Origin of the sequence: Kocuria sp. NBRC 114282 (genome assembly GCF_030268385.1) — a bacterium.
Taxonomy (GTDB): Bacteria; Actinomycetota; Actinomycetes; order Actinomycetales; family Micrococcaceae; genus Kocuria; species Kocuria palustris.
In genome coordinates this window covers 1-86,553 of sequence record NZ_BSQO01000009.1, presented here as the reverse complement: position 1 = coordinate 86,553, position 86,553 = coordinate 1, and the positions used below count along the sequence as shown (strand labels likewise).

The following is an 86,553-nucleotide window of genomic DNA, read 5'->3' as shown; positions in this document are numbered from 1 at the left end:
TCGCGCCGTGACTGAACTGCCATCCTCGTGGCTCTCTCCCGAAGCTCGTCGGGGTACTTCCTCGGTGCTGCCATGCTCCTCATCCTCCCGTGGATTCAGAGCCTCCACCAGACCCGGGGCGATTCAGACTTCTACGACGCCGCCGCCCGCGCCGACATTGAGGAAACCAGCCGCCTGGCGACCACGATCGACACCTGGTGGCCAGCGGTGCTCGTCGCGCTCACCGAGGACGTGACCAACGCCCGCACCGAGGGCTTCAACCGGATCATCAAGCAAACCAAGCGTGTCGGAGGCGGCTTCACCAACATGGACAACTACCGAAGGCGCATCATGGTCCACATCGCCCTCACCCGAGGGCAGAGACCAGCAGCATGAAATCAGCACACGCCCCGCTCAAATGCGGAGAGCCCCATTATTGGGCCTCCGCGCAAACGCGCGATCCGCCAGTGACCCGGCAGATCGGCACCGACCTGCTCCGCCTTCTTCAAGTGCTGGCCTGGGATAGCCTCAGCGCATTCGGCCTCCTGTGTCTGCGCCGGACCAACCGCACGACGAAAGCGACCCCGCCTTGTCCCGCACCACCCTCTTCCACGGTGCCACGGTCTTCACCGGAGAGGCCGCCTCCCCCACCGCCGAGGCCTTCGCCGTGCAGGACGGACGCTTCCTGGCGGCAGGGACGCAGGACGAGGTGCGCGCAGTCGTCGGGCCCGACGCCGTGGAGGAGGACCTGCACGGGGCCTTCGTGCTGCCGGGGTTCTGGGAGTCCCACGTGCACATGACCATGCTGGGCGAGGCCCTGGACAAGGTCTCCCTGCGCGAGTGCGCCACCCTGGACGAGATCCAGCAGCGCATCGCCGAGGCGCGAGCCGCCGACCCGCAGGCCACGCAGATCCTCGGCGCCAGCTGGTACCCGCATGCCTTCGCCCCGGGTCAGCAGCCCACGGCCGCCATACTGGACGCGGTCGTCGCCGACATCCCCGTGATCCTGGACGCCAACAGCCTCCACGCCGCGTGGGTGAACACCGCCGGGCTGGCGGCCCTGGGGATCACCCGAGACACCCCGGATCCACTGGGCGGTCAGATCGTGCGCGACGCCGACGGCGAGCCCACCGGCCTGCTGCTCGAGAACGCCGCGATCGAGTACGCCTGGGGGTATCAGGCCGCGCACTCCACCGAGGCTGATCAGGACCGCTTCCTGGACAACGCCTTCCGCTCCTACCTGGCCAGCGGCACCACGGGCGCCACGGACATGGGCTTCAGCGACTCGGACCTGGCGGTCTTCCGTCGTCGGCTGGAGCGCGACGGCCGCCTGCCCTTCCCCGTCGACGCCCACTGGATGCTGCGCCCCACCGGCGACCCGGAGGCGGATCTCGCGGAGGTCGAGCGGGTGGCCGCGATCCGCGACGAGATGGCCGCCGAGTTCGGCACCCAGTGGCTGCGGATCGTGGGCGTCAAGCTGATCCTGGACGGAGTGATCGACGCCTGCACCGCCGCCATGCGCGCCCCGTACGTGGGCGGCGAGCTCCCCGATCCCCTCTGGGAGCGGGAAGCGGCCCTTCGGGTGACCACCGCCGCCGACGCCCGCGGCCTGCAGCTGGCGCTGCACGCGATCGGCGACCAGGCCAGCACCCTGGCGCTTGACCTGGTCGAAGAGTGCGTGCGCGTCAACGGGCCCCGGGAGGGACGACGCCCCCGCGTGGAGCACCTGGAGTCGGTGGCTCAGGACACGATCGAGCGGATGGCGCAGCTGGGCGTGACTGCCTCGATGCAGCCGGTGCACTGCGACCCCGCCGTCCTGGACAACTGGAAGGCCATGCTCGGCGACGACCGCGCCGTGCAGGGCTTCCCTTGGCACCGCTTCCGCGAGGCCGGCGTGCCGATTGCGCTGGGCACCGACGCCCCCACCGCTCCGCACCAAGCCGCGCGCAATCTGTTCATCGCGCTCACGGCCCGCTCCGCGTTCGACGCCGGCCGGGATCCGTATCAGCCGGAGAGGGTCTTCGATCCGGCCGATGCCCTGGAGGCGCTGACGTCGGCCGGGGCCCGGGCCTCCGGGCGCGACGGCACCGGGCGGATCGCTGCGGGGCTGGCCGCCGACTTCTGCGTGCTGGATCTGAACCCACTGACCGATGACCCCGACGAGCTGCTGGAGATGCAGGTGCTGCGCACGGTCACCGGCTGATCCGGTTGTCAGCCCTGCTGCTCGGGCTCGGACGGCATCCACACCTCGGACTGCGAGTCCTCGGGGTAGTGGTGGTCGCCCGGGATGGTCTGCATCCCGCAGCAGGCCGGCCGCGACTATGATACAGATCACATAGACGACGCCCGCCCCTGGCCCCCACCGGGAGCCGCACCCGCCCCCGAGCCCAGGAGCCCTCATGTCCCTCACCGACGCCCAGACTGCGCGCACAAGTCAGGAGCTGCGCCGCCATCTCGAGGTCTCGGACCTGACGCGTCAGCAGCTGTGCGAGTGGCTCGACCTGTCGCCGTCCGAGCTCGAGCACGTCCTGCAGATGGACGGCCACGCCCACCCCGTGACGACCTGGCTGGTCCGCGATGCGCTCGACCAGGCGGTCGCCGAGTCGGGTGCCGACGCCGGCGGCTGGTCGGTGCTCACAGCAGCCCGGCGCCGTGAGGCCCGCCTCTGGTTCCGCCTGCAGGACGTGCCGCCACGGCCCATGACCGGCCAGCCATGAGCGGAGGGTGCCGAAAGCCCCAAGGACATGTATCAGCAAGAAAAGGATTGCGGCAGCTGGGGTCCGTCTGTAACGTGCAGCACAAGAAGACTCTTCTCCACCCAGCTGACCCTCGGCTCACGGCCTGATCCTCCGGGCGCGGTGCCCGACGGCGGCGGAAAGCCTGATCCCCATGGCACAGGACCACCAACCACCTAGCAGCGTTGCCGCGGTCGGCCAGGCACCCTCTGCAACCCGGGAGCTCGCAGGCCGCCTGCGCACCCCCGAGGTCGCTGCGATATCCGTGGGCTTCATGGGCCCCGTCATGGCCATGAGCCTCAATGGGATCGGCGTCGCAGGCCTCGTGGGCGCAAGCGTCCCCTTCACGTTCGCCGTCTCGTTCCTGGGCACCATGCTGGTGGCCTACGCCTTCATCCGGCTCACGGGCTACGTGACCCACGCTGGGTCGGTCTACGCGCTGTCCGGGGTGACCCTGGGCGCCCGAGCCGGCTTCTTCGGCGGCTTCGCGCTGCTGGGCACCTACCTGTTCTTCGCGGTGTGCATCGCCGGGGCCTGCGCCGTGTTCTTCCAGGCCATGATGGCGGAGCTCGGCCTGGCCTTCGCAGACGGGTTGTGGATCCTGATCCCGGTGGTGGTCGGCGCGCTCGTGCTGGTGCTCAACCTGCGCGAATCGGCCGTCACGGCCCGCACTCTGCTGGCCATCGGCATGATCGGCATCCTGGTGATGCTGATCCTGGGCGTCGTCATCGTCGTGCGCGTGGCCTCGGGGAGCGCCCCGGTGTCCACGGGGCTGGACCTGTCCACGCTCGCTCCTGGCGGAGCTCCGCTGTCGGCCATCATGACGGCCTCCGTGTTCGGCTTCCTGTCATGGGCCGGCTTCGAGTCGGGGACGTCGCTGTCCGAGGAGGCCGAGGACCCCAGGAAGACGATCCCCCGCGCACTGGGCGCAGCCGTGGTGCTGGCCGGCCTGATCTACACGTTCATGATGTTCGCCCAGACCATCGGCTTCGGCACCGACGAGGCCGGAGTCGCCGCCTTCGCGGGTGCCTCTTCGACCCTGACCACGCTGTCGTCGACCTACATCGGAGCGTGGTTCGCAGTCCTGATCTCCGTGATCGCGTTCCTGGTGGCCTTCGCCTCTCTGCTGTCCTCGACGGCCGCCGCGGCGCGCCTGCTCTTCGCCCTGGCCCGCGACGGCTTCGGCCCGGCCGTCCTCGCCCGGACCAGCCCGAGCACCGGCGTCCCCGGCCCGGCCGTCGTGCTGGTCACGGCGTTCACGGTCATCGTCGCCTGCCTCTCGGGCGTCCTGGGTGCCGGCTCCGTGGATGTCTACTACTGGTTCGCCACCATCGCCACGCTGTGCATGGTGGTGGCCTACGGCATGACCAGCGTGGGCATCATCCGCTTCATCCTGCGTCCGGGCAGCGCAGTCCCGCGCTGGGAACTGATCCTCCCGGTGCTCGGACTGGCCTACCTGGTCTTCGTCTACGCGGTGCAGATCATCGGCCAGGAGGCGCCGTACACCTGGTTTCCCTGGATGGCCGGGGCATGGTGCCTGATCGGTCTGATCATCGTGATCGCCCGCCCGGCGCTGGCCGAGCGCATCGGCAAGCGCATGACGGCCGAGGACCTGGGCTGAGGTCTCCGGCTGAGGATCTCAGCCGTAGAGCGGACCGCCTCGGCTGAGATCTCTTCAGCAGCAGCCCGGTGACGTCGGCTCACCAGCCGCCGAAGCCGGCCGCGGCCTGAAGGTCAATGCGTCCGCCTTCGACATCCGCGACGGCCTGCCCCAGCAGCTCGATCCCGTGCAGCAGCTGCTCGGAGGTGATCGTCAGCGCCGGGGTGAGCTCGATGATGTTCGACTCCGGACCCACCGGATAGGCCACCGCGCCCAGCTCGAAGGCCCGATGGACGACGGCCGCGGTCTCGGCATCGGCGGCCGACCCGTCCGCCCGGCGCAGCTCGATCCCGGCCACGATGCCGCGGCTGCGCACATCGTGGATCAGCTCGTGACGCCCGGCCAGCCCTGCGAGCGCCGCAGACAGCTCCCGCCCCAGCTCGCCCGCACGCCCGATCAGGCCCTCGGCCTCAAGCGTCTCGAGCACTGCCAGCCCCGCTGCCGCACACACCGGGTTGCCGGCCAGCGTCAGCAGCGAGGCGCCCGGCGCGGCCTCCCACACCTGCCGCGGGGCGATCGCCGCGGAGAGCGGCATGCCGCCACCGAGGCCCTTCCCCAGGGTCACGACGTCGGCGACGACCCCGTCGCAGCCGCTGGCCAGCAGGGACCCGGTGCGGCCCATGCCGACCTTGACCTCATCGACCATGAGCAGCGTCCCCGTGCGATCGCACGCCTCTCGCAGCGCAGGCAGGAACGCAGGTGAGGGGACGATCAGCCCGCCGTCGGCCATGATCGGCTCGACCGCAGCGGCCGCGAAGCGCTCGGTCTCCAGCGCAGCCACGGCGGCCTCGACATCGCCGTAGGGCACCTGCTCGACCCCGGGATCCATCGCTATGCCGTCAGCGGCATAGAAGCCGGAAGCATGCTGCGCCGGTCCCAGTCCGCCGTGGTACGAGTTCTCGAAGACCAGGATCCCGGGCCGGTCCGACCAGGCCCGGATCGCCCGCAGGGCAGCGGAGTTGGCGTCGGATCCGCTCAGCCCCAAGTGCACGGCAGCCTGACCGCGCCCTGCGGACAGGGGCACGACCTCGAGCAGGTTCTCGGCCAGCCGCGTGCTCGCGGGGTTGGCGGCCGAGAGCACGCCCACACTGGGCATCCGCGCCGCTTCGGTCGCGATCGCCTCGACGACCCGGGGGTGCGCGTAGCCCACCGCGGCTGCGCCCCAGCCCGCCGACAGGTCGATCAGCTCCCGACCCGCCGGGGAGCACAGCACGCTTCCGCGAGCGTCTTGGACCTCGAGCGGGAAGAACCGCAGGTGCTCGGAGACAGCGATGACCGCAGCATCGCGCGCGTAGAGGGATCCGTCGGTCAGGCCGACCTCCGTCGAATCCATGCTGCTGCGCGTCATCGTCGCTCCTTCCAGGGCCGGGGGGCCCGCGATCAGCTGTGCGATTCAGCTCCCAGATCCATCTCGATCATCTGCGCGGCGGCGAGGTAGCCGGCGCACATGGCCTGGGCGACGTGGCGGACGTCGTCGTCGCCGGGAAGGAAGTCGCTCGTGTGCAGACCGCCACCGGCCCCCGTCCCCACGAACATCATCAGCGCCGGGAGCTGCTCCCCGTAGAACGAGAAGTCGTCCGAGCCCAGCGAGCGCAGGGAGTCCGAGATCGAATAGTCCCGACTCTCCAGGTGCACGCGCGAGAGCTCGGTGAGCCCCGGGTGGTTGTCCAGCACCGGCTCCCCCGGGGTGATCGTCACCTCGGCCCGGCAGCCATGGGCTGCGGCGACCCCGGTGGCCACGGACTGCAGCTGCTCGCGCAACAGTCCGCGGGTCTGCGGATCCAGAGCCCGCAGGGTCCCTCGGGCGCGGGCGGTGCCGGGGATGACGTTGGCGGCCTCCCCCGCGATGATCGAGGAGACCCCCAGCACCGCCGAGCGCATGGGATCGACCATCCGGCTGACGACCGCCTGCAGCGCCACGACCACCTGGGCCGTTGTCAGCACCGGATCCACGGCCAGGTGCGGATAGGCGGCGTGACCGGGGGAGCCGGTGATCTCCACGACGAACTCGTCCGAGGCCGCATTGACGCCCCCGGGCACGCACGCCACCTGCTGGTGCCCCAGCGTCGGCTGGATGTGCGCGCCGATCATGGCTGCGCACTCCTGATCGCGCAGCACGCCGGCGGCCATGATGTCCTCCGCGCCGGAGGGATAGGTCTCCTCCCGAGGCTGGAGCACCGCCAGCAGCGAGTGCGGCACTCCGATCTCGTCGACGGCCCCGGCGAGGGCGACCAGAGCGGCCATGTGGACGTCGTGCGCGCACGCATGCATGACACCGCCGTTCCGCGACTCCCATTCCACGCCGGTGGTCTCATGGATCGGCAGCGCGTCCATCTCACCGCGCACGCCGATCGCCGGGCCCGGCCTTCCGAGCCGCAGCACCGACCCGGTCCTTGCAACATCCGTTCTGGTCATCCCCTCGGGCAGGGCGGCGACGACGGCATCGCGCGTCGGGGCCTCCTCCCCGGAGAGGCTGGGACGCCGATGCAGCTCATGCCGCAGTTCCACGGCGGCGGGCAGGTGCCGCTCCAGCGCGTCCCACAGGGGTGCGGCGTCCATCGAAGCAGTGCGCTCCTCTCTCATGCGCGGGACTGGGCCTCGCGCGTCTCGTCCAGTCCGTAGACACGGCATGCGTTGTCCCGGCCGATCATCTGCAGGATGCGCTCGGGCTCCTCCTCGGGCCAGTCTCCCTGATCCACCCAGCGATCCATGACGGCGGCGGTGGCCCGACGCCACAGCAGGGAGCCCAGGTAGTGCAGCTCCGGGGGGCCCCAGGCATCGGAGGAGTACAGCAGCTTGGAGAACGGGGTCAGCTCCATGGACTCGGCGACGATCTGGCGGCTGGCCGCCCCCGAGTAGTTGATGCTCAGCCCCACGTCGCAGTAGACGTGCGGGAAGACCTGGGCCAGGTAGCCGGCATTGCGATGGAAGGGGTAGCAGTGCAGCAGCATGATGCGGCTGCCTGAGCCCTCGATGTCGCGCAGCCAGCTGGTCAGCAACAGAGGATCGCAGCGGTGCAGGTCAAGATCGGGATCGCCGTAGCCGCAGTGCAGCTGGATCGGCAGCCCGGTGTCGCAGGCGACATAGAGCAGCCATCGCAGCAGCACCGGATCCTCCACGCGCAGCCCCTCGCCCTCGACGAGCTCGCCCAGCCACCGGCGCGCGGCAGCCAGGACCTCGTCGGGGCTGGGACGACGGGGCTCGAAGTCGAAGCCGAAGCGGTAGGCGATGATCGACTTCCAGCCTGCGGCCTTCTCGGCAGCTCGGGCCACAGCCGCCTCGAAGCTCTCCTGCAGCTGCTCCGGCGCGCAGTCCACAGCAACCTGCTCCAGCAGCGCCTCCAGACGCACGATCTCGTGGACGGAGCCGCTAAGGTGCCCGCGCATCTGTTCCGGGCTCCAGATGGAATCGGTGCCGAAGCCCGTGTCGACCACCCAGTCGGAGACGCCGGCGCCCTCCAGGAAGAGCTCGGCCAGCTCATCGGCCGTGCTCTGGCTGCGACGAGCCACGTAGGCCTCGGGCGAGGCCCCTGGCTCAAGGCCCAGCAGCGGCGCACAGTGCTGGCGGATCGCGAAGCCCACCTGGGAGTCGAAGACCGTGGTCCCCTCCGGGATCGGGCGATCCGACTCGGTGAGCAGCATCTCGAGCTGCTCGCGCGTGACGTCGCCGGACAGGGGGCCATGCACGTGGTGATCCACGAGCCGGATGCGCTGTGCGGACTCCCAGGTGCCCCGCGGGCTCGCGGCCGAAGTCTCAGTACGCATCGGCGACCTTGGCGCACAGCTGCTCGTCGGTCAGACCCTCGACCGCCCGCAGCTCGGCATGCTTGATGTGCAGGTAGGTCTGCAGCAGATCGGGGTGGAACCACCCGGACGCGATCTCGTCGCTCGCGAGGCACTCGAGCGCCTCCGAGACCGAGGCAGGCAGCCGCGGGACGTCGGCCAGCTCCTCGCTGGCGGTCTCCTCCGGCCACACCCGTTCCGGCTCGTAGTCGCGGGTGATGCCCTCGAGACCCGCCCGCACCAGGGAGCCCAGCACGAGCCACGGGTTCGATGTGGCGTCGGCGGCACGGAACTCCAGGTTGAGCTGCTGGGTGGGATCGCCGCCCCCGATGGTCGAGGTAGGGCATATGCGCAGAAGCGACTCGCGGTTGCGCTCGCCCAGGAAGATCCCGCCCACGCTCCAAGTGTCCGGAGCCAGGCGCAGGTAGGAGTTCGGCCCGCAGGCGCTCAGCGCCGTGAGCGCCTTAGCGTGGCGCAGGATGCCAGCTGCGAACTTCTGACCGATCTGCGAGAGGTTCGCCGGGCCCCCGTCGTCGTACAGGACCGGCGCGCCCGTCTTGGCGTCATGCAGGGAGAGGTGGACGTGGACGCCGTTGCCGCCGGAATCCGGCGCAGACAGCGGCGCGAAGGTCACGCTGCGGCCGTGGCGCTGCGCGAGGTCGTGGATCAGGTCCCTGAGCAGGATCGCCCGATCCGCGGCGACGAGCCCCGGGGCCGGCTTGAGGGTGATCTCGTACTGCTGGGTCCCGTACTCGGGCAGCCAGTTCTCGGGATCGAGCCCCACGGCGTCGAGCAGCTCCACGAGCTCGGTGCCGAACGGCTCCGCATCGCGGAAGCGGCGCAGGGAGAACGGGGCGCTGTCCGCGGCATCGCGGATCGTGAACTCGTGCTCGAAGGAGGCGATGATCTCCAGCCCCGTCCGCTCGGTGAAATCCTCGAGCGCCCTGCGGGCGAAAGTCCGGGGACAGCAGTGCCATTCCCTGCCGTCGGGGTGGCGCTGCTCGGCGAGCAGGAGACGGACCTCGGGCTTGTCCTGGCCTGCGGGGATGTCGATCCCCGTTGTCGCATCTGGTACGAGGCGCAGGTCGCCGGTCGAGCCGAAGACATTGCCGTCGGCGATGTGGCCGAAGCAATCGATCGCGAGATTCGCGGGGACCCACCCGACTCCGCGACGAAGGGCCCGAGTGGTGTCGGCGGAGGGCACCGCACGACCTCGGGTGTGCCCCACCAGGTCGTTGGTGGCGATGAAGGTCAGGGTCGGAGCAGCCATGGTTCCTCAGACGGGCCGGGGGTCCGGAACAGCATCCGGACCCATGGGTCATCCTGCGTTTCAGAACGACGTGATCTGGTTCATTCTGTTTCGCACGTTACATCCATTGCCGGTCCGCGTACAGCCCCAGGCCTCATCGGCCGCACCCGCCTCCAGCTCGGCCTGGGCCTCGAACTGCGCGACCCGCTGCATCCCGGCATCGCCCAGGATCTCCGTCACGGCCGCCACCAGGCTCTCGGTGAGCGCTGTGGCCGCCACCGCAGAGTCGAACGGGGAAGCACTCTCCACGCGCGCCGGCAGCACGTGCCGCGCCGCATCCGCGATCGGCGAGAGCCAGCTGTCCGTCATCAGCGCCACGGTCGCACCACGACGGCGCATCTCCGCGGCCAGCTCGTGACTGTCCTGCGAGTACCGGCGGTAGTCGTAGATGACGAGCAGGGTCGACGACGATGCCGAGAGCACCGCGTCTCGGCAGGCGATGACCTCCTGCGGCAGCAGCTGGACCCCCGGGCGCAGCAGCTGGAGGTGGCGGACCAGGTAGTCGGCCTGTAGCCCCGAGAAGCGCCCACCCGCCACCACGATCCGCTTGCCGGGGTCGGCGAGCAGCTGGGCCACCGCCGTGAACTCTGATTCCGGCAGCTCGTCATACGTCCTCTGGACGGCCTCCAGCACGGTCCGCGCTGTTCGGGCCAGGACTCCATCACCGCCCTCCGCCGCGCGCTTCTGCTCGTACTGGCGCAAGGGGGAGCCATCGTCATTGAGCTCGGCGATCAGCGCCCGCTGTAAGTCTGCGAAGCCCGAGTAGCCCAACCTGCCGGCGAAGCGCAGCACGGTGGGGGCGCTGACCTGCGCCTCCCCCGCCAGCTGCGCGACAGTGGTCAGCCCAGCGCTCGGATACCGCGCCAGCAGCGCACGGGCGACCTTCCGCTCGGCATTGCTGAGGCTGTCCATGGAGTCCTGGATGCGGAGGCGGATCGATGGCGTGGCAACGGGCATGAGGCGAGACTATCCGCCCTCGGGCCCCTGCGATCTGCGGTGCACAGTCCCTCTCCGCCATGTTCCCGAACCGCGGGCAGCCCCTCCCGGCAGATCACCGGCCCCACGCGATCCACAGCAGCAGGAGCGTCAGCAGGAACCCCGTGACCATGTTCAGCCACAGGAAGCGCCGCCAACCGCGGCGCGCCACCTCGCAGCGCTCATCGGGCACGTCATGGAACGGGAGGATGCTCACCAGGTACGGCATGACCAGCAGTCCGGCCAGCGCCGCGGGCCAGTCCGCCGCGGCCATCACGAGCCCGGCTGCGGCGTAGAGCCCGATCGCCAGCCGGACGGTCCTGCGACCGCCGAGAGCCGTGGCGATCGACCCGATCCCCGCTTCCCGGTCGGCGAGCACATCCTGCACCGCCCCGAAGGCCTGGGAGGCCATGCCCCACAGGAAGAACGCGAGCAGGGAGACGGCGGCCGTCGTCGTCAGGGGCGCGCCCGTCAGCGCCAGGCCGAAGGCCGCCGGGCCCACGAAGTGGGCGGACGACGTCATGGAGTCCAGCACGGGGCGCTCCTTGAACCGCATGCCAGGGGCGGAATATGCCACGACGGCCACCAGGGTGCCCACCAGGACCGCCGCTGATGCCCAGGACCCCCACCAGAGCAGCGCGAGCACGAACGGAACCGGCAGCAGGCAGGCCCACCACAGCGTCAGTCGGTGCCAGCGGGAGGCCAGCACGATGCCCTCGACCCCGCCCTTGCGGGGATTGCGCAGATCCGATTCGTAGTCGAAGACGTCATTGATGCCGTACATCAGCAGGTTGTAGGGCACCAGGAAGAAGACGGTCCCCACCACCAGCTCGGCAGTGAGCCCCCCACCGGCCATCAGATAGGCGGCCGCGAACGGGTATGCGGTGTTGACCCAGCTCAGCGGCCGGGACGCACCCACGAGCTGCCGGGCCGCTGCTGCCGTCCCCTCAGTGCGCGTCATCGGCCGCTCCTCTCCCGTTCGCCGTCATCCGCCGGCCGAGCGAAGAGCTCCCACAGGGACGGCAGCAGCAGACCGGCCGCAATCGGCCAGGCCAGGTCCTCGATCGGGGCCAGGCCCACGAACCAGCCGTGCAGCTGCGCCTCGTCGTAGCGGAAGAGGTCCACCGCGATCATGAGGCTGTCGAACACGACGGTCAGCAGCAGCAGGCCGAGGATCGTCAGGGCCGTCGTCGCCCACCAGGCAGACCCGAGCCTGCGTCGCCAGGAGACCAGGACGGCGATGACGGCCGTCGCGGCCACGAACAGCGCGGCGAGGGCGGCATAGGTCATCGCGCACCCTCCTTCGGCAAGGCCCGAGAGCGATCGACGGCCAGCGCAATCAGTCCCCGCAGCACGAGCGTGAGGTAGCAGAGGAAAGTGATGAAGACGATCTCCTCCAGTGGCAGCTCGGGCGCCAGCATGAGCCCGGTCATCGGCCCCTGCCCCTTGCCGTAGTGCCCCGAGGCGATGGCCGCGAGATCCCACAGCAGGAAGACCGCGATCCCTGCGATGACGGTGAGCGCGCCGGCTCGCGGCGCCCGCCACAGCACCAGACGGAAGCGGCGGTCGAGCAGTGCCATGCAGCCGGTCGAGATCAGCAGGGCGCCCAGGTAGATCAGCCCCGTCATGACAGCTCCCGCGCGATCCGGTCTGCGACGATCTCGGCGCTGATCAGGCACATGGGCAGCCCGATCCCCGGGATAGTGCTCGACCCGGCGTAGTAGAGCCCGTCCACCTTCCGAGAGCGGTTGCCGGCGCGGAACATGGCGCTTTGGCCGAGGGTGTGCGCCGGACCGAGCATGCTGCCTCGCCAGGCCCCCAGGTCCTCGGAGAAGTCCGCAGGGCCCACAGTGCGGCGCACCACGATGCGCTGGGCCAGGTCCTCGTGGCCGGACCAGCGAGCCACCTGGTCGATCGCGGCATCGGCGATGGCCTCGATCCGCGGATCACCGCCGCCGTCGATCCCTCCACGCCCCAGCTGCGGGTCGGCAGGCATGGGCACGAGCACGAACAGGTTCTCCTGACCCGCCGGCGCAGCCGACGGGTCGGTGGCCGAGGGCCGGCACACGTAGACCGACGCAGGCTCCGGCACGCGACCGTCCGCGATGGCGGCGAAGTTGCGCCGCCAGTCCCGCGTGAAGAACAGGCTGTGGTGCGGCATCCGCCCCAGCGCACCGTCTACACCCAGCATCACGAGCACCGCGCCCGGACCGCTGGTGCGCCGGGTCCACCAGGATTCGGGGTAGGTCTGCAGGTGCCGGGGCAGCATCGTGGTCTCCGTGCGGTGCAGATCCGCCGTGGACACAACGACGTCCGCCTCCAGAACTCGCTCGAGGCCGTCGGCATCGCGGAAGCGCACCCCCGTCGCCTGTGCACGTGTCCCGCGACGGCCTCCTGCACCCGTGCGGATCTCCGTGACCTCCGCCCCGGTGTGCAGCCGGGCTCCAGCAGCCCGGGCCAGTCGCTCCAGGACGGCCATGAGCTCGCCGAAACCGCCCTGCGGGTAGAGCACCCCGCCCGTGAGGTCCATGGCGCTCATCAGGTGGTACAGCGCAGGCGTCCTGTCCGGCGAGGACCCCAGGAAGACGGCGGGATAGCCCAGGACCTGACGCAACCGCGGGTCCCGGAATCGTCGCGCCGTGAAGCGCTCGAGTGACTGCAGCAGCAGCGGGCCGAGCCGATGCGCCGATCCCAGGACGCGGCGATCCATGAAGGGCCGCAGCGAATCGAAGGATGTGTAGAGGAAGCGGGCCAGCGCCAGCTCGTAGGTGGAGCGGGCGGAGTCCAGATAGCGCTCCAGGACCTGGCCGGCACCGGGCTCGATCTCCTCGAACCGCTCGATGTTGGTCCGGACATCGGCCGCGATGTCCAGCGGCTCGTCGTGGCCCTCGAAGAACACCCGGTACCCCGGATCGAGCTGCTGCAGATCCAGCTGCTCGTCGACGCTCGTGCCCATCAGCTCGAAGAACCGCTCGAAGACCTCCGGCATCAGGTACCACGAGGGCCCGGTGTCGAAGCGGAAGCCGTCAGCCTCCCATGTCCCGGCACGGCCGCCGAGGGCCCCCCGCGATTCCAGCAGCTCCACGGACCAGCCGCGCCGGGCCAGCAGCGCGGCCGTGGCCAGCCCCGAGATGCCCCCGCCGACGACCACAGCCCGACGTTCCCGGCTCATGGGCGGCCTCCCAACGCACGCACGATGATGACCGCCTTGCGCGCATCGGGCACCCGGATCCTGGTGCGCCGGATCTGCGCGGCAGGGGTGCGGCGCAGGCGCCGCGAGAGCTCGGCGAACAGCCCGTGCGCAGCACTGACCGCCCGGCGGCTGTCGGGAGGCAGCTGGGCGATCGCCTCGGCGGCCACCGCCAGGTCGGCATCGATGTCATCCAGCAGCTCGTCGCGCCGGCTGTCGGTGAACGCCTCCGGATCCAGGCCGGGGAAGTACGTCCGCCCCAGCAGGTCGTGATCATCGGCCAGATCCCGCAGGAAGTTGATCTTCTGGAAGGCAGCGCCCAGCCGCTGCGCCCCGGGAGCCAGCCGCTCGTAGGCACCGCCGTCCGCCCCCAGGAAGCAGTGCAGGCACATCAGCCCGATCACCTCGGCGGAGCCGTATACGTAGTCGTCCAGGCTCTCGTCGTCATGGGTGCGCAGTCCCAGATCGGCGCGCATGGAGGCGAAGAACGGGCGGATCAGCTCCGGACCGACGCCCCGCCGTCGCGCGACGGAGGCGAAGGCCTGGACCACCAGATTGGCGCTGCGCCCGTGCTGCAGGGCTCGGAGCGTGTCGGCCTCGAGCTCCTCCAGCAGCTCGGACCGCAGCTGCGGACTCAGATGCGGATCCGGGTCATCGACGATCTCATCGGCCACGCGCACCAGTGCGTAGAGGCTGCGGATCTCCGAGCGAGTCGGCTCGGCGAGCAGTCGCACGGCCCACCCGAAGGACGTCGAATAGCGGCCGATCACCTCGGCGGCACTCGCCGCGGCCACCCGGTCGTAGCGCGACACCGGCCTCACCGCCGTCATGACGCCTGCTCCCGAAGCGGAGCCACACCGAACTGACCTTCAGCGCTGTGCGTCGTCATGGCTGAGATCGCTGTCCCCCTCACTCGCTCGATCAGCTGGGCCACCACGGCTTCCAGCTCTGCCGGGACGGCAGGTCGAGCTGCCAGGTGCAGAGCCTCGTCGAGCTGCTGGTCGGCCAGATCCTGGACGGCGCGCCGGGCACCGCACCCGGTGAGCAGATCGCGGGCTCGATCGGCCTGCTCCTCGCCCAGCTCCGGGTCCCCGATCAGCGCGCTGAGCTCCGTCCAGCACGACGTGCCTCGAGCCAGGGCCAGCAGCGCAGTGGGCTTTGCCTCGCGCAGGTCGGAGATCACGGTCTTGCCGGTCAGCTCCTGGCGGCCGAAGACCCCCAGGAGGTCGTCCAGCAGCTGGAACCCGATGCCGACCAATCGCCCGATCACAGCCAGCTTCTCGAGCAGCTCCCACGGAGCATCGGCCAGGACGGCCCCGACCTGCATGGGCAGCTGGAAGGAGTAGGCGCTGGTCTTGAGCTCAGCCACCCGGAGAGCGTCCTGGAGCTGCAGCGCCTGCCCCTCGCCGACCCGGCTCAGGCGCACGTCCGCCAGCTCGCCGGATGCCGTGGCGTGGACCGCCTCCTCCAGCAGCTCGAGCAGCTGCTCGGTCTGGGCGGCCGAGGCGCCGCTGCGGGCCATCAGGCGCAGGGCCGAGACCAGCGCCAGATCACCGGCCAGGATCCCTGCGGCGGAACCCTGCCGCTGTGCCGCTGCCGCGCTCGCACCCGTCCTCCGGGCCTGCACCTCGAAGGCTCCGGAGACGTTCGGCCGCCCGCGGCGAGTGTCGTCGCCGTCGATCACATCGTCATGGACCACGAACGCGGTGTGCAGCATCTCGACCGCCGCAGCAGCACTGGCGACAGACTCGTACCGCGTGCCTCCAAGGGCCGCATGGACGGCGATGACGAGGTCGGGGCGCAACCCCTTCCCACCTCGGGCGGCTTCATCGAGCGCGCCCCACAGCTGTCCGTGCTCAGGCCCGAGACGTGCGGAGCGCTCCCCACCGCGCCTCCACACTTCCTGCAGCTCGCGCTGCACGGTTGTCGGCTTCTGCTGACTCATCACGTGGGCCAGCCTCGCACAGAAAAGCTAGCCTGCCTAGATAACTATTCAGATACCCTTCGCCCATGACCCGGCCCCCAGAGCAGGGGTCGTCGAGCGACTCCTACTGGTACGACGACTCCGCCCCCGAGCGCGAGCTTCTGCGCGCCATGCGACGCCTCCAGCGCGCCCGTCGCCTCATGCATCACCGGGCCACCGCCGAGATGGAGCTGAACCCCACCGATCTGAAGGCTCTGCAGCTGATCATCGCCGGCGAGCGCGCCGACGACCCCCTCACCGCCTCCGCCCTGGCCGCCGAGCTGGGGATCTCCACCGCCTCCACCGCCAAGCTGCTCAACCGCCTGACCAGCACGGGTCACCTCCGACGCGTGCGCCACCCCCGCGACGGGCGATCTGTGACCGTGATCGCCCAGCCGCTGGCCCACGAACGCGTCCGGGTTGTGATGACGCAGCCCCATGACCGGATGCTCGAGGCGGCCCGACGGGTCCCCGAGGAGTCCAGGCAGGCGGTGCTCGACTTCCTGGCGGACATGGCTCAGGCCTTCGAAGGGACCGGAGAGCCGCCGCACCATGCCGCGGACCGCAAGATCTGAGGATCCGGGCTGAACACAGGTCGGCCCTGACCACGGATGACGTCAAGGGCTCCCAGGAGGCGGCCTCCGGGTCAGAACCCCTCGTTCGCCATGTTCGCGAATCGGGAGTAATGGCCCTGGAACGCCACCACGATGGTCTTGGTGGGGCCGTTACGGTGCTTGGCCACGATCACGTCCGCCTCGCCTGCGCGCGGCGACTCCTTGTCGTAGACGTCATCTCGGTGCAGAAGGATCACCATGTCGGCATCCTGCTCGATCGAGCCTGATTCGCGAAGGTCCGAGACCATCGGCCGCTTGTCCGTGCGCTGCTCGGAACCACGGTTCAGCTGCGACAGCGCGATCACGGGGACGTCGAGCTCCTTGGCCAGCAGCTTCAGCGCTCGCGAGAACTCCGAGACCTCCTGCTGGCGCGACTCGACCTTCTTGCCCGAGCTCATCAGCTGCAGGTAGTCGAGCACCACGAGCTTGAGGTCGTGCTTCTGCTTCAGGCGGCGGCACTTGGCGCGGATCTCCATCAGCGACATGTTCGGGGAGTCGTCGATGAACAGCGGCGCCGAGTCCAGCTTGCCCATGGTGGAGGCGATCTTGCCCCACTGCTCGTCCTGCAACGTGCCCTTGCGCAGGTCCTGCAGGTTGAGGGTGGCTTCGGCCGAGAGGATCTTCAGGGCGATCTCATTGCGCGCCATCTCGAGCGAGAAGATCGCGGTGGTCATGTTGTTCTTGATCGCCGCCGAGCGCGCGATATCGATGGCGAAGGTCGAATTGTGCGTGGGGATGAACGTCCGCCCCGCCAGGAACAAGTGCTTCGGATGATCGACCTGCAGGCACCGGACCGGGACCGAGGCCACCGGCTCCACGGCGACGATCGCCCGCTCGGTTCCCGGCTCAATGCCGCCGTCATGGCACAGCGGGAGTCGGGCGTCATCCGGAATGCGCACGAGGTGGCGCTGCGAAGAGGCCGCGATCTGCCCCGTGGTCACCACGCTGGCCGAGCCCGCATCAGCCGCACCGGCTCCGACAAGCACGGCAGCCCGCGTATGCGTCAGCCACTGGTGCTCCTCATCGGCGATGATCTCGCTCCCGTCGTCGAAGCTGACCCGGTAGCAGGGCCGGTCGAGCATCACGTCGGTCGCGGCGCTCACCCGCGTGGGAGTGCCGTCGACGGCCAGGACGAGGTCGCCGACGGAGATCTCCCCCATGGTCGTCCACCCGGTGGGCGTGGGGATGGGGGTGTCCAGCGCGAGCGCCTTGCCCATGGCCGGCCTGGCCGCGATCACGATCATCTGCCCGCCCTGCAGACCGTGGGTCAGCTCGTCGAACTCGACGAATCCGGTGGGCACGCCCTGCATGCCGGAGCGGCCGCCAGCGTCCTCGATCTCCTGGACGGTGGACTCCACGACGTCCTTGAGGACCACGTAGTCCTCGGAATTGCGCCGCTCGGCCACCGTCATGATCTCGGACTGGGCCTCGTTGACCAGGACCTCGACCTCGCCGTCCTGCGAGTAGCCGAGCTGGACGATCTTGGTGCCGGCGGTGACCAGGCGGCGCAGCACGGCGCGCTCCTGGACGATCTCGGCGTAGAACCCGGCATTGGCCGCGGTGGGAACCGACGAGATCAGCGAGTGCAGGTAGGCCGGCCCGCCCGTCCTCTCGAGCTCGCCGCGCTTGGTCAGCTCGTCGGCCACGGTGATGGCGTCGGCGGGTTCGCCCTTGCCGTAGAGGCTCATGATGGCCTCGTAGATGGACTCGTGCGCCGGCTTGTAGAAGTCGTTGCCGCGCAGCACCTCCACGACGTCCGCGATGGCGTCCTTGGACAGCATCATGCCGCCGAGCACGGACTGCTCGGCGACGTTGTCGTAGGGGGGAGTGCGGATCTCTTCGGACACGACGGGGCCTTTCCAGCGCTGACTGCAGCCAGGACGACGACGGCCGCCCGGCCCGCCCATTCTGGCCCACCGAGCCGACGTCATAAGCCGCTCGGCCGGAACGCTTGAAATGACATGCGCGGGCTTTATCCACTGATTGTGGATAACTTGTGGATGCCCTGTGGGGCGCGCCGTGCAGGACTGTGCGCAACCGGTGCAGATCTCCCTGCCAGCTGTGGATATCCACAGGCTCAGACTTCGTGAACGAAGGATGAATCACCAGGTCAGAGTGTGATTCCAGGGTTTCTCCACGGCGTGTGCACAACTCTCCACAGGCCGTGTCCACACGAGACGTGGGCATTCCCACAGGGCTGTGTCGTCGTGCGTCGCGCGGCTCGGCAACCGAGCTCAGGACCCCATGGCCAGCTGCAGCAGCAGCATCAGGGTGGCCGGGCTGATCAGCACCGAGAGGATCATCACGATCACATTCCAGGGCCTGTGCCGCCGATAGGAGATCGTGCTGGCCAGCGCAGTGAGGAACGCCCCCACCTCCGCCAGCGTGGCCACGATCAGCCCCCCGAAGAACGTGAGGGTCATGGCCGCGCCGGAACCGGTGTTGCCCAGCCCGAAGCCCGCCACGAAGGCCGCGAGCCCCACGATCCACAGGATGACGGCGATCGGCAGCAGCCGCGGCTCGGCCTTGCCCTTGCGGCGCTTCCGCTGCGCAGAGGCAGGCGCGGCGGAGGAGCGGCCCGCTCCTGACCGGGCGGCGGCGGGCTGACGTCGGGCGCTGCGGGAACTGGGGAACATGGCGGACATGGTGCCATCACCTGCTGGATGCCGGCTCACGTGAAAGTGAGCGGCAACCCGCAGCCACTCACTGATGACGCGTCACGTTTGTCGCTATCCTGGGGGCATGACAACGGCACCCGACACCGACCCCCGCAGCCTCCCCTCAGACGCCGACGAGCCCGGGGACTCCCCCTCGACGGCAGCTGGCACGGGCGGCGCCGGCGACGGCGTCGACTGGCTGTCCGCACATGAGGAGACCGTCTGGCGCCGCTGGCTCGCCGTGAGCAGCCGCATCCCCGCCGCCCTGTCCTCGCAGCTGCAGTCCGATTCCGGCTTGTCGCTTCAGGACTACGACGTCCTGGTCATGCTCAACGACAGCGAGAGCTCCTCCTGCCGGATCACCGAGCTCGCCGGGCTGCTGGACTGGGAGCGCTCGCGCATGTCCCACCACCTCACCCGGATGGAGAAGCGCGGCCTGATCGCCCGCTCGGCCGCCCCGGACGACGGTCGGGCGCAGCTCGCACAGCTCACCGAAGCCGGTCGCCAGGCCCTGGCCGCAGCCGCCCCGGGCCACCTGGGCGCCGTGCGCAGGTCGTTCTTCGACGCCCTCGATGCACAGGACATCGAGGACCTGGACCGCATCACCTCCCGGATCGCTCGCAAGCTCGACATCCGCCGCCCGGACTGCGCACCGATCGACTGACCCGCGCAGGCCGGCTGCCGCCCTGCGCGGACACGGCCTGGCGCATCACGACGACAGCGCGTTCGTCGTTCCCGCCGTCCCTCGAGCACGGCGGACCTAATGGTTGACATGTCACCTACATTGACGCATACTGTTCCGTGAAACGTCACGCGAGCGCCGGAAGACCCCGGGCTCGCGAGTCGCATCCAAGGAGCGAGCACCATGCAGTTCGGCATCTTCACCATCGGCGACGTCACCCCGGATCCCACCACCGGCAAGGCGCCGTCCGAGGCCCAGCGGATCCGGTCCATGACCAAGTACGCCCTCAAGGCGGAAGAGGTGGGACTGGACGTCTTCGCGACCGGCGAGCACCACAACCCGCCGTTCGTGCCCTCTTCACCCACCACGCACCTGGCCTATATCGCCGCCCAGACCGAGCGCCTGCGCTTCTCCACGGCCACCACGCTGATCACCACGAACGACCCCGTGAAGATCGCTGAGGACTACGCCTTCCTCCAGCACCTCTCCGGCGGTCGTGTGGATCTCACCATGGGCCGTGGCAACACCGGTCCGGTCTACCCCTGGTTCGGCAAGGACATCCGCCAGGGCATCCCGCTGGCCATCGAGAACTACCACCTGCTGCGCAAGCTGTGGCGCGAGGAGGTCGTGAACTGGCAGGGCAAGTTCCGCACCCCGCTCAACAGCTACACCTCCACCCCGTGGCCGCTGGATGACACCCCGCCCTTCGTGTGGCATGGCTCGATCCGCTCCCCGGAGATCGCGGAGCAGGCCGCCTATTACGGCGACGGCTTCTTCCACAACCACATCTTCTGGAACATCGAGCACACCGCCTCGATGGTGAACCTCTACCGCCAGCGCTTCGAGCACTACGGCCACGGCGCCGCCGACCAGGCGATCGTGGGCCTGGGCGGCCAGATCTTCGCCGCTGCGACAGAGGCCGAGGCCAAGCGGGTCTTCCGCCCGTACTTCGACAACGCGCCGGTCTACGGCCACGGCCCGTCGCTCGAGGACTTCTCGCGGATGACCCCGCTGACGGTCGGCACCCCGGATCAGATCGTGGAGCGCTACCTGGGCTACGCGGATCAGGTGGGCGACTACCAGCGCCAGATGTTCCTGCTGGATCACGCCGGCCTGCCCGAGGAGATGGTCCTGGAGCAGATCGAGATCCTCGGCCGGGAGATCGTCCCGCGCCTGCGCGAGGGCTTCGAGGCACGTCGCCCGGCGCACGTGCCCTCAGACCCGCCCACCCACGAGACCCTGCGCGCCCAGGGCCCGGACTCCAAGCACCGCCAGGTCATCAACGCGCGGCCGCAGGACGAGCAGAAGGAGGATGAGCAGCGATGACCCGTCAGCTCGTCGTCGTCTCGGCGGGGCTGTCCTCGCCGTCGTCCACCCGCCTGCTGGCGGACCGGATCGCCCATGCCGTCGAGTCCCGGGTCGGCGCCCGGGGCGAGGCCCTGGAGGTCCACCACGTGGAGCTGCGGGACCTGGCCCTGCCGCTGGCGCAGGCCATGACCACGGGCGGGCTGCTTGATCCGCAGCTCGACGAGGACAAGCGCCTGGTCGCCCAGGCCGACGGGCTGGTGGCGGTCACGCCGATCTTCCGGGCCTCCTACTCGGGGCTGTTCAAGATGTTCTTCGACGTCCTCGACGACGAAGCGCTGATCGACCTCCCGGTGCTCATCGCCGCGACGGCCGGCAGCCCGCGCCACAGCCTGGTCCTGGACCACGCGCTGCGCCCGCTGTTCTCCTACTCGCGGGCGGTCGTGCTGCCCACGGGCGTGTTCGCCGCGACCGATGACTTCGGCTCCGGGGACACCGGAGGCCTGGAGTCGCGGATCGCTCGAGCCGCCTCCGAGATGGCGACGGCACTGGTGGCCGAGTCCGCCGGGGTGGAGGGCTTCCTGCCCACCGAGCCCGCGCGGGCGCCGCGTCGCAGCGGTGTAGACCTGGGCCCGGTCACGGACTTCGCGAGCCTCCTCAAGGGCCACGACGGCTCCTGACGGGCTCGCCGAGCTCTCGGAGGACCCATAGGCCGCCTGACCTCCTCATATGTCGAATATGACATATAAAAAGGTCTCGTCTCTCACAGCGGAACCGGATGCCGCCCTGTCGGCATCCGATCCTGCCGCCTATACTGGGCTGCGGACACGGGGTGCGCCGCCGGCGCTGAGATCAGACCCGTGGAACCTGCTCCAGCTCGCACTGGCGAAGGGATGTCCCTGATGAGCTCCACCTCGAACATCGCCCCCCAGCCCGCCGTCGAAGCGGCCGGTCCATGGACGCAGTCGCTGTGGGACGCCGGCGCGCAGACGGCAGCCGAGATCCAGGACTCGAGATTCGTGCGCGCCCTGCTGGACGGAACCCTTGACGACGCGCGGTTCACGTTCTACCTCGCCCAGGACGCCCTGTATCTGGCCGGCTACGCCCGGGCCCTGGCGGCTCTATCCGCACGCTGCGATCACGCCCCGGACCAGCTCGCGTGGGCACAGGCCTCGGTCGGCTGCCTCACGGAGGAGGCCCAGCTGCACCGCACCTGGATGGCCGCCCGTCCGGAGGCCGCCGACGAGCCCGCCAGCACCGTCACCGCGGCCTACACGGACTTCCTGCTGGCCGCCGCCCTGGGACAGGACCGAGCTGTCGGCGCTGCTGCAGTGCTCCCCTGCTTCTGGCTTTACGCCCAGGTCGGAGCCTGTCTGCCGACCGTGGAGCCGGATCACCCGTATGCCGCATGGCTGGAGACCTACCGCGATCCCGACTTCGTGGCTGCAACCGCTGCAGCCCTGGAGCGCGTCGAGCGGGAGCTCGCACAGAGCTCGGAATCAGGCCGTGCGGCAGCACAGCGGGCCTATCTGGCAGGCTGCCGCCACGAGCTGGCGTTCTTCGATCAGGCCCTGACTCAGGATCAGTCGGAGATCATCCCGCGCTGAGAGCGCGGACCGACTGACGGGACCCTCACCACGGTCCCTTCCGGTGCCGCGGCGCCGTGTCGGCCACATGGCGACCGCGGCGTCGTCGGGCCGATGGCGGCGTGATGTGATCCCCGAACTCCTCCGGCTCGCGCCGCGCCAAAGGGCCCCGTATGCGGATCCTCGGGGGCCTCCGCCAGCCCGATCCGATCGTGCACCCACCGCAGCGGGGCCGGTGCCCACCAGTTGGCCCGCCCGGCGATCCGCATGAACGCGGGCACCAGGACGCCGCGCACCAGGGTCGCATCGAGCAGGATCGCGAACGCCGTGCCCAGGCCGAACAGCTGCATGAAGCTCACCTGGCTCGTCCCGAAGGCCGCGAACGACACCGAGAGCACCAGCGCCGCGAGTGTGGTGATGCGCCCGGTGTGCGCGAGCCCCTCCACGACCGCCATGCGGTTGCTGCCCGTCTGCTCCCACAACTCCTTCATGCGCCCGATCAGGAACAGCTCGTAGTCCACCGACAGCCCGAAGGCGATGCAGAACAGCAGGACGGGCATGGACATGTCCAGCGGGCCCCGCGTGAAGCCCAGGACCCCGGAGAGCAAGCCGTGCTGGAACATGAGCGTCACCACGCCCAGCACCGCCGGCAGGAGCACCAGCGTGATGGGCACGGCGAGGTGCTCGGCCAGCCCCAGGTCCTTGATCACCTGCTGGCTGTTCGAGGCGATCATGGGCGCGGAGCCGCCCACCAGCACCTCGGTGCCGTCGCCGCGCTCCTGGCTCAGCTAGTCCACGAGCTCCGTGGAGATCTCAGTCTGCTCGGCCAAGGTGCCCTCGATGTGCGCGACGACCATGCCCGTGCGGCCGTCGTCAGAGCCCAGCGGGTCGCTCATGCCGGGATCGCTGAAGGCATGGACGGACTCGATGCCGTCGTGCTCGCGCAGATCCGCGGCGATCTCCTCCCCCACGTCAGCGGAGTCAGCTGCCTGGGAGCCTTCGGGGGCTCGGACAAGGACGACGAGGCTCGCCTCCCCGCCGACCTCTTCGTGCACGATCTGCTGTGCCCTGGCGGATTCCGAAGTCGGGTCGGCGTAGCCGCCCCCGGGAACGTAGCACGGGAGACGACGCCGGCGTCGGTGCTGGTCGGCGCAGAAGTCGCCCGTCCTGGGGACGGGTCATGCGCCCGCAGCAGATCCGCGCCGCGCCCGTGCCCCGAGGGCCGGGAACAGATGCGAGATCACCGCGCAAGGGACCACATCAGGGCCTGCCCTGTGTCGCTGCGCAGGGCCGTCGTCATCATCCGCCGAACGGTGACCTGTCAGGGGCAGAGCCGCCCCCCGCCGGCGCCCGACAGGCCCGGCAACGACGACGAGCCGCCGCCCCGGAAAGGGGCGACGGCTCGTCGGTCAGGCGTGCCGTGCAGGACGGCTCACCCGAAGGATCAGGCGGGGACGACCTCGAACTCGATGTTCGCGTTGACGTCCTCGTGCAGGCGCACGGTGGCCTGGTAGGTGCCGACGGTGCGGACCTGCTCGCGGATCTCGACCTTGCGCTTGTCGATCTCGCCCAGGCCGGCGGCCTTGACGGCGTCGGCGACCTGCTCGGCCTTGATCGAGCCGAACAGACGGCCCTCGGCGCCGGCCTTGGCCGGGACCGTGACGGTGGCCGAGGTCAGCGAGGCCGCCAGGGCCTGCGCGTCCTCGAGCGAGGCGAGCTCACGGGCCGCACGAGCGGCCTTGATGGACTCGATCTGGCGCTCGGCGCCCTTGGACCACTGGGTCGCGAAGCCGCGGGGGAAGAGGTAGTTGCGGGCGTACCCGTCCTTGACCTCGACCACGTCACCGGCGGAACCGAGGTTAGAGACCTCGTGCGTCAGGATGATCTTTGCCATGAGTGTGTTCCTTTCCGATCAGCGGCCGGAGCCGGCGTAGGGGAGCAGGGCGACCTCACGGGCGTTCTTGACGGCCTGGGCGATCTTGCGCTGCTCCTGGACGGAGACGCCGGTCACGCGACGCGCGCGGATCTTGCCGCGGTCGGAGATGAACTTGCGCAGCAGCGCAACGTCCTTGTAGTCGATCTCGGTGACGCCTGCGGCCTTGAGCGGGTTCGCCTTCGGCTTGGGCTTGCGAATCTCATGCTTCGCCATCGTGGTGCTCCTTCTGAAGCGTGGAGCCCGCAGTGCTCTGCGGGATGGAAATGTGTTCTGTCTCCCGGTTCTGCGCCGGGTGGGTGCGAGGGCTCAGGCGCTCGGGCCGCCGATCAGAACGGCGGCTCGTCGTCCTGTCCGGTGCCCCAGTCGTAGCTGCCGCCGGCGGACTGGCCCCAGGGATCGTTCTGCGGGGCCGCCTGCTGGCGCCCACCGCCCTGACCGCCCTGGTTGTAGCCGCCGGAGGACTGGCCGCCGCGGTTGCCGCCGAAGCCGCCCCCGCCGCCATTGTCCCAGCCGCCGGAGCCGCCGGACTGCTGTCCGCCGCCGCTGAAGCCGCCGCCGGACCCGCCTCCGCGGGACTGGCGGTTGACCTTCGCCGAGGCGAAGCGCAGCGACGGGCCGATCTCATCGACGTCGAGCTCCATCACGGTGCGGCGGTCGCCTTCCTTCGTGTCGAAGGACCGGGACTTGAGCCGCCCCTGGGCGATGACGCGCATGCCCTTCTGCAGCGTCTCGGCGACGTTCTCCGCCGCCTCGCGCCACACCGAGCAGCGCATGAACAGCGTCTCGCCGTCCTTCCACTCGTTGGACTGGCGGTCGAACTGGCGCGGGGTCGACGCGATCGTGAAGTTCGCGACGGCCGCACCCGACGGCGTGAAGCGCAGCTCGGGCTCAGCGGTCAGATTGCCGATGATGGTGATGATGGTGTCGCCGGCCATGGGACTCTCCTTCCGGAGAACTCGCGGTGATGGGGCTGGTGCTCCCCCATCCTCCTCCGCCGCTCAGGACGGAGTCGGTGGGATCGCACCCGATGCAGCTCGCGCCGTCACCGGCGCCGATCTGCTCAGGCCTCGGCGGTCTCGGCGACGGGCGCGCCGTTGACGTCGTGGTGCGGGTGGATCCGCTGCTCCTCGGGACGGATGATCTTGGTGCGCATGATCGCCTCGTTGAGGTTCAGCACACGGTCGAGCTCCTGCGAGGTAGCGGGCTCGGCGTGGAAGCGCACGACGGCGTAGATGCCCTCGGACTTCTTCTGGATCTCGTAGGCGAGACGGCGGCGACCCCAGATGTCGATGTTGTCGACGGTGCCGTTCTCACGGGTGACGACCTCGAGGAACTTCTTCAGGGTCGGCTCGACCGCGCGGTCGTCGACCTCCGGGTTGATGATGACCATCAGCTCGTATTCGCGCATGGAAAGAACCCACCTCCTTCGGGCTGGAACGGCTGCGGTCTCTCCGCAGCAGGAGGTTCAATGCGAGTCCGTGGCAGTCGGCCCCGACGGGGCCCTGTTCGCACAGACTGATCGACTGTACACCACCGGACATCCGCGGTCCATGGCCGCTGCGGCATGAGACCGGCGATCATCGCCCGCAGAAGGCGGCCCTCAGCGCAGCGCGACGTCGATCTCGGCGTCCCTGCCGTCGGAGGTGACGTCCACATGCACGGGGAAGCTGACGATCTCCTCGACCCTCTTGCCGTCCTCCAGGTAGGACAGCCGGGCCTCCGCCTGCGCCGTCTCGTCGGCGACCCAGTCGAGCTGCGAGCCGGAGTCCTCCTCGGCGACCAGCCACAGCGGCGGCTGCGAGACCAGCTCCCACTCGACCTCGGAGATCTCGGCCCCTGCCTTGGGAGCCTTCAGACCGGATTCGGGGACCTCGATCTTCGCGTTGTCCGCGGCATCGGCGCGGGGCACGCCTCCCTCCGCCCAGCGGCGCGAGGCCGGGCATGCGTCGGGGCTCACGGAGGTCGAGTCCATGCAGCTCTCGACGCTGCGGACGATCTCCTGGTCCACCTCGGCCCACAGCTGCGGGGAGGGCTCCAGCTCCACGACGACCTCCTGCGGCTGCGGATCGCCGAGCAGGACCTCGGCCGGATCGATCGGCTTGGCCAGGACGTAGTCGTTTCCCTCGGGCAGATCCACGGCGAATCTCCCCGGCAGGGCCTCCCACTGCCACTTGCCCCCGGCGCCGTCGGCCACGGTGCGATCCTCGGGGTCCAATCCGATCCGCTCGCCGTTGATCGAGAGGTCCCGGTTCCCGGGAGCGGCCACCGTCAGCGTGCTGGCATCCACGCCGTCCATCTCCCAGCTGTCGTTGAGGGGCCCGGTGCGCCGGACCTGGTGCACCGACCAGGTGTGCTCCTCGCCCTGCTCGGCGCCCTCCGGGACCTGCCCGTCCGGCCAGCGCACCGAGGCGGTGACCTGGGCCCGATCGCCGTCGCGCTGGACGTCCACGATCTCCCAGGAGCTGATCCGTCCCTCGGCCTGCCTGTATGCCGCATTCGGCATGCTCTCCGCGCCGGTTCCGCCCCGTGAGTCGCCGAACAGGGCGAGGGCCTGGCGCGAGCGTCCGTCGACCATGGCGTCGAGCCAGTCCTCGACCGGCTCCTCCGGGTCGCGATCCACCATGAACCAGTTCAGGGCGGTGCCGCCGGCGCTGATGAGCAGGACCACGACGATCAGCCAGGTCCACAGCGACCGGCGCAGGCGTCGGCGGCGCCGCTGCTCGGCGGGACCGAGCTCCTGGACGTCCTGATCGAGCTCGGGCTCTGCCTCTGCGGAGGCGCCGACCTCTTGGCTCATGCGTTCCTCGCGGCCACACCGATCTGGGTCGCACGGCGGCCTCGCTGCATGTCCACGGCGACGATGACGATGAACCAGATCAGGAACAGGTAGCGCGCCGCGGCCAGCAGGGCCTGCGGCGACCAGCCCCAGTCGCCGAACAGCGGCTGGGTCTCCCAGGCCCCGGCCGGGGCGTTCATGGTGGCCCAGTAGCCGATCTCCACGGCCTGCCACAGGAAGAACTCGAGCCAGCTGCGCCTGGCCAGGATCACCAGCGGGACGAGCCACACGGACTGCAGCAGCGACCAGTCCCGGCTGAAGAGCAGGAAGACGGCCAGCAGCATGAGCAGCACCTGGACGATGCTCGGCTCCTTGCCGGCCAGCACGCTCACCAGCAGCACCGCCACGACCCCGAGCAGGATCGCGATCATGGAGATCTGGTCCAGGTTCGCGGAGTCGATCGACAGTCCGGTGGCCGGTGCGCCCAGGGCGTTCCACACGCTCCAGCCGGAGTCGCTCGAGACCTGCGAGCGCATGGTCTCGCCCATCCGCTCGCGCCAGCGGTCGAACTCCTGGACCATGAACGGCCCGTTGACCATGGCGAAGACGATCAGCGAGACCACGAGCGCGCTGATGAAGTCGCCCAGGTAGCGGTAGCGCGCGGCCAGGAACAGGATGGCGATCAGCACGAGCAGCGGCAGGAAGCTGACCGTGGCGCCGAGTCCGATCCACACGCCGGCGACTCCCGGCGAGCCCCGGATGTAGGAGGCGACCGCGAGCATCATGAACATCACGGCCCACAGGTCCCAGGAGGTGAATCCGACCAGCAGAACGGTGGGCGCGAAGGCCAGGACCACGGGGTCCGAGGGCTGCTTGCCGGACAGCGAGGCGACCGCGGTGATGGTCACGACCCACACGAGGGCCGTGAGGAAGACGGTGAGGTCCAGGACCGTGTTCGGGGTGATCTCGAAGCTGAAGGCCTCGGCCAGACCAGTGGTCATCCAGCCCAGGATCGACGTGAACATGCCCACGACGATCGGCTGATCGCCCGTGGGGCCTCCCGTGAAGAAGCCGGAGAGCATGCCCCCGGGCGTCACGGAGAGGTCGCCGGGCTGCAGCTCGGCGGCGCACAGGCCCGGGAAGCGGGAGTCGACGCTCCACTCCGGCACGCGGCACGGGACCCGCAGCAGGAAGGAGAGCAGCACGGCCAGGATGCCGAGCACGAAGAGCACGAGACCGTTGGTCCCGCGCCTGCCGGGGCGTCCGTCAGCCATGGCGTCCTGCCCCTCCTGCTCGGGTGTCTGGTTCCCCGGCGATGATCAGCGGCCGCGCAGGGAAGGATCCGGCACTGCGATCCGCGCTCAGGATAGCTGGGGAGGACCCGGTCTCGGCGGCGCTCCCGCCGATCCGGTCCGGGTCGTAGACCGGCAGGCCGCGCAGGAGGCGCACGACCACCCGGGCGCACAGCCACACCACGGCCAGGATGTGCAGCACGACGGCCGCGGCATAGAAGCGGCCCATCGCCTCCGCATTCGGCTGATCCGCGACCATCGAGTACAGCCAGGTGAAGACCGCGATCCAGTGCACGACCTCGATGACCTGCCACACCGCGTACTCCCGCAGCCGGGGGGCGGCCAGGATCACCAGCGGGACGAGCCAGAGCACGAACTGCGGGGAGTAGACCTTGTTGGTCAGCACGAAGGCGGCCACGATCAGCAGGGACAGCTCCGCGAGGGCGGGCTCGCGCCTGGCTTTCAGCCCGAGCACCAGGACTCCCGCGCAGCACAGGGCGAACACCCCGTAGGCGATCACGTTGAGCGACTCCGCCGCCAGCGGCTGCGCGCCCAGCTCCGGCGCCCACACGACGTTCCACACGTGGTAGATCGACGAGAACCCGGCACCGCGCTCACCCGAGAAGCTCCAGAACCAGCTCCACTGCTGGCGGTCCCACAGGGCGAAGGGCACGTTGACGACCACCCATGCGACGACGGCCGAGACGACCGCCATGACCGCCGGGCGCAGCTCGCGCCGGCGCAGCGCCAGCACGATCACCGCCCCGAGCATCACGAACGGCCACAGCTTCAGAGCCGTGCCCAGTCCCAGCAGCACGCCGCCGACGGCCCAGCGGCTGCGCTGGAAGGCCAGAAGCGCGGCGACCGAGGTCAGCACCGGCCACAGATCCCAGTTGATCAGGGCCGTGGCGGCCACCGCCGGGGAGACGGCCAGCGCCGCGGTATGGACCGTGGAAGTGCCCATGGCCGCGACCACCACCACGACGGCGAGCCACACGAGCAGCAGCAGCGCGGCATTGAGATCGAAGTAGATGTTCTGCACCGTCGGCACGGGCAGCCCCTCGCCCAGGCCGTAGGCGGCACGACCCGTCGCCGTGGCGATCAGGCTCTGCAGAAGCGGGTACTCCAGCAGCGCGGAGGGATCCTGCGACAGGTAGGCGAAGCTCCCGTCGGACATCCCCCGGGTCGTGAACAGGTAGCCGATGTCGGAGTAGCAGACGAGCTGCTGGGTGTGCGCCCCGTTCCACCCCAGCTGATGGCACGAGAAGCGCAGCAGCCAGGCCACGATCATGGTCCAGGTGCCGAGCCCGAGCAGCAGCCACAGCCACTGCCCGGAGCGCATGCCGCGCGGCGACCGCCAGCCCCTCCGGCCCGTCTCGGACTGCGCGGGTGCGCTCACTGGCTCTCCCACCAAGCCCTCAGCCGCTTCTCGGCCTCCTCCTCGCCCAGAGGGCCCTCGTCCAGGCGCAGCTCGAGCAGGTGCTTATAGGCCTTCCCCACCTGCGGCCCCGGGGGGATGCCCAGGATCGCCATGATCTGCTCGCCGTCGAGGTCGGGGCGCATGGACTCCAGCTCCTCCTGATCGGCCAGCTGCGCGATCCGCTGCTCGAGCTCGTCGTACGTCCGCGCCAGGCGCGCGGCCTTGCGGCGGTTGCGGGTCGTGACGTCAGAACGGGTGAGGCGGTGCAGGCGCTCGAGCTGGGGGCCGGCGTCGCGCACGTAGCGGCGCACCGCGGAATCGGTCCACTCGGCGTCGCCGTAGCCGTAGAAGCGCATGTGCAGCTCGACCAGGCGGGTGACGGCGGCGATCGTGTCGTTGTCGAAGCGCAGCGCCTTCATGCGCTTCTTCACGATCTTGGCCCCCACCGTCTCGTGGTGGCGGAAGGTAACCGCGCCGTCCGGGCCGAAGCGCCGGGTCGCTGGCTTGCCGACGTCGTGCAGCAGCGCCGCCAGCCGCAGGACCAGGTCCGGGCTCGGCACGGGGCCGTCGGGGCCGGTCTCCAGCTCCGCGGCCTGCTCCATCACGGTCAGCGAGTGCTGGTAGACGTCCTTGTGATGGTGGGCCTCGTCGGTCTCGAGCTTCAGCGCGGGCACCTCCGGCAGCACGACGTCGGCCAGGCCGGTGTCGACCATGATCTCCACCCCGCGTCGCGGGGCCCTGCCGCACAGGAGCTTGATCAGCTCCTCCCTCACGCGCTCCGCCGAGACGATCTCCAGACGCTGCGACATCTCCGTCATGGCCGCCAGGACCTCCGGGGCGACCTGCAGGTCGAGCTGGGAGGCGAAGCGGGCTGCGCGCATCATGCGCAGGGGATCGTCGTCGAACGACGAGTGCGGGGAGCCCGGGGTGCGCAGCACGCCGGCGGCCAGATCTCGCACGCCTCCGTGGGGATCCACCAGCTCCATAGACGGCAGCCGCAGCGCCATCGCGTTGATCGTGAAGTCGCGCCGGACCAGGTCGTCCTCGAGGGAGTCCCCGAAGGCGACGATCGGTTTGCGGGAGGAAGGGTCGTAGGCCTCCGCCCGGTACGTGGTGATCTCGAGCTGCTGATCCCCTCGACGCATCCCGATCGTGCCGAAGTCGCGGCCGATCTCCCACGTGGCATCCGCCCACCCGCGCACCGCCGCCAGGGTCTGATCGGGGGTGGCATCCGTGGTGAAGTCCAGGTCCGTGGCGACCCGGCCCAGGAAGAGATCGCGCACGGGGCCGCCCACGAGGGAGAGGTCGTGGCCGGCATCGGCGAAGCGGCGGCCCGCCTCCAGGACGACGGAGGGGACGGCGGAGGTGTCGAGCTGCTGGGTCATCGCGCCCATCATTCCAGACCCCCGGCCTCTGCCCTGCGGGGACGCGTCGCGGACCGCCGGGGGACGTCGGCGGCTCCGCCCGTTCCCAGACTCAGCCGTTAGTGTTGAGCGCATGGCTTTCCCCGTACCCAGCGCACCCAAGAGACGGCCCTCCGGGCCCGTCGCTGCGCTGCCCACGGTGGAAGAGGTCTCGGCCGGCGGCATCGTCGTCGACTTCGACTCACCTGATCTGCCGGTGGCGATCATCGCCCGGATCAACCGCGGAGGGCGCCTGGAGTGGTGCCTCCCCAAGGGCCACCCGGAGAACGAGGAGACGGACGGCGTCGCCGCTGTCCGAGAGATCGAGGAGGAGACCGGGATCGCCGGGAGGGTGATCTCTCCGCTGGGCAGCATCGACTACTGGTTCTCCGTCTCGGGGCACCGCGTTCACAAGACCGTGCACCACTTCCTCCTGGAGGCGGTGGGCGGCGAGCTGACCACCGAGAACGATCCCGATCACGAGGCCGTGGACGTCGCGTGGGTCAAGATCGACGACCTCGGCCGCCGCCTGTCCTTCCCGAACGAGCGGCGCATCGCAGACATCGCCCGCGAGTTCATCATCCACCAGCTCTGAACCCCCGCTTCGGGCGCCTCACCACGGGCTGCCCGGCCCAGCACGGGCCGCCCCCGGCGCCCGACGTCCTCGAAGGAGACCACTTGGCTCGATCCGGTGCCATGTCCAGCGCCATCATGGCCTCCGGCACGCTCGTCTCCCGGATCCTGGGCTTCGTCAAGACCATCCTCATCACGGTCGCGATCGGCTCGCTGACCTCGGTGGCGGATATCTTCCAGATCGCGAACAACCTGCCGAACTACATCTACGTGCTCGTGGCCGGCGGCGTGTTCAACGCGGTGCTGGTGCCCCAGGTGATCAAGGCCTCCAAGGCCTCCGCCGACGACGGCGCCGACTACATCTCCCGGCTGCTGACCCTGGCCGGGATCGCCCTGGCCGGGATCACGCTGGTCGTGGTGGCCTGCACCGTGCCGATCATCCGGGTCATGACCCAGGACTGGTCGGATCAGCAGCTGGCCCTGGGCGTCACGTTCGCCCTGTTCACATTCCCGCAGATCTTCTTCTACGGCGTCTACACGGTCGTGGGCCAGGTGCTCAACGCCAAGGGCGCGTTCGGCTGGTACATGTGGGCGCCCGTCGTGAACAACATCGTGGCGATCGCCGGCCTGCTGATCTTCATCCGGCAGTTCGGCAGCTTCGCGGAGGCAGAGCACTCCCTCGAGTCCTGGACCAGCGCCCAGACCCTGCTGCTGGCCGGGGTCACGACCCTCGGCGTGGCACTGCAGGCTGTCGTGCTGTTCTGGCCCCTGCAGGGACTGGGCCTCGGGCTGCGCCCCAAGTTCGGCTGGCGCGGCATCGGGCTCTCCCAGGCGGCCAAGCTCTCCGTGTGGACGCTTGCCACGGGCGTCGTCGCCAACCTCGCCTTCCTGGCACTGACCCGCACCGCCTCGATCCCCACGGGCTTCCGCGAGCAGTACCTGGAGATGGACCCGCCGCAGCACATCGCCGGCAGCGCGTCGCTGGACCAGGCGGCCATGCTCTACTCGCTGCCCCACGGCGTCATCGGCCTGTCGATCGCCACGGTCCTGTTCAACTCCATGGCAGCGGCCTCCGCCCAGGGCGACGACGAGACCCTCAAGGCCTCGCTGTCCCAGGCCCTGCGCTACTCGGGCATCGCCACGATCTTCTGCACGATGGCCATGATCGTGTTCGCCGGCCCGCTGGGCATGCTCTTCTCCGGCGGCGTCCCCGAGTCCGGTGCGGTGATCGGGCAGGTCTTCGCGGTGATCGCGATCGGCGCCCCGTTCATGACCACGGCGTTCATGCTCGGCCGCCTCTTCTACTCCCGCGAGGACGCGCGCACCCCGTTCATGGTCCAGCTGGCTGTCTCGATCCTCACGGTCGCGGCCGCGGTGATCATCAGCCAGACCATGCCTCCGCACCTGGTCGTCTTCGCCGTGGCCGCCTGCTACGCCGGGCAGAACATCCTGATGACGCTGCTGTACCACGTGATCGCGGTGCGCACGATCGGCGACTACCGCACCGCCGAGGTCATCGACACCCACATCCGCGCGATCGCCGCTGCTCTCGTCACCGCCGTCGCGGCGACCGTCGTCCTGTACGCCATGGGCGGCTGGGACCCCGAGGGCTGGCCGTGGTCCTCGCAGCTCAGCGCCATCGGCACCCTCGCCATCGGCGGTCTCGTCAGCGCCGTGATCTACCTGTTCATGCTCAAGGTGTTCAAGCTCAAGGAGCTGCCCGAGCTGATGGCCCCCCTCACGGCGCGCCTGCGCCGCTGAGGTCCTCATCGGCTCGCATGGACCCCCGAGTACACTGCGACTGACCCGCCGCTCCCTACCCCGTTCTGCCGCTGACTGCGGCGGACCCGCAGATCCACAGGAGACCTCGTGGCCCAGCCCATCAGCCTCGGCACCGTCCTGGGTGGTCGCTACATCGTCCTCGACGAGGTGCAGACCACTTCCGACGGCGATCACGTGCTCGGCGGCAAGGACCAGATCCTCGGCCGCGAGGTCACCATCCTCGTGCCGTCGGAGGCGCACACGGCCCGCGTGGTCGAGAACGCGCGCACCATGGCCATCGGCGCCGTGGATGCCGATCTGCACATCCTGGACCTCGGCCAGTCCGGAGCCACGCCCTACCTGGTGACCTCGTTCGCCGCTCCCGCGGTGCTGCTCGAGGAGCTGCTGGCCGAGCCGGGCACCGTGGACGACGACACCCTCTCCGACGACATCTTCGGCCGCCCCCGCTCCTCGAGCTCGGCCGGCGCCTACGTCCTCGACGACGGCGAGCCGGATGCCCCCGAGTACGAGGACACCGCCGAGCAGGACTTCGGGCGCTGGGACGATCAGGACGACATCGAGACGGCCCCGCCCGCGCCCAAGGTCGAGAAGCGCCTGGGCCGCCCCCGACGCGCCTCCGAGGCCTCGACCCGCGCCACGCTGTTCGACCGCGCCGCCGCGGGCCGCGGAACGGAGCCGCAGCAGCGCATGCAGTCGGCCAGCGGGTCGATCGACCCCAGCTACGACGGCGACAACCGCTTCGACTCCTACGAGTACGACTACCAGAGCGCCCCCGCCGGCGCGTCGCGGCCCAAGTCCGAGGAGCCCAGGTCCTCGCGGCGCTCCGGGGCCTCCTCGCGCTCGGGCGCTGCGGCTGCCGGGACGGGTGCGGCAGCCGCAGCTTCGTCGTCCAGCGGCGGCTCGTCCGCCGCGCGCGGCTCGAGCTCCTCGCGCTCCGGCCGCTCCGGGGGCAAGGGACGGCTCGCGCTGATCTTCGCGCTGCTCCTGCTGCTCATCCTCGTGGGCGCGGGCATCGTGTTCGGCGGACTCGGCAAGGTCTTCAACTCCGGGCAGGTCTTCGGCCCGGAGGAGGAGCCCTCCGCGTCGGCCTCGCCCACGGAGCAGGCGGTCCCCGCTCCCACCACCGTCACGCGCCTGGTCCCGGACGACCCCACTCTGATGGCCGATCAGGACGCCACCCTGAGCCAGGCCATCGACGGCGATCCCGAGACCTCCTGGGTCAGCTACGGCTTCTCCGCCGCGGACTACGGCCAGCTCGTGTCCTCCGTGGCCCTGGCGGTGCGCTTCGAGGAGTCCACCCCCATGCACGAGCTCACGATCCAGCAGACCAGCGGCACGGGCGGCTCCTTCACGGTCTACGCCGCGGACAGCCCGTCGCTCGACGGCGCAGAGGAGATCGGCCAGGGCTCCTTCGACGGCCCGGAGACCACCGTGGAGCTCTCCGACGAGGCCGCGCAGGACGATCACCCCTACCTGATCGTCCAGTGGACCGAGCTGCCGTCGCTCGAGGAGCCGATCGCCGACTACCCCTACGGTCTGCGCATCGCCGAGATCGAGGTCTCCTGAGCTCGCAGCTCATTCCAGCTTGCTGACACATCGTCAAGTCAAGTTGCCGCGGTTGCCGGAATAGTTCCTGCTGTCCCCTGGTTATGCGGGCAGACGACGGATCGCAGCGCCTGTCACACGCGCACGATCCGCACCCGGTCCGCCCGGCAGCCGTCGGACCGCAAGCACCGCACACGAAGGAAGAAGGACCGCGAACGTGAGCCCAGACTTCAGCCCCGCGATCAGCCTCGACCTCTCCTCGAGCACCCCGGAGACGTCCGCGGCGCAGTCCGTGGCTGCCGATCCGAGCGCCACGGTGCACGACGTCGTCATCGTGGGCTCGGGGCCGGCGGGCTACACCGCCGCCATCTACGCAGCGCGCGCGAACCTCAAGCCCATCGTGCTCGCCGGCTCGGTCACCGCCGGCGGCGAGCTCATGAACACCACCGAGGTCGAGAACTTCCCGGGATTCCAGGACGGCATCCTGGGCCCCGAGCTCATGGGCACCATGCAGGCCCAGGCCGAGCGCTTCGGCGCCGACGTCCGCTACGAGGACGCTCTGTCGCTGAAGCTCGAGGGCGACATCAAGGAGATCACGGTCGAGGGCGGCGAGGTCCTGCGGGCCAAGGCCGTCATCCTGGCCACCGGCTCCGCCTACCGCGAGCTCGGCCTGGAGGACGAGAAGCGGCTGTCCGGCCACGGCGTCTCCTGGTGCGCGACCTGCGACGGCTTCTTCTTCCGCGAGCAGAACATCGCCGTGGTGGGCGGCGGAGACTCCGCGATCGAAGAGGCCACGTTCCTGACCAAGTTCGCCTCCAAGGTCACGATCATCCACCGCCGCGACGAGTTCCGCGCTTCCGAGATCATGCAGCAGCGCGCCTTCGAGGACCCCAAGATCGAGATCCTCTGGAACAAGGAGGTCATCGGCATCTCGGGCGAGTCCAAGGTCGAGGAGCTGACCCTGCGAGACACCGTCACGCAGGAGGCCTCCGCGCTTCCGGTGACCGGCCTGTTCGTGGCGATCGGCGCCGATCCCCGCACCGGCCTGTTCGCAGACCAGCTCGCGATCGATCCCGACGGCACCGTCCAGGTCGACGGCCGCTCGTCCCGGACCTCGCTGCCGGGCGTCTTCGCCGCCGGCGACGTCCTGGATCCCACCTACAAGCAGGCCATCACGGCCGCCGGCTCCGGCTGCGCCGCGGCGATCGACGCCGGGCACTACCTGGACGCCCGCGCCGGCTGATCCCAGGCCCTCCCACAGACCCTCACCACCCCAGAAGGAGCACACCATGAGCAACGCAGCAGCCGTCAACGAGTCCGACTTCGAGGCCGAGGTCCTCCAGTCCGACAAGCCCGTCATCGTCGATTTCTGGGCCGAATGGTGCGGCCCCTGCCGCATGGTCGGCCCGGTCCTGGACTCGATCGCCGAGGAGCACGACTCCGTGGAGGTCGTGAAGGTCAACGTCGACGACAACCAGGCCATCGCCGCCAAGTACGGCATCACGTCCATCCCGGCCGTGTACGTCTTCAACAACGGCGAGGTGGCCAAGCAGTCCATCGGCGCCAAGCCCAAGTCAGCTCTCGAGAAGGAGTTCGCCGAGTTCCTCGGCGCCTGATTCGCTCACTTGCCGAACGGCCCCCGGAAGCCCGCCATCGCGGGGGCTTCCGGGGGCCGTTCGGGTGCCTCTTCCCGCTGGTGAGATGCACACACGCACCGAGTGCCTCTAGTATTCAAGGAATTTCCCTCGTTCCCGACTCCGTAAGGTCTCCATGTCCGACTCCTCTGCCGCCTCCCTGGGCCGCGGCCACAGCGACCGCCGCGTACGGGTCCTGCGCGAGCGACTCGTGCGCGCCGGCCAGCTGCCCCAGGACACCGACCTGGACGGCCCTCAGGCCACCGAGTTCGACGCCGCCCTGGAGACGGCGGTCAGGGCCTTCCAGCAGAGCCGGGGACTGATCGTCGACGGCGTGGTGGGCCCGGAGACCGAACGGCGCCTCAGCGAGGCCCAGTACACCCTGGGGGACCGTCCGCTGCAGTGGGACCGCCAGGAGCCCATGCGGGGCGACGACGTGGAGCGCCTCCAGCACAATCTGTCCCTCCTCGGTCTGTACTACGGCCATCTCAACGGCGCGTTCGAGGAGAAGACCCACCTCGCCGTGCTGGAGCTGCAGCAGAGCCTGGGACTGGAGCGCAGCGGCCGAGTGGATCACCGCACCATCGAGGCCCTGGCCCGGATCAACAAGAACATCACGAACTCCAAGGCGTTCTCTCTGCGCGACTTCCACAATCTGGAGTCCGCCAACGGCGCAGTGCGCTCGCACCGCATCATCCTGGTGCCCAGCGCCATGATCGGGGAGCACCCCAGCCCTGCGGAGGCTCCCCCTGCGGAGCGGCAGCGCAGTCGGGACCTCTCCTTGGATGTCGCAGCTCGTGCCCACGAGCTGCTCGCCGACATCGGCGCCCGTCCCGTCGTCGTCTCCGATCAGCCGCTCCAGGCCGCCGACGGCACGGTGATCGAGACTCCCGGCACCCTGGATGAGGCCCTCGAGGGCGTGCGCCAGCCCGTGGTCGTCGTGCTCGGATGCGATTGGAACCGCTCGGAGAAGGCCAACGGCATGGCCTCGTACTTCTGGGGAAATTCCGGCTCCGAGCAGGACGCCCTCTCCCCGATCGGCCAGCGCGGCGCCTCGCTGATCCAGCGCGAGATGGTCGCACGCACGGGTGCACTGGATCTGGGCTGCCATGGCCGTCAGTGGATCGTCCTGCGCACCACGCCTGCGCCCACGATCTACCTGGACATGGGCTACCTCTCCAACCCCGGGGAGTCCGAGGATCTGGAGCGGGGGGAGTACCGAGCGCATATCGCTCAGGCGATCGCCGTGGGCCTGCAGCGCATGTTCGCGCAGTCCTCCCAGGATCACCCCACAGGGACGCTCAGCACCTCGGATATCGCTCGAGAGCTGGCACGACGACCCAAGGCCTGACCTCCTCCAGAGCGACGAAGAGCCCCTTTATGTGACGTACATCACATAAAGGGGCTCTTCTGCGTGTTCAGCGCTGTACCAGACGGTCAGGGAGCGAGGCGGTGCCGCACCCCGCCCGGAGCTGTCGTCACGACCGATCTGGGCGAGGTGCCAGCAGGCGCTCAGTCCTCCTGAGCCGCATCCTGCGTCTGCGGATCCAGCACCGAGATGATGCGATTGAGATCCTCGACGGAGGCGAACTCGATCGTCATCCGCCCCTTGCGGGCACCCAGGTTGATCTTCACGCTGGTGTCCAGCTTGTCGGAGAAGGCGTCGGCGATATAGTCCAGACGCTCCCTGTGGCGCTCCTGGGCCCTGGCCGCGGGTCGACGCCCCGGCTTGCCGCGCTTGGACAGCGATGCTGCCTCCTCAGCAGCGCGCACCGACATGCCTTCAGCAACAATGCGCTGGGCCAGCCGCTCCATCTCGGCAGGATCCTCCAGCGCCAGCAACGCACGAGCATGGCCGGCCGAGAGCACACCTGCCGCCACCCGGCGCTGAACCAGCGGTGGCAGGCGCATCAGACGCAGCGTGTTGGAGATCTGCGGACGGGAGCGCCCGATGCGTCGAGACAGCTCCTCCTGAGTGGCCCCGAACTCCTCGAGCAGCTGCTGATACGCCGCAGCCTCTTCCAGAGGGTTCAGCTGGCTGCGATGCAGGTTCTCCAGCAGTGCATCGCGCAGGAGGTCATCATCTGCGGTGTCGCGGACGATGGCGGGCACGGTGTCGAGGCCCGCGCGCTGAGTGGCCCGCCAACGGCGCTCACCCATCACCAGCTCGTAGGGCTGACCGTCCGGCTCTCGGGACGGCCGGACGACGATCGGCTGAAGGACTCCGAGCTCGCCGATGGAGTAGGCGAGCTCCGCGAGCTCGTCCTCGTCGAAGACCTGACGCGGCTGCTTCCGGTTGGGGTGGATGCTGCCCACGGGGACTTCCGCGAACACCGCGCCGGGGACTGAGGCGAGGTCCGACGTGTCGGGATCCGCAGGCAGTTCCGCAGCGGTCGCAGGGGTTTCCGCGGCTACGGCATCTGGCTCGACCCCTTCCGCGTTAGCCCCCGACGTTCCACGTGAAACATCAGCCGTCCGATCAGCGTCCGTCGCGCCCTCTGAGGGCTCGGTGACGGAAGTGTGCACCTCCGTGGTGGCGTCCGAGGCGGCGGGAGCAGCCGACTGCACGGACTCCTGCTGATCCGAGGCCTCGTCCGGAGAATCGGCAGATTCCGCTGATTCCGCGGACGAGGGAGTAGGGGTGAAGAACATGTCGGACGGGCGGCCGCTTCCTCCGCGGTTCTGCAGGGCTGCCCCCATATCCATCCGGGACTTCATGGCGCTCTGTCGAGCACTGGCCGAGACCGGGCGGCGACGGCCGCCCGTTCCACGTGAAACGGACGATGTCGTCTCCTCCGCAGAACCGCTCGACTCGGCGTGCTTGGGGTCCACCGCAATCGCCTTCGCATCCGCCTCGGAGACGGCGGCCCCGGCCGCAGTCGTGGCTCCGTTCCCCTTCTTCTTTGAGGACTTGGGGGCGGTGGAGGCCTTTCCACTCCGCGAGGCGGCAGTTCCAGACTTCGAGGACGCTCGTGTCGCCGCTCCGGTCTTGGAGCGAGCCCCCTTGGGAGACGACGACTTGGACTCCTCAGGCTGGGGTGCTCCCGTCCCGGAACGTGCAGCCTCCGACTTGACTCGCCCAGGTCGATCCGTACGGGAGTCGTTGCTCTCCGTCGCATCGGACGCATTCACCGCTGCGGTATCAGCTGCGACGGTCGACACCGACTGCGCTGCCGCGCTACCGGCCGGCGGCGCCTCTGTACCCCCAGCGTCGTTTCTCTGGACACTCGACTCCGAAGACGGCTTCTCGACAGGTGCACTGGGAATCAGGGCTCCGAGGCCTCTACCGAGCCCCCTCTTGCGCTCCGCCATGGACAACACTCCTCTACTGGACGACCCGGACAGTCTACGGAGCATCGACAGAGATTCGCGCGTTTCACGTGGAACCACCCGGAGTTCCGGGCCGAATTGTGACTGATCTGGCCTTGCTGGACGCACTCCAGTCGCGAAGGCATGGTCTTCGCGGCCGTTCCACGTGAAACATCGAGCGCCCCTGGACGCTATCCACTCCCGAAGCGGACTGCATCTGACGGTCTGGTGTTCGTTTCACGTGGAACATCGCTCAGTCACAAGGCCGTCCACGCGCACGTCCCGAATAGAATCCAGGAATTTCGCCGCGACTGTTACGACGTTGAAGACACGCGCCCATCAGCCGACTAGTCGTCCAGACAGTGCCCTAGGGGGCCATTCCCACAGCGTTCCACGTGAAACATCACGGCATGCGTACGCCCATTGCGCAGTCGGTACGAGGAGGACGTCACGCATCCTGCATTCCGTCCAAGTCCATGGCGTGTGCGCCTCACCCCTGAATCACCTCTACGTGCTGCAGCCGGTCTCCGTCTCCGGAGCGTGGATCGCGTGGATCACCCGCATGTCGCCTCGTACCGCACACCGGCCGGTGTATGCCCTTTGGCCCTCGCGTACCAGTGAGCTGACTACCGCGCGCAGAGCCTGGCTTTCAGAGCCGTGGCCTTCGGCCCTTGGCCTCCGCTCTGGACACAGATCATCGCATCTCGTGAGCTGCTACGGGTTGATGAGACCCGGCCTCAGTCCTGACAACGCTCGCACAGTAGGTTGTCTCAGTTCGCATGGCATCGTCGCCACACAGGGGCAGCACTTGTCCCATGATCAATGGTGCCCTCGCCTGGCGGCATGGCCAGCATGTACGGTGACTCGCCGTCGCGGTCCCGCCGCGCACTGCGGAGACTCTCGCCGTCGCGATGCGCTCCGCAGCACCCGCCAATCGAGGCACGGAGAGCAGACGGACACCAGAGACAGTGCGTTCCACGTGAAACATGGACTCGCGCACTGGCCGAAGACGGCCACCATGCCACCGACGAGCCGTCGAGGGTCCTGACGTCGGATCCAGTCGTCAGCTGGACCTCTTTCCTTAGCGTTTCTCACGTTCCTTCATGCGTCGCCCATCGCGCGCTGCAGACCAGGGCATGCCGAGGCGTCTCCCAAGGGAAGAGCTTTTCCGCCTCTCACATGATCGCTGTGTGCCCTGGGACGACGGACAGCGGCAAGACCCGGAGTTCGTCGGAGTCATCGGGGTCCGATTCCTCCTGCGCTTCCTCGGACAGCCGTCTCGCATGGACGACCGCCGACGCCCCTCGCCGCCTTGAGTCAAAGACCGTATGGAGAAGGTCGAACCGCACGTTCCACGTGAAACACGCCGACAGAAGACGAGCGGGAGCAGTCGACATCCGCCGGCCGACGATGACAGCACCGTCTCCCTCTTGCACGAGCTGGAATGACTACGGGCCCCGTTCCACGTGGAACGGGGCCCGCTTGGACCTGCAGAGCCTGCCCGATCAATGGATCACTTGCTCTTCGGCACGCCTCGCGCGGCGATCTCAGCGGCTGCCTCGAGATAGGACAGAGCGCCCGTGGACTGCGGATCGTAGTTCAGCACCGACTGCTGATAGCTCGGCGCCTCGGAGATCCGCACGGACCGGGGGATCATGGTCTCCAGCACCTGCTCCGGGAAGTGCGCCCGCACCTCATCCGCCACCTGGGAGGACAGGTTGGTACGGCCGTCATACATGGTCATGAGGATGGTGGACACGACCAGATCCGGGTTGAGGTGCTTCTGGATCATCTCGATGTTGCCCAGCAGCTGGCTCAGGCCCTCGAGCGCGTAGTACTCGCACTGGATGGGGATCAGGACCTCGCTGGCGGCCACGAAGGCGTTGATGGTCAGCAGGCCGAGGCTGGGCGGGCAGTCTATGAAGACGTAGTCGAGACGCTCCAGGCCCTGCTCCTCACGAGCCTCGGCGTACTGGTCCAGAGCACGGGACAGCCTCTGCTCGCGCGCCACCATGGACACGAGCTCGATCTCTGCACCGGCCAGGTCGATGGTCGCCGGCGCCACCACGATCCGATCGGACTCGGGGGAGGGCGCGACCACCTGAGCCAGCTCCATCTCATCGACGAGGACGTCGTAGACGCCGTCGACCTCCGAGCTGTGCGGCACGCCCAGGGCGGTGGAGGCATTGCCCTGCGGATCGTTGTCGACCACCAGGACGTTGAGACCCTGCTTGGCCAGGCCCACTGCCAGGTTGACGGCGGTGCTCGTCTTGCCCACGCCGCCCTTCTGGTTGCTGACCGTGATCACACGAGTGCGCTCAGGTCGCTGAAGCTGCACGTGCTCGAGTCGGCGACGTCGCTGATTCTCTTCCACGAGCTTCCTTCCGAGGGGGGTGTCTCCCGCGCCTTGTGCGGCGGCTGTCGCGCCGGCGTCCTGTCCTGCAGTCAACCGCGATCCGCGGTCCGGCTGCACTGCCGAATCCTGCGAGACCGGATCAGGGGGAAGACCGAAGTCATAGCCGTGAGGCCTGTCGTTCTGGGTCATCACGTCGCCTTCCTCGGTCTGATGTGACCTGCATCACATTACATGTCGCGGCCGCTGAGGGCCGGTCCCACACTACCCAAGACCCTTCTCCGGACCGTCGATCGAGGTCAGCGCCTCGAGACCGATTCAGAGGACGACTCGTACCACGGTGGTCGGCTCCTCGAGCAGCTCAGAGCCCAGGGTGAGCACCTCGGTCTGCGCGACGCGGTGCCGCTTGAGCTGCTTGCGTGCCTTATCGATCTCCTGCTGCGCCGACCGGCCCTTGAGCGCGAGCAGCTCACCGGAGCCCTGCAGCAGCGGAAGCGTGAAGTCCAGCAGACCGCCGAGCGCGGAGACAGCGCGGGCCGTGACCACGGCCGGCGCGGAACCGCCCGGCAGCTCTTCGACCTGCTCGCCGCGCGCACGAAGGACCTGCACGTTCTCGAGCTGCAGATCCTGGACGATCTCGTTCAGCCAGGTCACGCGGCGCTCGAGCGGCTCGATCAGCGTGAGCTCCAGATCGGGGCGTGCGATCGCCAGGCACAGCCCGGGAAGTCCCGCCCCGGAGCCCACATCGGCCACACGGGCGTCCTGCGGGATCAGTTCCTCCACCACGGCGCAGTTCAGGACGTGACGTCCCCACAGCCGCGGAGCCTCACGCGGACCGATCAGTCCGCGCACGATGCCCGATGAGGCAAGGTGCTCCACATAGCGCTGGGCTAGCTCGAGCCGGTCGCCGAACAGGCTCTGCGCGGCCTCGGCCTCACGCCCCTGCAGCTCGGGAGCCGGCTGGGCGACGGCGCCGTCGGACTTCGCCTGGCCGCTGCGATCAGAGCGTTCGCCTGGGTGCTGCTCCGTCATGCCTCAGCCGTTCGCCGAGACCACGATGTGGCGTCCGGGGCCCTCGCCCTCCGACTCGGAGTGCATGCCCTCCTCCGCCACGACGTCGTGCACGATCTTGCGCTCGTAGGGGCTCAGCGGGTCCAGGTGCACCGGCTCGCCGGAGTCCCGCACGCTCTGCACGGCACGACGGGCCAGCTCGCGCAGCTGCTCGGCACGGGCCAGCCGGTGCCCGGCGATATCGAGCACCAGCCGGCTGCGCTGCTCCGTGCCGGCCAGCACGGCCAGCCGCACGAGCTCCTGGAGAGCCTCGAGCACCTTTCCGTCCTTGCCGACGAGCATGTCGAGTCCGTCGTCGCCCTCCTCCTCCGTCACCACGGAGAGGTAGGTGCGGCCGTTGCGGACCTCGATGTCGATGTCGCCGTCCAGATCGGCGAGATCCAGCAGCTCCTCGAGGTAGTCCGCAGCGACTTCGCCCTCCTCCACGAGGGGGTCGAGCTCGTCGTCATCCTGGTCGCTCTGCTCGGCAGAGGCCGCAGCGGCCTCGTCGCCCTGCGGGACGTCCACACCGGCGACGACCGCCGAGGCGTCGACCTTCTGACCGGGCTCCAGGTCCTGGATCTGCACGCCCTCGGGCGCGGAGTCCTGAGCCTGCTCGCTGTGCTGGTTCTCGCTCATTCGTCTCTCCTGACGGAAGTGGTGCAGCAGCCGTCTCGACAGTATGACCCGAGCGGCGCCCTGAGAGGACCGGTCTCAGGACCCGGACTTCCCCTTGCCCTTGCCGGACTTCTTGCCGCCCGACGAGCCCTTGGAGATCGGCGACGACGAACCGGTGGTCGGCTCCCCGTTGATCACCGGCCCCTGAGCCTTCTCCGGCTGCTGGACATCGTCCTGGCCGGTCTCGAGCGGGCCCTGGCCCTTGATGCCCTTGGCCTTCTGGCGCTTCTTGCTCATGGGCTGCTGACGCTGACCGGCGGCAGCCTTGGCGCGAGCCTCCTCGATCTCGGCCTGGTGCTCCTCCTTGGTCTTGCCGACCGGGGGAAGGCCCTTGGCCTCGCGGCGCTCGTTGAGCTCGCGCTCGGCCTGCGAGCCGGGAGTGGGGTTGTTGCGGATGACCCAGTACTGCTGGCCCATGGACCACAGGTTGGAGACGGTCCAGTAGATCAGCACGCCGATCGGGAAGTTGATGCCCGTGATGAGGAAGATGATCGGGAAGATGTAGATGATCATCTGCTGCTGGCGGTACATCGGAGAGTTCTTGGTGGCCTCCGAGACGTTCTTGGACGCCAGCTGCTTCTGCGAGATGAACATGGTGACCGTCATGGCCACCACCAGCAGGGCCGCGATGATGATCGTGGCGGTGTGGTTGCCGTCGCCGGGCGAGCGCAGCGTGGAGAACAGCGGGGCGCCGAACAGGGTGCCGTCGTAGAACTGGTGGATCTTGTCCGAGGACAGGACCAGGATCCCCTCGTCCCGCTCGGCAGCGCCGGTCACGCCGTTGAGCACCTGGAACAGGCCGAAGAAGATCGGCATCTGGGCGATGATCGGCAGGCAGGAGGCCAGGGGGTTGACCCCGTGCTCCTTGTACAGGGCCATCTGCTCCTGGGCCATGGCCTGGCGCGAGACCTGGTCCTTCTTGCCCTTGTACTTGGCCTGCAGCTTGGCCATCTGCGGCTGGATCTCCTGCATGCCGCGCATGGAGCGGATCTGGCGCAGGAACAGCGGGATGGTCAGGGTTCGCATGACCAGGGTCAGGCCCACGATGGCCAGGACCCAGGTCCATCCGCTCGCCGCATCCAGCCCGATGAGGGTGAACAGCTCGTGGAAGAGCCACAGGACCGCCGAGACGACCCATTTGAAGGGCCAGAGGATGATGTCGAAGATGTTCATCGTGAGGAAGCTCCTTGAGCCGTCTGCGCGGCAGCCGGGTCTGCGCCGTGCTGGCGCGCGGACGTGGTCTCGTGTGCCGGATCGCGGGGTGTCAGCACGGCTGCGCGATCGGCGGGTGTGGGGTGGTTGAGCAGGATGATCCGCGGCAGCTCGGTCTCCGAGGAGAACCGGCGGCCGCCCTGCGGCACCCTGTCGATTCCGCCCGCCGCCCAGGGATGGCACCTGAGCAGTCGTCGCACGGTCAAACCTAGGCCCCGGACCGCCCCGTGGCGAACCACGGACTCGAGGCCGTAGGCCGAGCAGGTGGGGAAGTGCCTGCAGACGTCCCCGTAGAGCGGGGAGATCAGCATGCGGTAGAGCTTCAGACCCGCGATGATCAGGTTCTGCGGCAGCAGCCACACCGCCTGGACCGCACCCCGAGGGCGCACGAAGTCCGACGGTGCCTGCTCCCAGAGCTGCTCCTCATCCAGGACAGGATGCTGATGGCCGAGGCCCTGCGCGGTGCTCATGCCGGCACCTCGGCCTTCCTCGCGGCCTTGCGCCAGGCGGATTCCCAGTCCCGCCGCAGCTCGGCGAAGTCGGCCTCTGCCGAGGCGGGCAGGGCCCGCACCACGACGTCGAAGCCGGCTGGGCTGCCCTGGATCGTCATCCCGACGAGCTCCCGCAGCCGCCGCTTCACGAGATTGCGGCAGACCGCATTGCCGACCCGCTTGGATACCACGAAGCCCGCCCGGGACGGCTGGTCCCCGGACGTGGCGCGCACATAGACGACGACGTTCCGGCGCCCCTGTCGGGCACCGGAACGTGTGGTCGCTGCGAAGTGCGTGGAGGTGCGCATCCTGTGCTGTGCGGGAAGCACGCGCTCACCCCTTCGGTCTCGGCGGCGTCTGCGGACCGGGGCTCTGCTGAGCAGAGGCCGTCGGATCCGCGAGGGCGACGAGAGGGCTCAGGCAGAGAGGGAGGCGCGGCCCTTGGCGCGGCGCGCCGAGAGGATGCCGCGGCCGGCGCGGGTGCGCATCCGGGCGCGGAAGCCGTGCTTCTTGGCGCGACGACGGTTGTTCGGCTGGAACGTGCGCTTGCTCATTGATCTTCTCCGGATGCAGGACGGGCGTGCCCCTGCCCTGTGCGGATCCGGCGCACGCTGCCCGTGCAGAGCACGAGCGCGCAGCAGGCCGTCCGCCTGAGGAAGGGGTCCACCGCTGTGGTGGTCGATGGCTGTGCCGCCGCGAGGCGCATGGCGCCGGGCGCAGGTCAGACACAGGACTGATCGATTGTAGGCGCGGCGAGTGGGACGGTCAACCGAACCGTCGGTGACCGCCTCTCGCCCACATGCTGTGCACGTCTTCCGGAAATTCCTGTGGATAACCGGATCCCCGTCCTTGCCAGCAACGGTGCGCTCTCGCTCGTGTAACTACACGATTGTAGTTCTTTTCGGCCCCGATCGGGGCTAGGTCGGGGCTTCGAACGTGCTCTACGCTGAACCCTCGCGCTCGAGCCCCGAGCCGCTGTCCACCGCTGTGAACAACTCTGTGGATGACCGGTCGCGAGCGCACCCGGGCACCCGCCCGGAGCCGACATCGCCCCCGAATCCCGGAGTCCCCGCCACTGTGAGTCCTCAGCAGAATCCGGAGCTCGACGCCCGTTGGGCCGAATGCGTCCGCGCCATGACCGAGGACCCGCAGATCTCCCCGCGCCACCGCGGCTTCCTGCGCCTGGCCAAGCCCCGGGGCCTCATGGGCACCACGCTGCTGATCGCCGTGCCGAACGAGCTGACCCGCGAGGTCCTGCAGTCCAAGATCGCGCCGGCCTTCAACCAGGCCGTCACGAACTCCTTCGGCAAGGACACCCTGGTCGCACTCGTGGTGGACACCGACCTGGAGGAGGTCTCCGAGCAGGAGATCGAGTCCGCATCCCGGGCCTCGCTGCCGCCGCTGAGCGAGCTCGAGGCCGAGCGCGGCCACACCGCTCCGCCGGCTGCCCAGGAGGAGACCGAGCAGGACTCGCTGTCCACCACGAGCTCCGAGTACTCCGGGGCCGTGAACACCTTCCGCTCGCCGTCGCCGCGACCGGCGGCGCCGCGGCCCTCCGCACCGGAGCCGGCCCGACGCCCCCTGCCCGAGCAGCCCGCGCCGCAGGACACCGCCTCCGCGCAGAGCACCGGCGAGGCCGCAGTCGAGGAGACCGGCCCTCAGGACACCTTCGTCCCCGCCGCTGCCCCGGGCCGCTCGGCTGCGGAGGACCACGGCACGGCCGGTGCGGCCTCGGCCGAATGGGATTCGAGCGCTCGGCTGAACCCCAAGTACGTCTTCGAGTCGTTCGTCATCGGCCAGTCCAACCGCTTCGCCCACGCGGCGGCCTTCGCGGTCTCCGAGACGCCGGCCAAGGCATATAACCCGCTGTTCATATACGGGGATTCAGGGCTCGGCAAGACCCACCTGCTGCACGCGATCGGGCACTACGCCAAGCGGCTCTACCCCGGCATCGCGGTGCGCTACGTGAACTCGGAGGAGTTCACCAACGACTTCATCAACTCGATCCGCGACGACGAGGGCTCCTCCTTCAAGGAGATCTACCGCAACGTCGACATGCTGCTGATCGACGACATCCAGTTCCTGGCGGGCAAGGAGCACACGCAGGAGGAGTTCTTCCACACCTTCAACGCGCTGCACAACCACGAGAAGCAGATCGTGATCACCTCCGATCTGCCGCCCAAGCAGCTCACGGGATTCGCCGATCGCATGCGCTCGCGCTTCGAGTGGGGACTGATCACCGACGTCCAGCCGCCCGAGCTCGAGACCCGCATCGCCATCCTGCGCAAGAAGGCCGATGCCGACGGCACCCAGGCCCCGCCCGAGGTCCTGGAGTACATCGCCTCGCACATCTCCACGAACATCCGCGAGCTCGAGGGCGCCCTCATCCGCGTCACGGCCTTCGCCTCCCTGAACAAGCAGGACGTGGACCTGCCCCTGGCCGAGCTCGTGCTCAAGGACCTGATCACCGACGACGACGGCGAGATCACCGCCGCCACGATCCTGGGGCAGACGGCCGCCTACTTCGACATCTCGCTGGACGAGCTGAAGTCCAAGTCCCGCACGCGCACGCTGGTCACGGCCCGGCAGATCGCCATGTACCTGCTGCGCGAGCTCACGGACATGTCCCTGCCCAAGATCGGACAGGAGCTCGGCGGCCGCGACCACACCACGGTCATGCACGCCGATCGCAAGATCCGGACGCTGATGGCCGAGCGGCGGCAGATCTTCAACCAGGTCACCGAGCTCACCAACCGGATCAAGCAGCAGCGCCACAGCTGATCCGCAGCGCAGCCCATGCGCTGCGCTCTGCCTCGTCCCTTCAGGCCCCGGGCCCGCACGAGCGGACTCGGGGCCTGCGTCGATCTCCGGTCATCCACAGGACGGCGCGGCGCGGATGCGGGCTGCGAAACCCGTTCTCCACAGCTGTGGGAAGCCCTGTGGACAGGCTGTGCACGACACGATTCCACCGGTTGTGGACAGCGCTGTGGAGAGAAGCGCGATCGCGGTGGACAGTCGAGGCAGATCCGGGGATCGGCCTGTGCACGGGCCCGGAATGACAAGAATGTGATTACACAGGCACGGGGCGGTCCGTGGATGGCGGTGCACAGCCGACCCACAGCCATGATCCGCGCCAGATCAGCCGATCAGGCTCTTTTCCACAAGATCCACAGCGGTTATGAACACTACTGTCCATTAATACCTCCCGCCGGACAACGAATGCCCTGACGCCCGATCCGGACCCGGCGAGCTCGTGTAATTACACGTTCAGCCGCACCGAGAGGTGTTGGCTGCCTGCCTCGAGCAGGTCACGGGGCTCCACACCTCCAGGATTCTTGGAATTACAGAAAGCCGGATCCACCGAAGCGCCTCTGCGACTCCCCGGTCTGCTCGAGCAGATGGCACAGGGCACAGCGCGCCGATAGCATGCTGTCGTCGTCTGTCCGGACCTCCGCACCGGACGCCGCGCGGACGACATCTGCGAACGAAAGGCGCCCCCACCGTGAAGTTCTCCGTCGAACGCGACGTTCTGGCCGAGGCCGTGACCTGGACCGCCCGGTCACTGTCCCCTCGCCCGCCCGTCCCGGTGCTCTCCGGTCTGCTGCTCAAGGCGGAGAACGGACAGGTCTCCCTAGCCGGATTCGACTACGAGATCTCCTCGCGGGTCTCGATCGACGCCCAGATCGAGGAGGAGGGCACGGCTCTGGTCTCCGGCCGCCTGCTGGCAGACATCTGCCGCTCGCTGCCCTCGGCTCCCGTGGACGTCATCACGGATGACGGCAAGCTGACGCTGATCTGCCGCTCGTCTCGGTTCAACCTGGCGGCCATGCCCGTGCAGGACTACCCCGAGCTGCCCGGCCTGCCCGAGGTCTCCGGCGTCATCGACGGCGCTGAGTTCGCCCAGGCCGTCGCGCAGGTCAACATCGCCGCCTCCAAGGACGACACCCTGCCGATCCTCACCGGCGTCCGGGTCGAGATCGACGGCGAGCGGATGACCCTGCTGGCCACCGACCGCTACCGCCTGGCCATGCGCGAGCTCACCTGGCGCCCCAACAGCAGCTCGCTGCAGACGGCTGCGTTGATCAAGGCCAAGACGCTCAACGACGTCGCCAAGACCCTCGGCCCGGCCGGCGAGCTGAACCTCGCCCTGTCGGACAGCACGGAGCTGGTGGGCTTCGAGTCCGGCGGCCGCCGCACCACCTCGCTGCTGATCGACGGCGAGTACCCCAAGATCCGCTCGCTGTTCCCCGAGTCCACGCCCATCACCGCCTCGGTGCGCACCTCCGAGCTGGTGGAGGCCGTGCGCCGCGTGTCCCTGGTGGCCGAGCGCAACACCCCGGTCCGTCTGGCCTTCACGGACGGCCAGGTGGCCCTGGATGCCGGCACCGGCGAGGACGCCCAGGCCTCCGAGGTCATCGAGGCCAACCTCCAGGGCGAGGACATCACCGTCGCCTTCAATCCCACGTACCTCTCGGAGGGCCTGCACGCCTTCCACTCCGAGTACGTGCGCTTCTCCTTCACCGCTCCGCCCAAGCCGGCAGTGCTCTCGGCGCAGAAGGAGCAGGACGGGGACGACGACGTCGCCTACCGGTACCTGCTGATGCCGGTCCGCCTCCCCAGCTCCTGAGCCCCGGACCTGCGTGCACGTCGACTCCCTCTCCCTCGCGGACTTCCGCAGCTATGAGCAGCTCCAGCTCGAGCTGACCCCCGGGATCACGGTCCTGCTGGGGCCCAACGGGGTGGGCAAGACCAACGTGGTCGAGGCGATCGACTACGCCGCCACGCTGGCCTCGCATCGGGTCAGCGGCAATGCCCCGCTGCACCGAGCAGGCACCGAGCGCGCCATGATCCGCACGGGGATCCGCAGGGCCGGGCACCGCACGAACCTCGAGTTCACTCTGAGCGAGGGCCGTGCTCCCACGGTGCGGATCAACCGAGGCGGCTCGGTCCGCGCCCGAGAGGCCCTGGGCATCCTGCGCACCGTGCTGTTCTCCCCGGAGGACCTCGCGCTGATCAAGGGCGAGCCCTCCGGGCGCCGGGCGTTCCTGGACGTGCTGGGCTCCTCCATGCGTCCGGCCCTGGCCGGGGTCATCTCCGACTACGAGAAGACCGTGCGCCAGCGCAACGCCCTGCTGAAATCGGCGCGGAAGGCCGGGCGCTTCACCCAGGCGCACGAGGCCACTCTCAGCGCGTGGAACGACCAGCTGGCGACCTATGGGGCCGCGGTCCTGCAGTCTCGTCTGCAGCTCGTCCTCGCTCTCGAGCCCGAGGTCCGCCGCGCCTACAGCAGCCTCTCCGACGGTCCCCGGATGCCCCGACTGCGGTACCGCTCCTCGATCCTCCCGGAGAGCGCAGACGGTCGGGTCGATCAGCTTGCCCATTTCAGCACCGCGGATCTGCGCGAGCTGATGCTCCAGGCCTGCGCGGAGGCCCAGGACCAGGAGATCGAGCGGGCGGTGTCCCTGGTGGGACCGCATCGCGACGAGCTCGAGATCCAGCTCGGCGATCTGCCGGCCCGCGGCTACGCCTCCCACGGCGAGATGTGGTCCTGCGCCCTGTCCCTGCGGCTGGGCTCCTGGTACGTGCACCTGGACGACGACCGCTCCGAGGGCTCCTCCCCCGTGCTGATCCTCGACGACGTCTTCGCCGAGCTCGACGCCCAGCGCCGCAGCCGCCTGGCCGACATGGTCTCGGAGGCCGAGCAGGTGCTGGTGACCGCCGCCGTGGAGGAGGACGTCCCGCAGGAGCTGCTGGATGCCGATTCGGGGCTCACCCTGGTGCGCGTGAGCCCGGGCAAGGCCGTCGTCGATCCCGGATCCCGCACGTGATCCCCGCCCAGCAGCCGCGCGCCGAGCGCGACCGCGACATCGTCGATCCGGCCGCGGCCGCCCTGATGCGCGTGCGCCGGGGCGCCGAGGCCCGCGGCGAGGGACGGCTTCACGGCGCTGCGGCCAAGGCCAACCTGCGCAGCTTCGGCGCTGCCATGGAGGCGCTCACCGCCAGTCCCGTGCGCCGCCGGGACGCCGAGCGCGATCCGCGGCAGCTGGGCGGCTATTCGGGCGCCGGAGACTCGCCGCGGGATCCGCAGGGCATCGGCGGGGTCATGGATCGCCTGGTCTCCGGACGCGGCTGGCGGACCCCGGTCGCCGTCGGGTCGGTCATGACCCTGTGGCCGGAGCTGGTGGGGGCGTACGTGGCCGAGCACTGCGTGCCGGAGTCCTTCGAGGACACCGTGCTGCGCGTGCGATGCTCCTCCACCGCCCAGGCCGCCAACATGCGGATGCTGCAGTCCCAAGTGCTGTCGACCATCGAGAAGCGCCTGGGCCCGGGCATCGTCACGCGCCTGGACATCGTGGGTCCGGCGGCCCCCAGCTGGCGCAAGGGCCGGCGCTCGATCCGCGGCCGCGGGCCCCGCGACACCTACGGCTGATCCGGACCGCCGTCGATCGGCATCTGCCTCGAGACCGTGGACGGCCTGCAGAGTGCTCGGCACCTCCGGAGACGACTTCCGGGTCAGCGAGCACCCCCGGAGGCACTCCTAGGGGCGTTCTCGTGCCGCTGACAGCGGGTTCAGGCCGTCCCGCACCCGGCATCTGCGCAGATCCGGTATGATGGGCCCGGATTATCGACGCAGCGCATCGAGCGCGCAGACCCCGCGGCCCCCCGAATGCTCCGGTGCGTCCCGCTCGCTCGCTGTCGTCGGGAGTGCTGCCTGCGCCCCGGACCCCGTGCTCCAGGACCCTTGCGGCCTCCATCATGACCATCAGGAGGAACCAGCAGCCCGTGTCAGAGGACAAGAGCACCGAAGGCGGCTACGGCGCCAGCGACATCACCGTCCTGGAGGGCCTCGAAGCGGTCCGCAAGCGCCCAGGCATGTACATCGGATCCACCGGACCGCGGGGCCTGCACCACCTGGTCTACGAGGTCATCGACAACTCCGTGGATGAGGCCCTGGCCGGCCATGCGGATCACATCGAGGTCGTGCTGCGGGCCGACGGCGGCGTGAGCGTCACCGACAACGGCCGCGGCATCCCGGTGGACATGCACCCCACGCAGGGCCGTCCCACGGTCGAGGTCGTCATGACGATCCTGCACGCCGGCGGCAAGTTCGGCGGGGGCGGCTACGCGGTCTCCGGCGGTCTGCACGGCGTGGGCATCTCCGTCGTCAACGCGCTGTCATCGCGCGTGGAGACCGAGATCCGCCGCCAGGGCTACGTCTGGCGCATGGAGTTCGCCGACGGCGGCCGCCCCCAGGGCGAGCTCGAGCGCGGCGAGCAGACCGAGGAGACCGGCACGACGCAGACGTTCTGGGCTGATCCGGAGATCTTCGAGTCCGTCGAGTACGACTTCGAGACCCTGCGCGCCCGGTTCCAGCAGATGGCGTTCCTCAATAAGGGGCTGCGCATCACCCTGACCGACCAGCGGCGCCTGGACGAGTCCGGCGACGAGGTCGCCGGCGAGTCCGCGCGCACCGAGATCATCACCGAGGTCGAGGGCCAGGACGCCTCCGAGGTCCCCACCGCGCAGTCCCCGGAGGCCGGGAGCGGCGCCGAGCAGGCGGAGACGGCCAAGGCTCCGGCGCTGAACACCGTGGGCGTGACCGCCGACGGCCACCGCCGGGTCGTCTACTGCTACGAGCACGGTCTGCTGGACTACGTCCGCTTCATCAACAGCGGCAAGAAGGCCGAGCTGGTCCACGACGAGATCATCGACTTCGAGACCGAGGACGTCGAGCGCTCCATCTCCGTGGAGATCTCCATGCAGTGGACCACCGCCTACAGCGAGTCGGTGCACACCTACGCGAACACGATCAACACGCACGAGGGCGGCACCCACGAGGAGGGCTTCCGCACCGCGCTGACCACGGTGATCAACCGCAAGGCCCGCGAGTTCAAGCTCTTGCGGGACAAGGACGACAACCTCACCGGCGAGGACGTCCGCGAGGGCCTCACCGCGGTCATCTCGATCAAGCTCGGCGACCCCCAGTTCGAGGGCCAGACCAAGACCAAGCTGGGCAACTCCGAGGCCAAGCCGTTCGTGCAGCGCGTGGTCGCCGACGAGTTCGGGGACTGGATCGAGCGCAACCCGAACTACGCCAAGGACATCATCCGCAAGGCCATCGGCGCCTCGCAGGCTCGTCTGGCGGCGCGCAAGGCCCGCGAGACCACCCGGCGCAAGGGGCTGCTGGAGTCCGGCGGCATGCCGGGCAAGCTCAAGGACTGCTCGTCCAAGGACCCGTCGAAGTCCGAGATCTACATCGTGGAGGGCGACTCGGCAGGCGGCTCGGCCGTGCAGGGCCGCGATCCGGCGCACCAGGCGATCCTGCCGCTGCGCGGCAAGATCCTGAACGTCGAGCGGGCCCGCCTGGATCGTGCGCTGTCCAACGCCGAGGTCCAGTCCATGATCACGGCCTTCGGCTCGGGCATCGGCGACGACTTCGACATCGAGAAGGCGCGCTATCACAAGATCGTGCTCATGGCCGATGCCGACGTGGACGGCCAGCACATCACCACGCTGCTGCTGACGCTGCTGTTCCGGTTCATGCGCCCGCTGATCGACCACGGCTTCGTGTACCTGGCGCAGCCGCCGCTGTACCGCATCAAGTGGTCGAACGCGCCGCACGACTACGTCTACTCGGATGCCGAGCGCGATCGCGCCCTGGCGGAGGGTCAGGCCTCGGGCAAGCGGATCCCCAAGGACAACGGCATCCAGCGCTACAAGGGCCTAGGCGAGATGTCCTACACCGAGCTGTGGGACACCACCATGGATCCTGAGCACCGCACGCTGCTGCAGGTGACCATGGAGGACGCCGCCGCCGCCGAGCAGGTCTTCACCATGCTCATGGGCGAGGACGTCGAGTCCCGCAAGGAGTTCATCCAGCAGAACGCCAACGACGTCCGCTTCCTCGACATCTAGTCGCAACGGAGCATATGCCGACTGCGGCATATGTGCCCGTCGCCGCCTCCATGGCGGCGACCGGCGGATCAGTCTCGAGCACCACGGCCCAGCGGCCGAGCAGACGCACAGACGCCCGCGGGCGTCGGGAGAAGGACGGGAAGCGCACGAATGAGCGACGACAGCCAGGTCACCCCAGAGGAGCCGGAGAACCAGCCGGGCACCGAGGTCGAGGCCGCCACGATCACCGGCGATCGCGTGGAGCAGGTCGACCTCCAGACGGAGATGCAGCGCTCCTACCTGGACTACGCCATGGCGGTGATCGTCGGACGAGCCCTGCCGGACGTCCGCGACGGCCTCAAGCCGGTGCACCGCCGCGTCATCTACACGATGTACGACGGCGGCTACCGCCCGGACCGGTCCTTCAACAAGTCGGCCCGCGTGGTCGGCGACGTCATGGGCCACTACCACCCGCACGGCGACTCGGCGATCTACGACGCCCTCGTCCGCCTGATCCAGGACTGGGTCCAGCGCTACCCGCTGGCCCTGGGCCAGGGGAACTTCGGCTCCGCCGGCAACGACGGCGCCGCCGCCCCTCGATACACCGAGACCAAGATGGCTCCGCTGGCAATGGAGATGGTCCGGGACATCCACGAGGAGACCGTCGACTTCCAGGACAACTACGACGGCAAGTCGCGCGAGCCCACCGTGCTGCCGGCGCGGTTCCCGAACCTGCTGGCCAACGGCTCCGCCGGCATCGCCGTGGGCATGGCCACCAACATCCCGCCGCACAACCTGCGCGAGCTCGCCGACGGCGTGCAGTGGTACCTGAAGAACCCGGAGGCCAGCCGCGAGGAGCTGCTCGAGGCGCTGCTCAAGCGCGTCAAGGGCCCGGACTTCCCGGGCGGGGCGCAGATCCTCGGCCACAAGGGCATCGAGGACACGTACCGGACCGGTCGCGGCTCCATCAAGATGCGCGCGGTCGTCTCCGTCGAGGAGATCCACGGCCGCACCTGCCTGGTGGTCACCGAGCTGCCGTACATGGTCAACCCGGACAACCTGGCCATCAAGATCGCGGACCTGGTCAAGGAGGGCAAGATCGGCGGCATCGCCGACATGCGCGACGAGACCTCCGGGCGCACCGGTCAGCGCCTGGTGATCGTGCTCAAGCGCGACGCCGTGGCCAAGGTGGTGCTGAACAACCTCTACAAGCACACCCCGCTGCAGGAGAACTTCTCCGCGAACATGCTGGCCCTGGTGGACGGTGTGCCGCGCACGCTGTCCCTGGACGCCTTCATCTACCACTGGGTGCGCCACCAGATCGAGGTCATCGTCCGGCGAACCACGTTCCGTCTGCGTCAGGCACAGGAGGAGGCGCACATCCTGGTGGGCCTGCTGAAGGCCCTGGATGCCCTGGACGAGGTCATCGCCCTGATCCGCCGCTCGCCCACCCCGGACGAGGCCCGCACCGGGCTGATGGAGCTGCTCGGGATCGACGAGGAGCAGGCCCAGGCCATCCTCAACATGCAGCTGCGGCGCCTGGCGGCGCTGGAGCGGCAGAAGATCCAGGACCGCTTCGCCGAGCTCGAGCAGATGATCTCTCGCTTCGAGGCGATCATCGCCTCCGAGGACCTGCAGCGCCAGATCGTCTCCGAGGAGCTCGAGGAGACCGTCGAGAAGTACGGCGACGACCGCCGCACCGAGATCCTGTGGGGCTACGACGGCGACATGTCCATGGAGGACCTGATCCCCCAGGAGGACGTAGTCGTCACGATCACCCGCGGCGGCTACGTCAAGCGCACGCGCATCGATCAGTACCGGGCCCAGCGCCGCGGCGGCAAGGGCATCCGCGGAGCGAATCTGCGCGGCGACGACGTCGTCGAGCATTTCTTCACCACCACCACGCACCACTGGATCCTGTTCTTCACGACCCACGGCCGCGTATATCGCACCAAGGCCTACGAGCTGCTCGAGGCCGGTCGCGACGCCAAGGGCCAGCACGTCGCCAATGTCATGGCCTTCCAGCCCGGCGAGCAGATCGCCCAGGTCATGGAGCTGTCGACCTACCAGGACGCCCCGTACCTGGTGCTGGCCACGCGCAGCGGCCTGGTGAAGAAGTCCCGGCTCGAGGACTACGACACCAACCGCACCGCCGGCGTGATCGCGATCAACCTGCGCGAGGGCGACGAGCTGGTCTCGGCCAAGCTCGTGGACTCCGACGACGACATCTTCCTGGTCTCGCGCAACGGCCAGTCCCTGCACTTCCAGGCCGATGACGAGGCGCTGCGACCCATGGGCCGCGCGACCTCCGGCGTGACCGGCATGAAGTTCCGCGATGACGACGAGCTGCTGGCCGCCGACGTCGTGGCGAAGGGCACCGAGAGCTACGTTTTCGTGGTGACCGAGGGCGGCTACGCCAAGCGCACGGCCATCGAGCAGTACCGGCGCCAGGGCCGAGGCGGGCTCGGCATCAAGGTCGCCAAGGTCGGGGATGAGCGCGGCAAGCTCGCCGGCGCCTTGATCGTGGGAGAATCCGACGAGGTCATGGTCGTCATGGCCTCCGGCAAGGTCGTGCGCTCTGCGGTCTCGGAGGTCCCCGCCAAGGGCCGCGACACCATGGGCGTCATCTTCGCCAAGCCTGCCCCCAAGGACTCGATCGTGGGTGTGGCCTGGAATGCCGAGCGCCACATCGAGGACGCGGTCGAGGAAGCCGTCGAGAACGGCACGGCTACGATTGCGGATCCGACAGCCGATGCTGCGGATGAGGATGTCGTAACGTTGGACGAAGTCAACAACGGAGGTAACGAATGAGCCCCGAGGCACGCTCTGGTGCGGCTGGACGTTCGAAGTCCGGCGGCGCTGGTCGGGGATCCTCCCCCAGCCAGGCCAAGAAGGCGGACAGCGCCAAGGCGTCGTCGTCCAGCAGCCGCACGCCCCAGCGGTCTTCGACCAAGGGACTGGTGCGGCCCGCGCCGCGCGCCAAGGTGCGCCGCGCGCGCCTGGTCGTGTCGCGCGTGGACACCTGGTCGGTGCTCAAGCTCGCGTTCCTGCTCTCGGTTTCGCTGGGCATCGTGGTGGTCGTCGCGGCCGTGCTGATCTGGATCCTGATGGACATCACGGGTCTGTTCAACGGCATCAACGAGCTCGCCGCCATGCTGGCGGGCCCGGGCGGCAGCACAGAGGTCCAGGAGATCGTCTCCCTGGGGCAGGTAGCGATCTTCGCGACCATCCTCTCGGTCATCAACGTCATCCTGCTGACGCTGCTGTCGGTCATCGCCGCCATGCTCTACAACCTGGCCGCCGGCCTGATCGGCGGCATCGGAGTCACGCTGACCGACGACTGACCTGCGCGGCGCCGATGACGGGGATCCTCGATTGGTCCCGGTCGCGGCGATCGTGTAGAGTCCCTATTCGTTCCGCGACGGACAGACCGCTTGGTCGGTTCGAGTGGACGTGATCGGTCCGCCGGTCACGGGCGTATAGCTCAGACGGTTAGAGCGCTTCGCTGATAACGAAGAGGTCCCAGGTTCAATTCCTGGTACGCCCACGGTTCAACGGCATCCCAGTGCATCGGAGACCGGCATGAAGAACGCTTTCACGGCGATCGTGCTGGTGGTCGGTGCCGCCGGAGCAGGAGTCGCCGCCTGGCGGCTGCGCTCCGCAGATGCCGATCGCGCCGCTTGGCGCGATGCCGCAGATCCCGTCGACTGAGTTCAGCTCGACAGGATGCTCCGGGGGCATGGCGCAATTGGTAGCGCATCTGCTTTGCAAGCAGAGGGTTAGGGGTTCGAGTCCCCTTGCCTCCACCGGATCCCATATCGACGACGGCCCCGCCTGATGGCGGGGCCGTCGTCGTGCGCCCGCCACTGATCTCAGGAGCTGCCCCGTCATGGCCGTGATCGTCTTCCTCCATGCCCACCCGGACGACGAGTCCTCGCAGACCGCCGGCACCATGGCCCGTGCCGCGGCGGAGGGGCACCGCGTGGTCGAGATCTTCGCGACCAACGGGGACTTCGGCACACCGCTGGAGGCGGCCGACGACGCCCAGGAGGTGCTCTCCGTCGCGGATCACCGGCGCACGGAGGCAGCCGCAGCAGCACGGGTGCTGGGCATCTCCCGAGTGGAGTGGCTCGGCTACCACGACTCCGGGATGACCGGCTGGGAGCAGAACGACGGCGAGGCCTGCTTCCACCGCGCCGACATCGACGAGGCCGCACGGGCCGTCGCCGCGATCCTGGACGACGAGGGCGCCGATGTGCTGGTGGGCTACGACTGGCACGGCGGCTACGGGCATCCCGATCACGTGAAGGTCCATCACGTGGCCCACCGCGCGGCCGAGCTTGCGCTCGAGCGGCCGCGGCTGCTGGAGCAGTCCATGAACCGGGACCGGCTCCGGCAGCTGCGCGATCAGGCCCTGGCGGCAGGGGCCTCCCCGGACGAGGTCATGGACCCGGACGGCCCCGCCGATGACGGCAATGGCTTCGGGATCCCGGCCTCCGAGCTGCACTGGCAGCTCGAGCTGGACGACGAGCTGCTGGAGCTGAAGCGGCGCACGATGCAGTGCCACGCCTCCCAGGCGGACGTGCAGGGGATGCTGGCGATGCCTCTGGAGCACTTCCGGGCGTTCTTCGGGGTCGAGTCGTACCGGGAGCCGGGGCTCGAGCAGGAGCTGTCCTCGCGGTGGCTGTTCGCCTGACGAAGGCGTCGCTGAGACCTGCACGAGCTGCGCTGCCAGCTGATGTTCAGGATCTGGGCATCACCTGAGATACTGCATGACACAGATCACGTCGTGAGAAGGGTGAGTCATGTCCGCACCGAAGGAATACCTGGGGCCCATGCCCCACATCGATCCGGATGAGCAGCTCACCGCGATCCGTCGCTGGAAGATCATCGGCCCGGGCCTGGTCGTGGCCGGAACGGGTGTGGGCGCAGCCGACCTGGTCGCGACCCTGACGGCCGGCTCGCGCTACGGATACGCCCTGCTGTGGGCCGTCATCGTGGGCACCATCGTGAAGATCGTGCTCGTGGAGGGCGCCGGGCGCTACTCGCTGGCCACCGGCCGCACGATCTTCGAGGGCTGGCGCTCGCTGGGCAAGTGGACGGCGGTCTACTTCGCGCCGTACATCATGATCTGGGGCTTCGTGTACGGGGCCACGGCCATGTCCTCGGCAGCCCTGCCGATCGTGGCGCTGTTCCCGAACACCATGCCGCTGCCGGCCTGGGCCATCCTGATGGGCCTGGCCGGCTTCTTCATGGTCTGGTTCGGCAAGTACGCGCTGGTGGAGAAGCTCACGGCCGTGATGGTCGGCATCATGTTCGTGGTGGTCGTGGGTCTGGCGATCATCGCCGCACCCAACATCCCGAGCATGATCGCCGGCCTGGTGCCCATGATCCCCGAGGGCGGACTGGTCTACACGCTGGCGCTGTCCGGCGGCATCGGCGGCACCATCACCCTGGCGGCCTACGGCTACTGGCTGCGCGAGAAGGGATGGGCCAGCCCCAAGTGGATGCGCGTCATGCAGCTCGACAACACGGTCGCCTACGTGGTCACCGGCATCTTCGTGCTCTCCATGCTGATCGTGGGTGCCGAGGTGCTCTATGCGGCGGGCGTGTCCATCTCCGCGACCGACGCCGGGCTGCTCGATCTGGCCGACGTCCTCAACGATCGCTACGGCCAGGCCATCGGCACAGCGTTCCTGATCGGCTTCTTCGCCGCGTCGTTCTCCTCGGTCGTGGGCGTGTGGTCGGGCGTCTCGCTGATGTTCGCGGACTTCTGGGGCCACCACCGCGATCTGCCCTCGGGTCACCCCGCCACCCGTCCGGGCGGCAAGTACGTGAAGTTCTACCTGCTGTGGATCACGTTCCCGCCCATGCTCCTGCTGCTGCTGGGCCGTCCGATCTTCCTGATCCTGCTCTACGGCGTGCTGGGCGCGCTGTTCATGCCGTTCCTGGCGATCACGCTGCTGGGGCTGCTGAACACCAAGCGCACCCCCGACCGCTGGCGCAACGGCTGGGTCACCAACGGCGTGCTGATCATCTGCGCCGCGCTGTTCACGATCCTGGGCATCTACCAGGTCTGGGACACGCTCCAGGACGTGATCGGCTCCTTCGGCTGATCCCCGCCCCGGGGTCCGGCACTCTTGCCCCGGCCCCGGCATCCAGGACGACGACGGCCCCCTCACCTTTTCGGTGAGGGGGCCGTGCGGTGTGCGGCCTCAGCCGCTGAAGACGATCAGGCTCAGGCCTGGCCGTCCTTCTTCTCGTTCTGGGTGCCGTTGATCTGGTCCTTGATCTCGTTGACCGTCTGCTTGGCATCCTCGGTCACGGACTTGGCCGTGCCCTTGACGCTCGAGTCGGCCTTGGCGTCATCGACCTTCACACCGTGGCCGGCGGCCACGGTGGTGGACTTGTCGACCGGGGAGGCCGTCACGCGCGGGGAGGTCGAGGCCGGGGTCTTCCAGGGATCCTGGACCGGACGCGAGGCCTTGAAGGCGGCGGCGCCGGCGACCAGGCCGGTCACGACCAGGCCGAGGACGAGCAGGCCGCGGCCGCCGCCCTTCTGCGCCTTCTTCTGCTGCTTGGCGTAGTCCTTGGACATGCGCGCGGCGGCCTTCTTGGCGTTCTTGACGGCCTTCTTGTTGCCGGTCAGGCGCGCGACGGCGGCCTCGAACTGCTCGGGGGTGTCGGCGTCGGCGAAGCGCTGGGCCAGCTGAGCGGCCGTGGCGTTGTAGCGCTCGGACACGGCCAGCTTGCCGTCGTTGGCGGCCTTCAGAGCCTTGGCGGCCTGCGGGGAGGCCTTCACGGCGGCACCGACCGGAGCGACCTTGGCGGCGACCTTGGCGACCTGCGGGGCCGACTTGGCGGCCTGCACGGCGGCGCGGCTGCGCAGCCCGGAGGTGGCGCCCTTGGCGCTGGCGGCGCCCTGCTGGACGTACGGGGTGGCGGTGTGGATGCCGCCGGCCAGCGAGATCGCGCCGGAGCGCACGCCGTCCTGCAGCCGCGGCGCCAGGGCGCCGATCTCCTTGGCGAGCCAGTCGCCGGCGTCGACGACGCGGTTCTCCACAGCGGCCTGACGCGCGGCGGCTGCCTTGGCGGCCTTCTTCTCTGCCCTCTTGCTCATGGAAGCTCCCTCCTCAGGGGTCTAGGATTCTCGGTCCAGCATACGGGCTGTGCCTGGGATGACCCATGGTGGAGGCCGTCGGGTCACCCATCACTCAGGGAGTTTTCAGCAGACGGCTGTGCTTTTTCACTCGCGGCGGAACGGGAACCGTCGTCGTCTCTTCTCCGCGACAAGCGAGCCGGTCATGGGATACTGGGGTCATGACTTCTCTTGCCACCGCTAAGGCGACCATCCACACGAACCACGGCGACATCGTCGTGGAGCTCTTCGGCAACCACGCTCCGAAGACCGTCAAGAACTTCATCGGCCTGTCCGACGGCTCCCAGGAGTGGGTGGACCCGAACACCGGCTCCAAGGGCGAGGGCCCCCTCTACAAGGACGTCATCTTCCACCGCATCATCAAGGACTTCATGATCCAGGGTGGCGATCCGCTGGGTCAGGGTGTCGGCGGCCCGGGCTACATGTTCGACGATGAGATCCACCCCGAGCTCAGCTTCGACAAGCCGTACCTGCTGGCCATGGCCAACGCCGGCAAGCGCGGCGGCCAGGGCACCAACGGCTCGCAGTTCTTCATCACCACCTCGACCACCCCGTGGCTCAACGGCAAGCACACGATCTTCGGCGAGGTCGTCGACGACGCCTCCAAGAAGGTCGTCGACGAGCTGAACAGCGTGCGCACCGGCGGCATGGACCGCCCGGTCGAGGACGCCGTCATCACCTCGATCGACATCGAGCAGCTCTGAGCAGCACTCGCAGCACCCGATGATCCCGCGCTCGCGGCGATCGTCGACCCGCAGGGGCCCGGCCGATCGGCCGGGCCCCTGCGCCATATCCGACGGCGCAGGGCCCGCGACGACGGCGCCCCGCCGCCCAGCCAGGACCATCCATCGCACAGGAGCACACCGATGACCCAGGGACCCCACGAGCCGATCGGCGAGCCCGGATCTCCCCGCGATCCCCGCAGCGACAGCGGCCCGCAGCTGCCGCAGTACGGGCGGATGGCGGACCCGTCGCAGCCTGCTGGGCAGCCGAGCGATCCGCTGCAGGGGGCGTCGTGGCAGGCGGGGCATCCTGAGGCGCGTCAGGCTCGGCCTGCCCCCTCGGTTCCCTCTGTTCGCCAGGCTCGCCGGCGCGGGGGCGCCATGACCGTGACCTGGGTGCTGATCGGGATCAACGCGGCGGTCTACGCGGTGCAGTGGCTGCTGAGCCTGATGGGGATCAACCCCCTGGTGCTGCTGGGCCTGGCCCCCGGCTACGTCTCGCAGGCGCCGTGGACGGTGATCACCAGCGGGTTCTCGCACTCGATGTCCAACCCCGCGCACCTGCTGCTGAACATGTACACGCTGTGGATCTTCGGCCGGATGCTCGAGCCGGAGATCGGGCGCGGGCGCTTCCTCACGGTCTATCTGCTCTCGCTGCTGGGCGGAGCGGCGGCGGTGCTGCTGCTCTCGCCCGCCTACACGTTCACCGTGGGGGCCTCCGGCGCGGTCTTCGGGCTGTTCGGCGCCGTGCTCGCCCTGGCGCTGTGGGGCGGGCGGCGCTATCGCGAGAACCTGTCCGGGATCCTCGTGCTGATCGGGTTCAACACGGCCTTCGGCCTGTTCTTCCCCGGCATCTCCTGGCAGGGCCACCTGGGCGGGATCGTGACGGGCATGGTGGTCATGGGCGCGTTGCTGGGACTGCGCGGGCGCGGCCGTCGCCCCCGCGGCTGAGACGCTGTGCACATCGGCTGTCCACAGACTGTGTCCACAGCGGTGGACGAACGCCATTCGTGTAATTCCACAAGTGTGAACAAGCCTGTGGATACCGATCAGGGCGGATCGAGCCCGCACTGTTCGCAGACATGTTCGACTTCTTCACACCTTTCTCCACACCTGTGGATAACTTTGTGAACCGGGTGGGGACGGTGTCGGAGTTATCCGCGGGGCGGGATGCCGATCAGACCGCGCTACCACGACGGGGCGCGGCGACGGGCACGAAGACCGGACCCGGGTCCGATGTGCCGACGAAGCCCCGGAGCGCATCGTGGAGCCATGACAAGAGCTGTTCTCCACGCCCATGACCTCGCACAGCACTACGGATCGACGGCCGCCCTGGACGGGGTGAGCCTCACGATCGCCCCCGGGGGAGTCCGTGGCGATCACCGGGCCCTCGGGTTCGGGAAAGACCACGCTGCTCCACGCCCTGGCCGGGATCTCGGTCCCTGATTCCGGGCAGGTCCGCCTCCGCACCGCGGACAGCTCGGTCGCCGTCCAGGAGCTGTCGGCGGAGGAGCGGGCGCGGCTGCGACGGGAGCACTTCGGCTTCGTGTTCCAGCAGGGGCTGCTGCTCGATGAGCGCCGCGACCCTGTCCCGCTCCGGCTCTGCCGTGCCCCCGCCGGCCGTGCTCCGGTTGGAGCCACGACTACGCCGAGCCCGGGATGCGGATTGCGGATGCTGTACAGGGCCCTCAGCGCTGTGGCGCCGTGCATTCTCGGTCTGCCGCTCGTGCAGCTCGCTGGCGCTGCGGCCAAGCTGTCCGCGCGGCGGCGCGATGCGCGGCTGTCCTGGCTGCGCCTGCTGGGGGCAGGGAGAGCCATGCTGCATGCCCTCGTGCTCCTCGAGGCGCTTCTCCAGGCTGCGATCGGGCTGCTGGCCGGCCTGGGCATCTACGCGGCGCTGATCCCGGCCCTGGGCGGGCTGCATGTGGACGGTGTGCGGATCGGGGCCGCCGCCCTGGTGCTGCCCTGGTGGGCGATCGCTCTGCGCGTCGCCGCGCTGCTGGGCACGGCCGGTCTCGCCGCGGCCGATGATCGCTGGCAGGTGTGGTTCGGCCTGCACCGGCTGGGCATGCCCGTGGCGCAGATCGATCGGGCCCGTCGCCTGGCGGTGATGCGGCCGCTGCGGGTCCTGCTGGTCATCGTCGTGGGAGCGACCGTGATCGTCCTGTCGCCCATGATCGGGGCAGGGGCGCTGATCTCGCCGATGACTCTGGCGGCCGTCGTCGTCGTGCTCGGAGCCGGTGCGGCCATGATCCCGATCGCCCTGCGGGCCACGAGGCCGGCACTGCGCCGTCGTGCCGCGGGAGGGCCTGCGGGGATGTGAGCCGTCCCCGGGACGGCGGCAACCGGTTGCCGGGGCTTGACCAAGATCAAGCCCCGGCCGCGGCGGCGGTGCAACGATCCAAGGTGCGGCCGGAACCGGCCGTCGGCTCAGCGCCTGCCGCGGGGGACTCCGTCGGCGGCGATGGGACGAAGCCGTGCACAGGAAGAGGAGCCCATGCTCTCCGAGTCAGCCCGCCCGCTCATCGAAGCCACCGCGCCCGTGATCGCGGAGCGCCTTCCGGACATCGCGCCGAAGTTCTACCAGTCGATGTTCGAGGCGGAGCCGCAGCTGATCGAGGAGGGCATCTTCAGCCGCGCGAACCAGCGCACCGGTGAGCAGCCCCTCGCCCTGGCCGGCTCCGTGGTCGCCTTCGCCACCCACATCCTCAACCACCCGGAGTCCTACCCCGACGAGCTGCTCTCGCGCGTGGCCCATAAGCACACGTCGCTGGGCATCGTGGAGGGGCAGTACCCGATCGTGGAGAAGCACCTTCTGGGCGCGATCGCCGATGACTTGGGCGATGCCCTGACCCCCGAGATCGCCGCGGCCTGGACCGAGGTCTACTGGCTCATGGCCGATGCCCTCATCAAGCTCGAGAAGGGCCTGTACTCCGAGCAGGCCAACGACAACGTGTTCAACGAGTTCACCCTCGTGGACAAGCGCGAGACCTCGGAGGGCACCTATGTCCTCACCTACGAGCCCGCCGACGACACCCCCATGACCGATGCGGTGGCCGGGCAGTACGTCTCGATCAAGGTGCGGCTGCCCGAGGGCATCGAGCAGTCCCGGCAGTTCACGCTGATCCCGGTCGACAACCCCCGTCAGCGCCGCCTGGCCGTCAAGCAGGACATGGACGGGGAGGTCTCGCCGGTCGTGACCGCCATGGAGGTCGGCTCCACGGTCAAGCTGTCGAACCCGTACGGCGACGTGGTCCTCACCGGCTCCACCGCCCCGCTCGTTCTGGTCTCCTCGGGCATCGGCGTCACGCCCATGGTCGCGTTCCTGGACCGTCTGGTCGCCGAGGGATCGCAGCGCCAGGTCACTGCGTTCCGCGTGGACTCCTCGGACGCGGCGGCGCCGCTGCTCGAGGAGCAGAAGGCCCTCATCGAGAAGCTGCCGGAGGCGCGTTTCGAGCGCTGGACGGTCGAGGAGGGCGAGGCCGACCACATCGGCCGTGCCGACTTCGGTGCCCAGGGCGTTGACGCGGGTGCGGAAGTCTACCTCTGCGGCAGCCTGGACTTCATGAAGGAGACCCGCTCTGCCCTGATCGGCGCCGGCATCCCGGGCAAGCAGATCCGCTACGAGATCTTCGGCCCGGACCTGTGGATGCTCCACGACGACGCCGTGGAGTACCACGCCGACGCCGAGTGACCTCGATCGGCGAGTGAGTCGAGCCGGCGCGCAGTGATCTCACACGAGGCCCGCCGCGCCTGGAACCCAGGTGCGGCGGGTCAGCCGAGGCCCAGGTGGTCCTGGGGCTCCAGGACGCGGGAGACGACGTAGCCGAAGAGGATGCCCCAGAACGCGGCGTGGATGTTGAACAGGTCCAGCCCGGAGACCGTCACCACGAACGTGACCAGGGCGCCGAACGTAAAGCGCGTGGAGAACGCGGTGACGAACGCCCCCTGCAGCGCCTTGATCATGGCGATGCCGCCCAGGGCCAGCACGAAGGCCTCCGGGGTGGCGAGCATGAACCGCGTGAACACCGGGGCGAACAAGGCGAAGACCAGCGAGAGCACGCCGTAGGTGACAGCCGCCGTGTACTGCCGCTGCTTCTGCCCCGATGCCGTCAGGAGCACGTTCGTGGGGCCGGTGACGCAGGCGGAGACCGCGCCGACCGACGCATTGACGATCGAGAAGGCGCCGGAGGCCACGGCGAACGAGTTGATGGACGGGTCGTGCTCGGCCTGGCGCAGCACGGCGATGCCCTGGCCGTTCTGCACCACGAGCACCGTCATCGCCAGCGGCACCAGCAGCTCGAGCTGGGCGGCCAGGGTGAACTCGGGGGCGGTGAAGACGGGCTGGGCCGGCACACGGCCGTCGGCCTCGAAGCGGAACTGGCCCGTGGCGACCACCATGACCAGCCCGATCAGCAGGGTCCCCAGCACCGGGGGCATGCGCTTGCCGAGGGCGGGCACCGCGGTGAGCAGGACGATCACGATGACCATCGGCAGGGCGATCGCCGGGGCAGAGGTGGAGGCGTCCACGACGTCCGTGCCGAAGCGCAGGAAGATCGCCGCGACCATGGCCATCACGATCGGCATGGGGATCGCGGCCATGGCCCTGCGCACCACACCGGTCATGCCCAGTCCCATGACCAGGACACCCGTGGTGAAGAACGCACCCACGACCTCCGGGAAGGACAGGTGCTGCAGCGACGGCCCCAGCAGCACGGTTCCCGGGGATCGACCAGGCGAAGCCGAAGGGGCGGCGGAACAGCAGGGACATGAAGATGGTCGCCAGCCCCGCCGAGACGAAGATGCCGAAGACCCAGGAAGCGATCTGCTCATCCGACAGCCCGCCGGAGGCGCCCACGGCCAGCGTCACGGCGATCGGCCCGGAGGCTGAGAAGATCAGGCCGATCAGGCCGTTGACCGCGTACTCGGGACTGAGGTCGCGCAGCAGCTGCCGAGGCCCGGCGGGGGGAGAGGTCGGGCCGCTCGAGGACCGGAGCACGCTGCCGCGTCGACATGGGACTGCCCGGTGGCTGGACGGCGGACGGATTCCGCTCAGTCCACCAGAGCCGGCCCCCCGGCGCGCTGCGCTGGCCCCCGACGACGACGGGCCCCGTCGGCGAGTCCCCGGTCTGCGTCGCGAGGAGGTCGCAGCGCGGGCAGGGGTGAGCACGGACTACTACACGCGCCTGGAGCAGGGCCGGCACAAGCGGCCGTCGGAATCGGTGCAGCTCGCCCTGGCCGAGGCGCTCGAGCTGGACCCCACCGCCGCCCGCCACCTGCAGGATCTGGCCCGGGCGCTGGCACTGCCCCAGCGGGCCAGGCCCCCCACGGCGGAGCAGCAGCGCCTCAAGCACTCGCTGCTCGAGACCTTCACCGATCATCCGGCCTTCGTGCGCGGTCGCCGCACGGAGGTCCTGGCCATGAATCCGCTGGCCGCCTCCCTGCTGGCGGGCATCCCCGCCCGCGCCCCCGGGCAGCGCAGCCTCATCCACTGGGCCTTCCTGGACCCCGAGGCTCGCGAGAAGTACGTGGACTGGGAGAAGGTCGCCTCCTCCATGGTCGGCACCCTGCGCCTGGATGCCGGGCGCCACCCCGACGATCCCCAGCTGGCTCAGCTCGTGGGGGAGCTGTCTCTGCGCAGCGAGGAGTTCCGCACCTGGTGGGCGGATCACCGGGTGACCGAGCGCCGCGACGGCCTCAAGCGCCTGAACCACCAGCTCGTGGGCCGCATCGATGTGCACTACGAGGCCCTGGAGGTCACCGGCGCGGAGGATCAGACGCTGTTCCTCTACTCCACCGAGAAGGGCTCGGACTCCGAGGCCCGGCTGCGGACCCTGGCATCCTGGCTGGCCGAGAACCAGCCGGGACCAGTCAGTATGCCGATCTCGGAATCCATGAGCTGAGGCTGCGGGAGCCGATGGGGCGGGACCTCGCCGGAGGCTCAGGCCGCAGGTGCAGCGCCGGGGGCGCCGGCCCCGCCGCCCATCCCGCCCATCGACGGCTCCGTGTTGGTGTCCACGCCCACGGTGATCGACAGGGTGTACCCGCTCTTGGCATCACCGGTCACGGTCGCCAGCTGGGTCTGGCCGCCGTCGTCGCTGAACACGTTGTCCGTGTCCAGGGACAGCGAGGCCATGTTGGTCACCGAGGACTCGTAGCCCGAGGTCGCGTAGGCCTCATCGCAGGTGGCCTGCGGGATCGCGATCTGCGAGATCGACGCCGCGTTGGACTGATCGGTGATCGATGCCTCATCCGGGAAGACCTCGAAGTGGATGTGCGGCCACCGACCCGTGTAGCAGGCGGGGAAGATGCTGGTGAAGGTGACCTTGCCGCTCGAGTCGGCGATCTGCACGCCGCGCAGGTAGTTCTCATCCTCGATGCCCTCGGAGTACATGGAGTACTCGCCATCGCGGTCGCAGTGCCAGACGTAGACAGCAGCTCCGGCCCAGGGCTTGTAGCTGTCGGCCATGTTCACGATGGTCATCTCCAGGGTCATGGGGATGCCCTCGGCCGTGGCGGAGCCGGTGCCGAAGCTCGAGCGGATGTCGCTGCGCACCACGCCGGACTCCTCCAGGACGTCGGGCCCGTTCGAGCCGTCGCCGGGGTAGGGGCCGGCGGTCTCATCGGGGATCTCGGAGGCCACGTCGATCGAGGCGTCATCGGTGGGGGTCGCCGAGCTCGTGGCGGAGGCCGACGAGGACGCCGAGGAGGAGCTCGAGGTGGGCGCGCAGGCCGCCAGCCCGAAGGCGGTGGCACCCAGGCCCAGCGCCGAGAGCGCGCTGCGACGGGAGACGAGCGTCTGCAGGTCGAAGGACAGCCCCTGATCCTGGACTTCGTCCTCGGGCCGCTCGAGCGGGCGCCCCTGGTAGTGCGGCATCCCGTCGATCATCTCGACCCGAGGGTCGTTCTCGTTGTTGACGGGCGGCTCGGTCATCGAGCCCTGGGTGGCGGTGTCCTGGGAAGCGGTGTCGCGGCTGCGGCGCAGGAAGAGCACGGCTGCTCCTTCGTGATCGGGGTCCGCCCGGCGCTGCTGCCGGGCTGTCTGATCACGAAGCTACGGGCGGCCCTTGTGCCGAGGTTCGCCTGGACCTGTGCTGGGGCTGTGAGGTGCTACGGCAGAGAATTCTTCGATCGAGCGGCTCACCGGCGGGGATTGCGCCGGGCGATCGAAGTGCTCAGCGCCGTTGCGAAGCCGCACCACAGGACGTAGGGGACCAGGGCTGCCCCCGCTCCTCGATGGGCGGAGCCCGCACGTCGGCTCAGGTCTGCGCAGCTGAGGGTCAGCACGGCGGCGTGCACCGAGGCCAGTTCGAACTCGCGGGCCCGGAAGAAGGTCCAGCACCAGCCGGCGTTCAGCGCGAGATTCACGGCCAGGGATCGACGCAGCCCGGCGCTGCGACGACTCAGCTGCCGGGACAGCGGGCGGGAGCGCCGCGCGGGGACCCGCGGCCGCTGCGGCGGCACGAGCTCGTGCTCATCGGCCTGCGCTCGCTCGCGGTGCCGGGCGAGGTTCGTCAGCGCCAGCGCCGACGTGCACGCGATGACCGTGTAGAGGCCCGTCCATACGATCGGGAACGCGACTCCCGGCGGCTGCCATGAGGGCTTGTCCAGGTGGGTGTACTCGGGGGAGCGCACCGCCGGACCCGTGGCGAGCGAGCCGATCGCTGCCGTGGCGGTCACGGCGGCGCCGGTGGCCAGCAGCCGGGGTGCCAGGCGCGGTGCGCGCCGGGAGCGGCTTCTGCGCAGGATCTGCACGGCTCAGCCTCCGAAGGCCAGCGGCTGCATGCCGCGCACGCCCGGCTCGACGGCGTAGATCGATCCGGCCGCCGGCTCCTCGTCATCGGGGAGGTTCTCCCGCGACGTCGTGATGAACAGCCGGTCCAGGTCCGGGCCGCCGAAGGTGCAGGCGGTGATCTGGCGGACGGGCAGCTCGATCACCTCGGTGAGCTCGCCCTCGGGGGAGTAGCGGTGCACGGCGCTGCCGCCGTTGAGCGCTGTCCATATGCCGCCCTCGGCATCCACGGTGAGGCCGTCGGGGTGCCCCGCATCCTCCGGGATCCGCACGAAGGCGCGGGGGTCGACGGGTCCGCGCTCCGGGTCGTGGTCGAAGACCGTGATCTGTCCCGTGGGGGTGTCGTTCCAGTAGGCGAGGTCCCCGTCCGGGCTCCAGCCGATGCCGTTGGCGATGGTCGCGCCATCCCAGGCCGTCTGCGGCTCGGTGCCGGGCCCGTCCCAGCGGTAGACGCTCGAGGCGCCCTCGGTCTTCTCATAGGCCATGTCGCCCAGCCAGAGCCGGCCCTGGGGATCGCAGCCGCCCTCGTTCGTGCGCAGTCCGGAGTCCTCGAACAGGGTCACGATCTGCTCGAGATCCGAGAGATCCTCCTGGCGGGCCAGGCCGATGCCGTTCTCCAGCCCGACGACGGCGCCGCCGCCCACCCGCGGGCGCAGCATCGAGGCGATGCGGGAGGGGACCTCCAGGCGCTGATGGCCGCCGTCGTCGTCGATCTCGATGATCGCCCCGTGGAGCATGTCCACGAACCTCAGGCGCCCGGTGGCCGCCCACCAGACAGGGCCCTCGGCGTGATGGGCGATCGAATCGGTGATGCGCTGTGCCTTGATGGTCATGCTCCTCAGCGTAGGACGCCGGGCCGGAGCCCGGGGAGGCTCCGACCCGGCGTGGTCGTGCGGTGGCGTGTGCCGATCAGGCGACGGGCGAGCCTCCGTTGACGTTGAGGACGTCGCCGGTGACGTAGCTGGACTCGGGGGAGGCCAGGTAGACGTAGGCCGGGGCGAGCTCGGTGGGCTGACCGGCGCGCCCGATCGTGGCCTGGCGGCCGAACGAGGTCAGCTGCTCCTCGTTCTTGTTGTCCGTGACCTGCAGCGGCGTCCAGATGGGGCCCGGAGCCACGGCGTTGACGCGGATGCCGCGCTCGACGAGCTGCTGGGCCAGGGCCTGGGTGAAGGCGTTGATGGCGCCGTTCGAGGACGCGTAGTCCACCAGGGTCTCCGAGGGCTTGTAGGCCTGCACGGAGGTGGTGTTGATGATCGACGAGCCCGCCGGCATCACGTTCAGCGCCGCCTGCGTGACGCGGAACATCGAGAACAGCTTGATGTCGAAGGTGTTCTCGAACTGCTCGTCCGTGATCGCCTCGAGGCTCTCCCAGTGGTACTGGCGCCCGGCGTTGTTGACCAGGATGTCCAGGGCGCCGAGCTCATCGGCGACCTTGCCGGGCAGCTTGCGGGCGAAGTCCTTGTCGCGCAGGTCGCCGGGCAGCAGCAGGGCCTTGCGGCCAGCGCCCTCGATGACCTCCTTGACGTGCTGGGCGTCCTGCTCCTCCTCCGGGAGGTAGCTGATGGCCACGTTCGCGCCCTCGCGGGCGAAGGCGATCGCCACGGCGGCGCCGATGCCGGAGTCGCCGCCGGTGATCAGGGCCGTGCGGCCCTCCAGGCGCCCGGTGCCGCGGTAGGTCTCCTCGCCCAGATCGGCGCGGGGATCCAGGTCGCGGTCCAGGCCGGGGGCCTCCTGGGACTGCACCGGCGGGTCGATCTGCACGTAGCGGGTCGTGGGGTTCTGGAAGGTGAGCTGGTCGTGCTTCTCGTTGTTCGTCATGCTTCGAGCCTAGAACATCAGCACCCTGACTGTCTGTGTCGAGCCTGGTCCTGACCTGGCTGTTCGCTGACGGCGCGAACCCCGTGTGGTTGGCTCAGGGCCGCGTCATGGCGGGACCTTCAGGTGCGGCGGAACCGCTCACGGCCAGCGGGTAGTCGGTGTAGCCGGCGGCGTCGTGCGTGTAGAAGGTAGAGGGGTCCGGTTCGTTGACCGGCAGGCCCTCGCGCCAGCGCTGCACCAGATCGGGGTTGGCGATCATGCTGCGGCCCACCACGGCGGCATCGCCGGCGCCGCTGTCCACGATCGCGCGCGACGCCTCCAGATCGGTGATCTGCGCCCACCCGGTGTTCAGCAGGAGCGGGCCGTCGAACAGCTCGCGGACCAGGGCGACCGAGGGGTCCTGCGGATCCGCCACGAGCAGCGAGACATAGGCCAGGCCCAGCCCGCCGATCTCCTGCAGCAGCGCGCGGTAGGTCGCCTCGGTCTCCTGCGGGTCGGTCTCCGCCGTGCCCTGCGCTCCGTTGCCCGGGGACAGCCGGATCGCGGTGCGATCGGCTCCGACCTCCTGGGCCACAGCTTTCACGACCTCCGCCACGAACGACGCCCGCGCCGCAGGCGTCCCGCCGTACTGGTCCGTGCGCTGATTCGACGCCGGAGCCAGGAACTGGTGCAGGAGATAGCCGTTGGCGCTGTGCAGCTCGATCAGATCCACCCCGGCGTCGACGGCCCGGCGTGCGGCGGCCGCGAAGCCGTCGCGGACCTCAGCCAGCTCCTCGGTGCTCAGCTCGCGCGGCACGGGGATCTCGTCCTTGCGCCCGTCCTGCAGGTGCAGGGAGGTGCCGGGGGCGATCGCGCTGGGGGCCACGGGCTGCTGACCGCCGTTGATCTCCGGATGCGAGATGCGGCCACCGTGCATGACCTGCATGGACAGCCGCCCGCCCTCGGCATGCACCGCCTCGGCCACGCGCTTCCACCCGGCGGCGTGGGCGTCGTTGGCGATGCCGGCCTGCCCCGGGTAGGACCGCCCGACGGCTGCGGGGAAGGTGCCCTCCGTGGTGACCAGGCCCGCCGAGGCGCGCTGGGCGTAGTACTCGACGTTCAGGTCCGACGGCGTGCCGTCGGCCTGAGCGCGCAGGCGGGTCAGCGGTGCCATGACCACGCGGTTGGGGATCTCGAGAGCTCCCAGGGTCAGCTGGTCGAACAGATCGGGCATGAGCGGCCTCCTTGGCGGCGGGACGGAACTGTTCGGTTCAAGACAGGACGAGCCCGACATATTCCGTCGCTTCATTCCCCGCCCTTGGACGAGAGGTACTCGTCCAGCACCGCCGAGCCGAGCTCCTCGGGATCCACGGCCACCACGCGGCCGTCGGCCCGGCGAGCCATGGCGTTGAGGAAGCGGCTCAGGCCGGGGTCGTCGCCGAGCTGGAAGAACGTGGTGTGCGCCCCGGTGCGGGTGACGCGGTCCAGCTCGGAGACGGTCGCCTGCAGCGTGGGGGTGGAGGTGGGCCAGTCGAAGTGAGCGTCGCCGCTGGGCAGCAGGTGCGCGGTGGGCTCACCGTCGGTGACGATCAGCAGGATCGGCTGCATCGACGGGTGCCGGCGGAAGAACCTCCCAGCCAGCAGCAGGCCGTGATGCAGATTGGTGCCCTGCTCGTGCACCGGCGGCATGGCGGTCAGCTCATTCTCGTCCAGGCTGCGCGCCCAGCGCCCGAAGGAGATCAGCTCGAGGGAATCGCCCCGGAACCGGGTGCTGATCAGGTGATGCAGGGCCAGGGCGGTCTGCTTCATGGGCAGCCACCGGCCCTCGGCGGCCATGGAGAACGACGTGTCCACGAGCAGCGCCACCGCCGCCTGCGTGCGGTCCTCGGTCTCCTGGACCTCTACATCCTCCACGCGCAGTCGCATGCCGCGGGACGGATCGCCGCCCTCCCCGACGGTGCGCTGGATCGCGTTGGTGATCGTGCGGGTCACATCCCAGGACTCCAGGTCCCCGAACTGCCAGGCCCGGGTGGAGCCGGTGAGCTCTCCCGAGGCTCCGGTGCGGCGGGTGTCCCGTGAGCCGGGGCGGCCGGAGAGCTGCTCGGCGGTGTCGCGCAGCAGCGCCCGCCCGAGCTGGCGCACCGCGCGCGGGGAGAGACGCAGCGCGCCGTCCGATCCGCGGTGCAGCAGCCCGGAGTCGCGCAGGGCCTTCTCGAGCTCGCTGAGCGTGCGGGCATCCACGGCGGCGTCCTGGCCGAGCTGCCGGCCCAGGGCGTCGAGGTCGATGTCATCCAGGGCCGCGCCCTGATGGCTCTGGGAGAGCTGATCGGCCAGGGCATCCAAGTCCGCGATGTCCTGCAGCACCCCGGTGCCGTCGCCGAGTCCCAGGCCCTCCTGGCCCTCGAAGCGCTCGGAGCCGCTCCAGTCCTCGCCGGGGCGCAGGGCCTGGAGGTTGGCGTCGAGCTGAGAGAGCTGCTCCATGAGCTGCGGGGAGCCGAAGGCCTGGGCCGACAGCTCCATGAGCTCCTGGCGCTGCTCCGGCGTCATGGAGTTCATCATGCGGGCGGCTGCCGCCGAGCGCTGGGCCAGGGCGTCGATCAGCTCGTCGATGTCCTGCGGATCCTCCGGGAAGTGCTCCCCGTGCTCCTCCATGAACTGCTCGAAGTCCTCAGGGGTGTCCTCCCCGCGGGCGTGCTTGGCCAGCAGCTCGTTGAGATCGGCGAGCATCTGCGAGATCGCCTGGCGGTCCTCCTCCGTGGCGCCCTCCAGGGCCTGCTTCATGCCGGCGAAGCGCTGATCCAGCACCTCGCGGCCGAGCTTGTCCTTGATCTGCTCATAGGTCTGCCGGGCCTGCTGAGAGGCCCAGTCGTAGTCCGCCAGCTCGGACACGGCCGCGGCCGTGGACGACGGCAGTGCACCGAGCTGCATCTCCCGCAGCTGCCGGTCCGTGGGATCCATGCGGGCGTCACGCAACAGCTGCTCGCGCTCCAGCCGCACGGCCTGCTCGAGCAGGCTCTTCACCTCATCGAGCGTGCCGCCCAGGCTGTGCTTGCCGAGCAGCTCGCGGCGGCGCTGGTTCACCCGCCGGGAGAGGTCGTCCAGGCCGCGCTGGCCGCGACCGCCTCGGCGCAGGAACTCGCGCAGGGCATCCTGCGGCGAGTACCCCTCCATGACATCGCGGCCGATCGCGTCCAGGGCCTCCGTAAGGTCCGGCGGCGGCGCCAGGGGATCGGGTCCCCCGCGATAGCGGCCGTAGCGGCTGTTGCGATACGCAGGCACTGCGCACCTTCTTTCCGTGGTGCAGGGACGATGAGCGCGGACCCGGTCAGCGGCGCCGGGAGCCCTTGCTCAGCCGTAGATGGTGCCGTCGTCGTCGGCGTCCTTGGAGATCTTCTGGGCCAGGAACAGCCACTCGAGGGCCAGCTCGACGGCCGCGGCGCGCTCGCCGGCGGACTCGGCGCCGAAGGCCTGGGCGATCCGGTCGTAGAGGTCCTGGCTCTCCTCCGGCAGCTCGGGCAGCTCCTCCAGCAGCTCGTGGGCGGGGATGTCCGCACCGGTGGTCACGGTGACGGTCCCGTCCAGGGCCTCGATCAGGGGGTCCAGGTCCACTCCGCGCAGCCGTGCCGCCAGGGTCTCGGCGGTGGCCCGGCGCAGCAGGTGGTCCAGGACGGCCTGCTCGCGGCCCTCCTCCCCGGCCTCGAACTCGATCTTGCCGGCCAGCACGTCCACGGCGGCGTCGATGTCCACGAGCCGTGCGACGGCGGCGTCCTCCCGGTACACCGTGGCTCGGCGCAGGGCGGCCGCGGCCGTGGTCTCCGCACCGGCGATCGAGAAGCGGGCCGAGACTCCGGAGCGCTGATCCACGGCCGGCGACTCGCGCAGCAGCCGGGTGTAGCGCGCCAGGATCTCCAGCAGGGCCTCGGGGACCTCGGCGACCAGGTCGGCCTCCTGTGAGATCACGGCCATCTCGTCCGCGAGCTCGATCGGGTAGTGGGTGCGGATCTCCGCGCCGAAGCGGTCCTGCAGCGGCGTGATGATCCGCCCGCGGTTGGTGTAGTCCTCCGGGTTGGCCGAAGCCACGACCAGCACGTCCAGGGGCAGGCGCAGGACGTAGCCGCGGATCTGGACGTCGCGCTCCTCCATGACATTGAGCATGGCCACCTGGATGCGCTCGGCCAGATCGGGAAGCTCGTTGATGGCCACGATGCCGCGGTGGGCGCGGGGGATCAGGCCGTAGTGGATGGTCTCCGGATCGCCCAGGCGGCGGCCCTCGGCCACGCGCACGGGGTCGACGTCGCCGATGAGGTCCGCGACCGACGTGTCCGGGGTGGCCAGCTTCTCCACGTAGCGCTCGTCGCGGTGCCGCCAGACGATGGGCAGGGAGTCGCCCTCGGCGGCGATGCGGGTCCGGGAGGCGTCGGTGATCGGATCCAGCGGGTGCTCGTGCAGCTCCGAGCCCTCGATCTCCGGGGACCATTCGTCCAGCAGGCCCACCATGGTGCGCAGCAGACGGGTCTTGCCCTGTCCGCGCTCGCCGAGCAGGACGATGTCGTGCCCGGCGATCAGGGCGCGCTCGACCTGCGGCAGGACCGTGCGGCTCAGGCCGTGCAGACCGGGCCAGGGGTCGCGGTCCTCCGCCAGGGCGTCGAGCAGGTTGGCCCGCAGCTCCTCACGCAGGGTGCGGACAGGGAGATCGGCGGCGCGCAGCTCGCCCAGGGTGCTGATGTCAGGGTGATCGGTCACACCTTCACGCTAGCCCTGCACCGCGACAGCACAAGTGGCCTGGCAGTACCCGGCTGGGTGCTTTCGCGCTGAGCGCACTCGGTGCCTCCGCCCCTCTTCCGCAGTCGGCCGTGGGCGGTACGGTGAGCGCGTGAGCGACAGACAGACCGAGACCGACAGTTCCCAGACCTCCGCCGAGCGTCCCACGCTGATCCTGCTGGTCCGCCACGGACTCACTCCCACCACGGGAAAGGTCCTGCCGGGTCGTGCACCCGGGCTGCACCTGTCCGAGAAGGGCTTGGCGCAGGCCGAGCGGCTGGCCGAGCGCTTCCAGGGCCTGGCCGTGGACGCCCTGTACACCTCGCCGCTGGAGCGCACGCGGGAGACCGCCGAGCCGGTCGAGAAGGCCACCGGGCTCACCGCCGAGGCGCAGTCGGACCTGCTCGAGTGCGATTTCGGCGAGTGGACCGGCGAGAAGCTCAAGCACCTGGCCAAGCTGCCGGAGTGGACCGCCGTGCAGCAGAGCCCCTCGAGCTTCCGCTTCCCGGACGGGGAGAGCTTCACGGAGATGCAGTACCGCATGGTCGAGGGCATCCAGCGCCTCCGCGATCGGCATCCCGGCCAGACCGTCGTGTGCTTCTCTCACGCGGACCCCATCAAGGTGCTGCTCAACCACGCGCTCGGCTCGCACCTGGATCACTTCCAGCGCATCTCCGTGGATCCCTGCTCCGTCTCGGCGATCTCGTATATGCCGGGACGGGCACCTTCGGTTCTGCGCATGAACACGACCGACGGCTTCCTGTCCGACCTGCTCTCGGACTGATCCCCCTCCCATGAGCGCTGACGAGCACGTCCTGCAGCACGGGGAGATCGAGCTCGTGGGCCTGTTCCGCGAGTCCTCCAACTCCGCGCTGCTCGTGGACGTGACCGACGACGACGGCCGCACCGTCCGCGGCGTCTACAAGGCGGAGGAGGGCGAGAAGCCCCTGCGCGACTTCCCGCCGCGCATCTACCGCCGGGAGCGGGCAGCCTACGTGCTGTCCGAGGCCCTGGGTTGGGGGCTGATCCCCACCACGGTGCTGCGCGAGGAGGGGCCGTTCGGCCCCGGGTCGATCCAGCGCTTCGTGGACCACGACCCGCAGGAGCACTACTTCACGCTCTACGACTCCCATCCCGAGACGCACGACGATCTGCGGCGGATGGCGGTCTTCGACGTCATCGCCAACAACACCGATCGCAAGGGCGGCCACGTCCTGCACGGCGCCGACGGCCGCATCTGGGGGATCGATCAGGGGCTGTGCTTCTCGGCCCCGGACAAGCTGCGCACCGTGATCTGGGAGTTCGCCGGCGAGCCCGTGCCGGAGGGGCTGCTCGAGGACCTGGCTCCACTGGCCGAGCAGCTGCCCGACGAGCTCGAGGAGCTGCTCTTCCCGGTCGAGCAGATGGCCCTGCAGCTGCGGGTGCAGATGCTGCTGGCAGACCCGGTGCTGCCGCACGATGAGACCGGTGGATATCGGATCCCCTGGCCGCCGCTGTAAGGCCCGTCGTCCCGGGCGCTGAGCTGGCATGCTGGGGGGCAGGAATGCTTGCCCGCCCCAGCACAGGAGACCCCAATGACCTTCCGCCTCGTCGCCTTCGACATCGACGGCACCCTGCTGGGCAGCGACCGCCAGCTCCAGCCCGGCACCCGCCTGGGGCTGGAGGCCATCCGGGAGGCGGGCGCTCAGATCATGCTGGCCTCCGGCCGCCCGATCCCCGGTCTGAAGCAGCTGGCCGAAAAGCTGGAGATCGGCGAGGATCTGATCCTGGCCGGCATGAATGGGTCGATCATCGTGGACCAGGCCTCCGGGGAGGTCATCGCCCGCCGGGAGATCGACGCCCAGACCGCGCAGGAGATCATCGACCACGTGCTCTCGCGCGGCCTGATCGTGATGATCCCGCTGGGGGAGGAGCTCTTCGCCTCGGAGCCCGAGCACCCGCAGGTCCGACATGAGGCCGAGGGCAACGCGCTGAGCATCCGTCCGCTGCCGCAGGTCGCCGATCTGCCGGAGCCGGCCACCAAGCTGCTGTTCACCGGGGAGCGCCCCGAGCTGCTCGAGCTGCAGAAGGAGCTGGACCGGGATTTCGCCGATCGCGCCGAGTGCACGTTCTCCTCGCCGATCTACTTCGAGGCCACCGCCCGCGGCGTGGACAAGTCCTCGGCGATCACCGACTACTGCGCGGCCAAGGGCATCCCGCTGGAGGCCGTCATGGCCTTCGGCGACAACGGCAACGACATCACCATGCTCTCCGCGGCGGGTCTGGGCGTGGCCATGGGCAACGGCATCCCGGAGGCCAAGGAGGCCGCCGATGTCGTCACCGCCACGAACGACGACGAGGGCATCGCCCGCATCCTGGAGCAGTACTTCCCGTTCTCGCTGTCCGAGGTCGATGCGCAGGACGAGCGGCGCGAGGACCGCACCGAGACCCCGGAGCCGACGGCCCGCGATTGAGCCGCCTCGACCCCGGCGCGGTGGGGAGCACCCCGATCAGCGCAGGGGCGTGCAGGCGACCGGCGGCGTTCACGTCGGGCTGTCGCCTGCGGAGCCCCGGAGGATCAGCTTGGTCGGGAAGCGCTTCTGCACGACCTCGGCGTCGGGATCCTCGATCCGGGCGCGGAGGATCTCGAGCGCCAGCCGGGCCATCTCGTCTATGGGCTGGCGCACCGACGAGAGTCCCAGCAGCTTCCATGACCACATCGGGATGTCGTCGTAGCCGACGATCCACAGATCCCCGGGCACGCGCATGCCGCGCTCCTGGGCTGCCTCGATCACGCCGAAGACCCCGGCCGAGCGCGTGGAGCAGCTGCGGATCTTCACCCTGACCCTGGGTGTGCTGCTGGGCCTCTACCTGGTGCTCTACTTCGGCAAGAACGGCTTCGATCTGACCCTGGACATCGTCAACTGGACGTTTCTGTGCCTGATCATGCTCTTGGTCGGCAACGCTCGCGAGCTGGCCGGGCTGATCTCCCGCGGCGGGCGGACCGTGGGCGAGGTGCTGCTGCAGTACCCGCTCTACGCGGGGATCATCGGCATGCTGAGCGTCAGCGGGCTGGTGGACACCTTCAGCCAGTTCTTCATCGACATCTCCACGCCCGGGACCCTGGGCCTGTGGACGTTCCTGGCCGCCGGCTTCCTCAACATCTTCGTGCCGTCCGGCGGCGGGCAGTTCGCCGTGATGGCGCCGATGTTCGCCAACGCGGCGGACGCGCTGCAGGTCGATCAGTCCGTGGTGATCATGGCGATCGCCTACGGCGACCAGTGGACCAACTTGATCCAGCCGTTCTGGGCGATCCCGCTGCTGGCCGTGGCCGGGCTGAAGATCCGTGACATCCTCGGGTACACGTTCGTCACCCTGGTCCTGAGCGGCATCACCTTCGGCGGGACGATGCTCATCGTCGGTGCTGGCTGAGCCAGGAGCACCGGGCCGGTCCCTGTCCTCGCGGAGGACAGGGACCGGCCCGGCCCGCGATCGACGCCCCCGACGCGTGCCCGCAGCGGCTGCGTCCCCACCGGAGCGAGGAGAAGACATGGGGCCACGAGTCCTGGGGAGCCCTGTCGACGAGCAGACGCGATGCGTCCACTACCGCACAGCGCTCGATGTGGTCGCCATCAGGTTCCGCTGCTGCGACCAGTACTATCCATGCCACCTCTGCCACCAGGAGAACGCGGGGCACGAGGCCGTGCAGTGGCCGGTCGAGGAGCACGACACCGCGGCCGTCCTCTGCGGGGTCTGCCGCAGCGAGCTCACGATCCGCGAGTACCTGGGGTCGGACGGCTGCCCGCGCTGCACGGCGCCGTTCAACCCGAGATGCGCCCTGCACTCCCACCTGTACTTCGACCCAGCGACCCGCTAGGAGCCCCCGCATGATGTCGCACAAGACACCTCCCTGGAGCCTGTCGCGCCGCAGTCGGCCGGACGAGGCGCCGGCCTCCCGGTTCCCGGGCATCCGGCTCAGCGACGTGGCCGTCAACCGGGAGGGCGTCGACGTCCTGACGGACGTGAATCTCTGCCTGGACGAGCACCGCATCGCGGTGATCGGGCTCAACGGCTCGGGCAAGTCCACGCTGCTGCGCCTGCTCAACGGCCTGCTGCTGCCCACCCGCGGCACAGTTCAGGTGGACGGGATGTCCACAGCGAAGGACGCCAAGCTCATCCGGCGCCAGGTCGGGTTCGTGTTCCAGAACCCGGAGAACCAGATCGTGATGCCCCTGGTGGAGGAGGACCTCGCCTTCGGGGCCAAGAACCTGGGCCTGCGCGGCGCCGAGCTCACGGCCCGGGTGGAGGCGGTCCTCGACCGGTTGGGCATCGGCCAGCTGCGCGAGCGGGAGTCACACGCCCTGTCCGGGGGCGAGAAGCAGATGGTGGCCCTGGCCTCGGTGCTGGTCATGGAGCCGTCCACGATCGTCTTCGACGAGCCCACGACCATGCTCGACCGGCGCAATCGGCGCCGGCTGCAGACCACCATCGACGGCCTGGATCAGCGGGTGATCATGGTCACCCATGACCTCGACATGATCGAGGACTACGAGAGGGTCCTGGTGGTGCACGAGGGCCGGATCGCCTTCGACAGCGCCCCGGGCCCGGCCGTGGAGTTCTACTGCCGGGTCAGCGACCAGTGACCGGCGCGCAGCGCACGGGGCCGCTGACCCGGATCCCGGCCGGATGGAAGTTCGCGTTCCTGTTCGTGGCAAGCCTTGGCATCTACGCCGTGACCCATCTGGGCGTCCTGCTCGCGGTGCTCGCCCTGGCCGTGACCGCCGCGGTGCTCACCCGCACACCGCTGCTGCGCCTGGCCCGGATGCTGGCGGGGCTGATGCTCATCATCGGGATCGTCTTCCTCACCCTGGGCCTCTCCGCGGGCTGGGAGGCCGCGTCGGTCTCGGCACTGCGGCTGCTGAGCCTCTGCCTGCTGGCCTATTCCGTGAGCCTGTCCACCTCGTTCGGGGAGATGCTCTCCCTGTTCGAGCGGCTCCTGGCTCCCGCCCGGCGCCTCGGGCTGAACCCGGCCCAGATGAGCCTGGCCCTGTCCATGACCATCCGCTTCATCCCGCAGATCCGCAGCCAGTACCTGGAGGTCCGCGAGGCGCAGCACGCCCGCGGCCTGCACAACAGCCCGGTCGCCGTGCTGGTGCCCCTGCTCGTGCGCACGCTGGAGTCGGCCCAGCAGATCGCAGCGGCTCTGGACGCCCGCTGCTACGACTCACAGCCGCCGCCGCCGCGCAGCGCACCCCGGACCCCGTCCGACTGAGTCCGCCTCCATCCCCTTCCCGTTCACATCGCTTCCGTCCATCCGAGCCCCTCGGCTCCTCACCATTCGAAGGACACCATGACCAGCAGCACTGCTTCCCGGACCACCGACTCCTCGACTGCCACGGAGAACACCGTTCTCGTGGCGGTCTTCGCCGCCCTCATCGCCGCCCTGGGGCTGGTGCCCCCGATCACGATCGGGATCCTCCCGGTGCCTATCACGCTGCAGACCCTGGGGGTGATGCTCGCCGGCGCGCTGCTCGGGCCGGTGCGCGGCATGCTCTCCGTCATCGTCCTGGAGGTCCTGGTCCTGGCCGGGCTGCCGCTGCTGGCCGGCGGCCGGGGCGGGCTGGGTGTGTTCCTGGGGCCGACCGGCGGCTACCTGGTGGGATGGATCTTCGCGGCCCTGATTATCGGGGCGCTGGTGAAGCACTGGGCGATCCGCCGCACCGGCAGCGCCGCCCGCTTCGCAGCCGTGCTGCTGAGCGTGGCCCTGGGCGGCATCGTGGTCATCTACCTCTGCGGCGTGCCGTGGACGGCCGTGGTCACCGGCCTGCCCCTGGGCACCTCGGCTCTGGGATCCCTCGTGTTCCTCCCGGGTGACCTCCTGAAGGCGGTCGTGGCGACCCTGGCCGCGATCAACGTGCACCGCAGCTACCGTCGGCTCCTGGGCGGGACGCCCACTGTCTCCTGAGCCCGGGGACGCTGCCCGACGGCGGCGTCGACACCTGACCCGCTGCCGCGCTGAGGCGCGGGAGCACCGCCGAGGACGGTGACATGCCCTTTCTGGACCGATTGAACCGCTGGGCCGCGCAGCGCCCTGGCGAGCTCGCCGTCGCCTGCGGCGACGATCGACTGAGCTGGGGCGAGCTGCGCGCCAGGGCCGCGGCTCTGGCCGCGTCGGGCGAGCCCACGGGGATCCTGCGACAGGCCAATGCCACGGACTTCGCCGTCCGGTGGGCCGCCGGGGTGGCCGAGGACCGGGTGTGCGCCGTCCTGGATCGGCCTGGCCGGAGGACATGGCCGAGCAGGTGCGGGAGCGCTGCGCGTCGAGCCTGCCGGCCGATTCCGCCCCTGCGCAGCTGCGCGACGGCGAGCCAGAGTCGACCTTCCTGATCGGGCTGACCTCGGGCACCACGGCCCTGTCCAAGGGCTTCCGCCGCAGCCGCGACTCGTGGCGGCGATCCTTCGAGGCGTCCGCCGCGCACTTCGGCCTGGTGCCGCAGGACCGTGTGCTGGCCCCCGGGCCGCTGGCCGGGAGCCTGAACCTCTGCGCCCTCTCCGAGTGCCTTCATGCGGGCGCCGGATCCGTGACGCTGCCGGAGTTCGACGTCGCCGGCGCCCACGCCGCGATCGCCCGGCACGGGATCACCCGCCTGGTGGTCGTGCCCACGATGCTGCGCGTCCTCGCCGAACGCGGCCTGGCCGCCGGCGTCGACGCGAGCGGCGTCACGGCGATCGTGTGCGCTGGGCAGAAGCTGGATCCCACCACGTTCGAGTAGCGCGCACTGGAGACGATCGGCGCGCACGTCACCACCATACGCAAGATCAATCGGCTCACCGCCAAGCGCACAGCCGCGCGTGCGGGAGTCAGCCTCACCACGCTGCGCAACTTCGAGCGCGGCGAGAACGTGGAGCTGACCAGCGCCCTCGAGATCCTTTCCGCGGTGGGGCTGCTCGATCAGGTCATCGCGGGAGCGGACCCCCTGCAGTCTCCCCAGGGTCGGGCCCGCCTTGCCGCGTTCTTGGACGGGCAGCGACCATGAGCGCCCTCGAGGCCGAGAGGGTCCAGGTGCACCTCAGCACGTTCTTCGCCTTCCGCGACGTTCAGCCGGATCGCTGGGGCACCCGGCTGCTCGAATCGGCCGAGCGTCGTGCTGCCCGGGCCGAGGGCCGCCGACCCAAGCGGCTCTCGGAGCTCGACATCCTGCTCCGGATCGGCGACGAGACGCGGCAGGGCGCCCTGAGATTCGCTCGGCCAGGCGAGCCGGCGGGTCAGGCCGCGGAGATCGCCTCCGCCGAGCACCTGCCGTGGATCGCGGCGGTCACCGGTCGGATCGAGAGCGAGGACCAGCTGGATGAGGAGGCGCTGCGACTGCTGCCCACCGGCACCGGTGCCGGGCTCCTGCAGCTGAGCGACGCCACGGACTTCACCTACGCGCAGCTGGTCACTGCCGCGCTCGCCGCCTCGGAGTGGCGCCCGCAGGTGGGAGCCGAGCTGTTTCGTCGGGTGGCGTTCACCGTGCTCGTCAACAATGCCGACGATCATGCGCGCAATCACGGGTTTCTGCGCGCGGGGGTGGACTGGGAGCCTGCCCCTGCCTTCGACATCAACCCGCATCCCGGTGTGCTGGAGAGCACGCCCATCGACCGGGAGAACGACCCCGAGGACCGGGACCTGCGTCGGCTGTTCGCCGATCGCGACCGGTATGGCCTGACCCTCGATCAGGCGCGCTCCTCGATCTCTGCCGCTGCGGAGGCGGCTGCGCGAGTGCCCGAGCACGCGCCTCCTCGGAGCGTCGGCCAGCGAGCTCGAGCGCTTCGCCGTGTTGTTCGACGAGGAACGCCTCGAGACCGCCCGACGGCTCGGTCGTGCAGCGCCGACGCCCGGGCGCGGGACCTCGAGGGAGCAGGGCCGGGGCCCCGGTGGGAGGTTCATCCGGCGCAGGCCGTGACCCCGGTACGCTCCCTCGGTGTCGGCAGGAGCGCGACGGTCAGGAAGGCCAGACCCAGCAGCACCCTCGAGGAGCGCATCAGTTCGACAAGCTCGAGCGGTACCTTACCGGAGTGGCCGGCCATGCTCATGCGGCGACTTTTAAGCTATATACTTCACCTCAGCCTGAATCAAATCACGCTGTATTCGAAGTCTCATAGACTAGGTGTTTTTGATGAAATAGATGAGCTTGTCGGTTTCCGATGGGGCTGATTTTCTGCGGCGGAGGGTGGCGGTAGCACCTGCCGGGCGGTTTTTCACGCTGATTTGCCATGGGACTGATGGGGACAGGTGATTCAGCAATCGAATGGACTCAATTACGGTTATCGAGCCTTCTCTATCAGTGGAGCTTTTCATGACTTTGTTTAGTGTTGTGCTGGCACTCTATGCCCTGGGGTTCATCTGCTCCATACGAGGAGCTTTCGGGGCGTGGGCGAGGAACCTTCCTGAGGTACGGCGAGCACGCCTGGCCCACTGCATTGATAAAGATTTAAAGGTGTGGGTGGAGGCGGAGGTGGATGAGGGGCGAAAGCGTGAAAAGGAATCTGAGTATGAACTACTCAAAAGAAATATCCAGCTGGATGGAAAGTGGACGTTGAGCAGCTATCTCGATCAAACAATGTTCGGATATAACCCCGGCTCCGCACAAGAGGCGTTGTCTAAGCGGAGGGAGCAGCGTCTGGACCTACCCTATATTGGCGTAGGCGTGCTGGCGAGTACAGCTGGGAGCGCAGCGAGCCTTTTCCTTTAGCTAGTGATAGCCAAGCAATCAACTTCGCCCGTCGTGCATATTTGGGACTAGCTCCCCTGCTTCCTTGGTCTGTGTAGCTGTTGACCCGGCAAACCCGTTCATCCGGGTCGGTCGATGTGTGTGGATGACAACGGTTCAGGGCGTTACTCCTGTGCAGTGGCGGCATGTGCGCGCAGCTCCGGTCGCTCGCTCGGGGCAAGGCTGTTGTCTCCCGAGGGCGGCTGTAGGGCTTGGCACTCCTTCGCTGTCCGGGGATTGCTCGACCCGGTGACGGTGCCGGGCTGCGCGCTCGGCGGAAGAACCGGCTCTGACCCGGGAGGGGCCGCGGAGGCGGTGCCTCACAAGCGGCTGGCGATGTTGGTTCGCGGGGCTTCTCATCCCGCCGCCAGGGTGTTCCGATCGCTGGCGGGTCCAGTAGCAGCCTGTTGGCGCAGACGCTAGAATGGACTCGGTATTTACTACAGACCTCAGGATAGCCCCGTTGGCGCGGGGCTATCCGCTTGTCTAGGGCCGTGTCGCGCACTTCGCGTGGCACGGCCCTAGCTCTGTCTCAGGGACAAACCAGGGGCATGGGGAGCCTGTAGTCGTGGGCGAACTGCTGGACCGCTGGGAGCAGGGCGGTCTTCCACTCCACAGGTTCAGCCACTGTCTTGCCCCGGCGCTTGCTGTTAGCTGAGGGCGTCACTGGGCGCAGGTTGAATCGCCCCGGGTTTGTTAGAGGCTCGCAAGTGCCGCGTCGGCGGGTGCCGGTGCGGGGTGGTTGTGATGGTAGGTGTCCTCGAGCTCGACGGGCGGGATCATGCCGATCTCGCCGTGAAGTCG

80 protein-coding genes, 2 tRNA genes, 2 pseudogenes and 1 riboswitch are annotated in these 86,553 nt (G+C 69.3%); of the genes and pseudogenes, 43 read left to right on the top strand and 41 right to left on the bottom strand.

Annotated elements, in window-relative coordinates; genetic code table 11:
• Positions 1-72 precede the first annotated feature (72 nt).
• The 4 genes from QSJ40_RS11985 to QSJ40_RS11970 all read left to right on the top strand — a co-directional run bounded on the left by QSJ40_RS11985 (position 73) and on the right by QSJ40_RS11970 (position 4,335).
• Positions 73-375: a transposase gene (locus tag QSJ40_RS11985; protein WP_285731173.1), complete on the top strand. Its 303-nt coding sequence runs from the start codon at positions 73-75 to the stop codon at positions 373-375.
• Positions 376-568: 193 nt separating this feature from the next.
• Complete coding sequence (locus tag QSJ40_RS11980; RefSeq protein ID WP_006214334.1) at positions 569-2,182, top strand: amidohydrolase; 1,614 nt, start codon at positions 569-571, stop codon at positions 2,180-2,182.
• A gap of 196 nt (positions 2,183-2,378) precedes the next feature.
• Positions 2,379-2,696, top strand: a complete 318-nt coding sequence (locus QSJ40_RS11975; RefSeq protein WP_006214336.1) for a DUF2316 family protein — start codon at positions 2,379-2,381, stop codon at positions 2,694-2,696.
• A gap of 172 nt (positions 2,697-2,868) precedes the next feature.
• A complete protein-coding gene (locus tag QSJ40_RS11970) occupies positions 2,869-4,335 on the top strand; it encodes an APC family permease (protein WP_081609477.1) in 1,467 nt (488 codons plus the stop codon).
• 79 nt (positions 4,336-4,414) lie between these two features.
• On the opposite strand, the gene QSJ40_RS11965 is transcribed toward QSJ40_RS11970, so the two are convergent.
• From QSJ40_RS11965 to QSJ40_RS11915, 11 genes are all read right to left on the bottom strand, one after another.
• Complete coding sequence (locus QSJ40_RS11965; protein WP_006214338.1) at positions 4,415-5,722, bottom strand: aspartate aminotransferase family protein; 1,308 nt, start codon at positions 5,720-5,722, stop codon at positions 4,415-4,417.
• Between the two features lie 32 nt (positions 5,723-5,754).
• Positions 5,755-6,933 (bottom strand): M20 metallopeptidase family protein, encoded by a 1,179-nt coding sequence (locus QSJ40_RS11960; protein ID WP_006214339.1) that lies wholly within the window; start codon positions 6,931-6,933, stop codon positions 5,755-5,757.
• A 20-nt stretch (positions 6,934-6,953) separates the two neighbouring features.
• On the bottom strand, positions 6,954-8,138 hold the full coding sequence (locus QSJ40_RS11955; RefSeq protein WP_006214340.1) for an amidohydrolase family protein: 1,185 nt from the start codon (positions 8,136-8,138) through the stop codon (positions 6,954-6,956).
• A complete protein-coding gene (locus QSJ40_RS11950) occupies positions 8,128-9,426 on the bottom strand; it encodes a type I glutamate--ammonia ligase (RefSeq protein WP_006214341.1) in 1,299 nt (432 codons plus the stop codon). Before QSJ40_RS11950 ends, QSJ40_RS11955 begins: the two co-directional genes overlap by 11 nt.
• 60 nt (positions 9,427-9,486) lie before the next feature.
• A complete protein-coding gene (locus QSJ40_RS11945) occupies positions 9,487-10,422 on the bottom strand; it encodes a MurR/RpiR family transcriptional regulator (RefSeq protein WP_051990426.1) in 936 nt (311 codons plus the stop codon).
• A gap of 94 nt (positions 10,423-10,516) precedes the next feature.
• On the bottom strand, positions 10,517-11,401 hold the full coding sequence (locus QSJ40_RS11940) for a prenyltransferase (protein WP_006214344.1): 885 nt from the start codon (positions 11,399-11,401) through the stop codon (positions 10,517-10,519).
• A complete protein-coding gene (locus QSJ40_RS11935; protein WP_006214345.1) occupies positions 11,398-11,730 on the bottom strand; it encodes a lycopene cyclase domain-containing protein in 333 nt (110 codons plus the stop codon). The genes QSJ40_RS11940 and QSJ40_RS11935 overlap by 4 nt, the downstream gene beginning before the upstream one ends.
• On the bottom strand, positions 11,727-12,068 hold the full coding sequence (locus QSJ40_RS11930) for a lycopene cyclase domain-containing protein (RefSeq protein WP_006214346.1): 342 nt from the start codon (positions 12,066-12,068) through the stop codon (positions 11,727-11,729). The genes QSJ40_RS11935 and QSJ40_RS11930 overlap by 4 nt, the downstream gene beginning before the upstream one ends.
• Positions 12,065-13,612, bottom strand: coding sequence for a phytoene desaturase family protein (crtI, locus tag QSJ40_RS11925; RefSeq protein WP_040560649.1), 1,548 nt, complete (start codon positions 13,610-13,612; stop codon positions 12,065-12,067). Before crtI ends, QSJ40_RS11930 begins: the two co-directional genes overlap by 4 nt.
• Positions 13,609-14,460, bottom strand: a complete 852-nt coding sequence (locus QSJ40_RS11920) for a phytoene/squalene synthase family protein (protein WP_006214349.1) — start codon at positions 14,458-14,460, stop codon at positions 13,609-13,611. The genes crtI and QSJ40_RS11920 overlap by 4 nt, the downstream gene beginning before the upstream one ends.
• Positions 14,457-15,575 carry a polyprenyl synthetase family protein gene (locus QSJ40_RS11915; RefSeq protein WP_081609478.1) on the bottom strand — a complete coding sequence of 373 codons (1,119 nt, stop codon included), beginning with the start codon at positions 15,573-15,575 and terminating at the stop codon, positions 14,457-14,459. Before QSJ40_RS11915 ends, QSJ40_RS11920 begins: the two co-directional genes overlap by 4 nt.
• 65 nt (positions 15,576-15,640) lie before the next feature.
• Between QSJ40_RS11915 and QSJ40_RS11910 the strand changes: the two genes are divergently transcribed.
• Positions 15,641-16,168 (top strand): MarR family winged helix-turn-helix transcriptional regulator, encoded by a 528-nt coding sequence (locus QSJ40_RS11910; RefSeq protein WP_006214351.1) that lies wholly within the window; start codon positions 15,641-15,643, stop codon positions 16,166-16,168.
• A gap of 71 nt (positions 16,169-16,239) precedes the next feature.
• Here the strand turns inward: QSJ40_RS11910 and dnaB are convergent, their stop codons facing one another.
• Positions 16,240-18,054 carry a replicative DNA helicase gene (gene dnaB, locus QSJ40_RS11905; RefSeq protein WP_006214352.1) on the bottom strand — a complete coding sequence of 605 codons (1,815 nt, stop codon included), beginning with the start codon at positions 18,052-18,054 and terminating at the stop codon, positions 16,240-16,242.
• 387 nt (positions 18,055-18,441) lie between these two features.
• Positions 18,442-18,843, bottom strand: coding sequence for a hypothetical protein (locus QSJ40_RS11900; protein WP_157796629.1), 402 nt, complete (start codon positions 18,841-18,843; stop codon positions 18,442-18,444).
• Between the two features lie 106 nt (positions 18,844-18,949).
• On the opposite strand from QSJ40_RS11900, the gene QSJ40_RS11895 reads away from it, so the two are divergent.
• From QSJ40_RS11895 to QSJ40_RS11880, 4 genes are all read left to right on the top strand, one after another.
• Complete coding sequence (locus tag QSJ40_RS11895; protein WP_006214354.1) at positions 18,950-19,528, top strand: MarR family winged helix-turn-helix transcriptional regulator; 579 nt, start codon at positions 18,950-18,952, stop codon at positions 19,526-19,528.
• Positions 19,529-19,729: 201 nt separating this feature from the next.
• Positions 19,730-20,872 (top strand): LLM class flavin-dependent oxidoreductase, encoded by a 1,143-nt coding sequence (locus tag QSJ40_RS11890; protein WP_006214355.1) that lies wholly within the window; start codon positions 19,730-19,732, stop codon positions 20,870-20,872.
• A complete protein-coding gene (locus QSJ40_RS11885) occupies positions 20,869-21,531 on the top strand; it encodes an FMN reductase (protein ID WP_006214356.1) in 663 nt (220 codons plus the stop codon). Before QSJ40_RS11890 ends, QSJ40_RS11885 begins: the two co-directional genes overlap by 4 nt.
• Positions 21,532-21,669: 138 nt before the next feature.
• Positions 21,670-21,762, top strand: a riboswitch (TPP riboswitch).
• Positions 21,754-22,458 carry a thiaminase II/PqqC family protein gene (locus QSJ40_RS11880; RefSeq protein WP_081609484.1) on the top strand — a complete coding sequence of 235 codons (705 nt, stop codon included), beginning with the start codon at positions 21,754-21,756 and terminating at the stop codon, positions 22,456-22,458. It overlaps the preceding riboswitch by 9 nt.
• On the opposite strand, the gene QSJ40_RS11875 is transcribed toward QSJ40_RS11880, so the two are convergent.
• The 10 genes from QSJ40_RS11875 to QSJ40_RS11830 form a co-directional block, all read right to left on the bottom strand.
• A complete protein-coding gene (locus QSJ40_RS11875) occupies positions 22,434-23,225 on the bottom strand; it encodes an MMPL family transporter (protein ID WP_268742056.1) in 792 nt (263 codons plus the stop codon). The two genes, QSJ40_RS11880 and QSJ40_RS11875, sit on opposite strands and share 25 nt — an antisense overlap.
• Positions 23,226-23,408 (bottom strand): hypothetical protein, encoded by a 183-nt coding sequence (locus QSJ40_RS11870; RefSeq protein ID WP_006214359.1) that lies wholly within the window; start codon positions 23,406-23,408, stop codon positions 23,226-23,228.
• Between the two features lie 473 nt (positions 23,409-23,881).
• A complete protein-coding gene (rplI, locus tag QSJ40_RS11865; RefSeq protein ID WP_006214360.1) occupies positions 23,882-24,331 on the bottom strand; it encodes a 50S ribosomal protein L9 in 450 nt (149 codons plus the stop codon).
• Positions 24,332-24,349: 18 nt separating this feature from the next.
• Positions 24,350-24,586 carry a 30S ribosomal protein S18 gene (gene rpsR / locus QSJ40_RS11860; RefSeq protein ID WP_006214361.1) on the bottom strand — a complete coding sequence of 79 codons (237 nt, stop codon included), beginning with the start codon at positions 24,584-24,586 and terminating at the stop codon, positions 24,350-24,352.
• 113 nt (positions 24,587-24,699) lie between these two features.
• Positions 24,700-25,308, bottom strand: coding sequence for a single-stranded DNA-binding protein (locus QSJ40_RS11855; protein WP_006214362.1), 609 nt, complete (start codon positions 25,306-25,308; stop codon positions 24,700-24,702).
• Between the two features lie 125 nt (positions 25,309-25,433).
• Entirely contained in the window at positions 25,434-25,781 is a 348-nt protein-coding gene (gene rpsF / locus QSJ40_RS11850) for a 30S ribosomal protein S6 (RefSeq protein WP_006214363.1), read from the bottom strand.
• Between the two features lie 192 nt (positions 25,782-25,973).
• On the bottom strand, positions 25,974-27,170 hold the full coding sequence (locus tag QSJ40_RS11845) for a hypothetical protein (RefSeq protein ID WP_006214364.1): 1,197 nt from the start codon (positions 27,168-27,170) through the stop codon (positions 25,974-25,976).
• Positions 27,167-28,423 (bottom strand): glycosyltransferase 87 family protein, encoded by a 1,257-nt coding sequence (locus QSJ40_RS11840; protein WP_100244673.1) that lies wholly within the window; start codon positions 28,421-28,423, stop codon positions 27,167-27,169. Before QSJ40_RS11840 ends, QSJ40_RS11845 begins: the two co-directional genes overlap by 4 nt.
• Complete coding sequence (locus QSJ40_RS11835; RefSeq protein WP_157796630.1) at positions 28,416-29,840, bottom strand: glycosyltransferase family 87 protein; 1,425 nt, start codon at positions 29,838-29,840, stop codon at positions 28,416-28,418. Before QSJ40_RS11835 ends, QSJ40_RS11840 begins: the two co-directional genes overlap by 8 nt.
• On the bottom strand, positions 29,837-31,246 hold the full coding sequence (locus tag QSJ40_RS11830) for a CCA tRNA nucleotidyltransferase (RefSeq protein WP_006214368.1): 1,410 nt from the start codon (positions 31,244-31,246) through the stop codon (positions 29,837-29,839). The genes QSJ40_RS11835 and QSJ40_RS11830 overlap by 4 nt, the downstream gene beginning before the upstream one ends.
• Positions 31,247-31,358: 112 nt before the next feature.
• Between QSJ40_RS11830 and QSJ40_RS11825 the strand changes: the two genes are divergently transcribed.
• The 6 genes from QSJ40_RS11825 to QSJ40_RS11800 all read left to right on the top strand — a co-directional run bounded on the left by QSJ40_RS11825 (position 31,359) and on the right by QSJ40_RS11800 (position 38,149).
• Entirely contained in the window at positions 31,359-31,859 is a 501-nt protein-coding gene (locus tag QSJ40_RS11825; RefSeq protein ID WP_024289504.1) for an NUDIX hydrolase, read from the top strand.
• An 83-nt stretch (positions 31,860-31,942) separates the two neighbouring features.
• On the top strand, positions 31,943-33,598 hold the full coding sequence (gene murJ, locus QSJ40_RS11820) for a murein biosynthesis integral membrane protein MurJ (protein ID WP_285731141.1): 1,656 nt from the start codon (positions 31,943-31,945) through the stop codon (positions 33,596-33,598).
• 108 nt (positions 33,599-33,706) lie between these two features.
• Positions 33,707-35,185: a hypothetical protein gene (locus tag QSJ40_RS11815; protein ID WP_006214372.1), complete on the top strand. Its 1,479-nt coding sequence runs from the start codon at positions 33,707-33,709 to the stop codon at positions 35,183-35,185.
• Between the two features lie 196 nt (positions 35,186-35,381).
• On the top strand, positions 35,382-36,407 hold the full coding sequence (gene trxB, locus QSJ40_RS11810) for a thioredoxin-disulfide reductase (RefSeq protein WP_006214373.1): 1,026 nt from the start codon (positions 35,382-35,384) through the stop codon (positions 36,405-36,407).
• A gap of 46 nt (positions 36,408-36,453) precedes the next feature.
• The gene (trxA, locus tag QSJ40_RS11805; RefSeq protein ID WP_285731137.1) at positions 36,454-36,780 is read left to right on the top strand and encodes a thioredoxin; all 327 of its coding nucleotides are present in this window, start codon (positions 36,454-36,456) and stop codon (positions 36,778-36,780) included.
• 154 nt (positions 36,781-36,934) lie between these two features.
• Positions 36,935-38,149, top strand: coding sequence for an N-acetylmuramoyl-L-alanine amidase (locus tag QSJ40_RS11800; RefSeq protein WP_006214375.1), 1,215 nt, complete (start codon positions 36,935-36,937; stop codon positions 38,147-38,149).
• A 161-nt stretch (positions 38,150-38,310) separates the two neighbouring features.
• Here the strand turns inward: QSJ40_RS11800 and QSJ40_RS11795 are convergent, their stop codons facing one another.
• The 8 genes from QSJ40_RS11795 to rpmH form a co-directional block, all read right to left on the bottom strand.
• On the bottom strand, positions 38,311-39,498 hold the full coding sequence (locus QSJ40_RS11795; RefSeq protein ID WP_006214376.1) for a ParB/RepB/Spo0J family partition protein: 1,188 nt from the start codon (positions 39,496-39,498) through the stop codon (positions 38,311-38,313).
• Positions 39,499-41,620: 2,122 nt separating this feature from the next.
• A complete protein-coding gene (locus QSJ40_RS11790) occupies positions 41,621-42,481 on the bottom strand; it encodes a ParA family protein (RefSeq protein ID WP_285731134.1) in 861 nt (286 codons plus the stop codon).
• A gap of 297 nt (positions 42,482-42,778) precedes the next feature.
• Positions 42,779-43,492, bottom strand: a complete 714-nt coding sequence (gene rsmG / locus QSJ40_RS11785; protein ID WP_285731132.1) for a 16S rRNA (guanine(527)-N(7))-methyltransferase RsmG — start codon at positions 43,490-43,492, stop codon at positions 42,779-42,781.
• Between the two features lie 3 nt (positions 43,493-43,495).
• Positions 43,496-44,149, bottom strand: a complete 654-nt coding sequence (locus QSJ40_RS11780; RefSeq protein ID WP_285731130.1) for a Jag family protein — start codon at positions 44,147-44,149, stop codon at positions 43,496-43,498.
• Between the two features lie 75 nt (positions 44,150-44,224).
• Positions 44,225-45,361, bottom strand: a complete 1,137-nt coding sequence (yidC, locus tag QSJ40_RS11775) for a membrane protein insertase YidC (RefSeq protein WP_285731127.1) — start codon at positions 45,359-45,361, stop codon at positions 44,225-44,227.
• The gene (gene yidD / locus QSJ40_RS11770; RefSeq protein ID WP_024289494.1) at positions 45,358-45,870 is read right to left on the bottom strand and encodes a membrane protein insertion efficiency factor YidD; all 513 of its coding nucleotides are present in this window, start codon (positions 45,868-45,870) and stop codon (positions 45,358-45,360) included. The genes yidC and yidD overlap by 4 nt, the downstream gene beginning before the upstream one ends.
• The gene (gene rnpA / locus QSJ40_RS11765) at positions 45,867-46,220 is read right to left on the bottom strand and encodes a ribonuclease P protein component (RefSeq protein ID WP_285731125.1); all 354 of its coding nucleotides are present in this window, start codon (positions 46,218-46,220) and stop codon (positions 45,867-45,869) included. Before rnpA ends, yidD begins: the two co-directional genes overlap by 4 nt.
• A gap of 87 nt (positions 46,221-46,307) precedes the next feature.
• On the bottom strand, positions 46,308-46,445 hold the full coding sequence (gene rpmH / locus QSJ40_RS11760) for a 50S ribosomal protein L34 (RefSeq protein WP_006214384.1): 138 nt from the start codon (positions 46,443-46,445) through the stop codon (positions 46,308-46,310).
• A gap of 523 nt (positions 46,446-46,968) precedes the next feature.
• Between rpmH and dnaA the strand changes: the two genes are divergently transcribed.
• The 12 genes from dnaA to QSJ40_RS11700 all read left to right on the top strand — a co-directional run bounded on the left by dnaA (position 46,969) and on the right by QSJ40_RS11700 (position 60,902).
• A complete protein-coding gene (gene dnaA / locus QSJ40_RS11755) occupies positions 46,969-48,672 on the top strand; it encodes a chromosomal replication initiator protein DnaA (RefSeq protein ID WP_285731123.1) in 1,704 nt (567 codons plus the stop codon).
• 721 nt (positions 48,673-49,393) lie between these two features.
• Positions 49,394-50,518 (top strand): DNA polymerase III subunit beta, encoded by a 1,125-nt coding sequence (gene dnaN, locus QSJ40_RS11750; RefSeq protein WP_285731121.1) that lies wholly within the window; start codon positions 49,394-49,396, stop codon positions 50,516-50,518.
• A gap of 13 nt (positions 50,519-50,531) precedes the next feature.
• Positions 50,532-51,719 (top strand): DNA replication/repair protein RecF, encoded by a 1,188-nt coding sequence (gene recF, locus QSJ40_RS11745; RefSeq protein WP_006214387.1) that lies wholly within the window; start codon positions 50,532-50,534, stop codon positions 51,717-51,719.
• Complete coding sequence (locus QSJ40_RS11740) at positions 51,716-52,321, top strand: DciA family protein (RefSeq protein WP_006214388.1); 606 nt, start codon at positions 51,716-51,718, stop codon at positions 52,319-52,321. Before recF ends, QSJ40_RS11740 begins: the two co-directional genes overlap by 4 nt.
• 326 nt (positions 52,322-52,647) lie before the next feature.
• Positions 52,648-54,807: a DNA topoisomerase (ATP-hydrolyzing) subunit B gene (gene gyrB, locus QSJ40_RS11735; protein WP_200860735.1), complete on the top strand. Its 2,160-nt coding sequence runs from the start codon at positions 52,648-52,650 to the stop codon at positions 54,805-54,807.
• Positions 54,808-54,957: 150 nt separating this feature from the next.
• Entirely contained in the window at positions 54,958-57,597 is a 2,640-nt protein-coding gene (gene gyrA, locus QSJ40_RS11730) for a DNA gyrase subunit A (protein ID WP_058871628.1), read from the top strand.
• Positions 57,594-58,130, top strand: a complete 537-nt coding sequence (locus tag QSJ40_RS11725; protein WP_006214391.1) for a DUF3566 domain-containing protein — start codon at positions 57,594-57,596, stop codon at positions 58,128-58,130. Before gyrA ends, QSJ40_RS11725 begins: the two co-directional genes overlap by 4 nt.
• Before the next feature lie 129 nt (positions 58,131-58,259).
• Positions 58,260-58,333, top strand: a tRNA-Ile gene (locus QSJ40_RS11720).
• Positions 58,334-58,368: 35 nt separating this feature from the next.
• Positions 58,369-58,497 carry a hypothetical protein gene (locus QSJ40_RS11715; protein ID WP_006214392.1) on the top strand — a complete coding sequence of 43 codons (129 nt, stop codon included), beginning with the start codon at positions 58,369-58,371 and terminating at the stop codon, positions 58,495-58,497.
• 22 nt (positions 58,498-58,519) lie between these two features.
• A tRNA-Ala gene (locus QSJ40_RS11710) sits at positions 58,520-58,592 on the top strand.
• Between the two features lie 83 nt (positions 58,593-58,675).
• Positions 58,676-59,482 carry a PIG-L family deacetylase gene (locus QSJ40_RS11705; protein ID WP_058871627.1) on the top strand — a complete coding sequence of 269 codons (807 nt, stop codon included), beginning with the start codon at positions 58,676-58,678 and terminating at the stop codon, positions 59,480-59,482.
• A gap of 139 nt (positions 59,483-59,621) precedes the next feature.
• A complete protein-coding gene (locus QSJ40_RS11700; RefSeq protein WP_235044735.1) occupies positions 59,622-60,902 on the top strand; it encodes an Nramp family divalent metal transporter in 1,281 nt (426 codons plus the stop codon).
• A 122-nt stretch (positions 60,903-61,024) separates the two neighbouring features.
• Here QSJ40_RS11700 and QSJ40_RS11695 read toward each other — a convergent pair whose 3' ends face one another.
• Positions 61,025-61,906 carry a hypothetical protein gene (locus QSJ40_RS11695; protein WP_285731118.1) on the bottom strand — a complete coding sequence of 294 codons (882 nt, stop codon included), beginning with the start codon at positions 61,904-61,906 and terminating at the stop codon, positions 61,025-61,027.
• Positions 61,907-62,106: 200 nt separating this feature from the next.
• Here QSJ40_RS11695 and QSJ40_RS11690 point away from each other — a divergent pair, with 200 nt between their 5' ends.
• From QSJ40_RS11690 to QSJ40_RS11670, 5 genes and pseudogenes are all read left to right on the top strand, one after another.
• Entirely contained in the window at positions 62,107-62,649 is a 543-nt protein-coding gene (locus QSJ40_RS11690) for a peptidylprolyl isomerase (RefSeq protein WP_053446631.1), read from the top strand.
• Between the two features lie 162 nt (positions 62,650-62,811).
• Entirely contained in the window at positions 62,812-63,618 is an 807-nt protein-coding gene (locus QSJ40_RS11685; protein WP_006214398.1) for a rhomboid family intramembrane serine protease, read from the top strand.
• Positions 63,619-64,039: 421 nt separating this feature from the next.
• A pseudogene (locus QSJ40_RS12845) lies at positions 64,040-64,174 on the top strand (ATP-binding cassette domain-containing protein); the annotation flags it as partial.
• Between the two features lie 165 nt (positions 64,175-64,339).
• On the top strand, positions 64,340-64,990 hold the full coding sequence (locus tag QSJ40_RS11675; RefSeq protein ID WP_251714770.1) for an ABC transporter permease family protein: 651 nt from the start codon (positions 64,340-64,342) through the stop codon (positions 64,988-64,990).
• Positions 64,991-65,164: 174 nt separating this feature from the next.
• Entirely contained in the window at positions 65,165-66,361 is a 1,197-nt protein-coding gene (locus QSJ40_RS11670) for a globin domain-containing protein (RefSeq protein ID WP_285731114.1), read from the top strand.
• 80 nt (positions 66,362-66,441) lie between these two features.
• Here the strand turns inward: QSJ40_RS11670 and QSJ40_RS11665 are convergent.
• Positions 66,442-67,666 (bottom strand): annotated as a pseudogene (locus QSJ40_RS11665) (benzoate/H(+) symporter BenE family transporter).
• A gap of 31 nt (positions 67,667-67,697) precedes the next feature.
• On the opposite strand from QSJ40_RS11665, the gene QSJ40_RS11655 reads away from it, so the two are divergent.
• Complete coding sequence (locus QSJ40_RS11655; RefSeq protein WP_352156554.1) at positions 67,698-68,570, top strand: helix-turn-helix transcriptional regulator; 873 nt, start codon at positions 67,698-67,700, stop codon at positions 68,568-68,570.
• A 38-nt stretch (positions 68,571-68,608) separates the two neighbouring features.
• On the opposite strand, the gene QSJ40_RS11650 is transcribed toward QSJ40_RS11655, so the two are convergent.
• The 7 genes from QSJ40_RS11650 to QSJ40_RS11620 all read right to left on the bottom strand — a co-directional run bounded on the left by QSJ40_RS11650 (position 68,609) and on the right by QSJ40_RS11620 (position 76,999).
• On the bottom strand, positions 68,609-69,661 hold the full coding sequence (locus QSJ40_RS11650) for an intradiol ring-cleavage dioxygenase (RefSeq protein ID WP_285731111.1): 1,053 nt from the start codon (positions 69,659-69,661) through the stop codon (positions 68,609-68,611).
• 146 nt (positions 69,662-69,807) lie between these two features.
• Positions 69,808-70,422: a TspO/MBR family protein gene (locus QSJ40_RS11645; protein WP_006215341.1), complete on the bottom strand. Its 615-nt coding sequence runs from the start codon at positions 70,420-70,422 to the stop codon at positions 69,808-69,810.
• 3 nt (positions 70,423-70,425) lie between these two features.
• Positions 70,426-71,292: an SMP-30/gluconolactonase/LRE family protein gene (locus tag QSJ40_RS11640; protein ID WP_029643499.1), complete on the bottom strand. Its 867-nt coding sequence runs from the start codon at positions 71,290-71,292 to the stop codon at positions 70,426-70,428.
• Between the two features lie 76 nt (positions 71,293-71,368).
• Positions 71,369-72,277, bottom strand: coding sequence for an SDR family oxidoreductase (locus QSJ40_RS11635; protein WP_006215343.1), 909 nt, complete (start codon positions 72,275-72,277; stop codon positions 71,369-71,371).
• A 94-nt stretch (positions 72,278-72,371) separates the two neighbouring features.
• Positions 72,372-73,490: an alkene reductase gene (locus QSJ40_RS11630; RefSeq protein ID WP_006215344.1), complete on the bottom strand. Its 1,119-nt coding sequence runs from the start codon at positions 73,488-73,490 to the stop codon at positions 72,372-72,374.
• 71 nt (positions 73,491-73,561) lie between these two features.
• Positions 73,562-75,535: a vWA domain-containing protein gene (locus QSJ40_RS11625; RefSeq protein WP_285731106.1), complete on the bottom strand. Its 1,974-nt coding sequence runs from the start codon at positions 75,533-75,535 to the stop codon at positions 73,562-73,564.
• A gap of 69 nt (positions 75,536-75,604) precedes the next feature.
• Positions 75,605-76,999, bottom strand: a complete 1,395-nt coding sequence (locus QSJ40_RS11620) for a sigma 54-interacting transcriptional regulator (RefSeq protein ID WP_137802656.1) — start codon at positions 76,997-76,999, stop codon at positions 75,605-75,607.
• Between the two features lie 130 nt (positions 77,000-77,129).
• On the opposite strand from QSJ40_RS11620, the gene QSJ40_RS11615 reads away from it, so the two are divergent.
• The 3 genes from QSJ40_RS11615 (at position 77,130) to QSJ40_RS11605 (ending at position 79,470) form a co-directional block, all read left to right on the top strand.
• Positions 77,130-77,801, top strand: coding sequence for an MSMEG_4193 family putative phosphomutase (locus QSJ40_RS11615; RefSeq protein WP_006215347.1), 672 nt, complete (start codon positions 77,130-77,132; stop codon positions 77,799-77,801).
• A 10-nt stretch (positions 77,802-77,811) separates the two neighbouring features.
• Positions 77,812-78,516, top strand: coding sequence for an SCO1664 family protein (locus tag QSJ40_RS11610; protein ID WP_278855913.1), 705 nt, complete (start codon positions 77,812-77,814; stop codon positions 78,514-78,516).
• Positions 78,517-78,591: 75 nt separating this feature from the next.
• Complete coding sequence (locus tag QSJ40_RS11605; protein WP_285731102.1) at positions 78,592-79,470, top strand: Cof-type HAD-IIB family hydrolase; 879 nt, start codon at positions 78,592-78,594, stop codon at positions 79,468-79,470.
• A gap of 69 nt (positions 79,471-79,539) precedes the next feature.
• Here QSJ40_RS11605 and QSJ40_RS11600 read toward each other — a convergent pair whose 3' ends face one another.
• Entirely contained in the window at positions 79,540-79,836 is a 297-nt protein-coding gene (locus tag QSJ40_RS11600; protein ID WP_285731100.1) for a substrate-binding domain-containing protein, read from the bottom strand.
• Here QSJ40_RS11600 and QSJ40_RS11595 point away from each other — a divergent pair.
• From QSJ40_RS11595 to QSJ40_RS11565, 7 genes are all read left to right on the top strand, one after another.
• Positions 79,814-80,428, top strand: coding sequence for a TIGR00366 family protein (locus tag QSJ40_RS11595; protein WP_285731098.1), 615 nt, complete (start codon positions 79,814-79,816; stop codon positions 80,426-80,428). The genes QSJ40_RS11600 and QSJ40_RS11595 overlap by 23 nt on opposite strands.
• Before the next feature lie 118 nt (positions 80,429-80,546).
• A complete protein-coding gene (locus tag QSJ40_RS11590) occupies positions 80,547-80,873 on the top strand; it encodes a CHY zinc finger protein (RefSeq protein WP_259903871.1) in 327 nt (108 codons plus the stop codon).
• A gap of 10 nt (positions 80,874-80,883) precedes the next feature.
• Positions 80,884-81,639: an energy-coupling factor ABC transporter ATP-binding protein gene (locus QSJ40_RS11585; RefSeq protein WP_285731095.1), complete on the top strand. Its 756-nt coding sequence runs from the start codon at positions 80,884-80,886 to the stop codon at positions 81,637-81,639.
• Entirely contained in the window at positions 81,636-82,268 is a 633-nt protein-coding gene (locus QSJ40_RS11580) for an energy-coupling factor transporter transmembrane component T family protein (RefSeq protein WP_278855924.1), read from the top strand. Before QSJ40_RS11585 ends, QSJ40_RS11580 begins: the two co-directional genes overlap by 4 nt.
• A gap of 78 nt (positions 82,269-82,346) precedes the next feature.
• Complete coding sequence (locus QSJ40_RS11575) at positions 82,347-82,961, top strand: biotin transporter BioY (RefSeq protein ID WP_278855927.1); 615 nt, start codon at positions 82,347-82,349, stop codon at positions 82,959-82,961.
• A 292-nt stretch (positions 82,962-83,253) separates the two neighbouring features.
• Entirely contained in the window at positions 83,254-83,769 is a 516-nt protein-coding gene (locus tag QSJ40_RS11570) for an AMP-binding protein (RefSeq protein ID WP_285731092.1), read from the top strand.
• Positions 83,770-84,029: 260 nt separating this feature from the next.
• Positions 84,030-85,193, top strand: coding sequence for a HipA domain-containing protein (locus QSJ40_RS11565; protein WP_285731089.1), 1,164 nt, complete (start codon positions 84,030-84,032; stop codon positions 85,191-85,193).
• The last annotated feature ends 1,360 nt before the right edge of the window (positions 85,194-86,553 follow it).

Excerpts from the sequence above, each read along its gene's own strand:
- QSJ40_RS11940 (WP_006214344.1), bottom strand. The coding sequence starts at position 11,401 with ATGACGCGCACTGAGGGGACGGCAGCAGCGGCCCGGCAGCTCGTGGGT.
- QSJ40_RS11830 (WP_006214368.1), bottom strand. The coding sequence starts at position 31,246 with ATGACCCAGCAGCTCGACACCTCCGCCGTCCCCTCCGTCGTCCTGGAG.
- crtI (WP_040560649.1), bottom strand. The coding sequence starts at position 13,612 with ATGAGCCGGGAACGTCGGGCTGTGGTCGTCGGCGGGGGCATCTCGGGG.
- rplI (WP_006214360.1), bottom strand. The coding sequence starts at position 24,331 with ATGGCAAAGATCATCCTGACGCACGAGGTCTCTAACCTCGGTTCCGCC.
- rpsF (WP_006214363.1), bottom strand. The coding sequence starts at position 25,781 with ATGCGCGAATACGAGCTGATGGTCATCATCAACCCGGAGGTCGACGAC.
- QSJ40_RS11960 (WP_006214339.1), bottom strand. The coding sequence starts at position 6,933 with ATGGACGCCGCACCCCTGTGGGACGCGCTGGAGCGGCACCTGCCCGCC.
- QSJ40_RS11565 (WP_285731089.1), top strand. The coding sequence starts at position 84,030 with ATGAGCGCCCTCGAGGCCGAGAGGGTCCAGGTGCACCTCAGCACGTTC.
- QSJ40_RS11895 (WP_006214354.1), top strand. The coding sequence starts at position 18,950 with ATGACAACGGCACCCGACACCGACCCCCGCAGCCTCCCCTCAGACGCC.
- QSJ40_RS11975 (WP_006214336.1), top strand. The coding sequence starts at position 2,379 with ATGTCCCTCACCGACGCCCAGACTGCGCGCACAAGTCAGGAGCTGCGC.
- QSJ40_RS11725 (WP_006214391.1), top strand. The coding sequence starts at position 57,594 with ATGAGCCCCGAGGCACGCTCTGGTGCGGCTGGACGTTCGAAGTCCGGC.
- QSJ40_RS11675 (WP_251714770.1), top strand. The coding sequence starts at position 64,340 with ATGCTGTACAGGGCCCTCAGCGCTGTGGCGCCGTGCATTCTCGGTCTG.
- QSJ40_RS11685 (WP_006214398.1), top strand. The coding sequence starts at position 62,812 with ATGACCCAGGGACCCCACGAGCCGATCGGCGAGCCCGGATCTCCCCGC.
- QSJ40_RS11915 (WP_081609478.1), bottom strand. The coding sequence starts at position 15,575 with ATGAGTCAGCAGAAGCCGACAACCGTGCAGCGCGAGCTGCAGGAAGTG.
- QSJ40_RS11590 (WP_259903871.1), top strand. The coding sequence starts at position 80,547 with ATGGGGCCACGAGTCCTGGGGAGCCCTGTCGACGAGCAGACGCGATGC.
- QSJ40_RS11890 (WP_006214355.1), top strand. The coding sequence starts at position 19,730 with ATGCAGTTCGGCATCTTCACCATCGGCGACGTCACCCCGGATCCCACC.
- rsmG (WP_285731132.1), bottom strand. The coding sequence starts at position 43,492 with ATGACGGAGCAGCACCCAGGCGAACGCTCTGATCGCAGCGGCCAGGCG.
- QSJ40_RS11585 (WP_285731095.1), top strand. The coding sequence starts at position 80,884 with ATGATGTCGCACAAGACACCTCCCTGGAGCCTGTCGCGCCGCAGTCGG.
- rpmH (WP_006214384.1), bottom strand. The coding sequence starts at position 46,445 with ATGAGCAAGCGCACGTTCCAGCCGAACAACCGTCGTCGCGCCAAGAAG.
- QSJ40_RS11635 (WP_006215343.1), bottom strand. The coding sequence starts at position 72,277 with ATGACGAACAACGAGAAGCACGACCAGCTCACCTTCCAGAACCCCACG.
- QSJ40_RS11985 (WP_285731173.1), top strand. The coding sequence starts at position 73 with ATGCTCCTCATCCTCCCGTGGATTCAGAGCCTCCACCAGACCCGGGGC.
- rpsR (WP_006214361.1), bottom strand. The coding sequence starts at position 24,586 with ATGGCGAAGCATGAGATTCGCAAGCCCAAGCCGAAGGCGAACCCGCTC.
- QSJ40_RS11605 (WP_285731102.1), top strand. The coding sequence starts at position 78,592 with ATGACCTTCCGCCTCGTCGCCTTCGACATCGACGGCACCCTGCTGGGC.
- QSJ40_RS11800 (WP_006214375.1), top strand. The coding sequence starts at position 36,935 with ATGTCCGACTCCTCTGCCGCCTCCCTGGGCCGCGGCCACAGCGACCGC.
- QSJ40_RS11640 (WP_029643499.1), bottom strand. The coding sequence starts at position 71,292 with ATGACCATCAAGGCACAGCGCATCACCGATTCGATCGCCCATCACGCC.
- QSJ40_RS11630 (WP_006215344.1), bottom strand. The coding sequence starts at position 73,490 with ATGCCCGATCTGTTCGACCAGCTGACCCTGGGAGCTCTCGAGATCCCC.
- QSJ40_RS11945 (WP_051990426.1), bottom strand. The coding sequence starts at position 10,422 with ATGCCCGTTGCCACGCCATCGATCCGCCTCCGCATCCAGGACTCCATG.
- QSJ40_RS11855 (WP_006214362.1), bottom strand. The coding sequence starts at position 25,308 with ATGGCCGGCGACACCATCATCACCATCATCGGCAATCTGACCGCTGAG.
- QSJ40_RS11795 (WP_006214376.1), bottom strand. The coding sequence starts at position 39,498 with ATGGGGGCAGCCCTGCAGAACCGCGGAGGAAGCGGCCGCCCGTCCGAC.
- QSJ40_RS11950 (WP_006214341.1), bottom strand. The coding sequence starts at position 9,426 with ATGGCTGCTCCGACCCTGACCTTCATCGCCACCAACGACCTGGTGGGG.
- QSJ40_RS11845 (WP_006214364.1), bottom strand. The coding sequence starts at position 27,170 with ATGAGCCAAGAGGTCGGCGCCTCCGCAGAGGCAGAGCCCGAGCTCGAT.
- QSJ40_RS11780 (WP_285731130.1), bottom strand. The coding sequence starts at position 44,149 with ATGAGCGAGAACCAGCACAGCGAGCAGGCTCAGGACTCCGCGCCCGAG.
- QSJ40_RS11965 (WP_006214338.1), bottom strand. The coding sequence starts at position 5,722 with ATGACGCGCAGCAGCATGGATTCGACGGAGGTCGGCCTGACCGACGGA.
- QSJ40_RS11885 (WP_006214356.1), top strand. The coding sequence starts at position 20,869 with ATGACCCGTCAGCTCGTCGTCGTCTCGGCGGGGCTGTCCTCGCCGTCG.
- QSJ40_RS11575 (WP_278855927.1), top strand. The coding sequence starts at position 82,347 with ATGACCAGCAGCACTGCTTCCCGGACCACCGACTCCTCGACTGCCACG.
- gyrA (WP_058871628.1), top strand. The coding sequence starts at position 54,958 with ATGAGCGACGACAGCCAGGTCACCCCAGAGGAGCCGGAGAACCAGCCG.
- QSJ40_RS11715 (WP_006214392.1), top strand. The coding sequence starts at position 58,369 with ATGAAGAACGCTTTCACGGCGATCGTGCTGGTGGTCGGTGCCGCCGGA.
- QSJ40_RS11900 (WP_157796629.1), bottom strand. The coding sequence starts at position 18,843 with ATGTTCCCCAGTTCCCGCAGCGCCCGACGTCAGCCCGCCGCCGCCCGG.
- gyrB (WP_200860735.1), top strand. The coding sequence starts at position 52,648 with ATGACCATCAGGAGGAACCAGCAGCCCGTGTCAGAGGACAAGAGCACC.
- QSJ40_RS11705 (WP_058871627.1), top strand. The coding sequence starts at position 58,676 with ATGGCCGTGATCGTCTTCCTCCATGCCCACCCGGACGACGAGTCCTCG.
- QSJ40_RS11930 (WP_006214346.1), bottom strand. The coding sequence starts at position 12,068 with ATGACGGGGCTGATCTACCTGGGCGCCCTGCTGATCTCGACCGGCTGC.
- QSJ40_RS11910 (WP_006214351.1), top strand. The coding sequence starts at position 15,641 with ATGACCCGGCCCCCAGAGCAGGGGTCGTCGAGCGACTCCTACTGGTAC.
- yidC (WP_285731127.1), bottom strand. The coding sequence starts at position 45,361 with ATGAACATCTTCGACATCATCCTCTGGCCCTTCAAATGGGTCGTCTCG.
- trxA (WP_285731137.1), top strand. The coding sequence starts at position 36,454 with ATGAGCAACGCAGCAGCCGTCAACGAGTCCGACTTCGAGGCCGAGGTC.
- QSJ40_RS11840 (WP_100244673.1), bottom strand. The coding sequence starts at position 28,423 with ATGGCTGACGGACGCCCCGGCAGGCGCGGGACCAACGGTCTCGTGCTC.
- QSJ40_RS11670 (WP_285731114.1), top strand. The coding sequence starts at position 65,165 with ATGCTCTCCGAGTCAGCCCGCCCGCTCATCGAAGCCACCGCGCCCGTG.
- QSJ40_RS11610 (WP_278855913.1), top strand. The coding sequence starts at position 77,812 with ATGAGCGCTGACGAGCACGTCCTGCAGCACGGGGAGATCGAGCTCGTG.
- QSJ40_RS11700 (WP_235044735.1), top strand. The coding sequence starts at position 59,622 with ATGCCCCACATCGATCCGGATGAGCAGCTCACCGCGATCCGTCGCTGG.
- QSJ40_RS11690 (WP_053446631.1), top strand. The coding sequence starts at position 62,107 with ATGACTTCTCTTGCCACCGCTAAGGCGACCATCCACACGAACCACGGC.
- QSJ40_RS11880 (WP_081609484.1), top strand. The coding sequence starts at position 21,754 with ATGAGCTCCACCTCGAACATCGCCCCCCAGCCCGCCGTCGAAGCGGCC.
- QSJ40_RS11970 (WP_081609477.1), top strand. The coding sequence starts at position 2,869 with ATGGCACAGGACCACCAACCACCTAGCAGCGTTGCCGCGGTCGGCCAG.
- QSJ40_RS11825 (WP_024289504.1), top strand. The coding sequence starts at position 31,359 with ATGGCTTTCCCCGTACCCAGCGCACCCAAGAGACGGCCCTCCGGGCCC.
- QSJ40_RS11955 (WP_006214340.1), bottom strand. The coding sequence starts at position 8,138 with ATGCGTACTGAGACTTCGGCCGCGAGCCCGCGGGGCACCTGGGAGTCC.
- QSJ40_RS11935 (WP_006214345.1), bottom strand. The coding sequence starts at position 11,730 with ATGACCTATGCCGCCCTCGCCGCGCTGTTCGTGGCCGCGACGGCCGTC.
- yidD (WP_024289494.1), bottom strand. The coding sequence starts at position 45,870 with ATGAGCACCGCGCAGGGCCTCGGCCATCAGCATCCTGTCCTGGATGAG.
- QSJ40_RS11695 (WP_285731118.1), bottom strand. The coding sequence starts at position 61,906 with ATGAGCAAGAGGGCAGAGAAGAAGGCCGCCAAGGCAGCCGCCGCGCGT.
- QSJ40_RS11920 (WP_006214349.1), bottom strand. The coding sequence starts at position 14,460 with ATGACGGCGGTGAGGCCGGTGTCGCGCTACGACCGGGTGGCCGCGGCG.